At 56.0% G+C, this 115,343-nt stretch carries 107 protein-coding genes and 1 pseudogene (2 of these 108 running past the window's edge); 42 read left to right on the top strand and 66 right to left on the bottom strand.

All coding sequences use genetic code 11. The features are described 5' to 3' along the window. The 3 genes in view from PMYSY11_RS09375 to PMYSY11_RS09365 are tightly spaced (at most 28 nt apart) and all read right to left on the bottom strand, a layout consistent with a single transcriptional unit that may run on beyond the window. Window positions 1-496: the start of an MmgE/PrpD family protein gene (locus PMYSY11_RS09375; RefSeq protein ID WP_150548996.1), read on the bottom strand. It extends 854 nt beyond the left edge of the window; the window shows 496 of its 1,350 coding nt (coding positions 1-496); the start codon lies at window positions 494-496; the stop codon falls past the left edge of the window. Window positions 497-506: 10 nt separating this feature from the next. After that, on the bottom strand, window positions 507-1,670 hold the full coding sequence (locus PMYSY11_RS09370) for an acyl-CoA dehydrogenase family protein (RefSeq protein WP_150549694.1): 1,164 nt from the start codon (window positions 1,668-1,670) through the stop codon (window positions 507-509). Window positions 1,671-1,698: 28 nt separating this feature from the next. Then, window positions 1,699-2,526 (bottom strand): HTD2 family dehydratase, encoded by an 828-nt coding sequence (locus tag PMYSY11_RS09365; RefSeq protein WP_150548995.1) that lies wholly within the window; start codon window positions 2,524-2,526, stop codon window positions 1,699-1,701. Window positions 2,527-2,676: 150 nt separating this feature from the next. Here PMYSY11_RS09365 and PMYSY11_RS09360 point away from each other — a divergent pair, with 150 nt between their 5' ends. Then, window positions 2,677-3,585, top strand: coding sequence for a LysR family transcriptional regulator (locus PMYSY11_RS09360; protein ID WP_150548994.1), 909 nt, complete (start codon window positions 2,677-2,679; stop codon window positions 3,583-3,585). 367 nt (window positions 3,586-3,952) lie between these two features. Further along, window positions 3,953-4,219 (top strand): EF-hand domain-containing protein, encoded by a 267-nt coding sequence (locus PMYSY11_RS09355; protein WP_150549693.1) that lies wholly within the window; start codon window positions 3,953-3,955, stop codon window positions 4,217-4,219. Between the two features lie 113 nt (window positions 4,220-4,332). Here PMYSY11_RS09355 and PMYSY11_RS09350 read toward each other — a convergent pair whose 3' ends face one another. Next, on the bottom strand, window positions 4,333-5,895 hold the full coding sequence (locus PMYSY11_RS09350; RefSeq protein ID WP_090515287.1) for a sigma-54-dependent transcriptional regulator: 1,563 nt from the start codon (window positions 5,893-5,895) through the stop codon (window positions 4,333-4,335). Window positions 5,896-6,154: 259 nt separating this feature from the next. Here PMYSY11_RS09350 and phhA point away from each other — a divergent pair, with 259 nt between their 5' ends. The 6 genes from phhA to ggpS all read left to right on the top strand — a co-directional run bounded on the left by phhA (window position 6,155) and on the right by ggpS (window position 13,944). Further along, window positions 6,155-6,940, top strand: coding sequence for a phenylalanine 4-monooxygenase (gene phhA / locus PMYSY11_RS09345; RefSeq protein WP_069900436.1), 786 nt, complete (start codon window positions 6,155-6,157; stop codon window positions 6,938-6,940). Window positions 6,941-7,023: 83 nt separating this feature from the next. Next, window positions 7,024-7,380, top strand: coding sequence for a 4a-hydroxytetrahydrobiopterin dehydratase (locus tag PMYSY11_RS09340; protein ID WP_069900437.1), 357 nt, complete (start codon window positions 7,024-7,026; stop codon window positions 7,378-7,380). Continuing rightward, a complete protein-coding gene (locus PMYSY11_RS09335; protein WP_150548993.1) occupies window positions 7,377-8,576 on the top strand; it encodes an amino acid aminotransferase in 1,200 nt (399 codons plus the stop codon). The genes PMYSY11_RS09340 and PMYSY11_RS09335 overlap by 4 nt, the downstream gene beginning before the upstream one ends. Window positions 8,577-8,714: 138 nt before the next feature. Then, entirely contained in the window at window positions 8,715-10,052 is a 1,338-nt protein-coding gene (locus tag PMYSY11_RS09330) for a DUF2254 domain-containing protein (protein WP_150548992.1), read from the top strand. Window positions 10,053-10,217: 165 nt separating this feature from the next. Then, window positions 10,218-11,483, top strand: a complete 1,266-nt coding sequence (locus tag PMYSY11_RS09325) for an MFS transporter (protein WP_150548991.1) — start codon at window positions 10,218-10,220, stop codon at window positions 11,481-11,483. 181 nt (window positions 11,484-11,664) lie between these two features. Continuing rightward, on the top strand, window positions 11,665-13,944 hold the full coding sequence (gene ggpS / locus PMYSY11_RS09320) for a glucosylglycerol-phosphate synthase (protein WP_090515296.1): 2,280 nt from the start codon (window positions 11,665-11,667) through the stop codon (window positions 13,942-13,944). 71 nt (window positions 13,945-14,015) lie between these two features. On the opposite strand, the gene PMYSY11_RS09315 is transcribed toward ggpS, so the two are convergent. The 6 genes from PMYSY11_RS09315 to zwf all read right to left on the bottom strand — a co-directional run bounded on the left by PMYSY11_RS09315 (window position 14,016) and on the right by zwf (window position 18,482). After that, window positions 14,016-14,432, bottom strand: a complete 417-nt coding sequence (locus PMYSY11_RS09315) for a VOC family protein (protein ID WP_150548990.1) — start codon at window positions 14,430-14,432, stop codon at window positions 14,016-14,018. Between the two features lie 29 nt (window positions 14,433-14,461). After that, window positions 14,462-14,881 (bottom strand): YciI family protein, encoded by a 420-nt coding sequence (locus tag PMYSY11_RS09310; RefSeq protein ID WP_090515300.1) that lies wholly within the window; start codon window positions 14,879-14,881, stop codon window positions 14,462-14,464. 162 nt (window positions 14,882-15,043) lie between these two features. Further along, window positions 15,044-15,484: a 3-isopropylmalate dehydratase gene (locus PMYSY11_RS09305; protein WP_150548989.1), complete on the bottom strand. Its 441-nt coding sequence runs from the start codon at window positions 15,482-15,484 to the stop codon at window positions 15,044-15,046. Window positions 15,485-15,619: 135 nt separating this feature from the next. After that, window positions 15,620-16,291, bottom strand: coding sequence for a bifunctional 4-hydroxy-2-oxoglutarate aldolase/2-dehydro-3-deoxy-phosphogluconate aldolase (locus PMYSY11_RS09300; RefSeq protein WP_239655565.1), 672 nt, complete (start codon window positions 16,289-16,291; stop codon window positions 15,620-15,622). Window positions 16,292-16,303: 12 nt separating this feature from the next. Beyond that, entirely contained in the window at window positions 16,304-17,026 is a 723-nt protein-coding gene (gene pgl, locus PMYSY11_RS09295) for a 6-phosphogluconolactonase (protein ID WP_150548988.1), read from the bottom strand. Continuing rightward, window positions 17,013-18,482, bottom strand: a complete 1,470-nt coding sequence (zwf, locus tag PMYSY11_RS09290; protein ID WP_150548987.1) for a glucose-6-phosphate dehydrogenase — start codon at window positions 18,480-18,482, stop codon at window positions 17,013-17,015. Before zwf ends, pgl begins: the two co-directional genes overlap by 14 nt. A 172-nt stretch (window positions 18,483-18,654) precedes the next feature. Here zwf and PMYSY11_RS09285 point away from each other — a divergent pair, with 172 nt between their 5' ends. After that, window positions 18,655-19,524: a MurR/RpiR family transcriptional regulator gene (locus PMYSY11_RS09285; RefSeq protein WP_069900448.1), complete on the top strand. Its 870-nt coding sequence runs from the start codon at window positions 18,655-18,657 to the stop codon at window positions 19,522-19,524. Here PMYSY11_RS09285 and PMYSY11_RS09280 read toward each other — a convergent pair. Both PMYSY11_RS09280 and edd read right to left on the bottom strand, forming a co-directional pair. Continuing rightward, entirely contained in the window at window positions 19,521-20,474 is a 954-nt protein-coding gene (locus PMYSY11_RS09280) for a glucokinase (RefSeq protein WP_150548986.1), read from the bottom strand. The genes PMYSY11_RS09285 and PMYSY11_RS09280 overlap by 4 nt on opposite strands. Then, entirely contained in the window at window positions 20,471-22,297 is a 1,827-nt protein-coding gene (gene edd, locus PMYSY11_RS09275) for a phosphogluconate dehydratase (protein ID WP_150548985.1), read from the bottom strand. Before edd ends, PMYSY11_RS09280 begins: the two co-directional genes overlap by 4 nt. A 134-nt stretch (window positions 22,298-22,431) precedes the next feature. Between edd and gap the strand changes: the two genes are divergently transcribed. Next, window positions 22,432-23,433, top strand: coding sequence for a type I glyceraldehyde-3-phosphate dehydrogenase (gene gap / locus PMYSY11_RS09270; protein ID WP_150548984.1), 1,002 nt, complete (start codon window positions 22,432-22,434; stop codon window positions 23,431-23,433). A 79-nt stretch (window positions 23,434-23,512) separates the two neighbouring features. Here the strand turns inward: gap and PMYSY11_RS09265 are convergent, their stop codons facing one another. After that, complete coding sequence (locus PMYSY11_RS09265; protein ID WP_069900452.1) at window positions 23,513-23,944, bottom strand: MerR family transcriptional regulator; 432 nt, start codon at window positions 23,942-23,944, stop codon at window positions 23,513-23,515. 63 nt (window positions 23,945-24,007) lie between these two features. Between PMYSY11_RS09265 and PMYSY11_RS09260 the strand changes: the two genes are divergently transcribed. After that, window positions 24,008-24,631 (top strand): cation efflux transmembrane domain-containing protein, encoded by a 624-nt coding sequence (locus tag PMYSY11_RS09260; protein WP_150548983.1) that lies wholly within the window; start codon window positions 24,008-24,010, stop codon window positions 24,629-24,631. A gap of 37 nt (window positions 24,632-24,668) precedes the next feature. On the opposite strand, the gene PMYSY11_RS09255 is transcribed toward PMYSY11_RS09260, so the two are convergent. After that, complete coding sequence (locus PMYSY11_RS09255) at window positions 24,669-25,556, bottom strand: LysR family transcriptional regulator (protein WP_150548982.1); 888 nt, start codon at window positions 25,554-25,556, stop codon at window positions 24,669-24,671. A gap of 94 nt (window positions 25,557-25,650) precedes the next feature. Continuing rightward, on the bottom strand, window positions 25,651-26,064 hold the full coding sequence (gene arfB, locus PMYSY11_RS09250) for an alternative ribosome rescue aminoacyl-tRNA hydrolase ArfB (RefSeq protein WP_090515313.1): 414 nt from the start codon (window positions 26,062-26,064) through the stop codon (window positions 25,651-25,653). A gap of 163 nt (window positions 26,065-26,227) precedes the next feature. Here arfB and PMYSY11_RS09245 point away from each other — a divergent pair, with 163 nt between their 5' ends. Continuing rightward, window positions 26,228-27,439 (top strand): metal-dependent hydrolase, encoded by a 1,212-nt coding sequence (locus PMYSY11_RS09245; protein ID WP_239655564.1) that lies wholly within the window; start codon window positions 26,228-26,230, stop codon window positions 27,437-27,439. Window positions 27,440-27,500: 61 nt separating this feature from the next. Here the strand turns inward: PMYSY11_RS09245 and PMYSY11_RS22125 are convergent, their stop codons facing one another. The 6 genes and pseudogenes from PMYSY11_RS22125 to hppD all read right to left on the bottom strand — a co-directional run bounded on the left by PMYSY11_RS22125 (window position 27,501) and on the right by hppD (window position 34,209). After that, complete coding sequence (locus tag PMYSY11_RS22125) at window positions 27,501-28,367, bottom strand: methyl-accepting chemotaxis protein (RefSeq protein WP_420830080.1); 867 nt, start codon at window positions 28,365-28,367, stop codon at window positions 27,501-27,503. Beyond that, window positions 28,362-28,547 (bottom strand): annotated as a pseudogene (locus PMYSY11_RS22120) (HAMP domain-containing protein); the annotation flags it as partial. The gene PMYSY11_RS22125 and the pseudogene PMYSY11_RS22120, both read right to left, overlap by 6 nt. A gap of 1,247 nt (window positions 28,548-29,794) precedes the next feature. Continuing rightward, window positions 29,795-31,255: a sodium-dependent transporter gene (locus PMYSY11_RS09230; RefSeq protein WP_150548980.1), complete on the bottom strand. Its 1,461-nt coding sequence runs from the start codon at window positions 31,253-31,255 to the stop codon at window positions 29,795-29,797. 161 nt (window positions 31,256-31,416) lie between these two features. Beyond that, window positions 31,417-32,067, bottom strand: a complete 651-nt coding sequence (gene maiA / locus PMYSY11_RS09225) for a maleylacetoacetate isomerase (protein ID WP_150548979.1) — start codon at window positions 32,065-32,067, stop codon at window positions 31,417-31,419. Continuing rightward, complete coding sequence (locus PMYSY11_RS09220) at window positions 32,057-33,040, bottom strand: fumarylacetoacetate hydrolase family protein (protein ID WP_150548978.1); 984 nt, start codon at window positions 33,038-33,040, stop codon at window positions 32,057-32,059. Before PMYSY11_RS09220 ends, maiA begins: the two co-directional genes overlap by 11 nt. Window positions 33,041-33,126: 86 nt before the next feature. Further along, window positions 33,127-34,209, bottom strand: a complete 1,083-nt coding sequence (gene hppD / locus PMYSY11_RS09215) for a 4-hydroxyphenylpyruvate dioxygenase (protein WP_069900461.1) — start codon at window positions 34,207-34,209, stop codon at window positions 33,127-33,129. A gap of 635 nt (window positions 34,210-34,844) precedes the next feature. Here hppD and PMYSY11_RS09210 point away from each other — a divergent pair. Next, window positions 34,845-35,096 carry a hypothetical protein gene (locus tag PMYSY11_RS09210; protein WP_150548977.1) on the top strand — a complete coding sequence of 84 codons (252 nt, stop codon included), beginning with the start codon at window positions 34,845-34,847 and terminating at the stop codon, window positions 35,094-35,096. Between the two features lie 80 nt (window positions 35,097-35,176). Here PMYSY11_RS09210 and PMYSY11_RS09205 read toward each other — a convergent pair whose 3' ends face one another. The 6 genes from PMYSY11_RS09205 to PMYSY11_RS09180 form a co-directional block, all read right to left on the bottom strand. Then, window positions 35,177-36,418 carry a bifunctional alpha/beta hydrolase/OsmC family protein gene (locus tag PMYSY11_RS09205; protein WP_150548976.1) on the bottom strand — a complete coding sequence of 414 codons (1,242 nt, stop codon included), beginning with the start codon at window positions 36,416-36,418 and terminating at the stop codon, window positions 35,177-35,179. Window positions 36,419-36,614: 196 nt separating this feature from the next. Further along, window positions 36,615-38,393, bottom strand: a complete 1,779-nt coding sequence (locus PMYSY11_RS09200; protein WP_150548975.1) for an ABC transporter ATP-binding protein — start codon at window positions 38,391-38,393, stop codon at window positions 36,615-36,617. Beyond that, entirely contained in the window at window positions 38,386-39,021 is a 636-nt protein-coding gene (locus tag PMYSY11_RS09195; RefSeq protein WP_150548974.1) for a DsbA family protein, read from the bottom strand. The genes PMYSY11_RS09200 and PMYSY11_RS09195 overlap by 8 nt, the downstream gene beginning before the upstream one ends. Window positions 39,022-39,024: 3 nt before the next feature. After that, window positions 39,025-39,963, bottom strand: coding sequence for an oxygen-dependent tRNA uridine(34) hydroxylase TrhO (gene trhO / locus PMYSY11_RS09190; RefSeq protein WP_090515330.1), 939 nt, complete (start codon window positions 39,961-39,963; stop codon window positions 39,025-39,027). A 175-nt stretch (window positions 39,964-40,138) separates the two neighbouring features. Continuing rightward, entirely contained in the window at window positions 40,139-40,447 is a 309-nt protein-coding gene (locus PMYSY11_RS09185) for a BolA family protein (protein ID WP_150548973.1), read from the bottom strand. Window positions 40,448-40,459: 12 nt separating this feature from the next. Continuing rightward, complete coding sequence (locus tag PMYSY11_RS09180) at window positions 40,460-40,960, bottom strand: DUF2059 domain-containing protein (protein ID WP_090515334.1); 501 nt, start codon at window positions 40,958-40,960, stop codon at window positions 40,460-40,462. 378 nt (window positions 40,961-41,338) lie between these two features. Here PMYSY11_RS09180 and PMYSY11_RS09175 point away from each other — a divergent pair, with 378 nt between their 5' ends. Further along, window positions 41,339-42,733 (top strand): class II fumarate hydratase, encoded by a 1,395-nt coding sequence (locus PMYSY11_RS09175; RefSeq protein WP_150548972.1) that lies wholly within the window; start codon window positions 41,339-41,341, stop codon window positions 42,731-42,733. 78 nt (window positions 42,734-42,811) lie between these two features. On the opposite strand, the gene PMYSY11_RS09170 is transcribed toward PMYSY11_RS09175, so the two are convergent. Beyond that, window positions 42,812-43,780: a DMT family transporter gene (locus PMYSY11_RS09170; RefSeq protein ID WP_150548971.1), complete on the bottom strand. Its 969-nt coding sequence runs from the start codon at window positions 43,778-43,780 to the stop codon at window positions 42,812-42,814. Window positions 43,781-44,057: 277 nt separating this feature from the next. Between PMYSY11_RS09170 and PMYSY11_RS21880 the strand changes: the two genes are divergently transcribed. Beyond that, window positions 44,058-44,279 (top strand): DUF6316 family protein, encoded by a 222-nt coding sequence (locus tag PMYSY11_RS21880; protein ID WP_069900471.1) that lies wholly within the window; start codon window positions 44,058-44,060, stop codon window positions 44,277-44,279. 60 nt (window positions 44,280-44,339) lie between these two features. Here PMYSY11_RS21880 and PMYSY11_RS09165 read toward each other — a convergent pair whose 3' ends face one another. Beyond that, entirely contained in the window at window positions 44,340-45,524 is a 1,185-nt protein-coding gene (locus PMYSY11_RS09165) for a thiolase family protein (protein WP_150548970.1), read from the bottom strand. Window positions 45,525-45,640: 116 nt separating this feature from the next. Continuing rightward, the gene (pap, locus tag PMYSY11_RS09160) at window positions 45,641-47,128 is read right to left on the bottom strand and encodes a polyphosphate:AMP phosphotransferase (protein WP_150548969.1); all 1,488 of its coding nucleotides are present in this window, start codon (window positions 47,126-47,128) and stop codon (window positions 45,641-45,643) included. Window positions 47,129-47,293: 165 nt separating this feature from the next. On the opposite strand from pap, the gene mnmC reads away from it, so the two are divergent. The 4 genes from mnmC (at window position 47,294) to PMYSY11_RS09140 (ending at window position 50,966) form a co-directional block, all read left to right on the top strand. Beyond that, window positions 47,294-49,264 (top strand): bifunctional tRNA (5-methylaminomethyl-2-thiouridine)(34)-methyltransferase MnmC2/FAD-dependent 5-carboxymethylaminomethyl-2-thiouridine(34) oxidoreductase MnmC1, encoded by a 1,971-nt coding sequence (gene mnmC, locus PMYSY11_RS09155; RefSeq protein WP_150548968.1) that lies wholly within the window; start codon window positions 47,294-47,296, stop codon window positions 49,262-49,264. Window positions 49,265-49,376: 112 nt separating this feature from the next. Beyond that, window positions 49,377-49,643, top strand: coding sequence for a metal-sensing transcriptional repressor (locus PMYSY11_RS09150; RefSeq protein WP_069900475.1), 267 nt, complete (start codon window positions 49,377-49,379; stop codon window positions 49,641-49,643). 28 nt (window positions 49,644-49,671) lie between these two features. Next, window positions 49,672-50,214, top strand: a complete 543-nt coding sequence (locus PMYSY11_RS09145; protein ID WP_150548967.1) for a rhodanese-like domain-containing protein — start codon at window positions 49,672-49,674, stop codon at window positions 50,212-50,214. Then, window positions 50,211-50,966, top strand: coding sequence for a sulfite exporter TauE/SafE family protein (locus PMYSY11_RS09140; RefSeq protein WP_150548966.1), 756 nt, complete (start codon window positions 50,211-50,213; stop codon window positions 50,964-50,966). Before PMYSY11_RS09145 ends, PMYSY11_RS09140 begins: the two co-directional genes overlap by 4 nt. Before the next feature lie 115 nt (window positions 50,967-51,081). Here the strand turns inward: PMYSY11_RS09140 and PMYSY11_RS09135 are convergent, their stop codons facing one another. After that, window positions 51,082-51,555: a MarR family winged helix-turn-helix transcriptional regulator gene (locus PMYSY11_RS09135; RefSeq protein ID WP_090515351.1), complete on the bottom strand. Its 474-nt coding sequence runs from the start codon at window positions 51,553-51,555 to the stop codon at window positions 51,082-51,084. Between the two features lie 111 nt (window positions 51,556-51,666). Between PMYSY11_RS09135 and PMYSY11_RS09130 the strand changes: the two genes are divergently transcribed. From PMYSY11_RS09130 to PMYSY11_RS09115, 4 genes are all read left to right on the top strand, one after another. Next, entirely contained in the window at window positions 51,667-53,436 is a 1,770-nt protein-coding gene (locus PMYSY11_RS09130; RefSeq protein WP_150548965.1) for an N-acetylglutaminylglutamine amidotransferase, read from the top strand. 134 nt (window positions 53,437-53,570) lie between these two features. Continuing rightward, a complete protein-coding gene (gene ngg, locus PMYSY11_RS09125) occupies window positions 53,571-55,310 on the top strand; it encodes an N-acetylglutaminylglutamine synthetase (RefSeq protein WP_150548964.1) in 1,740 nt (579 codons plus the stop codon). A gap of 67 nt (window positions 55,311-55,377) precedes the next feature. Next, on the top strand, window positions 55,378-56,574 hold the full coding sequence (locus PMYSY11_RS09120; RefSeq protein WP_069900480.1) for an osmoprotectant NAGGN system M42 family peptidase: 1,197 nt from the start codon (window positions 55,378-55,380) through the stop codon (window positions 56,572-56,574). Between the two features lie 120 nt (window positions 56,575-56,694). After that, window positions 56,695-56,931, top strand: coding sequence for a YheU family protein (locus tag PMYSY11_RS09115; protein WP_069900481.1), 237 nt, complete (start codon window positions 56,695-56,697; stop codon window positions 56,929-56,931). A gap of 31 nt (window positions 56,932-56,962) precedes the next feature. Here the strand turns inward: PMYSY11_RS09115 and PMYSY11_RS09110 are convergent, their stop codons facing one another. Continuing rightward, entirely contained in the window at window positions 56,963-58,138 is a 1,176-nt protein-coding gene (locus tag PMYSY11_RS09110) for an MFS transporter (RefSeq protein ID WP_150548963.1), read from the bottom strand. Between the two features lie 222 nt (window positions 58,139-58,360). Between PMYSY11_RS09110 and rfbB the strand changes: the two genes are divergently transcribed. The 4 genes from rfbB to rfbD all read left to right on the top strand — a co-directional run bounded on the left by rfbB (window position 58,361) and on the right by rfbD (window position 61,786). Beyond that, window positions 58,361-59,419 carry a dTDP-glucose 4,6-dehydratase gene (gene rfbB / locus PMYSY11_RS09105; protein WP_150548962.1) on the top strand — a complete coding sequence of 353 codons (1,059 nt, stop codon included), beginning with the start codon at window positions 58,361-58,363 and terminating at the stop codon, window positions 59,417-59,419. A gap of 68 nt (window positions 59,420-59,487) precedes the next feature. After that, complete coding sequence (rfbA, locus tag PMYSY11_RS09100) at window positions 59,488-60,366, top strand: glucose-1-phosphate thymidylyltransferase RfbA (RefSeq protein ID WP_150549691.1); 879 nt, start codon at window positions 59,488-59,490, stop codon at window positions 60,364-60,366. After that, window positions 60,363-60,905, top strand: a complete 543-nt coding sequence (rfbC, locus tag PMYSY11_RS09095) for a dTDP-4-dehydrorhamnose 3,5-epimerase (protein WP_150548961.1) — start codon at window positions 60,363-60,365, stop codon at window positions 60,903-60,905. The genes rfbA and rfbC overlap by 4 nt, the downstream gene beginning before the upstream one ends. Before the next feature lie 2 nt (window positions 60,906-60,907). After that, window positions 60,908-61,786, top strand: coding sequence for a dTDP-4-dehydrorhamnose reductase (gene rfbD / locus PMYSY11_RS09090; protein ID WP_150548960.1), 879 nt, complete (start codon window positions 60,908-60,910; stop codon window positions 61,784-61,786). Window positions 61,787-61,827: 41 nt separating this feature from the next. On the opposite strand, the gene PMYSY11_RS09085 is transcribed toward rfbD, so the two are convergent. From PMYSY11_RS09085 to mtnA, 23 genes are all read right to left on the bottom strand, one after another. Further along, complete coding sequence (locus PMYSY11_RS09085) at window positions 61,828-62,631, bottom strand: SDR family oxidoreductase (protein WP_150548959.1); 804 nt, start codon at window positions 62,629-62,631, stop codon at window positions 61,828-61,830. A 120-nt stretch (window positions 62,632-62,751) separates the two neighbouring features. After that, window positions 62,752-64,680, bottom strand: a complete 1,929-nt coding sequence (locus PMYSY11_RS09080) for a polysaccharide biosynthesis protein (RefSeq protein WP_239655563.1) — start codon at window positions 64,678-64,680, stop codon at window positions 62,752-62,754. Between the two features lie 532 nt (window positions 64,681-65,212). After that, on the bottom strand, window positions 65,213-66,385 hold the full coding sequence (locus PMYSY11_RS09075) for a DegT/DnrJ/EryC1/StrS family aminotransferase (protein WP_150548957.1): 1,173 nt from the start codon (window positions 66,383-66,385) through the stop codon (window positions 65,213-65,215). Window positions 66,386-66,395: 10 nt separating this feature from the next. Beyond that, a complete protein-coding gene (locus tag PMYSY11_RS09070; RefSeq protein ID WP_150548956.1) occupies window positions 66,396-67,013 on the bottom strand; it encodes an acetyltransferase in 618 nt (205 codons plus the stop codon). Continuing rightward, window positions 67,010-67,609, bottom strand: a complete 600-nt coding sequence (locus PMYSY11_RS09065; protein ID WP_150548955.1) for a sugar transferase — start codon at window positions 67,607-67,609, stop codon at window positions 67,010-67,012. Before PMYSY11_RS09065 ends, PMYSY11_RS09070 begins: the two co-directional genes overlap by 4 nt. Then, a complete protein-coding gene (locus PMYSY11_RS09060) occupies window positions 67,609-68,841 on the bottom strand; it encodes a glycosyltransferase family 4 protein (protein ID WP_150549690.1) in 1,233 nt (410 codons plus the stop codon). The genes PMYSY11_RS09065 and PMYSY11_RS09060 overlap by 1 nt, the downstream gene beginning before the upstream one ends. Window positions 68,842-68,846: 5 nt before the next feature. After that, window positions 68,847-69,977, bottom strand: coding sequence for a non-hydrolyzing UDP-N-acetylglucosamine 2-epimerase (gene wecB, locus PMYSY11_RS09055; RefSeq protein WP_150548954.1), 1,131 nt, complete (start codon window positions 69,975-69,977; stop codon window positions 68,847-68,849). 23 nt (window positions 69,978-70,000) lie between these two features. Beyond that, complete coding sequence (gene wbjC / locus PMYSY11_RS09050) at window positions 70,001-71,119, bottom strand: UDP-2-acetamido-2,6-beta-L-arabino-hexul-4-ose reductase (RefSeq protein WP_150548953.1); 1,119 nt, start codon at window positions 71,117-71,119, stop codon at window positions 70,001-70,003. A gap of 3 nt (window positions 71,120-71,122) precedes the next feature. After that, entirely contained in the window at window positions 71,123-72,157 is a 1,035-nt protein-coding gene (locus PMYSY11_RS09045; protein WP_150548952.1) for a polysaccharide biosynthesis protein, read from the bottom strand. Then, entirely contained in the window at window positions 72,144-73,361 is a 1,218-nt protein-coding gene (locus PMYSY11_RS09040) for a glycosyltransferase (protein ID WP_150548951.1), read from the bottom strand. Before PMYSY11_RS09040 ends, PMYSY11_RS09045 begins: the two co-directional genes overlap by 14 nt. An 81-nt stretch (window positions 73,362-73,442) precedes the next feature. Next, window positions 73,443-74,447: an EpsG family protein gene (locus PMYSY11_RS09035; protein ID WP_150548950.1), complete on the bottom strand. Its 1,005-nt coding sequence runs from the start codon at window positions 74,445-74,447 to the stop codon at window positions 73,443-73,445. After that, window positions 74,444-75,460 (bottom strand): glycosyltransferase family 2 protein, encoded by a 1,017-nt coding sequence (locus PMYSY11_RS09030; RefSeq protein ID WP_150548949.1) that lies wholly within the window; start codon window positions 75,458-75,460, stop codon window positions 74,444-74,446. Before PMYSY11_RS09030 ends, PMYSY11_RS09035 begins: the two co-directional genes overlap by 4 nt. Window positions 75,461-75,511: 51 nt before the next feature. Further along, a complete protein-coding gene (locus tag PMYSY11_RS09025) occupies window positions 75,512-76,762 on the bottom strand; it encodes an oligosaccharide flippase family protein (RefSeq protein WP_150548948.1) in 1,251 nt (416 codons plus the stop codon). A 56-nt stretch (window positions 76,763-76,818) separates the two neighbouring features. Further along, window positions 76,819-77,865, bottom strand: coding sequence for an LPS O-antigen chain length determinant protein WzzB (locus tag PMYSY11_RS09020; RefSeq protein WP_150548947.1), 1,047 nt, complete (start codon window positions 77,863-77,865; stop codon window positions 76,819-76,821). A gap of 108 nt (window positions 77,866-77,973) precedes the next feature. Beyond that, window positions 77,974-78,258: an integration host factor subunit beta gene (ihfB, locus tag PMYSY11_RS09015; RefSeq protein WP_150548946.1), complete on the bottom strand. Its 285-nt coding sequence runs from the start codon at window positions 78,256-78,258 to the stop codon at window positions 77,974-77,976. A 356-nt stretch (window positions 78,259-78,614) separates the two neighbouring features. Further along, window positions 78,615-80,300: a 30S ribosomal protein S1 gene (gene rpsA / locus PMYSY11_RS09010; protein WP_069901883.1), complete on the bottom strand. Its 1,686-nt coding sequence runs from the start codon at window positions 80,298-80,300 to the stop codon at window positions 78,615-78,617. Between the two features lie 181 nt (window positions 80,301-80,481). Continuing rightward, window positions 80,482-81,168, bottom strand: a complete 687-nt coding sequence (gene cmk / locus PMYSY11_RS09005) for a (d)CMP kinase (RefSeq protein ID WP_172970712.1) — start codon at window positions 81,166-81,168, stop codon at window positions 80,482-80,484. Continuing rightward, window positions 81,168-83,423 (bottom strand): bifunctional prephenate dehydrogenase/3-phosphoshikimate 1-carboxyvinyltransferase, encoded by a 2,256-nt coding sequence (locus PMYSY11_RS09000; RefSeq protein WP_239655562.1) that lies wholly within the window; start codon window positions 83,421-83,423, stop codon window positions 81,168-81,170. The genes cmk and PMYSY11_RS09000 overlap by 1 nt, the downstream gene beginning before the upstream one ends. Continuing rightward, window positions 83,420-84,529, bottom strand: a complete 1,110-nt coding sequence (hisC, locus tag PMYSY11_RS08995; protein ID WP_150548944.1) for a histidinol-phosphate transaminase — start codon at window positions 84,527-84,529, stop codon at window positions 83,420-83,422. Before hisC ends, PMYSY11_RS09000 begins: the two co-directional genes overlap by 4 nt. Window positions 84,530-84,633: 104 nt before the next feature. Then, window positions 84,634-85,740 carry a prephenate dehydratase gene (gene pheA / locus PMYSY11_RS08990; protein ID WP_170827798.1) on the bottom strand — a complete coding sequence of 369 codons (1,107 nt, stop codon included), beginning with the start codon at window positions 85,738-85,740 and terminating at the stop codon, window positions 84,634-84,636. Beyond that, window positions 85,740-86,825 (bottom strand): 3-phosphoserine/phosphohydroxythreonine transaminase, encoded by a 1,086-nt coding sequence (gene serC / locus PMYSY11_RS08985; protein WP_150548943.1) that lies wholly within the window; start codon window positions 86,823-86,825, stop codon window positions 85,740-85,742. The genes pheA and serC overlap by 1 nt, the downstream gene beginning before the upstream one ends. A gap of 155 nt (window positions 86,826-86,980) precedes the next feature. Next, window positions 86,981-89,626, bottom strand: a complete 2,646-nt coding sequence (gene gyrA, locus PMYSY11_RS08980; RefSeq protein ID WP_150548942.1) for a DNA gyrase subunit A — start codon at window positions 89,624-89,626, stop codon at window positions 86,981-86,983. Between the two features lie 248 nt (window positions 89,627-89,874). Next, window positions 89,875-90,951 (bottom strand): S-methyl-5-thioribose-1-phosphate isomerase, encoded by a 1,077-nt coding sequence (gene mtnA / locus PMYSY11_RS08975; RefSeq protein ID WP_150548941.1) that lies wholly within the window; start codon window positions 90,949-90,951, stop codon window positions 89,875-89,877. A gap of 240 nt (window positions 90,952-91,191) precedes the next feature. On the opposite strand from mtnA, the gene PMYSY11_RS08970 reads away from it, so the two are divergent. The 5 genes from PMYSY11_RS08970 (at window position 91,192) to PMYSY11_RS08950 (ending at window position 96,035) form a co-directional block, all read left to right on the top strand. Beyond that, entirely contained in the window at window positions 91,192-92,514 is a 1,323-nt protein-coding gene (locus PMYSY11_RS08970; RefSeq protein WP_150548940.1) for a TRZ/ATZ family hydrolase, read from the top strand. A 146-nt stretch (window positions 92,515-92,660) separates the two neighbouring features. Next, window positions 92,661-93,359 carry a bifunctional 2-polyprenyl-6-hydroxyphenol methylase/3-demethylubiquinol 3-O-methyltransferase UbiG gene (gene ubiG / locus PMYSY11_RS08965; RefSeq protein WP_069901878.1) on the top strand — a complete coding sequence of 233 codons (699 nt, stop codon included), beginning with the start codon at window positions 92,661-92,663 and terminating at the stop codon, window positions 93,357-93,359. Then, on the top strand, window positions 93,359-94,030 hold the full coding sequence (gene mupP / locus PMYSY11_RS08960) for an N-acetylmuramic acid 6-phosphate phosphatase MupP (RefSeq protein ID WP_069901877.1): 672 nt from the start codon (window positions 93,359-93,361) through the stop codon (window positions 94,028-94,030). The genes ubiG and mupP overlap by 1 nt, the downstream gene beginning before the upstream one ends. A gap of 89 nt (window positions 94,031-94,119) precedes the next feature. Next, on the top strand, window positions 94,120-94,860 hold the full coding sequence (locus PMYSY11_RS08955; protein WP_069901876.1) for a YciK family oxidoreductase: 741 nt from the start codon (window positions 94,120-94,122) through the stop codon (window positions 94,858-94,860). A 248-nt stretch (window positions 94,861-95,108) separates the two neighbouring features. Then, window positions 95,109-96,035 (top strand): GGDEF domain-containing protein, encoded by a 927-nt coding sequence (locus PMYSY11_RS08950; protein WP_069901875.1) that lies wholly within the window; start codon window positions 95,109-95,111, stop codon window positions 96,033-96,035. Window positions 96,036-96,114: 79 nt separating this feature from the next. Here PMYSY11_RS08950 and rluB read toward each other — a convergent pair whose 3' ends face one another. The 6 genes from rluB to PMYSY11_RS08920 all read right to left on the bottom strand — a co-directional run bounded on the left by rluB (window position 96,115) and on the right by PMYSY11_RS08920 (window position 102,103). Continuing rightward, on the bottom strand, window positions 96,115-97,218 hold the full coding sequence (gene rluB / locus PMYSY11_RS08945) for a 23S rRNA pseudouridine(2605) synthase RluB (RefSeq protein ID WP_069901874.1): 1,104 nt from the start codon (window positions 97,216-97,218) through the stop codon (window positions 96,115-96,117). Between the two features lie 137 nt (window positions 97,219-97,355). Further along, the gene (gene scpB, locus PMYSY11_RS08940; RefSeq protein ID WP_150548939.1) at window positions 97,356-98,333 is read right to left on the bottom strand and encodes an SMC-Scp complex subunit ScpB; all 978 of its coding nucleotides are present in this window, start codon (window positions 98,331-98,333) and stop codon (window positions 97,356-97,358) included. A gap of 2 nt (window positions 98,334-98,335) precedes the next feature. Beyond that, a complete protein-coding gene (locus tag PMYSY11_RS08935) occupies window positions 98,336-99,163 on the bottom strand; it encodes a segregation and condensation protein A (RefSeq protein WP_090510441.1) in 828 nt (275 codons plus the stop codon). A gap of 117 nt (window positions 99,164-99,280) precedes the next feature. Continuing rightward, window positions 99,281-100,495: a tryptophan--tRNA ligase gene (locus tag PMYSY11_RS08930; protein ID WP_075723239.1), complete on the bottom strand. Its 1,215-nt coding sequence runs from the start codon at window positions 100,493-100,495 to the stop codon at window positions 99,281-99,283. Window positions 100,496-100,599: 104 nt separating this feature from the next. Further along, window positions 100,600-101,226: an L-threonylcarbamoyladenylate synthase gene (locus tag PMYSY11_RS08925; RefSeq protein WP_069901870.1), complete on the bottom strand. Its 627-nt coding sequence runs from the start codon at window positions 101,224-101,226 to the stop codon at window positions 100,600-100,602. Window position 101,227: 1 nt separating this feature from the next. Beyond that, on the bottom strand, window positions 101,228-102,103 hold the full coding sequence (locus PMYSY11_RS08920; RefSeq protein ID WP_150548938.1) for a PHP domain-containing protein: 876 nt from the start codon (window positions 102,101-102,103) through the stop codon (window positions 101,228-101,230). 140 nt (window positions 102,104-102,243) lie between these two features. Here PMYSY11_RS08920 and PMYSY11_RS08915 point away from each other — a divergent pair, with 140 nt between their 5' ends. The 5 genes from PMYSY11_RS08915 (at window position 102,244) to PMYSY11_RS08895 (ending at window position 105,778) form a co-directional block, all read left to right on the top strand. Next, window positions 102,244-102,543 (top strand): YciI family protein, encoded by a 300-nt coding sequence (locus tag PMYSY11_RS08915; RefSeq protein WP_150548937.1) that lies wholly within the window; start codon window positions 102,244-102,246, stop codon window positions 102,541-102,543. Window positions 102,544-102,659: 116 nt separating this feature from the next. After that, complete coding sequence (locus PMYSY11_RS08910; protein ID WP_239655561.1) at window positions 102,660-103,082, top strand: SH3 domain-containing protein; 423 nt, start codon at window positions 102,660-102,662, stop codon at window positions 103,080-103,082. Window positions 103,083-103,105: 23 nt separating this feature from the next. Continuing rightward, entirely contained in the window at window positions 103,106-103,783 is a 678-nt protein-coding gene (locus tag PMYSY11_RS08905; RefSeq protein ID WP_150548935.1) for a response regulator transcription factor, read from the top strand. Between the two features lie 144 nt (window positions 103,784-103,927). Beyond that, the gene (locus PMYSY11_RS08900; RefSeq protein ID WP_069901865.1) at window positions 103,928-104,329 is read left to right on the top strand and encodes a Spy/CpxP family protein refolding chaperone; all 402 of its coding nucleotides are present in this window, start codon (window positions 103,928-103,930) and stop codon (window positions 104,327-104,329) included. 111 nt (window positions 104,330-104,440) lie between these two features. Beyond that, window positions 104,441-105,778, top strand: coding sequence for a sensor histidine kinase (locus PMYSY11_RS08895; protein WP_150548934.1), 1,338 nt, complete (start codon window positions 104,441-104,443; stop codon window positions 105,776-105,778). A gap of 44 nt (window positions 105,779-105,822) precedes the next feature. On the opposite strand, the gene PMYSY11_RS08890 is transcribed toward PMYSY11_RS08895, so the two are convergent. Beyond that, on the bottom strand, window positions 105,823-106,398 hold the full coding sequence (locus tag PMYSY11_RS08890) for an NAD(P)H nitroreductase (protein WP_150548933.1): 576 nt from the start codon (window positions 106,396-106,398) through the stop codon (window positions 105,823-105,825). 224 nt (window positions 106,399-106,622) lie between these two features. Continuing rightward, complete coding sequence (locus tag PMYSY11_RS08885) at window positions 106,623-106,994, bottom strand: YkgJ family cysteine cluster protein (protein WP_069901862.1); 372 nt, start codon at window positions 106,992-106,994, stop codon at window positions 106,623-106,625. 167 nt (window positions 106,995-107,161) lie between these two features. Between PMYSY11_RS08885 and PMYSY11_RS08880 the strand changes: the two genes are divergently transcribed. Then, window positions 107,162-108,616 (top strand): TrkH family potassium uptake protein, encoded by a 1,455-nt coding sequence (locus PMYSY11_RS08880; protein WP_069901861.1) that lies wholly within the window; start codon window positions 107,162-107,164, stop codon window positions 108,614-108,616. 86 nt (window positions 108,617-108,702) lie between these two features. After that, window positions 108,703-110,157: a TrkH family potassium uptake protein gene (locus PMYSY11_RS08875; RefSeq protein ID WP_090510457.1), complete on the top strand. Its 1,455-nt coding sequence runs from the start codon at window positions 108,703-108,705 to the stop codon at window positions 110,155-110,157. Between the two features lie 9 nt (window positions 110,158-110,166). On the opposite strand, the gene PMYSY11_RS08870 is transcribed toward PMYSY11_RS08875, so the two are convergent. Further along, window positions 110,167-111,201, bottom strand: coding sequence for an AraC family transcriptional regulator (locus tag PMYSY11_RS08870; protein WP_150548932.1), 1,035 nt, complete (start codon window positions 111,199-111,201; stop codon window positions 110,167-110,169). A gap of 182 nt (window positions 111,202-111,383) precedes the next feature. Here PMYSY11_RS08870 and PMYSY11_RS08865 point away from each other — a divergent pair, with 182 nt between their 5' ends. The 3 genes from PMYSY11_RS08865 (at window position 111,384) to PMYSY11_RS08855 (ending at window position 113,864) form a co-directional block, all read left to right on the top strand. Further along, window positions 111,384-111,701, top strand: coding sequence for an Mpo1-like protein (locus tag PMYSY11_RS08865; protein ID WP_069901858.1), 318 nt, complete (start codon window positions 111,384-111,386; stop codon window positions 111,699-111,701). Window positions 111,702-111,732: 31 nt separating this feature from the next. Further along, complete coding sequence (locus PMYSY11_RS08860; RefSeq protein WP_150548931.1) at window positions 111,733-112,317, top strand: HD domain-containing protein; 585 nt, start codon at window positions 111,733-111,735, stop codon at window positions 112,315-112,317. A gap of 206 nt (window positions 112,318-112,523) precedes the next feature. Further along, on the top strand, window positions 112,524-113,864 hold the full coding sequence (locus PMYSY11_RS08855; RefSeq protein ID WP_418889746.1) for an adenylate/guanylate cyclase domain-containing protein: 1,341 nt from the start codon (window positions 112,524-112,526) through the stop codon (window positions 113,862-113,864). 9 nt (window positions 113,865-113,873) lie between these two features. Here PMYSY11_RS08855 and PMYSY11_RS08850 read toward each other — a convergent pair whose 3' ends face one another. Then, a complete protein-coding gene (locus PMYSY11_RS08850; RefSeq protein ID WP_150548930.1) occupies window positions 113,874-114,917 on the bottom strand; it encodes a glycosyltransferase family 4 protein in 1,044 nt (347 codons plus the stop codon). After that, window positions 114,908-115,343: the 3' portion of a UDP-2,3-diacylglucosamine diphosphatase gene (locus PMYSY11_RS08845; protein ID WP_239655560.1), read on the bottom strand. The gene runs 428 nt beyond the window's last position; the window shows 436 of its 864 coding nt (coding positions 429-864); the start codon falls outside the window, past its right edge — the gene reads right to left on this strand; its stop codon occupies window positions 114,908-114,910. The genes PMYSY11_RS08850 and PMYSY11_RS08845 overlap by 10 nt, the downstream gene beginning before the upstream one ends.

Below are 115,343 nucleotides of genomic sequence, written 5' to 3'. Positions count from 1 at the left end.
CGACCGCCACAGCGGCTGCGAGCGTCCCGACGGTGGCCGTGGTGTGGAAAACCCGGTAGTGCGAACGCCCAAGAAACTCGCCAATGCGAATTCCCGCTTCATACCCTGCGACGGCTGCCAGCAACAACTCGCGCCCTGTGCAACCCAGGTCTTGCGCGGCGGCCAAAGCGGCCGGAAACACCACCGTTGCCGGGTGCAATACCGAGCTGTTGTGCAGATCATCTTGCTCGACCAAATGCGAAGACGCGCCGTTGACCAGGGCCGCGAAATAAGCGCTTGTAGAGCGGCCATTAACGATGATTCTGGCTGGACCGGCTGCCGGTCCCATAAGTTCGGCATAGCGCTCAAACAACGGAATCGGGTGACTGCCCTGACTGGCAAGCGCCGAACCCAACCAGTCCAGAAATAACTCCTGGGTGCGCGACACCACGGCATCGCTCAAGTGCTCATAACGCAAATCAGCCAGGAACCCAGCAAGCTGCTCAGTGTGAGTCATGGTCCGGGCCTCAGAATGAACGCGGCAAGTCGAGCAAGTGCTCGGACACGTACGACAGAATCAAGTTGGTTGAGATCGGCGCAACCTGGTACAAGCGAGTCTCGCGGAACTTGCGTTCGATGTCGTATTCACAGGCAAAACCAAACCCGCCGTGGGTTTGCATGCAGGCGTTGGCGGCTTCCCAAGATGCCTTGGCCGCAAGATATTTCGCCATATTGGCGCTGGCGCCGGCATTGATGCCTGAGTCATATTCCTCGCAAGCGCGCCAGCGCATCAGATCCGCCGCTTCAACCTCAATATGGGCCTCGGCGATCGGGAACTGCACACCTTGGTTCTGGCCGATTGGCCGCCCAAACACCTCGCGTTCACGGGCATATTGGCTGGCCTTTTCGATGAACCAACGGCCATCCCCGATACATTCGGCAGCGATCAATGTGCGCTCAGCATTCAAGCCATCGAGGATGTACTTGAAGCCCTTGCCCTCTTCCCCGATCAAGCTGCTTGCCGGCAGCTCCAGGTTGTCAAAGAACAGCTCGTTGGTTTCATGGTTAACCATGTTGGCAATCGGCTGAACTGTCAGACCGTTGCCAATCGCCTCACGCAGGTCTACCAGGAAAATCGACATGCCTTCCGACTTGCGCTTAACCTCGGCAAGCGCAGTGGTGCGCGCCAGCATGATCATCAGATCTGAGTGCTGCACACGCGAGATCCAGACCTTCTGGCCGTTGATCACATACTTGTCGCCCTGCTTGACCGCAGTGGTTTTGATCTTGGTGGTGTCGGTGCCCGTGGTGGGTTCGGTGACGGCCATCGATTGCAGGCGCAGTTCTCCCGCCGCAATTTTCGGCAGATAGAAGCTTTTCTGCTCCTCGCTGCCATGACGCAGCAAGGTGAACATGTTGTACATCTGCCCGTGAACCGTGCCGGAGTTGCCCCCGCAGCGGTTTACTTCTTCGAGGATGATCGACGCTTCTGCTAAACCCAACCCTGAGCCGCCGTATTCGGTTGGAATCATTGCCGCTAACCAACCGGCATCCGTCAGTGCTTTAACGAAGGCCTCGGGGAAGCCTTTTTCTTCATCAACCTTGCGCCAGTACGCAGCATCAAACTCGGCGCACAAGGCTTGTACACCTTCACGGATGGCATTGAATTCAGAGTTATTATTAGGATTCATCATCGGTATCTCGTATTGGCCAGAGTTATCAATCAAAGTGAACTTCGCTGCGCTGGGCTAAACCCGACTCGTTGCCGGCCCACAGTTGAGCGGTGCCGGCTGCGGATATTTGCCCGCCCACCTCAAACGCCTGCGGTGCGACTAAAGGCCGTAAGCCTCGATAAGAGAAGCGGCGCAATTGCACATCAGGGTTGGCCCGGCAAAATGCGCGCAAAGTCAGGGTTGCGATCAGCGGGCCATGCACCACCAGCCCGGCATAACCTTCCGTCTCGGTGACATAGGGCCAGTCGTAATGAATACGGTGACCATTGAATGTCACGGCGCTGTAGCGAAATAACAGGGTGGGTGTTGGCGTAACGACTTCCCGCCACTGACCTGCAATCAGGGGTTGGCTGCTCGCGGTTTTTGCCGGGTTTGGCTCGCGATAGACGATGTCCTGTTCTTCACGAATCATCAGCTCACCCTCTTGCAAGTAGTCATGCTGAACCGTGACAAACAGCAGTGCGCCGGTGCTGCCGTGCTTCTCTTCGATGTGGGTGATGGTCGAGACGCGGCTGGCTTCAAGCCCCACGCGCAAAGGCTTACGAAAGTCGATCCGTCCGCCTGCCCACATGCGATTGCGATTCTCGGCAGGCGGTAAAAACCCACCTCGGGCCGGGTGCCCGTCCGCGCCTAAGCCTTCCTCTGCAACCGGCTCCTGAAAAAATGCCCAATGCCACAGTGGCGGCAATGGCTCACCGTGAGCAGGCGTCGGCTCGCCCAGAGTTGCTGCGATGCGCATAACCAGATTGCGGCTTAATTGATCGTGAACCTCTTCGGTGCGGCCGATCCAGGCAGATAATGCGGCGTCAGTCATGAGTTATTTCCAGCTGCGTTCTTGATGTAGCTCAAGCATGCAAGCTGGATGGCGTACTGTGAATTTGCATTTTAATGAAGCAGCGTTCGGCTATGATGAACGCCATAGCCAGATGAATTCCCCTCAAAGCAACTATCGCCAGAGGCCTCCATGCACTTCGATTTACCCGACCTGCGCTTGTTTATTCATATTGCTGAGTCGCCCAGCCTGACGCAGGGTGCCCGCCGTGCATTCCTCTCGCCAGCCGCTGCCAGTGCCCGAATAAAAGCCCTGGAGGCACAACTCGGCAGCCGTCTGCTGTATCGCGACAGCCGTGGTGTGGAGCTGACTCCCGCCGGCCAGCGGCTACTGCAGCATGCTCGCCTTATCATGCGGCAAGTCGACTATCTGAAAACTGAGTTCGCCGATTACGGCACCGACTCGGCAGGGCATATTCGAATATTCGCCAACACCACCGCGGTAACGGAGTTTTTGCCCGAAATCCTCGCAGGCTTTTTGGCAGAGCGACCTGGCGTAACCATTGATCTGCAGGAAAGGCTCAGCCGCGATATTGTGCGCGGCGTGCTTGATGGCTCGACCGACATGGGCATCATTGCCGGACCGGTTGCTGCAAGTGGTCTGCAGGTATTGCACTTCAGCACCGACCGACTGTTACTGGCGGTTCCTAAGCAGCATCCGCTGGCGGGCCGTAAAAAAATCACCCTCAACGATACGCTGGAGTATCAGCACATTGGCTTGCGCGAAGGCAGCACGCTGCTGAGCTTTCTGCGTGAGCAGGTCGAAACGCTCGGCAAGAAATTGTCACTGCGAATACAGGTGTCCAGCTTCGAGGCGATTTGCCGCATGGTAGAAGCCGGTGTTGGTATCGGCATCATCCCGGAGTCCGCCGCGCAGCGTCACAGCCGCACCATGCAAATCGAAACCATTGAATTGGACGAGCCATGGGCCATTCGTGAGCGGAGTATTCTGGTACGCGATCTCGAAGCCTTACCGGGCAGCGTGAGAGCCCTAGTCGCAACATTGCGCCCAGAGGCTGCGGCACTTCAATCTGATCAATAGCGGGCAACCGGCTCAGTCTGCCGGGTGAAATCCCAGGCAAAAAAAAGCGATCCAATGGACCGCTTGGGAGCTCCCAAAATGGGAGTGGAATAAACGCATGATCTGCTCACCTCGCAGTAAACAGACTCAACAACCGGACCACGCAAGATCTGGTAGGCCGAGTGTGCGGCGCACAGTCCGGGCTGACTATTACACCAAGGTCTTACAACGAGGCCGTGTTTCGCCAAGATCGCGCACGAGCTCAACGCAGAAATGGCTCTAGCGCGGGCATTTACACCTTCTTTACAGATATTTACCCTGCCCTGACAGCCAGTGCGCGCCGCCGCTGGCACACTCTGCTTCCTCATTCACGCACTTAGGAAACCTCATGAAACGCACTACTTTGGCTGTTCTGTTTGCAATCGCTGCGACCGTTCTGGTGGCTGGCTGCTCAGGCCCCAAGCACAAAGGAGGCGGCCGCCCTGACCCTGCCACGATGATTGAGCGGATGGACGCCAACGGTGACGGCAAGCTGTCGCAGTCAGAGGTAAAGGGCCCGCTGGCCGAGCACTTCAGCGATGTGGACAGCAACAAAGACGGCGTTCTCTCGCTTGATGAACTGCAGAACATGCCCAAGCCACAGGGTCGCCCTTAATTAGCTCTGACATCACGCATCGGCAGTAGTGTGCGCCAATATGGCGTGACGCTACTGCCGCAGTTTTAGCTCAGCCCGCATACACCGTGTGCGCTACTCCGACTACTGCGCTTTCAGGGCTGAGCATCTTTACCAATGTTGTAGGCACGTAACTTGTTGGCGATGGTGGTGTGTGAAACGCCCAAGCGCTTGCCCAGTTGACGACTGCTCGGGTGTTCGTCGAACAGGCGCTCAAGTACGGCTTTCTCGAAGCGTCCGACGATATCGTCCAGCGCACCTTCAAGCGAGAAATCACCCATTGGCTGCGGCGCGCCGTAGTCGGGTAAACGTATGTGCGTGGCCTTGACCGAGGCGCCGTCACACAGCGATACGGCCTGAAACAACACATTCTCCAACTGCCGCACATTGCCCGGCCAGTGGTAATGTTTGAGTCGCTCCAGCGCCTGAGCTTCGATCACAGGCAGTGCGCAGCCGATTTGCCGGCTGGCCTGATCGAGAAAGTGCTCAACCAACGGCACCAGCCCGTCCAGGCACTCGCGCAACGGCGGAATGTGCAAACTGAGTACGTTGAGCCGGTGATACAGATCTTGACGAAACTCGCCCTTAGCGCACAACTCGGACAAGTCGACCTGAGTCGCACAGATCACCCGCACATCCAGGTAAACCTCCTCATCACTGCCGACTCGGCGAAAGCAGCCATCCTGCAAAAAACGCAGTAACTTGGCCTGCAGGCGCGGGCTCATTTCACCGACGCCATCGAGGAACAATGTGCCGCCTGCTGTCAGTTCCAGCAGGCCCAACTTGCCCTCCGGGCGTGCGCCTTCAAACGCCCCCGGCCCGTAACCAAACAACTCGGTTTCAGCCATCGACTCGGGCAAACCGGCGCAGTTAAGCGCCATAAACGGCGACTGGCCACGCGGGCTGGCGACGTGGCAAGCACGCGCTAATAGCTCCTTGCCGGTACCGGTTTCGCCTTCTATCAATAGCGGTGCATCCAAAGGCGCCATCCGCCGTGCTTCACGCACCACAGCAGCCATGACTTTCGAGCTTTGAAAAATGCTGTCAAAGCCGCGCAGCTCTTGCTTGCGCACGTTGTAAATGCGCTCACCGACCCGGTCAGCCCGATGCAGGGTTAACACCGCGCCCGCCAGCGCCTCACTTTCATCATGCTCGGATTGCAGCGGAGCGATATCGGCGAGAAATACATCGCCTTTGACCTTGACCCGCAAGCCATTAATTCGCGACTTATTGGCCCGTACCAGTTCAGGCAAATCGAAGTCTTCTGCATAGCGCGACAACGGAATACCCGGCACTTCATCCACGCGCACACCGAGCAATTGCGCCGCCGCACGATTCGCCGCGACGATGGAGCCGCCCATGTCGATCGACAACACCGGGAACTCCAGCGCAGCGAGCAATGCATTGAGTTCGAGATGGCGGCGCTCACTGGGCATCAGGCCCACGCGTTTAACGCCGAACACGCCGCCGATGGCCTCGAACTTCGGCCGCATGGACTGAAACTGCAGGTTTATCAGATTAGGGCAATGCAGGTAGATGGCATTGCCCTGCTCCCCGCCCACCTCGCCGCGCGCGACGTTAATGCCGTACTCGACCAGCAGATTGAGAATGTCACGCAGGATGCCAATTCGATTTTGGCAGTGAACTTTGATTCGCATGAAGGCGCTCTACACAGTCTTATTATGCGCCGCAGCCACTAAAAATCGCGGGCTGCGACAGAATTTTCGTCAAGAATATGTGACAGCTTAGCCTTCACACAAGAAGGCATCGCGCGCCTCAGCCAATACCGTAACTATTTCTTTACAAATTTCCACTCATTGCGCCAATCAGGCGCCTGTAACGCTAGCTGCAAGCACCTGCAACCTGCGGTATCCCTATAGCTACACAACAACAAAGCCCCAGCAGGAGGCAGTAAGCATGAAGAGCACGCAATACGTGGCTCGGCAGCCCGACGAGAACGGGTTTATTGACTACAGCGAAGCTGAGCATCAGGTATGGAATACCCTGATTACTCGCCAGATGGCCGTGATCGAAGGGCGCGCGTGCGAGGAATACTTCGATGGCATCGAGCGGCTGAAACTGCCGACCGAGCGTATTCCGCAATTGGCTGAAGTGAACAAAACCCTGCAGGCCACTACCGGCTGGAGCGTGGCCCGCGTGCCTGCGCTCATCCCCTTCCAGACCTTCTTTGAGTTGCTCGCCAGCAAGCAGTTTCCGGTCGCAACGTTTATCCGCACCCCCGAAGAACTCGACTACCTGCAAGAGCCGGACATCTTTCATGAAGTGTTCGGCCACTGCCCGTTGCTGACCAACCCGTGGTTTGCAGAATTCACCCACACTTATGGCAAGCTGGGTTTGCAGGCGAGCAAAGAGGAGCGGGTTTATCTGGCCCGCCTATACTGGATGACTATTGAGTTTGGCTTGGTAGACACAAGCCAGGGACGACGCATCTATGGCGGCGGCATTCTCTCGTCACCCAAAGAAACCGTTTACTGCTTGTCTGATGCGCCCGAGCATCAGGCTTTCGATCCGCTGGAGGCGATGCGTACGCCTTACCGTATCGACATCCTGCAGCCGCTGTATTTCGCCCTGCCCAACCTCAAGCGCCTGTTCGATCTGGCCCACGAGGACATCATGGCAATGGTTAAAACAGCGATGCAACTGGGCCTGCATAGCCCCAAATTTCCACCGAAAGCGGCCTGACAACGGCGCCTTTCGATTAAGCACTTTGGTACACCTTGAACGGGGCAGCCAGATCGCTGCCCAAGACTATTTTGGAGAAACCCATGAACGCCCTGACCCAAGCCCATTGTGAAGCCTGCAGCGCCGGCGCCCCGCAAGTATCCGACGCCGAACTACCGGAGCTGCTGAAACTGATTCCCGACTGGAACATCGAGGTGCGTGACTCGATCATGCAACTGGAGAAGGTGTACCTGTTCAAGAACTTCAAGCACGCGCTGGCCTTCACTAACGCCGTAGGCGAAATCTCCGAAGCCGAAGGCCACCACCCGGGCCTGCTCACCGAATGGGGCAAAGTAACCGTGACCTGGTGGAGCCATTCGATCAAAGGCCTGCACCGTAACGACTTCATCATGGCCGCACGCACCGACGAGGTTGCGAGCACGGCCGAGGGGCGCAAGTGAAACATTTTTCACCGATCCTGCGCGTACCGGGTGACCCGATTCTGAGCCTGATGGAGGCCTATCAGCTCGACAGCAACCCTGCCAAGCTGGATCTGGGCGTTGGCGTTTACCGTGACGCCAATGGTCAAACCCCGATCCCCAGCGCCGTCAAGCTGGCCGAGCAGCGCCTGGTCGAAACTGAAACCACCAAGGGTTACATCGGCGGCCATGGTGATGCGTTGTTCTGCTCGCACGTGACCCGGCTGGTGCTTGGCGATCAATCGCCGGTACTCGCCGATGAACGTGTCGCGGCCACGCAAACGCCGGGTGGTACCGGTGCCTTGCGCCTGGCAGCTGACTTTATCAAGCAGTGCTTGCCGGGGCGTGGAATCTGGCTGAGTGATCCAACGTGGCCAATTCACGAGAGCATTTTCGCCAGCGCCGGGCTTGCAGTTAATCATTACCCCTACGTGGACGCAGACAACCGCCTGAATGTCGACGCCATGCTGGCTGCATTGAGCCACGTGCCGCGCGGCGATGTGGTGCTGCTGCATGCCTGCTGCCACAACCCGACGGGCTTCGACCTAAGTCAGGCCGATTGGCTTCAGGTGCTGGAGTTGGTTAAAGCGCGCGATTTACTGCCGTTGATCGACATCGCCTATCAGGGCTTTGGCGACGGACTCGAAGCCGATGCCTGGTCGGTGAGACTGTTCTGCGAGGCGCTGCCCGAGGTGCTGATTACTAGCTCCTGCTCAAAGAACTTTGGCCTTTACCGCGAACGCACCGGTGCGCTGATTGTGTGCGCCCACTCGAGCAGCAAGCTGACCGATGTGCGCAGCCAACTGGCCTTCATCGCTCGCAACCTGTGGTCGACACCGCCGGCACATGGTGCCGCCGTGGTCGCCACCATTCTCGACGACCAGGCGCTACGTAAACTCTGGACGGACGAGCTTGAAGGCATGCGCCAGCGCATTGCCAGTTTGCGCTGCGCATTGGTCGACGCCTTGAAGCCTTATGATCTGGCCGAGCGCTTTGGCCATATCGCACGCCAGCGTGGGATGTTCTCGTACACCGGTTTGACGCGCGAGCAGGTTGAGCGCCTACGCGAACGCCACAGCGTGTACATGGTCGGTTCAGGCCGCGCCAATGCGGCTGGAATCGACGCTCGGCGGGTCGATCAACTGGCGCAGGCGATAGCCGACGTCTGCAAGGTTTGACCGGTCAAATCAGTTAAGTGCCCGGCTTTGCGCGGTGTTTAGCGCAGGGCCGGGTAGATTAACCCGCGCAAGGTTCGGCTCATCGCGGCGTACTTCGCTATAGTTGGCCTATTCGTTTTCACATGAGCGCGACTCACAGTGGCCAGCCCTTCCAACATTCTGTTCCGGCTTTACCAACGCACCATTCATAGCCTGGCGTTTTACCCGACGGTAATCGCCCTGGGCTTTTTGTTGCTTTGCATCGTGACCATGTCGATTGAATATCAGTCGTGGCTGATGAGCATCAAGCAGGAAATCGACATCGGCCTGGTGCGAAATGCCGACAACGCACGGCTGATTCTCGGCACCTTGGTTGGCGGCATTCTGTCGCTGATGGTGTTCAGCTTCTCGATGGTCATGGTGGTACTCAACAACGCCGCCGCAGCGCTTTCGCCACGGGTAATTCCCGGCTTGGTGAGCAGCAAGAGCCATCAAAAGACCCTCGGCGTCTACCTCGGCACCATTCTTTATTCCCTGCTGCTGATTACCACCATCGAACTCAACGGCAGCGATAAAGTACCCAGCCTCGGCGTGCTGATTTCACTGGGTCTGGGCATTGGCTGCCTGGGCTTGTTCGTGCACTTCATTCGCTCGATTTCGCAGTCGATTCAAGTCGAGCACATCCTCAGTAATCTGTTCACCACCACCCACTGCAAACTCCAGGGCCGGATCAAAAAGATGCAGGCACTGGAAACTTCACCTGAATGGCCCAACGACCAAAACTGGGCACAGACCCGATCGCAGCGCAGTGGCTATTTCAAAGCGCTGAATGTCGCCGCCGCCAATCAGATACTCAAGGAAAACGACCTGCAGATGACCGTGCTGGTCCATCACGGTTTCTTTGTCAACGCTGGCCACCCGCTGTTCAAGACCAACCGGCCAGGCAATGAAGAAATCTGCCAGCAGTTGCTCGACTGCTTCGACTTCTTTATCGAGGAGTACGCGAGCATTCATTACTTTTTCGGCTGCAAGCAAATCTCTGAAATTGCGGTCAAGGCGCTGAGCCCCGGCATCAACGATCCGGGCACTGCGATCAAGGCCATTGACCTGCTCAGCGTGCTGTTCACTCAACGCTTGCAGTTGCCTGACTTCGATGTAGCTGAGCTGGATGACGAACCGCCCCGCCTCTACATCCGAGAGCTTACAGTCGCGCAATTACTGCAATTGGTTTTGGGCTCAATTCGCACTTACGGGGGCGCAGATCCGGGCGTGCTAACAACGTTGCTGCAAGCACTTAAAAACATGCTGTATGCCTGCCCGCAAACTCGCTACCAGAACGAGATTATTGATTACGCCAAGAGTGTTCTCGACACCGCCGATGCGCAATTGCTCAACCCGCGCGACCGTCAGGAGCTGAATGCATTCGTGCAACGTTTCAACGCGGCGCCACTGCAAAATGAAACGGCACTGAAACCTCTGGAGATCGATGCGCGATAACACAATTGCGCCCCACGGTGGTGCATTTTGCCGCCATAAAAAATTAATCGATTTATTTATGTCGGTAAAAACACATATAAATCAGTTAGTTATCAGTAACAATAAATTACTATTGGCGCGCTTCGTGCTTGCTATCACGCACAGAGTTCCCTAGGGTAGTTCGCCATGTGGTCCCTAATTGCCCCAATCAGTTCACTGCTGAGTGGGGTTGCATTACTCCTGCTCGGCAATGGTCTGCTCAATACATTACTGACGCTGCGTGGTGTGGCCGAAGGCTACTCCACCGGAATGCTCGGACTGATCATGTCCGGGTACTTTGTCGGTTTCCTTCTCGGTACCTGGCTGGCGATTCCGCTGGTCAGGCGCGTCGGGCACATTCGTGCGTTTGCCCTGTGCGCCGCCCTCGCCGCGATCTCCGCTCTGGTTCACGTCATCATCATCAATCCTTGGGTGTGGCTTGCATTGCGGGTGCTGTACGGTCTGGCGCTGGTCAGTCTGTACATGATCATCGAAAGCTGGCTCAACGCTAAAGTCAGCAACGAAAAACGCGGTCTGGTGTTTGCCATCTACATGGCGGTCAACCTCGGCGCGCTGGCCGCCGCCCAACAGCTATTGGGATTGGCCGCCCCGACTGAATTTGTACTGTTCTCGTTGTCGGCCATTTTGATTATTGCGGCGTTGATGCCAATCACCATGACCCGCCAATCGCAGCCGACCGTACCGGAAACCCTGCACACCAACCTGCGCGAGATCGCCCGTATTGCGCCGCTGTCGATCGCCGCAGCGGGCTTGTCCGGACTGGCGCTAGGCGCGTTCTGGGGCATGGCACCGATTTATGCCAGCCTCAGCGGCTTCGATGCCCGCGGCGTCGGTTTGCTGATGAGCGCCACGATTCTCGGCGGCGCCCTGCTCCAGCTGCCCATTGGCCGCTACTCCGATAAGCATGACCGGCGTCTGGTGATGTTCTGGATCGTGGCGTTGTCTGTGGTCATTTCACTTGCAATGAGCTTGGTCACTGCCGGGCCGCTGTTGATGGGTCTGTTCTTCATTTGGGGCGGTTTGACCTTTGCCATCTATCCAATTGCGGTAGCCAAGCTGATCGACCAGTTGCACAGTGATGAGATTCTTGCCGGCTCAAGCAGCCTGCTCATGGTCAACGGTATTGGCTCGGTATGCGGCCCGCTGCTGGTGGGCGTGCTGATGGAGCATTTGGGCGCGCATGCCCTGCCACTGTATTTCGCTGTGGTCCTTGGCCTGCTTGGCGCCTATACCTTCTACCGACTGCGTCGTGTCAGTGAACTGGTCAGCGGTGATCAGGCGCACTTTGTGCCCATGCTGCGCACCAGTCACACAGTGCTCGAGCTCATGCCTGACGCGCCCGCTGAAGATGAGCCAACCGAATCCGAGGGGCCAGCCCCTCAACACCCGTAGGCGCGGCGCTACGCCCGCCTGCATAACAACAAGGCAGCCACCTTATGGTCAGTTGCCTAATGCAGTGCCTATCGAATCTGTCGCCAGCCTGCGCGGCTGGCCGTACATGAATCGATAGCACTTAGCTCGTCGGCCATTGTCGGCGCGTCACTGCACCACCTACTGGACAGGGAGACAGCGCATGCTACTTGCTACCGATCTTGATGGAACCTTTCTCGCTGGCGATCCCGAAGATCGTCTGAGCCTTTACCAGACCATTGCCGCTCACCCGGAAATCAAACTGGCCTACGTCACCGGCCGCAGCCTTGAAGCGGTGCTGCCGCTGCTGGCAGACCCAACACTGCCAATGCCCGACTACATCATCGCCGATGTGGGCGGCAGCATTGTTTACGGTGATTCATTGCAACCGGTGCAACCGCTGCAGAACAACATCGACGCGCTCTGGCCCGGCGAAAGTCAGGTCGCCAGCGCCGTGGAAGGCTTTGCACTGGAGCGTCAGGATGTTCCGCAAGTGCGTCGCTGCTCGTATTTTTGCAGCCCGGAAGAGGCGTCGAATCCAGCCTTGATCGAAGTGGCCGAGAAGCTCGGTTGCGACCTGCTCTACTCCGCCGAACGCTATCTCGACTTCCTGCCCAAGGGCGTTAACAAGGGCACCAGCCTTGAGGCACTCGCCGACTGGCTGGAGCTGGAAGACGATCAGGTACTCGCCGCTGGCGATACGCTCAACGACCTGAGCATGCTCAGCACCCGTTTCAAGGGTGTGTGTGTTGGCCAGTCCGAATCGGCCCTGCTCGAATCAACCGCGCACCACTCACGCACGTTGCACGCCAACCGCAGCGGTTGCGGTGGCATTCTGCAGGCGTTTGCCCACTTCGGTTTCCTTGGCGAACACGGTATTGCCGCCGAGCGCCGTCAGGCCGCGCAGCCAGGCAAAGCCGAAATGGTCATGGTTTATCACCGCCTGCCTTATGAGGAATACCGCGGCGCCGATGGCAAGTTACAGCGCCGTCGACCGACATCACCTAACGGTATTATCCCGACCCTGCTGAGTTTCTTTGGCGATGGTCGTCCCGGCTCCTGGGTGGCGTGGGCCATCCATGAAGGCGATGAAGCAGACGCCTTTGAGACCCACACCACGGTAGACGCCGAGCGTTACCCAAAGCTCAAGGCGGCGCGTGTGGCGCTGACCAAGGAAGAGGTCGACATCTTCTACAAGCGCTTCTCCAAGGAAGCCTTCTGGCCGACGCTGCACACCTTCTGGGAGCGCGCACAGTTCCGCGAAGAGGACTGGGAAGTGTTCCTCAAGGTCAACCGTGCTTTCGCCGAGCGCACTGCACTGGAAGCCGCAGAAGGTGCCACCGTGTGGCTGCACGACTACAACTTGTGGATGGTGCCCGGCTACTTGCGTGAGTTGCGCCCCGACCTGCGCATCGCCTTCTTCCACCACACCTACTTCCCGTCAGCAGACGTGTTCAACGTGCTGCCATGGCGCCGCGAAATCATTGGCAGCTTGCTGCAGTGCGATTACATCGGCTTCCACATTCCGCGTCAGGTTGAGAACTTCGTTGATGTGGCGCGCGGGGTAACGCCGCTGCAGACCGTCAGCCGGCAAAATTGTGCGCCGCGCTTCATCACCTATGGTTGCGCCGTGGGCCTTGAGCGCATGACCACTGCCGTGGATACCGGCAGCCGCACCGTCAAGCTTGGCGCGCATCCGGTGGGACTGGACATCGACCGGGTACGTACGGCGCTCGAAAGCCCGAAAATTCGTGAAATGATGGATCGTCTGCGCGAAGAGTTGGTGGGTGTGAAGCTGATCCTCTCGGTAGAACGCCTCGACTACACCAAAGGCATTCTGGAAAAGCTCCAGGCCTATGAGCGCATGCTCGACGAGAACCCTGAACTGCTCGGCAAAGTGACGCTGGTCACGGTGTGCGTGCCGGCAGCCAAGGAAATGACCATTTACGATGAGTTGCAGTCCCAGATCGAGCAAGCCGTCGGCCGGATCAACGGACGCTTTGCGCGCATCGGCTGGACCCCTTTGCAGTTCTTCTTCCGCAGCTTGCCGTTCGAGGAAGTCAGCGCCTGGTACGCCATGGCCGACGTGATGTGGATTACCCCCCTGCGCGACGGGCTGAATCTGGTCGCCAAGGAGTTTGTCGCAGCGCAGGGCTTGCTGGGCGGTTGCGGCGTGTTGGTGCTGTCGGAGTTTGCCGGTGCGGCCGCCGAACTCAAAGGCGCGCTGCTGACCAACCCGCACGACCCCAAAGATTTGGCACAAACCTGTTACTGGGCGCTCAACCTGCCCAAGACAGAAGCTCAGGCGCGCCTGCGTGAGCTGTTCGATATCGTCAGCTACAACGACATTCGTCGCTGGGGTGACGAGTTCCTCGCAGCGGTTGCCGATGAGCCGCAGCAGCCGGTAGACGCCGAACTGGCGCGTATCGGCATGGCCTCGTAAGACCCGCCAAATTGCCGTGTAGCTCGCTCAGGCGGGCTGCACGGCAATCATGTGGTTAGCCCTGCCACGAATCAGGCGTCATCTTTTTCGCAGTTGATCAGCCAGGAAACACCAAAGCGATCGACCAGCGAGCCGAAGCGCACTGCCCAGAACGTTTGCGCCAGCGGCATTTCCACCGTGCCCTGTTCAGACAACGCATCAAATATCCGCTGCGCCTCGCTAATGCTCACGACATTGAGCGTGATCGAGCAGCCTTTCATGCCAGAAAATGGTTCTGCCGACGCGGTATCTGACGCCATTAGCAGCTGGCCATCAACCTCAAGGCAGACATGCATCACCCGATCCAGAAACGGCTCGGGCATCTCTGCACATTCAGGGGTTTCGCGGTAGCGCATCAGCGCCTTGATTTCGCCCTTGAGGACCTTGGCATACAACTGAAACGCCGCTTCTGCCTGGCCATCAAACATCAGGTAGGGATTTATTTTCATGATCGACTCCCGCCAATTAAGGCGCTCACCTAATCTGCCAGTCGCGCCCGCAACTGGGCTTCCTGCTCACGCAGAGGATCATCGAAAGCCGCGCCGAAATCATCGTCTTCAAGGATCTGGCGAATTTCGATGTCACTGTCACTGATCATCGGGTTTGGGCAGCGCTTGACCCACTCGATCGCCTCATCCAATGAGTCGACGCGAAAAATCCAGAAGCCCGCGACCAGATCATTTGGCGAGCCGAATGGCCCATGAACCACCTCGCGGGAAGCACCACTGAAACGCACACGGGCACCATGCCGGCTGGCTTTCAATCCCTCACCCGAGACCAGCACACCGGCCTCGACCAACGCCTCGTTGTACCGACCCATTTCGGTGAGAAGCTCGCGAGTGGGCATGATGCCCGCCTCGGTTTCAGGGCTCGCCTTGACCATAACCATAAAGCGCATAATCAAACTCCATCCGGGTATTCGATATTGCTACCAACAGCACGGGCCGCCCATGACACAAAGCAACTGAAGAGTTGATAGCCAAGGATAAAATTCTAGTCATAAAAAAACACCCGGCGAGTGCACGGGTGTTTTTTAGATAGATGGCCAGAGTGTTGGCGATCAGGGCGCCTCAGCTTCTGCCTGAACTTCTACCTTGCGGATATCGAACCCGCCTTTGTTTTCACTGACGATGCGAAACTCCTGGGACTGGCCTTTCTCGACCCGCACCTTGAGTTCGCGCTCAAGACGGCCGTTGTTGCAGAGGAACTCGCCCTGCTCGTCGATGGCGATGCCGAGGATGTGATTGCCGGGCGAAACATTGAACCGTGCGGATTCGCCTACGGCAATGCGCGCGGCGACGCTGCGGTCAACCTTGACCGCAATGTAGCAGCCACCGCCCATGAAACCGTAATCCCGATTGACCACCAGCTCACCGGTGTTCTCCCCCGGCTCCTGAAACGCGAGGAAGCGATCTTCAGCAATAGGCTTGACCTTCTCGGCGGGAACAGATGAACAACCAACCATAACGAATGGCAACAACATCGCAACGATCAAGCGCATATAAATCCTCCATGAGTGAGATACAGCTGGCCAACACTATGCCACTACTGCGAGACGCGGCTCAATCAAAGCTGGCGCATCTGTAACAAGCCGTTGCAATCAACCAGCGAACTTGCAAAGCGGCTTTGCACTTCGCTAGTCCAGCAAGCGTAACGCCTCGGCGCTGCTTTGGCTGACCTGAGCCCAGTCGCCCTGCGCTATCCACTCTTTATTCAACATCCAGGTTCCGCCCACACACATGACATTTGGCTGCTCGATATAGCTGCGAACATTGGCCGGGCTCACGCCCCCTGTCGGACAAAAGCGCGCGGCGGCGAAAGGCCCGCCCAACGACTTGAGCGCCGCCACGCCGCCGCATACCTCCGCCGGAAAAAGCTTGAAGCGCCGATAGCCAAGACCGTAACCGAGCATCAACTCAGAGGCCGTGGCGATGCCTGGCAGCAATGGCACGGCACTGTGCATCGCGAACTTGAGCACCTCTTCAGTCGAGCCCGGCGTGACGATAAATTGCGCGCCCGCCTGCTCGGCGGCACTAAAGGTGGCGGCGTCCAGCACCGTGCCGGCGCCAACACACAACTCCGGGCGCTGCTTACGCAGCAACTCGATAGCGGCCAGGCCGTGTTCGGAGCGCAGCGTCACTTCCAGCACCGTCAAACCGCCTGCGGCCAAGGCATCGGCCAGCGGCAGAATATCGGCTTCACGGGCAATCGTGATCACCGGCATGATCCGCGCCTGCGCGCAGATCTGATCAAGCCGGGCAGTCTTTTCAGCCATGTGCTGCTGCAACTGTTGTTCGGTCATAGACATGGAGGCGAATCCTTAGCCCTGCGGGCTCCAGTAAATTTGCAGTGGGGGCCGCATGAAAGCGCGCACGGGCATGGCAGAAGTAGCGTCAAGGTCACTGACGACCTGTTGCAAGGTGTCGAGTTTGCCGGCTCCCTGCACCGCGAGGAACTGCGCATTGGCCGACGCCAGCAATGCATAGGTCATGCTGATGCGCTGATGCGGCACACCCGGCGCCAGCATCGGCACGCAGCGCATGGTGTTGCCTGGCTGCAGGGCTTCATCGAGCTGAGGATTACCGGCAAACAGCGACGCACAATGGCCGTCATCGCCCATGCCCAGCACCAGCACATCAATCGGCGGCAAGTACGCCAGCGCCTCATCAGCCAACTTTGCAGCCGCCTGTAACGTGGCCCCGCCATGATAGAGCCCGACAAAACGCGCCGCCGCGCATGGACCTTGAAGCAGATGCTTGCGCAGCAGGCCTTCGTTGCTGTCCGGATGGGTGACCGGCACCCAACGCTCATCCGCCAGACTGATAACGACCTTGGCCCAATCCAGCGGTTGTGTCGCCAATGCTTCAAAGAAGGCAATCGGGCTGCGCCCGCCAGACACCACCAGCGTTGCCACGCCACGCGCCACAATAGCCTGGCGCAAGACATCGGCGACGTTGTGCGCCAGCGAAGTTGCCAATTGCTGAGGCTTTTTCAAACAATGAGCGATCACGCCTTCAGGCAACGCCAGCTCAGAGATCGCCATACCAGGACCTCCCGTCTCGGGCTATCAGATTAATCGAAGCCATTGGCCCCCAAGTTCCAGCTGCGTAAGGTTTGGGTGTATCACCGAGCTTGTTCCAGCCGGCGACCAACTGATCACACCATTGCCAGGCATGTTCAATCTCGTCTTTGCGAACAAACAGATTCTGGTTGCCGCGCATCACTTCCAGCAACAAGCGCTCGTACGCATCCGGAATCCGCGCACTCGGATAGGTGTCGGAAAAACTCAACTGCAGAGGCCCGCTGCGCAGCTGCATGCCCTTATCCAGACCTTGATCCTTGGTCATCACTTGCAACGAGATACCTTCATCCGGTTGCAAGCGAATGATCAGCCGGTTGCTGATCAGTGCACGCTGTTCTGGCGCGAAAATGTAGTGCGGCGGCTCTTTGAAATGGATGACAATTTGCGAGAGCTTTTCCTGCATGCGCTTGCCGGTACGCAAGTAGAACGGCACGCCCGACCAGCGCCAGTTGCGAATATCTGCGCGCAGCGCAACAAAGGTTTCGGTGTTGCTGTGCGCGTTGGCGTTGTCTTCTTCCAGATAGCCGGGCACGGTTTTGTTGCCCAAGGTTCCGCCAATGTATTGGCCACGGACCACGCGCTGGCTCAGCTGTTCGGGGCTGATGGATTCAAGCGCCTTGAGCACCTTGACCTTCTCGTCACGAATGCTGTCTGCCGAGAGGTCGCTCGGCGGGTCCATGGCGATCAGACAAAGCAATTGCAGCAGATGATTCTGAATCATGTCGCGCAACTGCCCGGCCTTGTCGAAGTAACCCCAACGCCCTTCGATGCCCACCTTCTCGGCCACGGTGATTTCCACGTGGGAGATATGATTCTGGTTCCACTGGGTCTCGAACAGGCTATTGGCAAACCGCAGAGCAATCAGGTTTTGCACGGTCTCTTTGCCGAGGTAATGGTCTATCCGGTAAACCTGCGTCTCGGCAAAATACTGCGCCACGGCTTCGTTGACCGCGCGTGATGATTGCAGGTCATGGCCAATCGGCTTCTCCAGCACCACGCGGGTAATGTCAGCCAAGCCCAGGCGCGCCAGATTGGCGCAGATGCCGCCGTAAACAGCGGCAGGCGTGGCGAAGTAGGCAATCACCTGGCGGGCATCACGGGTGGCATCGGCGAAGGCGCGGTAATCATCCTCAACCAGAAAGTCCATGCGCAAATAGCGCAGGCGCGCCTCGAACCGTGCCATTACCGCATCATCATGTTCATTGGCCGGCACGTATTGGCGCAGTGCATCACTGATCAGCCCAAGGTAATGCTGCGGTTCTCCGGCATCACGGGCCAGCGCCAGAATCTGCGTGTCGCTGTTAAGCAACCCCGCCCGATCCAACTGGTAAAGCGCCGGATACAGCTTGCGGAGCGCAAGGTCACCCAGCGCACCAAACAGCGCGAAGGTGCAGCAGTCAACCGTAATGCTAGGCATGATGTTAGTTCTTTTAACAATGAAACCTAGATTTAACCGCTACGACTGATTTTTTCAAGGACTAATGTAGTAATAAAAACAACATATCTCAGCTACACTAGGTTGATGTGGCCGCAACGCATGGGCGCCAGTACGATAGCCCTGCACTTTATCGACCGAATAAGGAATAAAAATGGATCGTGCGCGTAATCTTCTGGAGCAAATCCAGGGCCGCCTCGACACGCTGAGCAAGGCGGAACGCAAGGTCGCCGAAGTCATTTTGCGCAACCCGCAGCAGGCCACTCGCCTGAGCATAGCTGCGCTGGCGCAAACCGCTGAGGTCAGCGAACCGACAGTCAATCGCTTCTGCCGCTCGTTCGGGGTTAACGGCTATCCGGAACTGAAAATGCAACTGGCCCAAAGCCTCGCCAGCGGCGCGGCTTATGTCAGCCGTGCAGTCGAGGCCAGTGACGGACCGGATGCCTACACCCGCAAGATTTTTGGCAGTGCGATCGCCTCACTCGACAGCGCCTGCCAGTCACTTGATCCGCAGCTGATCAGTCGCGCAGTGGACATGATGATCCAGGCCCGGCAGATTCATTTTTTCGGCCTCGGCGCCTCGGCACCTGTCGCACTCGACGCGCAGCACAAATTCTTCCGCTTCAATCTGGCAGTCAGCGCCCACGCCGACGTGCTGATGCAGCGCATGCTGGCGTCGGTCGCACACACCGGTGAGCTGTTCGTGATTATTTCCTACACCGGGCGCACCCGCGAACTGGTCGAAGTCGCACGCATTGCCCGTCAAAACGGCGCATCGGTGCTGGCGCTTACCGCAGCCGGTTCACCACTGGCCAAAGCCAGCTCCCTGAGCGTGGACATTCCCCTGCCGGAAGACACCGACATCTACATGCCGATGACCTCGCGCATCATCCAGCTGACCGTTCTTGATGTGCTGGCGACGGGCGTAACCCTGCGCCGTGGCGTGGATTTCCAGCCGCACCTGCGCAAGATCAAGGAGAGCCTCAACGACAGTCGCTATCCGGTCGACAGCGACATCGACTAACCGGCCTGCTGCAACGCCACACCCGCGCCCAACAAGCCCGGGTATGGCGCGGTTACCAGCCACACCGGAACATCCGCCAGATAATCCCCCATCGCACCTTTGTCGGCGAAGGCGGCCGCAAAGCCGCTGCGCACGAAAAAGTCGGCGAATTTCGGCACCATCCCGCCAACGATATATACGCCACCGCGCGCGCCCAAACTCAACGCATGGTTTCCCGCCACGCGGCCCAGCCACACGCAGAACTGCTCCAGCGCATTTGTTGCCAGCGATTCGCCCTGCAACGCCGCCGCACAGATTTGCGCGGCATTTGCGTGTTGCGCCGGCTGACCATTGCGCTGACAAACCACCGCGTACAGCGCCAGCAACCCTGCGCCGCTCAATACATCTTCGGCCTGCACAGCCCCAAATTGCCGGTGCAGCAGCAACCAAAGCTCAGCCTCGGACTCACTGCCAATCGGCAAGTCGACATGCCCGCCCTCACCCGGCAACGCCTGCCACTCGCCTGCGCCTTTAGGCAACAGATTGGCCGCGCCCAAGCCTGTACCCGGACCAATAACCACAACCGGGCGATCAGCCTGCGCATGACCAGCGCGCACCGCCAGCCGCTCATTCGGCTCGAGCAACGTAACGCCGAGCGCGGTGGCGGCGAAGTCGTTAATCAGCAATAACCGCTCGATGTGCAGCGCCCGGCAAAAGGCTGCGCGGTTGATTCGCCAGTGGTTATTGGTGAACTGAAAGTCGCCGTCGCTCACGGGTCCGGCGCAAGCCAGGCACACGGCACTGCCCGCACCCAGAGACAAACCAGCTCGCTCACAATAAGCCGCAAGTGCAGACTCGGGACTGGAGTAATCCGCTGTCGCCAGTACCTCGATCTGCTCAAGGCCGTTGTCGCGCCACACGGCGAAACGCGCATGCGTGCCGCCAATGTCGCCGACAATTGCCACTGTCACTTTAGCGACTCCAGACTCTGAGTGAAGGCGCTGGCACCCTGCTCGGCGGTACTAAATGAGTGACGCATAAAGGCGAACAGTTCACGGCCGCAACCGACGCCGTTGTCCTGCAGGCCTGGCGCATTTTCACGGGCGGCCAATTCGTCATCGCTGAGCAACACGCTCAGCTCTCCGGTCAGGCCGTTGAGGCGGATAATGTCGCCATCGCGCACACGTGCCAGCGGGCCGCCATCAAAGGCTTCGGGACACACATGAATGGCCGCCGGAATCTTGCCCGACGCACCGGACATGCGCCCGTCTGTTACCAGCGCCACTTTGAAGCCGCGATCTTGCAGCACACCGAGAAACGGCGTCATCTTGTGCAACTCGGGCATGCCGTTCGAGCGCGGGCCCTGAAAACGCATCACCGCGACCACGTCGCAATCCAGCTCACCGGCCTTGAACGCATCGGCCAAGGCTTGTTGATCCTGAAACACCCTGGCCGGCGCCTCGACAACCTGATGCTCCAGCGCCACCGCAGAGACCTTCATCACGCCACGGCCGAGATTGCCCTCCATCACCCGCAATCCGCCTTCAGGCGAGAACGGGTTAGCTACCGGCCGCAGCACGCTTTCGTCGTAACTCTTGCTCGGCCCGTCACGCCACACCAGTTCACCGTCCTGCAGGAACGGCTCTTGGGTATAGCGGCGTAAACCGTACCCGGCAACTGTGTTGACGTTGTCATGCAGCAAGCCGGCATCAAGCAACTGAGCAATCAAAAACGCCATGCCGCCTGCGGCCTGGAAGTGATTGATATCGGATTTACCATTAGGATAAACATGCGCCAGCGTCGGCACCACCGCCGACAAGTCGGCCATGTCCTGCCATGTCAGTTGTATGCCTGCTGCCCGGGCAATCGCCGGTAAATGCAGGGTGTGATTGGTCGAGCCGCCAGTCGCGCTAAGGGCCACAATGGCATTGACCAGACAGCGCTCATCAACAATCTCGGCCAGCGGCGTGAACTGCCCGCCCTGTTTGGTCAGTTGGGTTATCTGCCGCGTCGCAGCGACCGTCAACGCATCACGCAGCGGCGTATTCGGGTTTATGAACGAGGCGCCGGGCAAGTGCAGCCCCATCACTTCCATCAGCAATTGATTGGTGTTGGCCGTGCCGTAAAAGGTGCACGTGCCGGGGCTGTGATAAGCACTCATTTCAGCTTCGAGCAGTTCATCACGGCTGGCTTTGCCCTCGGCATAGCGCTGGCGCACGTCGGCTTTTTCCTTGTTCGACAGTCCCGAAGGCATCGGGCCAGCAGGAATGAACAGGGTTGGCAGATGACCGAAACGCAGCGCGCCCATCATCAGGCCCGGCACGATCTTGTCGCAAATACCCAGATACAGCGCGGCATCAAACATGTTGTGCGACAGCGCCACGGCCGTCGACATGGCAATCACTTCGCGACTGGCGATGCCCAGTTCCATGCCGGGCTCACCCTGGGTGACGCCATCACACATCGCCGGTACGCCACCGGCAAACTGGCCGACAGAGCCGACATCGCGCAGCGCCCGCTTAATCTGCTCGGGGTAATCCTTGTACGGCTGATGCGCCGAGAGCATGTCGTTGTAAGCCGAAATGATCGCCACGTTGGCGGCATTCATCAGGCGCAGCGATTGCTTGTCTTCCGCGCCGCAACCGGCCACACCATGGGCGAAGTTGGCGCACTGCAACTTGCCACGCTGCGGACCGTCACTGGCCGCCGCCGCAATCATCGCCATGTAGCGTTCGCGGGTGGCGCGACTGCGCTCAATCAGACGGTCTGTTACCTCGATAACACGGGGATGCATGATATTGACTCCGGGCTCGTGATAAGCCGCATTAGTAACATCTAACAAAATAATGCGTTTAATAACGCCTTGATTTCTATTTAAACAGGAGTAATTTTGGTTTTCCAACAACAAAACCAAAAACGGACAAGCTTATGACGCTGCGTATCGCTATCAATGGTTTTGGTCGAATTGGCCGTAACGTCCTGCGCGCGCTGTATACGCAGGATTACCGCCAGCATCTGCAAGTCGTTGCCATCAACGACCTCGGCGAAAGTGCCATCAATGCCCACCTGCTCAAGCACGACAGCGTACATGGCCTGTTCGATGCGAGCATTGAATACGATGAACACAGTATTAGCGTAAACGGTGACCGCATCGCTGTCAGTGCAATTGCCGATCCCGGGCAATTGCCGTGGCAAAAACTCCAGGTCGATGTGGTGTTCGAATGCAGCGGATTATTCACCGAACGCAGCAAGGCTGCCGCCCACCTCAAGGCCGGCGCCAACAAGGTGATTATCTCGGCGCCCGCCAAGGGCGCTGACGCAACCGTGGTATTCGGGGTGAACCACGACATTCTGCGCGCCGAGCACCAGATTATTTCCAGCGCGTCCTGCACCACCAACTGCCTGGCCCCTGTCGCGCAAGTGCTGCATCGCGAACTGGGCATCGAAAATGGCCTGATGACCACCATTCACGCCTACACCAACGACCAGAACCTGACCGATGTGTATCACCGCGACCCTTATCGCGCCCGCTCAGCCACTCAATCGATGACTCCCAGCAAGACGGGCGCTGCCGAAGCCGTAGGCCTGGTGCTGCCGGAGCTGGCCGGCAAGTTGACGGGCATGGCGGTGCGCGTGCCGGTGATCAATGTGTCGCTGGTGGACCTGACCCTGAATGTTCAACGCCAGACCAGTCGCGATGAGGTCAATGCGATGATGCTTGCCGCCAGCGAACAATCATCTGTACTCGGCTATAACAGCCTGCCGTTGGTGTCATGCGACTTTAATCACAACCCACTGTCATCGATATTCGACGCCAACCACACGCGTGTCAGCGGCAACCTGCTCAAAGTAATGGCTTGGTACGACAACGAATGGGCGTTCTCCAACCGCATGCTCGATAACTGCATTGCCCTGTGCGCGGCACGCTGACTGGCGCTTGCAGCGATAAACCGCAGGGTCATTTGGCCTTCACTTGCCTCTGCGCCAAGTGAAGGCCAGACTGCCTCGCTTAGCTATCCAGCTGCAATGGCTCGATACAGCAAGCGCGATTGTCCAGCGCCTCAAGCAGTCGGCAATGCTGCGCCTCATGGCTTTCACAGCCCTCAAGCTTGGCCAACTCGGCACGCATACGTTGCAAGTCGCGGACACGTTCATCTATCGCCGCAATGTGCTCACGCACCAGCTTGTCGGCAGCCTCGCATGAGCGATGCGGTTGGCTGGCCAAGCCGAGCAAGGTGCGAATTTCGTCGAGACTGAATCCCAGCTCACGACCACGGCGAATAAAGCGCACGCGGTCTACATCCACCGGCTGATAGTGACGATAGCCGGAAGCGCTGCGGTGCGGTTCCGGCAACAGGCCGCTACGCTCATAGAAGCGGATAGTTTCAAGGTTAACGCCACTTTCGCGGCTCAGCGCGCTGATGGTAAATGGCTTACTCACCTATTGACTCCGTAGTGACTACAGGGTTTAGCGTAGCGCTCATTACCTGACAGGAGAAGCAAAATGTCTGCAAATTGCTGCGCTCATACACCGCAAACACCACCGGACAAGGGCTACCGGAAAATCCTCTGGCTGGCATTGATCATCAACTTCGCCATGTTCGTGGTCGAGATTGCCAGCGGTTTCCAGGCCGGCTCGGTGTCGCTTTTGGCTGACTCACTGGACTTCCTCGGCGACGCCGCCAACTACGGCATCAGCCTTTGGGTACTCGGCATGGCCGTTGTGTGGCGCGCCAAAGCCTCGCTGTTCAAAGCGTTCTCGATGTTGGTGTTCGGTTGCGGCGTATTGATTGTGGCCGTGTGGCACGCGGTCAATGGCGTGGTGCCTGAAGCGCAAACCATGGGCGTGATCGGCACGCTGGCGTTAGTTGCCAACCTGCTGACGGCAGCGCTGCTTTACGCCTACCGTGAGGGCGACAGCAACATGCGCAGCGTTTGGCTGTGCACCCGCAACGATGCCATCGGCAACATTGCCGTCTTGATTGCCGCATTGGGTGTATTCGGCACCGGCAGCGCCTGGCCTGACCTGATTGTTGCCAGCATCATGGCCAGCCTGGCCATCAGCGCCGCGTATCAAGTCACCCGCCAGGCACGTGATGAACTGCAGGCAGAGACGCACAGCCACTGAGCGCCCTGACACCAGCGGCGCAGAATCGGCGCGATCATCACCTGACCATATGACTGCTCAGGTAATCGATGAAACAGGTGATCCGCGCCGCCAATGCCGTGTTGCGGTAATACACGGCATTGATTGGCTGCATCGATTCGAGCGTGTCCTGCGCGCAAACCTGCACCAGATTACCCAGCGCGCAATCCGCTGCGGTCATGAAGTCCGACAGGCACACGATGCCGTTCCCAGCTAAGCCCAACTGGCGGATTGTCTCGCCACTTGAGGCATAGAGGCTGGGGTTGATCATCCAGCCATCACCCTGCGCATGGCGCAGCGGCCACAGGTTAAGGCTTTCTGGCTGAGTAAAGCCGATCAGGCAATGCTGCCTCAGCGCATCGACCGTTTCGGGCACGCCGGCCCGCTGTAAGTACGCAGGACTTGCCAGCACGCGCCGCTGGCTGCTGCCAAGCGGCCTGGCGTGCAGGGTCGAGTCACGCAACGGGCCAATACGTATCGCCACATCGGTGCGCTGCTCAAGCAGATCGATAATCTGATCGCTGCTATTGAGCTCCAACTCGATATCCGGATACAACGCGCGGAATCCGTCAACCAGCGGCACCACGACATGCAGCATAAACGGCGACGCCGCATTAACCCGCAACCGTCCGGCCGGCTTTTGTCTGCGCAGGGCCATCTGTTCTTCGGCCTCTTCCACCGAGGCGATGATCTTGCGCGCTTGCAGCAGAAATGCCTGCCCCTCCTCGGTGATTTCCAGCCGCCGGGTGGTGCGCCGCAACAGGGTTACATCGAGTTTTTCTTCAAGCCGACTGAGCGCCCGGCTAACGGCAGATGCAGTTTGTTCCAGCAACTCTGCAGCCGCACTGATAGAGCCGCAGTCAATGACCGCAACGTAGGCTTGTAATTCATCAAGGGTCGATTTCATTGCTGAACTTTAATCAAAAATGGCGGCGCAAAACAGCTCTGTTCACGCATGAATCCTCAGAGCCAACGCCGGTCACCGACGTGCTCTGCCGTGATTAAAAATCGACTTTTCCGCGGCCGGCTTTGATCGCCCCGCGCTTGGTCTTGCCCTCAAGCCGGCGCTTCTTGGAGCCCAGTGTCGGCCTGGTCGGGCGCCGGGCTTTTTCGGTTTTAGCCGCACTGCGGATCAACTCAAGCAGACGCTCCAGTGCATCCGCACGGTTTTGTTCCTGCGTGCGGTATTGCTGCGCCTTGATAATGATCAAACCGCTCGCGGTAATGCGACTGTCGCGCAGCGCCAGCAAGCGCTCCTTGTAGAACGGCGGCAATGACGAGGCCTGAATATCGAAGCGCAAATGCATGGCGCTCGACACCTTGTTGACGTTTTGCCCGCCCGCACCCTGAGCGCGGATAGCCGTAAGCTCGACCTCATCGTCTGGCAAATGAACGCTATTTGAGACTTCCAGCATGCTCGCAATTCTTGATAAATGAGCTGCAAGCATAACCCGACTCGCACCCGGGCTGGGTTTAAGCCTGAGCCCGGTAAATTTTAATCACGTTTTTTCAGTGCCACCACGTAGGCGCTTAGGCTAATTTAGGCCAATTGCCTCATCTCCATCGCAAGGTTGAATCATGGACTCACTGACTCAAGTGGTGCTCGGCGCCGGCATTCAGGGCGCCCTGCTCGGTCGCTGGCAAGGCCGTAAAGCCCTGCTCTATGGCGGACTGCTCGGCACGCTGCCGGACATGGACGTGCTGATCGACTACGGCGATGCAGTAGCAGACATGACCTATCACCGCGGCTTCAGCCATTCACTGTTGGTATTGAGCGCCGTGGCAATAGTGCTGACGCTGTTGATACGACGCTTTGCACCCAACCCCGGCTATTCGGGTAAACGCCTGCTGTTAACCCTGTGGCTGGTGCTCGCCACCCATCCATTGCTCGACAGCTTCACCAGTTATGGCACCCAATTGTTCTGGCCGCTGACACCGACGCCCACTGCCTGGTCGAGCATATTCATCATCGACCCGCTGTACACCTTGCCATTGTTGGCCGCGATGGCGCTTGGCCTGATTTACGGCCTGAAGGGCAGATTCGCCAAGGCACCCGCCATCGCGCTGGCACTATCGACGGCGTATCTGGCCAGCACTGTGGTGGGTAAAGACGTTGCCGAACACCGGGTCGAAGCACAACTGGCGAAACAGGGAATCCAAGCTGAGCAGATATTCAGCTCGCCCACGCCGTTCAATAGCCTGCTCTGGCGGGTGATGGTGCTCGATGGCGATGATTACTATGAAGCGTTGTCCGGCTGGTTTGACCATAGCCCGCCTGTACTCGAACGGATTTCACGCGGCACACAACTGGCAGAAGCCCTCAAGGATTCACCCGCACATGCGCGACTGGCCTGGTTTACCGATGGTCTGTTGCGCTACGACCGTATTGACGGCCACCGAATGGTCGGCCACCGTCTTGACGGCCACCGTGGTGACGCCCACCGCCTTGACGGCCACCGAATGGTCGGCCAGCGTGGTGACTCCCGAACTGATAGCAACTTAGCGGCTGATGGACTGAGCGATGATAGGCAGAAAGAGGCTGAAAGTTATTTGATCGTCACTGATTTGCGCTTGGGCATGACCGGGTTTCATCCTTTCCGCTTCGACTTTGCTCACTGGCAAAACGGCCAGTGGCAATTGCAAAGTGCGGTTGAGCGTTGGCCGGTCGCCCGGGGCGATCTGGATCGCCTGGAACTGCTCTGGACCCGCATCTGGCACCCTGAGACGCCGGTGCCCTTGGCGGCATGGGCCAGCGAGTTGGCCAAGCCGCTAATCAGCCAAACCCGCTAAACCAAGCGCCACTCGGCAGCACTTGTGCGCAGGCTCGAACAACAAGCCTGCGCACAATGATTTAAGCCGTACGGAATTGGCGAACCAGATTCTGCAACTCAAGCCCAAGGCGCGCCAACTCGGCGCTGGAGGCTGCGGTTTGTTCGCTCGCGGTGGCGCTCTGCTCGCCAATGTCGCGCACCCGAGTCACGCTTTCGCTGATGTTTTCCGCCACGCTGCTTTGCTCTTCAGCGGCCGCCGCGATTTGCTGGTTCATCTGCTCGATAGTGCTGACAGACAAAGTGATGCGGCCCAGCGCATTACCCGCATCAAGGGCAAGATCAACCGTGCGCCGCGTCAGCTTCAAGCTGCTGCCCATTTGTTCCGCAGCGCCCTTGGCCATGTCTTGCAGCCCGGCGATCAGGGTTTCGATCTCTTCGGTTGAGGTGCGCGCACGTTGCGCCAAGGCCCGCACCTCATCTGCCACTACCGCAAAACCACGGCCTTGCTCACCTGCCCGCGCCGCCTCAATCGCGGCGTTGAGCGCCAGCAGGTTGGTTTGCTCGGCAACCGAACGAATCACCTCAAGCACGCTGCCAATGCGCTCGCTCTCAAGATTAAGCGCTTCAATGGCCTGTGCCGACTGCTCAACTTCGCCCGCCAGGCTGTGTATCTGCGAAACCGCCTCCTGCACCACGCTATTGCCCTGCTGCGCCTCACTGTCGGCCTCGCGAGCAGCCAGAGAAGCTTGATCGGCGTTCTGAGCGACTTCCTGCACAGTGGCGGCCATCTGGTGCATGGCCGTTGCCGTCTGTTCGGTTTCAAGTTTCTGTTGCTGTACGCCAACGCTGGTCTGCGCGGTAATCGTCGAAAGCTGCTCTGCGGCAGCAGCAATCTGGCTGACACCACCGCCAATGTGCCCGATCAAATTGCGCAGGCTCAGGGTCATACGCTGCATGGCCGACATCAACTGACCGACTTCATCGGCCCGCTCGCAGACGATGTCACGGCTCAGGTCACCGGCAGCGATCTGCTCGGCAAAGGTGACAGCCTGGCGCAACGGCGCGACAATCGAGCGGGTGATCAGCAAGGCTGCAATTACCCCGATCAGCACCGCAGCGGCGGCCATGCCGATCAGCGCCAGCAACGCCTGTTGGCGAATGCTCTGCATGCTTGCAGCTTCCGCCACCTTGGCCTGATCAACCAGCGCCAGCACTGCATGCGCAGCCTCAAGCATGGTGGCCTCGGCTGCATTGCCATCGCTGACCACTTGCATGTAGTTATTGAAGGCCTGCTGATACACCTTCAGCGCCTGCAAGGCTTTATCGATCGAGGTCTTTTGATCATCATCGAGCCAGATCATCAGGTTGCGCGCGACCGTTTCCAGGTCTTCATTGGTGTACTTCCAGTCGCGCAGGGCGTCGGCCGAACCATCAATGATGTACAGGTTCTCATTGCTGCGCAGGTCGAGCATGCGCTTGCTCAACCCCGATGCTGTCTCCGCCAGCGTTAATGGATCACTGCCTTTTAATTTGTCGCCTTCAAGGCGCAGTTCACGCACGGCGTCGTACATTTCGAACTCGATCATTTCGAACTGATCACGCGCCTCGCCCGCCGCACTGCTCATTTGTTCGCGCGCCTGGCGCGCTTTGTCGGTCAGCGCCACAAACTGATCGAACTGCTGGCGATACTGCTCTAAAGCAGTGCCCATGGCTTCCAACTGGGCGCTGTTGTGGCCATCATCGCGGCTCAGTTGCTCATCCAGCAGACCCTTGACCACGTCGAACTGATCGCGGGTCCGCGATGCCGTATCGGCGGTTTGTTTCAGCGCATAATCACCCTCGAAACGCAGTGCATTGAGCACTGCCACGTCGATCGCACTGAAACGGTTGACCTGCTCATGTCGCCCGGCAACAGCCTCTACCGCCCAATAGCCCGTCAGCGCCACCGCCGCCGTTAACAGCAACACGACGGTAAACCCGCCGAGCAGTTTTTTGCCGACGGCAAAGTTGCTAAATACGCGGGAAACAGGCAACAGCATAGAATCACTCCATTATCGTTATTCACTGCACCGGCGGGCCTCGCGACAGCCCGGGCAGCAGCAGTATTTGTTGGACGATTGCGATAGCAAGCCTTATGCCATCACTCCTTGTCCTAATCATCGACGCCTCTGGCGCGCAAGATTGATCAGCAATGCGTGCAGATCGTCTTATATCCAAAGTGTTATATCGGCAAGTTCACGCTGAGCTTAACCTTAAATTTGGCAGGTTCCCGCCACTTAACCGCAGGTTGATGCCGACCTTGGCGCTTGAATCGCAGGCATAAAAAAAGCGCACGGCTCGCGCCGTACGCTTTTTTCTTTGCTGCCCGGAGGTGTTAACGACCGGCCAGAACAGGCACCACGCGCGGCCACATGACCTCGCCGAGGATGGTCAGCAGGCCAATCGCACCAGCGATCCAATACCAGCCGGCAATCGGATCAAAGCCCAGCCAGCCAAGGGCATTGAGGAACACGATCATGATCAGCACCGGCGATACGTAGCGCACCATGAACAACCACAGCGCGTAGCCGAATGGCGGCAAGTCGAGCTCTTCACGCATGATCTCGTCACGCAGTGCGTAGCCCGCCAGCAACACGATGAAGATCCCGCCCAGCGGCATCATCCAGCGCGATGTCAGGTAGTCCAGCCAGTCGAAGAAGTTCTTGCCCATCGGCGTCCAGCCGGCCATGAGGTTGAACGACAGCATCGCCAGCATGCTGATGACCAGCAACACCGCACCCGAAACCAGCGCAGCCTTGATCCGGCTAATCCCGTGCTTCTCGTTGAGGTAGGCAACCGTTGCTTCGATCATCGAGATGGCTGAAGTCAGCGCTGCGATCGACACCATGGCGAAGAACAGAACGCCGAACACGGTGCCCATTGGCATTTGCTGGAAGGCCAGCGGCAGGCTCATAAAGATCAGGCCCGGCCCGGCGCTCGGGCTCATGCCGTTGGCGAAAATGATCGGGAAAATTGCCAGACCCGCCAGCAGCGCCACAGCAGTGTCGCAGATGGCCACCATGAACGTGGTGCGGGCAATGGACTGACCATCCGGGATGTATGAGCCGTAAGTGAGGATCGCACCCGAGGCCAGGCTCAGGGTGAAGAACGCGTGGCCCAATGCCGCCAGCAATGCTTCACCGGTGATTTTCGAGGCATCAAAGGTGAACAGGAAGTCGAAGCCGGCCGAGAAGCTGCCGCTGCTGTAGGCATACCCCACCAGCGCGACCAGCATTACCGCGAGGCCCGGCATCATCCAGCGAACCGAGTTCTCGATGCCCTTCTGCACGCCCTTGGCGACGATCCACAGGGTTAGCAATGCAACCAGCACACTCCAACCGCCCAACTGCCAAGGATTGGCGTTGTGCGCCTCGAATGCAGCGCCGAGCGCTTCAACACTGGTGGCTGCCAGCGAGCCGTCGAGCATTTTCCAGGTGTAGGCAAACGCCCAACCCGCGACGACCACGTAGAAGCACAAGATCATGAAGCCTGCGAGCATGGCCATGCCGCCTACGGCTTTCCACAACGGGTTACCGGCGTTTTCTTTGACCACGCGGCCAATGGCGTCGATCGGGCTGCCGCGACCACGGCGACCAATGGCGATCTCGGTCATCATGACCGGAATACCGATGGCCAGAATACAGGCAAGGTACATCAGCACGAAGGCGCCGCCGCCGTACTCGCCTGTGATATAGGGGAATTTCCAGATGTTACCCAGCCCTACCGCAGAGCCAGTTGCCGCAAGGATAAAGCCCCAGCGTGAGAGCCAGAGGTTTTTAGGTGTAGCTCGGGTCATACGTCACCTGTTGTTTTTATCTGTGACGGAATCGAACCCGCCGCACTCGTGGTGCGACGGAATGTAGAGGGCCCGGACAAACGCGCCTTCACGTTGCGCTGGGGAGCGCAACAATGGCTGCTAAACGTTTGCATGTGGCGCCCCGCAAGGTCGGATAAACCTTATTCTGCGTCGGGTTGCACCTCGGGAGCCGCCTGTTTAAAGGCATCGAGAGCTTCACAACGCGCCGTCATGGCAAGAATGCGTGGGTACGCATCGAGGTCACAGTTAAAACGGCGCGCATTGTACACCTGTGGGATCAAACAGGCTTCGAAAAATCCGGGACGCTGACCAAGTGACAATTTGCCATCAAAGACCGCCAGCCCCGCCTCTACCGCTTTGAAGCCGGTGTGCAGCCAATGTTGATACCACGCGGTTTTCTGCTCATCACTGACATCCAGCTCGCCAGACAGATAACGCAACACCCGCAGATTGTTCAGCGGATGCATCTCGCAGGCGATGTGCAGCGCCAGCGCCCGCACCTGCGCCCGCGCAGCAGGCTCGGCAGGCAGCAAGGCCGGCACCGGATAGACTTCTTCGAGGTACTCCAGAATCGCCAGCGACTGCGCGATGCGCACATCACCGTCAACCAACAACGGCAGCAATGCCTGCGGATTGAGCGTCTGATACTCGGGGCTTAATTGCTGGCCGCCATCACGAACCAGGTGAACCGGCAATTGCCGGTAACCCAAACCCTTGAGATTAAGCGCAATCCGCACCCTGTACGCCGCGCTGGAGCGCCAGTAGGAATAGAGCGTCAGCTCATGGCTCATAGCGTTCTACAGCCTGATCAATAGCGCCAAACAGACTGTGGCCCGCCGCATCGAACATTTCGATACGGACCCGATCACCGAACTTGAGGAACGGTGTTTTAGCTTCGCCCTGCTCGATGATTTCAAGCATGCGCTTCTCGGCAAGACAAGAAGACCCCGCGCTGCGGTCGTAGTTGGAAACGGTGCCCGAACCAATGATCGTACCACTGCCCAGCGGCCGGCTTTTCGCGGCATGCGCCACCAGCGTTGGGAAATTGAAGGTCATGTCGGTACCGGCATCCGGCTGGCCGAATAACTGACCGTTGATGTGCGACACCAATGGCCGCTGCACCTTGCCGTCTTTCCAGCTATCGCCCAGCTCATCAGGGGTAATTGCCACCGGCGAGAAGCTCGATGACGGCTTGCTCTGATAAAAACCGAAGCCCTTGGCCAGTTCTCCGGGAATCAGATTGCGCAGCGAAACATCGTTGACCAGCATCAGCAGCTTGATGTGACTCGCAGCATCGGCCGAGTTGACGCCCATCGGCACGTCATCGGTAATCACGGCGAGTTCGGCCTCAAGGTCGATCCCCCAGGCTTCATCTGCCATGCGAATAGGGCTGTGTGGTGGGATGAAGGCATCGCTGCCGCCCTGATACATCAACGGATCGTGCCAGAAGCTCTCAGGCATTTCGGCGCCACGGGCTTTACGCACCAACTCCACGTGATTCACATAGGCACTGCCATCGGCCCAATGAAAGGCGCGCGGCAACGGGCTGTGGCACACCGATTGGTCAAAGGCAAAGGCGTCCGCCTCAAGGCCATCGTTGAGGCGCTGATACACCGCATCCAGCGGAGCACGGAGATTGGCCCAATCATCCAGCGCAGCTTGCAGGGAGGGGGCAATGGCAGGCACTTTTATCGCGCGGGTGAGGTCCCGCGAGACCACCACCAGAATGCCGTCACGGCCTTGTTGCAGAGAGGCAAGTTTCATCTAAACGACCTTATCAAGAAGTTTGTGCGGTTTTGCCGGAGCAACCAGCTAAAACCGCAGGTTAAGCCTTGCGATTGGCCAGCGGCTCAATCGGCAGAAATCACACCGCGACGCAGTTGGTCTTCTTCAATCGATTCGAACAGCGCCTTGAAGTTGCCTTCACCAAAGCCCTGATTGCCCTTGCGCTGGATGATCTCGAAGAAAATCGGCCCAATCACGGTATTGGTGAAAATCTGCAACAGAATGCCGTCATCGCCAGGCGCGCCGTCGATCAGCAGGTTCAGCTCGCGAAGTACCTCTGTTGGCTCACCGTGGCCGGCGACACGGGTATCAACCTTGTCGTAGTAAGTGCCCGGGGTTTGCATGAAATCGACGCCGTTGGCGCGCAATTGGCGCACGGTGGCGTAGATATCTTCAGTGCTCAGGGCAATGTGCTGGATGCCTTCGCCCTGATATTCACGGATGAATTCTTCGATCTGCGACTTGTCGTCCGCCGATTCGTTGATCGGGATACGGATCTTGCCGCACGGCGCAGTCATCGCACGCGAGAGCAAACCGGTGAGCTTGCCTTCGATGTCGAAGTAGCGAATTTCACGGAAGTTGGCGATGCGCTCGTAAAAGCCGGACCAGACATCCATCTGCCCGCGCTTAACGTTATGAGTCAGGTGGTCGAGGGTTTGCAGGCCCACCGCATTGTCGTTGGGCGAGCGACCTTCGATGTATTCAAAGTCAACGTCGTAGATGGTTTTATCGCCATAACGGTCAACCAGATACAGCAACGAGCCACCGATCCCTTCAACACACGGAATGTTCAGTTCGCCGAAGTTGGCGTGGCTGCCGACCAGTTTCGCGCCTTGCGCTTCTACATAGGCGGCTGCTTGGGCGGCGTTCTCGACACGAAATGCCATGGCGCAGGCGCTTGGGCCATGCTTGAGGCCGAATTCGCGCACATGCCCGGTCGGGCTGCCGTTAAGGACGAAATTGATGTCATTCTGCTGGAACAGGAAAACCTGCTTGGAACGGTGCTTGGCCGTTTCAGTGAAACCCATGGCGACAAACAGTTCACGCAACTGCTGAATGCCTTCCGGCGTTGGGGCGGTGTATTCGACAAACTCGAAGCCGTCGGTACCAATCGGGTTGTGCTGGGCAATTTTGCTCACGGCGTTCATTTCGCCTCCTTTTATTGTTGTCAGGGTCGCCCGCCGCTGTTCTGTGGCGAACGGGAATGTGCCCATATCACTCCCTAAACCCTGCGCAAACAAGCGCCCCTAAACGCCGAAAACAATGGTTTACGCCGCCCGCGCGTAAATTTTTCATTACACCCCGACTCCCGCTCAAAACCACCGCGATAGACGCCACCAGCGCGTAACAAATTCGTTACAGAGCGGTTCAGGAAGCTGCCAGTCGCAAACAATTCGCGCCTACGCGCAAATTCCGCCAGCCACTAGAACCCAGCACTCAAAAAAGCCCGCGGCCGAAAAATAAATAAGCTAAATCGAACCGAGTCCACAACTTCGGCCAATACCGAGTGATAACAAAAGCTACACCTGAGATAAACAACTCAAGGCGCAGTAGGGACATCATCGGACGACAAGTAGTGGCACGGAGTTACCCGCCAACCCTAAAGCCCGACAGTAATAACGATAGCCAGCCAGGCATAATAAATAGGTGAGTCGTGAATACAATTAAGAGCGTCCGAAATACATTTTTTATACTACTTGCCAGCGCTACTCTGATGGGCCAGGCATCGGCCGGGAGCATCTCTTTCAGAGGCGCGATTACCGAGCCGACCTGCCAGGCGAACTTGAATGACTCCAACATCGATTTCGACAAGTGCCCTAACGCGGCGCATAGCGCCCACTTCGAGCTTCAAACCTTGAGCAATGTCAAAGCCAATACCCGCGACACATCCAGCCCATCTCACCCGCTGGCCTTGCAAGACCTGCAAGCGCCCTCAGCCGAGCGTACCGATAACGGTTATTTCTCTGCGCGGTATAAACTCAACCTGGCAGCCAATAGCCGGGATGCTTACGTAGTGTTTGTTAATTACAACTAACTGATAGCCAATAGCCACTTCATAAACTAAAACGGCCACTTTCGAGTGGCCGTTTTAGTTTATGCGTCAGTCATTAAAATTCATTCATTACCGGTCAGTATTTCCAACTGCGTGGTAATAACCGGATCACTTTCCAGGGTTTTATGAACCGGGCACAAATCTGCGATTCTGAGCATGTTCTGCTTGTCCTCCTCGGTCAGTTCTGCGCCCTCGAAGCGGATGAACCGGCTGATACGCTCGATCTTGCCCTCACGCCCTTCGCACTGATCGCAATCGTCGGCATGCACGCGGTCATGTACCAGACGCACATCGACATCCTCCAGCGGGATCTTCTTGCGTGCGGCGTACATGCGAATAGTCATCGAGGTACAGGCGCCTAATCCCATCAACAGCAGGTTGTAGGGTGTCGGACCCAAATCTGAGCCACCAAAATCCTTCGGCTCATCGGCCACCAGCGCATGCGTGCGGCTGTACAGACCGCGCAGAAACTTCTTGTCGAGTTCGGTAACGAGCACATGGCCGTCATCCAGATGATTGCCTGCATGCTCCTCGGTTGGCACCTCGATATAACGCGCCGCCCACGCCGCCAGGGTTTTAGCCACGTAGACAGCGTCCGCCTTGTTGCTTAACAGGTGATCGGCCTTATCCAGCGAGACGTAACTCTTGGGGTGCTTGGCGGCGCCGAAAATAGCGCCCGCCTCGGCGACCGGAACAATGCTGTCGACCGGCGAATGAAAAACGATCAATGGCCGGCGCAACTTGGCGATGTGCTGCAGATCGACGTATTGATCAAGGTCTTCAATCAGTTGCTGCTTGATCGAGAACTCACGCAGGCCGATTTTCACCGTCGCCTGCCCTTCGGCGGCGATTTTATCTTTGGAGGTTTCAAACAGGTGCTGCACGTGGTGCGCAGTCGAAGGTGCGGCAATGGTCGCAACGGCCTTGATCGACTCGATTTGCGCAACTGCGGCAAGCACTGCTGCACCGCCCAAGCTATGACCGATAATCAGCTGTGGCGCCTGATACTCGGTCGCCAGCAGGTTGGCGGCCGCAACCAGGTCTTCAATGTTGGAGGTGAAGTTGCTGTTGGCGAAATCGCCGTCACTGTTACCAAGGCCGGTGAAATCGAAGCGCAGGACCGCAATGCCATTATCGGCCAGCTCACGGCTGATTCGAGTCGCGGCGGCGATATCCTTGCCACACGTAAAGCAGTGGGCGAACAGCGCGTAATACTCGATACGGCGGTGGTTTTCCGGGAGTTCGAGCAAGCCGGCGAGCATTTGTCCATTGCTGCCGGGAAATTCCACTTTCTTACGATTCATGTCAGGCATCCTTAGCTTTCATGCGGACTCGGCCGTGCGCCAACCTTAGCTGGCAGGAGCAACCCCGCTCGCGAAAAAATTTGCGTCCATAGCCTAAACGACGATAGCGCGTTGCGTGGGCGTGAACAGCAAAATACCAGACGAAGCGTAGGGCTTTTTGACGCAAGCGTGCTGAGATTAGCCAGAAGCCAACAGATTAATGCTGAAGATGGCCATAAAGCTGAGCGTAGAGACCACCTTCGGCGATCAATTGCTGATGGCCGCCGTCCTCGGCGATTGTGCCGCCATCAAATACCAGCACGCGGTCGGCCTGTTTCACGGCAGACAGGCGATGCGCAATGATCAGCGTGGTACGACCTTGCAGAAACTGCGCGAGTGCCTGATGCAGGGCGTATTCGGTCGCCGCATCCAAGGCTGATGTGGCCTCGTCGAGCACCACCACTTTAGGTTCGGCCAAGACCATGCGCGCAACAGCAAGGCGCTGGCGCTGACCACCGGACAAACGCACACCCGAACGCCCGACCACACTCTCAAGCCCGACCGGCAGCTGGCGAATGGTGTGGGCCAACTGAGCAATTTCCAGCGCTCGCCAGCAGGCTTCATCGCTGCGCTCACGGCCCATGCACAGATTGGCGCGAATGGTGTCGTTGAACAGGGCGGGATGTTGCAGCACCACCGCCACGTTATCGCGAACAGTCGCCAGACCGATTTCCTGCTGGCTGCTGCCGCCAAAGCGGATAGTGCCCGCTTGCGGGGTATAGAGGCCAAGCAGCAATTGCACCAGCGTGCTCTTGCCGCCACCACTGGCACCGACGATGGCGACTTTCTCGCCTGGCGCAATACTCAGATTGAGGTTATTGAGCACCGGCTCATCGTTGTACGAGAACTTCAGGTCATTGATCTCGATGCCCACGGTATCACGGCCCTTGAACGGATCAACGCCGCCCGGGTATTGCGGCTCATCGGCGCGGGCGAGCAATTCATTGATCCGCGAGAGCGCGCCGCTGGCGGCATAAAACGCGTATTGCAAACTCAGCAGCTGCTCCACCGGGCCGATCATGAACCACAGGTAACTGAACACGGCGAGCATCTGACCAATCGACAGGTCAGAGAACAATACCGTGAGCATCGCGGCGGCGCGGAACACGTCGATACCGAACTGAAACAGCAAGCCACTGGCGCGATTCGACGCATCGGTGCGCCACTGTGAAGCCACGGCAAAGTCACGAACCTCGCGGGCACGAACGCTCAGGCGGCCCCAGAAGTAACCCTGACGGTTACCCGCGCGTATCTCCTGAATCGCTTCAAGGGTTTCGGTCAAGGCTTGGGTGAAACGCGAAGTGCTGTCGTTTTCGAGCCGCTTCAGGTGTTTGACCCGCTTACCCAGCAACACGGTGGCGTAGATCACCAGCGGATTGAACAGCAAAATTAGCAACGCCAACTGCCAGTGCATCCACAGCAGAATCGCCGAAGTACCGGCGAGCGTGAGCATGGCGACGAGGAAGCGGCTAAGCGTCTCGCCTACAAATTTGTCCAGCGTATCGAGGTCGGTGACCAGATGCGTGGTAACCGTACCGCCGCCAAGGCTTTCATATTCACTCAGGGAAATACGTTTAAGGCGCTCGATCAGGCGCACGCGGATACGGTAGACGATGTCTTTCGATAAGCGCCCGAACAGGCGCGCCTGGATGACGTTGAAAATCAATGCGCCGCCGCGCAACATCAAGGTAACGACCAGCATCAAACCGATATAGCCGACAGCCGTGTGCAGGCTGTCGGGCAGGAAGTGATTCATCACCTTGAGCGCGCTGTCGCCATCCTTGAGCAGGACCTCATCGACCAGCAGGGGCAACAGCAACGGAATGGGCACACTGCACAGCGTGGCGAATATGGCCACCAGATTGGCCAGTATCAGGGCCTTCTTGTGATGCAGGGCCAGACGCCGAATTTCCGCCCAACTCAGGCGGTCAGGCATTGACGGAACGCTCCAGCCAGCGCGCCAGCAGCGGCGCAAGGGTTTCCAGCGGCTGATAACCGTTGGTCAACAACGCCAACTGGCCATCGCGCTGGGCCAGCAGGGTCGGGAATCCGGCGATGCCCAAGTCCAGCGCCCAACTGAAATCTTCCGCGGTGGCCGCACGCTGCGCCGCACTGTCGTAGGCATCGGCGAATGCACTGCGCGACAGCCCGGCGGCTTCGGCAAGTTCAAGCAGAACCTGAACCTGTGTTACATCGCGGCCTTCAACATAAAACGCCTGCTGGATTGACTTAACCAAGCGCCAGGCGCCCTGCGGCGAGAGCGAGCGCGCGGTCACCAGCGCACGGCACACGGTTTCGGTGTCGTAGACAAAGCCTTCTGGCAGCGCACCCTCGAACTTGAACGGCTGGCCGGTAGCGTTTGCGACCGCCTGCCAGTGTTCAAGAATGTAGCGTCGGGTTGAAGGGGCGAGGATGGCATTGTTGCCCGTACGTAAGCCCCCTGCGATCAAGTGCAAGTCGACGCCTGCTGCCTGCGCCTGCTGCGACAGCGCTTCCACTACCGGAGCAAATCCCCAGCACCAGGAGCACATCGGGTCCATCACGTACAGCAGGCGGGTTTGCATGGCTTAATCCTTTTTCGCGAGGCGTGCGTTGTATCCCAGCGGATGCGGCATATTGCGCGCCTGAGCCAGTTCGATCTGACGCTGGCGCTCACGGGCACCGGCACGGGTTTTCTCTGGCAATGAGTCCCAGCAATGCGGGCAACTCACGCCGGGCGTGTAAAACTCGGACTCGCGGTCTTCTGTCGAAATCGGCGTGCGGCAGGCATGGCACTGATCATACTCACCTTCGCTTAGGTCGTGGCGCACGGTGACCCGGTTATCGAACACGAAGCAATCGCCTTTCCAACGGCTCTGCTCCTGCGGCACTTCCTCGAGGTATTTGAGAATGCCGCCCTTGAGGTGAAACACTTCATCGAAGCCTTGATTGAGCATGTAGCTTGAGGCCTTTTCGCAGCGAATGCCGCCGGTGCAGAACATGGCGACTTTCTTGTGCTTGGCCGGATCAAAGTTGGCTTTGATGTAGTCGGGGAATTCGCGGAAGGTTTTGGTCTTCGGGTCAATCGCGCCATCGAATGTGCCAATCGACACTTCGTAGTCATTGCGCGTGTCGATCAACAGAACTTCCGGGTCTGCGATCAGCGCGTTCCAGTCCTGCGGCTCGACATAGGTGCCGACACGTTTGTTCGGGTCTACGCCTTCAACCCCAAGGGTCACGATTTCTTTTTTCAGCTTAACTTTGGTGCGGTAAAACGGCTGCTCGTCGCAATAGGATTCTTTGTGGTCGATATCAATCAGGCGCGCATCCTGACGGAACCACTCAAGCAGATTATCGATGCCCGCACGGCTGCCCGAAACGGTGCCGTTAATACCCTCTTCGGCCAGCAGCAATGTGCCTTTGATGCCGTACTCGAGCATGGCGTTGAGCAAAGGCTCACGCAGATCGTGGAAGTCAGGTAGCGAGACGAATTTGTATAGCGCGGCAACGACAATCTTGTCGGTCATCAGAATATTCCTGCAGTAGTCGCCCACGTAAAGGGCGGACTGGGTAATAAAAAACGCCAGCATCGCTGCTGGCGTTTGTCGATTTTACGGAATTTGCAGCAATTGGTGTAGAGCTGATTTGACCCATGCGTCAACATGGATCACTCCCTGCCCCCTGCAATCGAGCTTGAGTGGATCAGTGCGCGTCGTGCTTGCTGCCGCCCAGACAAGTTGGCGACGCGGGGGCCATGCCCTGCGCCTGCCACTCTTGCGCGGTATACGTGTGCAGCGCCAATGCATGCACCTGGCCCATCAGATCGTCCATACAGGCATACACTTTCTGATGACGCTTGACCGCGTTCAACCCGGCAAACTGCTCGCTGACGATCACCGCCTTGTAATGCGTTTCCAGCCCACGGCTGTGCATGTGGCTCTCATCCTGCACGCTCAGGTGTTGCGGTTCGAGTGCAGCCAGCGCGCCCTCAATCTGTTCAAGCTTCGACATCAGGGACTCCAATCAAGGTTTTTTAGGGGCGATTTCGTCGGTCATGTCCTGCAGCATTTTGTTCACTTGGGGAACCGCCACCTGCAATTTGGCTTGGGTCAGTTGCGCCGAGCGGGCCGTGAGTTCGGGCATTTTCTGCATGAACTTCTTGCCCAGCGGCGACTGATAAAACTTGATCAGCTCTTTCAATTCCGGCTCACTGAAGTTGCTGGTGTAGAGCTTGATCATATCGGGCTTGATCTTGTCCCAGCCCACGGCGCTGTCGATCGCCGCGTTGGCCTTGGCCTGATAACGCTCAAGCGTTGCTTCCTTGCCCTTTGGCGAGCCGCTCTCGGCAAAGCGCTGAGCGAACATTTGCTGCACTTGAGCGTGAACAGGAGCCGCCAGCTTGTCTGCTCGCGCCAACAGTAAAAAGCGCTCAGCATCGGCCGCGTGACTGGCGGCATCCGCGAACGCGTTCGCGCTCCCCACAGCCAGCAAGGCAACTGCAAAAACAGCAGATAAACGTGGCATTAAATACTCCAGAATTAGCAAGATGAATCCGTAGGACAGCGCGGACCGTATTTTGTGCCTTAGCCACACAGACCTCAAGCGGCTTAGCTGCGTCCTAAGCCAGCAGACCGCCTATCTGCTCGCGCCTTATCAGCCTCGCCACACCAAAAGTAATGCCCACCATTTTACAGCAGGCGCTCGTCGCGCAGGCTTGCATAGCGTTGATTCACGCGGCTTACATCACTCATTCGGCAACCATCGCCAGCGCCCTGATATGCAACACACCAGAACGTTAGCACCCAACTGCAAATCCAGCGTCACGGCGTAATTATCTCCCCAACGGAACCTGCGAGCCGTTATCACGACCTAAACTGCAAATATCCCTATCAGGAGAATCATATGAGCCGCAAGGAAACCGACAGCATTGGTGCCATCGACGTCCCGGAAGATGCTTATTGGGGCGCGCAGACTCAGCGCTCGCTGATCAACTTTGCGATCGGACAGGAGCGCATGCCGATCGCGGTGGTGCATGCGCTGGCGACCATCAAGAAGGCGGCGGCGCGGGTCAATAATCGTAACGGCAGCCTGCCACAAGATGTCGCCCGCTTGATCGAGCAAGCGGCAGACGAGGTTATCGGCGGCCAGCTGGATGAGCAGTTCCCATTGGTGGTCTGGCAGACCGGCAGCGGCACGCAGACCAACATGAATGTTAACGAGGTGATTGCCGGGCGCGCCAACGAGCTGGCTACTGGTGCGCGCGGGGGCAAAAGCCCGGTGCACCCGAATGATCACGTCAACCGCTCGCAAAGCTCGAATGATTGCTTCCCGACCGCCATGCACATTGCAACCGCCAGCGCGGTCTACAACCAATTACTGCCGGCAATTGCCGAACTGTCTGGCGGGCTGGCCGAGCAAGCCGCGCGCCACGGCAACGTTATCAAGACAGGTCGCACCCATATGATGGATGCCACGCCGATCACTTTCGGTCAGGAACTGTCGGCCTTTGTCGCGCAACTGGATTATGCCGAGCGCGCTATTCGCAGTGCCCTGCCCGCTGTTTGTGAGCTGGCGCAAGGCGGAACCGCTGTTGGTACAGGCCTGAATGCACCAGCAGGGTTCGCCGAAGCGATTGCCGGGGAGCTGGCTGCACTCACCGGCATGCCGCTGATCAGCGCGCCGAATAAATTTGCCGCACTGGCTGGGCACGAGCCGCTGACGATTATGTCGGGCGCGCTGAAAACCCTGGCCGCAACCCTGATGAAAATCGCCAATGACTTGCGCTTGCTGGGCTCCGGCCCGCGCGCAGGATTCGCCGAAGTTCGCTTGCCCGCCAATGAGCCGGGCAGCTCGATTATGCCGGGCAAGGTGAATCCGACTCAGTGCGAGGCGCTGTCGATGCTCGCCTGCCAGGTGATGGGTAACGATACAACCATCACCTTTGCCGCGAGCCAGGGTCATTTGCAGCTGAATGTATTCAAGCCGGTGATCATCAACAGCCTGCTGCAATCAATCCGGTTGCTGGCGGACGGCTGCAGCAACTTCCAGGCCCACTGCATTGCCGGACTGGAGCCCGACGCGGCAAAAATGTCGGAACATCTGGAGCGAGGACTGATGCTGGTGACGGCGCTCAATCCACATATTGGCTACGACAAGGCCGCCGAAATCGCCAAACAGGCTTATCAGCAGGGCACCACGTTGCGTGAAGCAGCGTTGCAGTTGGGCTATGTCACCGAGGAGGAATTTTCAGAATGGGTTCGCCCTGAAAGCATGCTTGGTAACGGGCATACCCACTAGACAATCGCCGGCTAACCAGAACGGGGCGCGGTGATTACAGCAGCCGCGCAGCGCTGATCAGGCTGCGCGGCTACTAATTCAAACGGCCTTAACGACTGCCACGCGGGCTCGGCGAGCGCGCAGATTGGCCATCATCGAGGGCGCCAGCGCTGTCAGTGCAGACCCCAGCACCACCAGAACCGCACCACAGTACGCCAGCCCGTTAACCTGTTCAGGTTGCACATAGGCGGGCCACCAAACAGCCGCCAGCGCCACGGATGCAAAGGTCACCAACGGCGTAATCGCCAGCGCAGCACTTACCCGCGAGGCTTGCCAATGCGCCAGCGCTTCGGCAAATGCGCCATAGGCAACCAGCGTGTTCAGGCAGCAAGCCAGTAACAGCCAACCCTGCACCGGGGTTAACAGCTGCACATCCAACGGCTTGGCCCACGGCGTTAGCAACAGGGCGCACGCAAGATAGATCACCATCATGATCTGCAGCGAATTCCATGAGCTGAGCAGTTGCTTTTGCGCCAACCCGTAAAAGGTCCAGACCAGCGCGGCCAGCATGACCGTTATCACGCCGGTGGTATAGGCGGTCAGCGAACTCAGCAACTCGTCGAGGCGCTGATTGAAGAACAAGCCAAAGCCGAGCAATAAAATAGTCAGCCCCGCGCCCTGCCCGACGCTGAATTTCTCACGAAAAATGAAGATGCTGCTGATCAGCAACAAAATGGGCGCGACTTGAATAACCAACTGCGTCGTGCCGGGGCTCAGCAGGTTCAACCCCATCAGGTACAGCACATAATTGCCGGTAAGCCCGAGGATGGCCAGGCAGAGTAAACCGATGCCTTTCTTCCCGAGAATATTGAAACGCGGCAGTCGCCGGGTGGCGGCCAGAAACGCCAGCAGAATCGAGCCCGAAACGAACAAGCGATACCAGGTAACCGTTACCGGGTCGAGGGTGGCCAGTACTTGCTTGAGCTTGATCGGCAAAATGCCCCAGAGCACAGCGGTAACCATCGCCAGGAACATGCCGTATGCCCAGCGACCAGAGGAAATATGCATGACAGCCTCAAATTCACGAAGACCCACTGCATCGGAAGTTGAGCAGTATCGTCTCGCGCAGGGCTATTTTAGCGATGCACATAGTAACCAGCACAGCTACAGTGCTAGCGCGATAACCGGCAGAACTGTACGGGTGCAAAGCGCCGCAAACTGCTTGAGCAGCCACAGCCCTTACCCACTGGGGCCTGCAGATTCGACCGCTGGTCAGCGGTCTTAGCAAACCAGCAATCGCTGATTAGAATCAAACCTATCAAAATAAAACTTTTGAGTAACTGCTATGTTCTGCAAGCGCAATTGCGATCCACTACACGGCACCCATTATCGCAGTGAGCGCATCAGCTCGGTAAACGGTCAGTATTTTTTTGCAACGCGGGAAGGCACGCTGGAAGGCCCGTTTTTTACGCGGGTAGATGCCTTACGAGAGATTGATTCGTACATCAACCGGATGTTCATTGCGCGGCAATTGCCTAAACATCGCTCAATGAAAAGCAGCCACTAACCGCGCAGGCCCGGCAAATCTCAAAGCGTCTTTGCCAGACCTAGCGGTTATTCGATTCGATCAGCTCAACGATTCAAACAGCCCCGTTGCGCCCATACCGCCGCCCACGCACATGGTGACGATGCCGTAACGCAATTTGCGGCGCTGCAACTCGCGCACCAGATGGCCGACCTGACGCGAGCCAGTCATGCCGAACGGGTGGCCGATGGAGATTGAGCCGCCGTTGACGTTGTACTTGTCGTTGTCGATTTCCAGGCGATCCCGGCAGTACAGGCACTGCGACGCGAACGCCTCGTTGAGTTCCCACAAATCAATATCGGCCACGCTCAGGCCTTTGGCTTTCAGCAGCTTGGGTACCGAGAAAACCGGACCGATGCCCATCTCATCCGGCTCACAGCCTGACACGGTAAAGCCACGGAAAATCGCCCGCGGGGTGAGGCCCAGCTCAAGCGCTTTGTCCATGCTCATGACCAGCGTCATGGAAGCACCATCGGAAAGCTGCGACGCATTACCGGCGGTTACCGAGCCATCCTCGGCAAACACGGGCTTCAAGCCGGCCAAATCCTGCAAGGTGGTACTCGGGCGATTGCAGTCGTCACGGTCGACAATGCCATCGAGAATCGACTTCTCGCCGGTGGCCTTGTCTTCGACCTGATACTTGACGCTCATCGGCACAATTTCGTCTTCAAACAAGCCCTCTTTCTGGGCTGCTGCAGTACGCTGCTGGCTTTGCAATGCATAGGCATCCTGCGCTTCACGCGTGACGCCATAACGGCGCGCAACGATCTCGGCAGTGCGGCCCATCGGGTAGTAAATACCAGGAATTTTTTCCTGGATAATCGGATTGAAGAGGTGATCGGTATTGATGCTCTTCATGGTCATGGTGATCGACTCGACACCACCGGCCACAATCACATCACTGCAACCCGAGGCGATCTGGTTGGCCGCAATGGCGATGGCTTGCAAACCGGACGAGCAATAGCGGTTGAGCGTCATGCCCGGCACCTGAATACCGAGGCCAGACAACACGGCCACGTTGCGGCCGATGTTCATGCCCTGAGCGCCTTCGTTAGAACCGGCGCCGACTACGCAGTCTTCAACCAGAGCAGGGGCCAGGTTGTTGCGTTCAAGCAGCGCGTTCACGCAATGCGCTGCCATGTCGTCTGGACGGGTCAGATTAAACTGGCCGCGAAAAGACTTGGCCAGACCGGTTCGTACGCTATCTACAATCACTACTTCACGCATGACACACCTCGGAGTTGATGATGTTGGGCATGAACTTAGGATAATTCCGCTCAATATCGATTCGCGACGATCATTCATCGCTTGTATGCGCGAACATCCTGCCGCGCGCTACAGCACTAGTCTTTAGCAAATGCGGCTTCCAAAGCCTCATTGATGGTGCGCAGTACTTTGATCCGGGCGAAGTACTTATTGTTGGCCTCGACCAGTGTCCACGGGGCAATCCGGGTACTGGTGCGGTCGACCATGTCGCCCACTGCATCGCGGTAAACCTCCCACTTTTCGCGGTTGCGCCAGTCATCTTCGGTAATCTTGTAGCGTTTGAACGGGATCTTTTCGCGCGCCTGAAAACGCTCAAGCTGCGTTTGCTTGTCGATGGCCAGCCAGAACTTCACCAGCACCACGCCTGAGTCTGTCAGTTGCTCTTCAAAATCATTAATCTCGCCATACGCTCGCAACCAATCGCTCGGGCTGCAAAAACCTTCAACCCGCTCAACCAATACACGGCCATACCAGGAACGGTCGAAAACCGTGAACTTGCCGCGCGCGGGGATATGCCGCCAGAAACGCCACAAATAGGGCTGCGCCAGCGCCTCTTCGGTGGGCGCTGCGATTGGCACAATCCGGTATTGGCGCGGGTCCAGCGCGGCGGCAACGCGGCGAATTGCACCGCCCTTGCCAGCCGCATCGTTACCTTCAAAGACTGTAACCAGCGAATGCCGGCGCATGCGTTTGTCGCGCATCAACCCGGACAACCGCGCCTGCTCGCTCACCAACTGCTCTTTGTAATCCGACTTCTCAAGCGCCTGGCTCATGTCCAGGCTGTCGAGCAACGTGCGGTTGTCGATGCTTGAAGTGAGCGGCGCCGAATGCGGATGCGGTCGTTGAACAGCCTGGGCTTTCAGGGCGGCCTGCAAGCCGTCGAGCAGTACCTTGCCAACGGTCAGGCTGCGGTAGTTTTCATCAAAGCCTTCAACCACATACCAAGGTGCGTAATCTCGGCTGGAGCGGCGCAGCACGCGCTCTCCGTAGCGTACAAACTTGTCGTAGGTTTTCGACTGTTGCCAGTCCAGCGGGCTGATCCGCCAACTGTGCAGCGGGTCGTCCTTGAGCGATTTCAGGCGGTTTTCCATCTGCTTTTTCGACAGATGAAACCAGAATTTGAAGATCAGCGTGCCTTCATCCGAGAGCATGCGCTCAAGGCTCTCGGCCGTGTCGATCGATTGATCCATCACGGCGTCTTTGAACCGACCATGCACGCGCCCCTGAAGGATCTGGCTGTACCAATTGCCAAAGAAAATCCCCATGCGCCCTTTCGGTGGGAGCTGGCGCCAAAAGCGCCAGGCCGGTGGACGGGCGAGTTCTTCATCAGTAGGTGCATCAAAGGTGCTGACTTCGATTAACCGGGGGTCCATCCACTCGTTCAACAGCTTGACGGTTTCGCCCTTACCGGCACCCTCAATCCCGTTGATAAGGATCAGCACCGCAAACCGGCCCTGCTGACTCAATTCGTATTGCGCCTCCAGCAATGCTTCGCGCAGCGCTGGAACTGCCAGATCATAAGTTTCTTTATCAATGGTGCGGCCAATCTCGGCGGACTCGAACATACGCTACTCCCTGATTTGCATACATCAGCCTAGCGGATGATTAGGGGTTCTGTCTGAGCTATAAGCATGGGTTTTCAAGAAAAACGCTTAGCTTAAGCCTCAGCGATTGCATGGATACGGGGCTTTATCAGTTAAAATGCGCGCTGCATTTGCCAGGTAGCCGTCATGTCGCAAACACCAGTCATCGAATACGCTCAGCTCGAATGGGATGAACAAGGCCTGCCCTTCTCCAGTGCCTATGGCGACATTTACTTTTCACGCGATGACGGCCTCGAGGAAACCCGCGTGGTGTTTCTCGAAAACAACCACCTGCCCGAACGCTTTGCGGCGCTGCAAACCAACGATAACTTTGTGATTGCCGAGACCGGTTTTGGCACCGGCATGAATTTTTTATGCGCCTGGCAACTGTTTAATCGACAAGCCCCTGCCTCTGCCCGCCTGCACTTTATAAGCGTCGAGAAATACCCGCTGAGCCCCGATGACTTAAAGCGCGCACTGGCACTCTGGCCAGAGCTGGTTGAGTTCTCAGAGCCGCTGCTCGGCCAATACGTGGCCATTCATCCAGGCTTTCAGCGCATAAAGCTAGCCGGTGGACGCGTTGTGCTGGACCTGCTGATCGGTGATGGCGTCGAGATGTTCAGCCAACTCGATGCGCGAGTGGATGCATGGTTTCTCGATGGCTTTGCACCTGGGAAAAACCCGCGACTGTGGTCGCCTGAACTGTTCGAACAAGTTGCCAGGCTTTCAGTAACAGGCACCAGCTTTGGCACATTCAGCAGCGCCGGGGTGGTACGCCGCGCGCTTAAAGAAGCGGGCTTTACGGTGAAACGCGTCCCGGGCATTGGCAAGAAATGGGAGTTCATCAAAGGTGAATTTGCCGGCGAATCGGTAGCCGTGCAAAAACCCTGGTTTACGCGCCCGGTTAACACGGCGAAAGAGCGTCACGCGCTGGTTATTGGTGCGGGTCTGGCGGGCTGCGCAACAGCTGCAAGCCTGGCCCAGCGCGGCTGGAAAGTGACCGTACTGGAGCGTCATTCAAGCATTGCTGCAGAGGCGTCGGGCAACCCGCAAGGCGTGTTGTACCTGAAGCTGTCCGCGCACGGCACGGCACTTTCACGGCTGATTGTCAGTGGTTTCGGCTACACCCGTCGTCAACTTGAACGGCTGAACAAGGGGCTCGACTGGAATAACTGCGGCGTCCTGCAACTGGCGTTTGACGACAAGGAGGCGCAGCGTCAGGCAAAGATCGCTCAGGCATTCCCGCACGCCCTGGTGCAGAATATCAGCCAGAGCCAGGCCGAAACCATTGCCGGGGTCAAGCTTGAAAGTGGCGGTCTGTACTACCCGCAAGCCGGCTGGGTTCATCCTCCGGCCTTGTGCAAAAGCCTGTGTGCACATGCCAATATCACCCTGCAACTGCATCAGGACGCCCTGCAACTCACGCGAGAAGACGGACTTTGGCAAGCCCGCAATGGCGAGCAATTACTTGCCAGCGCCGAGGTTGTCGTGCTGGCAGGCGCCGCCGATATCAAACAGTATGAGTACTGCGCCGAATTGCCGCTTAAACGTATTCGCGGGCAAATTACCCGCCTGCCCGAAACTGTACAAAGTGCTGAACTCAATACCGTCATTTGTGCCGAAGGCTATGTGGCTCCAGCCCGCAATGGCGAACACACACTGGGCGCCAGCTTTGACTTTAACAGTAACGATTTAACGGTGAACGCGCGCGATCATGCAGGTAACATCGAGTTATTGGAAGCAATCTCCAGCGATCTGAGCCAACGACTCAACGCACGCGAATACCCGGCTGAGTCACTGCAAGGCCGGGCTGCATTTCGTTGCACAAGCCCGGACTATCTGCCCATCGTCGGGCCTCTGGCCGACCTGCCCGCCTTCGCTGATGCCTATGCGATTCTGAGCAAGGATGCGCGTCAGATACCGGCCATCAAATGCCCCTGGCTACCGGGCTTGTATATCAATAGCGGCCACGGCTCACGCGGTTTGATTACCGCGCCGTTGAGCGGCGAGATGATTGCCGCATGGCTCAATGATGAGCCATTGCCAGTACCTCGCGATGTTGCAGAGGGCTGCCATCCCAACCGCTTCGCACTGCGCAAACTGGTTCGCAACCTCTAGCTGAAGTGCGCCTACGCGCCCTACACCTTTGATCGGTGGCGGTTGCAAAACTGCACCTACGCAACAATACTCCCCCCTGTATATATACTCCCAGGGGTATAAGAGAAAACCGATGACGACACCAACACCTAACCAACAGGACGCCATGCTCAAGCGCCTGGCCCGCGTTGAGGGGCAAATTCGCGGCATTCAGGCCATGATTCGCCGTGGCGAAGAATGCGAGTCGATTGCTCAACAGTTCTCGGCCGCCCGCAAGGCGCTGGATAAAGCCTATCAGGAGATGCTGGCCTGCCTGCTTGAGGAAACCATGCTCAACGAAAATGGCGACGCCCAGGCCACTCTCGCCCGAGTGCGCGCCATTTTCACCAAATACACCTGAAAACCGATCTCAGTGTGGGGGTAAGCAAATGACCACAGACATCCAGACAATCGATGCTGGCGCATTCGCCGACAAGCAGCGTCAGGGCCAAACCCGTTTTTTGCTCGATGTGCGCAGCCCAGCTGAATTTCGTGCCGAACACGTCGCCGGTGCACGCAATGTTCCGCTCGATCAGTTGCAACCCGAGCAGCTGGCAGCACAACTCAAGGCCGATGGCCTGCAGCGCGGCGATGAGCTGTACCTGCTCTGCCAAAGCGGCATGCGTGCGCGCAAAGCTGCTGAACAGCTAAAGCAATTACTGCCCGGCGTTCGGGTTATCGACGGCGGCACCAACGCCTGCGTAGCTTGCGGCGTAGCAACGAACAAGGCCAAATCCGCGGCCATCAGTATTCAACGCCAGGTACAGATCACCGCAGGCTCGCTGGTACTGCTCGGGGTGATACTGGGCGCAACTGTGTCACCTGCCTGGTTTGGCCTGAGCGCCTTTGTGGGTGCCGGCCTAGCCTTCGCCGGCATCAGCAACACCTGCGCCATGGCGCTACTGCTCGCCCGCATGCCGTGGAATAAATGATGGACATGCTGGCCGAGTCGCTCGCAGTTGGCAGCATTCTCGGCTTGCTGCTGGGGCTTACCGGCGCAGGCGGCTCGCTAGTCGCCCTGCCCTTGCTGCTCAGCCTGCACCTACCACTGCGCGATGCGATTGGCGTAAGCCTCGGCGCTGTCGCGTTAACCGCACTGGTCGGGGCCATACCCCGCGCCCGGCAAGGCATGGTTGCCTGGAAACCGGCGCTACTGCTGACGCTCAGCGGTTTGCCGGGCAACGCGATGGGTCAATGGCTGGGCCAATTTATCCCTGAAAAAGCTCTGGTTGTAGCCTTCTGCTTGCTCGTACTTTGGGCGGCGTGGCGAATGTGGCGCAGCAGCAGTTTGCCACGTGCGAGCGAAGGCCCATTACGCAGCGGGCCATTGGTGCTGATTGGCATTGGCGTCGGCCTGTTGTCGGGACTGATGGGCGTCGGCGGCGGCTTTCTGGTGGTGCCTGCACTTCTGTGGTTTACCCCGCTGTCGCTGCTGTCGGCCATGGCCACATCAATGGCGGTGATTTCACTGGTATCAGGCGGAGGATTTTTACTTTACCTGAGCCACGCCAGCCCATCGCCACAGTTACTTGCAGGGCTTACCGCAGGCGGCGCAGTCGGGGTAATGGCCGGTAACTTTCTGGCTCAACGCATTGGCGGGCGCTTGCTGCAACGGATCTTTGCACTGATGCTGGTCATCGTCAGCCTGACGCTTGCCGCTCAAAAACTTTTTGCAGGCAGCTGAACCAGCCAGCCGATAACGACGCCTATTGCGCACGAATTCGCCAGCAAAATTGGCCACACCCAGACTGACGAATGTTGCCTCAACGACGAGTCAAACTTGCAGCAAATACTCAGACTCACTCGACTTCGGCACACAACTCGGCAGCGCGTAGCAATGTTGCGGTCAGCTGATAACGCTCCCACTCAGCCAGCTCGGCGAAGTGTTTATTGAACTCGGGAGGCAACAGTGAAGGCGCCTGCTTGAGCAATTCCCGCCCGGCATCACTGATCAACAGCCATTGGCGCCGGCGGTCCTGATCATCACGCTGGCGATGCAACAGGTTGCGCTCCTCAAGCCGGTCGATCATGCCCGACAGTGTCGCGGCAGTTAGACTGACGCGGCCGCTCAAATCACTTGCCGTTAATCGCGCCTCACCCGCCAACACTTGCAATATCATCAACTGCATCGGCGTCAGCCCGCCAAAGCGACTGAGCCTCTTGGCATGCACCTCTCCTGCCTGCTGCAAACGGCGCAAGGCCTTGAATATCGGCATTTCGAAGGCCAAAACAGATGACAAATCCATTTCAGTAGAAACTATTTTTTTAGACATATTCGCCTTTCATAAGACATTAAAGCTTTGACATGAAAGCATTATTTTGTTTTCGTGTAAAAGGTTCGGTGCATCCGAACACCTCCCCAACGGCAACACCGGTAAGGAAATATGTGCGGAATAGCTGGAGAATTACGTTTTGATCAACGACCGGCCGACCTGGCTGCAGTCGAGCGAATCACCCATCATCTGGCCCCTCGCGGCCCGGATGCCCATGGTTTTCACAGCCAGGGGCCAATAGCCCTCGGCCACCGACGCCTGAAAATTATGGATCTGGCGGAAGCTTCCGGCCAACCCATGATCGACAGCGATCTGGGTTTGTCGATGGTTTTCAATGGCGCCATCTACAACTACCCTGAACTGCGCGAAGAGCTCAAAGCACTGGGCTATCGCTTCTTCTCGGGTGGCGACACCGAAGTCCTGCTCAAGGGCTATCACGCTTGGGGTAAGGATTTGCTGCCCAAGCTCAACGGCATGTTTGCCTTTGCCGTTTGGGAGCGCGATACCCAGCAGCTCTTCATCGCCCGCGACCGCCTCGGGGTCAAACCCCTGTATCTGTCACGTACCGGCCAGCGTCTGCGCTTCGCGTCAAGCCTGCCAGCGTTGGTAAAAGGCGGCGACATCAGCAAAGCACTCGACCCGATTGCGCTGAATCATTATCTCAATTTCCACGCCGTCGTGCCGGCTCCGCGGACGATTCTTGCCGGTGTCGAAAAACTCGCCCCTGCAAGTTGGATGCGCTTTGACGCGCAGGGCAACTGCGAGCAACAAACCTGGTGGCATCTTGAGTTCGGCCCTAAAGCCGATGAGCAGGCATTCGAGTTTGAAGACTGGCGTGATCAAGTGCTCACCAGCATGCGCGAAGCCGTTTCGATTCGCCAACGCGCCGCCGTTGACGTCGGTGTACTGCTTTCTGGCGGCGTTGATTCGAGCATGCTGGTTGGCTTGCTGCGAGAAGCGGGCGTCGAGAATCTGTCGACCTTCTCGATCGGTTTTCAGGACGCCGGTGGCGAGCGTGGTGACGAGTTCCAGTACTCAGACCTGATCGCAGAGCGCTTCAACACTCAACACCACCAATTGCGCATTGGTGAGAGCGAGATTCTTGACCAGCTGCCTGCCGCATTTGGCGCCATGAGCGAGCCGATGGTCAGCCATGACTGCATCGCGTTCTACTTGCTCTCACGCGAAGTCGCCAAGCACTGCAAAGTGGTGCAAAGCGGCCAAGGTGCTGATGAGTTGTTTGCAGGCTATCACTGGTACCCGGAAGTGGATGGTGCAGACGATGCATTCGCCGCCTATCGCAAGGCCTTCTTCGACCGCGAGCATGATGAATATGCAGCCTGCGTACAGCCTGCCTGGCTGACCGATGACCACGCCGGTGAGTTCGTTCGCGAACACTTCGCACAGCCCGGCGCCAGTGCGGCGGTAGACAAGGCATTGCGCCTGGACAGCACCGTAATGCTGGTCGATGACCCGGTTAAACGTGTCGACAACATGACCATGGCCTGGGGCCTGGAGGCGCGCACACCGTTCCTCGATTATCGCGTTGCGGAACTCTCGGCACGTATTCCGGGTCGATTCAAGTTACCGGAAGGCGGCAAATACGTCTTGAAAGAAGCCGCTCGAAAAGTCATTCCGGATGCTGTGATTGACCGCAAGAAGGGTTACTTCCCCGTACCGGGTTTGAAGCACCTTGAAGGCGCAACACTGGGCTGGGTACGCGACTTGCTGGTTGATCCGAGCCAGGATCGTGGCCTGTTCAACCCGGCGATGATCGACAAACTGTTGTCGGACCCGCATGGCCAGCTGACACCGCTGCGCGGCTCCAAATTATGGCAAATGGCGGCACTCAACCTCTGGCTTAACGAACAGGGGCTGTAACGAAAAAAAGCGGAGTGCATGTGCACTCCGCGTTGGTTTATCAGGCGTAGCCGGAGTAAATACCGGTCGACAACGCGAATATTAATGACCCGGAAACCATCCGGGCGTCGCAGACAGCAAAGGATCACTCTCCAATGCGACCTACTGCCATCAATCAACGCCTCTTGCGCGGCCAAACACCCTCTTACGAACGCCTGCAAGCGCGCCTCGCTGAAGACCGCGATGCCAAACCCAGCACGCCGGTTGCCGTGCATTGCGGCTGGGGTCGGTTACTCATCGGCCATACGTTTGCCTATACAGAGAAGCTTGTCACCGAACTCATCAGCGAAGAGCCTGGCGAGCGCGATATTGCGCTGTATGTTTCAGCGCCGCATCAGGTGCTCGCCTATGCGCCCCAGCAGTTGTTTCTTGACCCTTCCGACACGCTGCGCTTGTGGTTCAGCGACTACCGCCCTGCCCGTCGCGGCTTTCGCGGTTATCGCATTCGCCGTGCCCAGAATGACGCCGACTGGCAGGCGATCAACTGCCTGTATCAGGCGCGTGGCATGCAGCCGATTGTTCCAGAAAAACTCACGCCCCATGAGCAAGGTGGCCCGACATACTGGCTGGCAGAAGATGAAGACAGCGGCAACATCATCGGCAGCGTGATGGGGCTCAATCACCAGCGAGCCTACCGCGACCCAGAGAACGGCAGCAGCTTGTGGTGCCTGGCAGTAGACCCACAATGCAGTCGGCCGGGCGTTGGCGAAGTGCTGGTTCGCCATCTGATTGAACACTATCAAAGCCGTGGCCTCAGCCATCTGGACCTATCAGTTCTGCACGACAACAAACAAGCCAAGCGCCTGTACGCTAAGCTCGGGTTTCGCGAACTGCAAACCTTCAGCATCAAGCGTAAAAACGGCATCAATCAGACCCTGTTCCTTGGCCCTGGCCCGCACAGCGAGATGAATCCGTATGCGCGGATAATCGTAGATGAAGCATTGCGCCGGGGCATTGAAGTGCAGGTTGATGATGCGGAGGCAGGCCTGTTCACCCTCAATCATGGCGGCCGGAGGATTCGCTGTCGCGAGTCACTGACCGACCTGACCAGCGCCGTCAGCATGACCTTGTGTCAGGACAAACGCCTGACCCATCGCGCACTTTCTCGCGCTGGGTTATGCCTGCCTGATCAGCGCCTGGCAGCCAGCGCCGAGGACAACGCGACCTTCCTGAAAAAGCACGGTCGCGTCGTGGTCAAGCCGGTAGATGGCGAGCAAGGCCAAGGCGTTGCAGTGGATCTGCGCACGCCAGGTGAAGTGCACGACGCCATCGAACGGGCCAAACCCTTTGATGAGCGAGTGATACTCGAAAGCTTCCACGAAGGGCTGGATCTGCGCATCGTAGTCATCGGCTTCGAAGTCGTCGCGGCCGCTATTCGCCGCCCTGCCGAGGTGATTGGCGACGGGCTGCACAGCATCGGTGACTTGATCGATGCACAAAGCCGCCGTCGCCAAGCCGCTACGGCCGGAGAAAGCCGCATCCCCAAAGATGCAGAAACCCTGCGCACCCTGCAATCAGCCGGCTTCGACTACGACAGCGTGCTGCCGACTGGTCAGCGATTGGCCGTGCGCAAAACAGCCAACCTGCACACCGGCGGCAGCCTGGAAGATGTTACTGACACCCTGCATCCGGTACTCGCAGACGCCGCAAGACGCGCCGCCCGCGCGCTGGATATCCCCGTGGTCGGGCTGGACCTGTTAGTGCCTGCTGCCGACCAGCCGGAATACGTGTTCATTGAAGCCAATGAACGCGCCGGCCTAGCCAATCACGAACCGCAACCGACAGCTGAACGCTTTGTCGACCTGCTATTCCCCCTGAGCCAGGTCGTGAGTTAGTCAGCCATCCGCCGCATTGCCGCTGCGCTAAGCGCGCGCAGTGCGGCTTCGCGAATCAAGGAGAGTTATGAGCCAACTACCGCAGCCAGATCTCGAATACCTGCAAAAAGTCCTGCTTGAGATGCTCGCTATTCCCAGCCCGACAGGCTTCACCGACACCATCGTGCGTTACGTCGCCGAACAGTTGAATGAGCTTGGCATCCCATTTGAAATGACCCGCCGCGGCACCATCCGCGCCACGCTCAAGGGCAAGCTGCAAAGCCCGGATCGCGCCGTTTCTGCCCACCTCGACACCATTGGCGCCAGTGTCCGCATCATCCAGGACAATGGCCGCCTGGGTCTGGCCCCGATTGGCCATTGGTCGAGCCGCTTTGCCGAAGGCAGCCGCGTCAGCGTGTTCACCGACAACGGCGTACTGCGCGGCAGCGTGTTGCCTTTGCTTGCCTCTGGCCACGCTTTCAATACCGCAATCGACCAGATGCCCGTGACCTGGGATCATGTCGAACTGCGCCTCGACGCGATGACCACAACCCGTGCCGACAGCGAGTGTCTGGGAGTATCGGTGGGCGATTTCGTGGCCTTCGATCCGCTGCCAGAATTCACCGAAAGCGGGCACATCAGCGCTCGCCATCTGGATGACAAAGCAGGCGTCGCCGCGCTACTGGCAGCCCTGAAAGCCGTAGTGGACAGCGGCATAGAACCACCGATCGACTGTCATCCACTGTTTACTATCACCGAAGAAGTCGGCTCTGGCGCTGCCGCCGCGTTGCCCTGGGATGTGAGTGAATTTGTCGGTATCGACATCGCCCCCGTGGCGCCAGGCCAGCAGTCCAGCGAGCATACCGTGAGCGTGGCGATGCAGGACTCCGGCGGCCCGTACGACTATCACCTGTCGCGGCAGTTATTGCGCCTGGCCGGGGAGAATGAAATCCCGGTGCGCCGCGACTTGTTCCGCTATTACCACAGCGATGCGCAATCCGCGGTGACCGCCGGCCACGACATTCGCACCGCGCTGCTGGCGTTCGGCTGTGACGCCACCCACGGCTATGAACGCACGCATATCGACAGCCTCGCCGCGCTCAGCCGCTTACTGGGCGCTTACCTGTTGAGCCCGCCGGTATTCGCCAGCGATGCCCAGCCCGCAGAAGGCACGTTGGAGCGCTTCAGCCATCAACTCGAGCATCAAACCCAGATGGCCAGCGACACCCGCGTGCCATCGGTGGATAGCGTGCTGGCGACGCCTGCGAAGAAAAAACGCAAATAGTCTGGCGAGGCGGCAGCCTGTTATCGGGCTGCCTGCCACGTCAGACTATTTAGCCAACTACAGACTCGACTGCGCGACCTCTGCGCATTAGCATCGCGGCAGTTCACTGGAGAACACACCGTGCTAATCCCCGCCAACATGCTCGACGCCGACACCCTCACCCGCCTCATCGAAGACTTCGTCACCCGCGACGGCACCGACAACGGTGATGAGACCCCGCTGGAAACACGCGTGCAGCGCGTACGTCATGCACTGGACAAAGGTCAGGCAGTTATCGTTTTTGACCCGGAAAGCCAGCAGTGCCAGTTGGCACTCAAACACGATGTGCCAAAAGAATGGCTGGAAGACCTAGAGTGATTGCACGCGCATGAATCTACGCATGCGCGGATCAATCAGCAGGCTTACGGCCCTTCAGCATCAATATCGCAAGAACAGTCATCAGCATAGCCAGACACATGAGCACCACAAACGGTAATTGATAGCTGCCCGATAAGTCCCGCGCCAAACCGCTCAAGACAGGCGTGAGCGAGCCAACGCTGTAGCCCATAAACAGCATCATCGCAGTCCAGCGACTCACGGCCAACGGTGTATTGACCTCGTAAAGCGGCAACACCAACGACAGCGAAAATGAGCCACTCAAGGAAAGCCCCAGCGCGACAGCCCAAACCTCGGGCACAAGCAATGGCGCAAAGCTGATCATGGCGAGACAAACACTTGTAACCACACCACACAAGATCAACAACTGCGGGCGACTGTCAAAACGCTGAGCGAGCCAGGGCATGATAAAGGCGCTGGGCAAGCCCATCAGCATGATCATGCCGAACAGCGCATTGCTGTGGTTCATCGACAAACCGGCTTCGTGATAACGCGCAACCGCCCACGTTGCCAGCGCGTAAAACAATCCCGCCTGAATCGCGAAAAAACCGCTGATCAGCCAGGCCCTGGGTTTATTCCACGGCAGCCCGACGGACTCAACAGCGGCGCTTTTTTGCGACGCAACCTCTGGCGTGTTTGGAATAAATAACCACAACACTACGCCCAGCAATGCCGGCACCGCCCAAACGGCTAAACCACCCACCCAGCCAAGCCCAAATAACTCCATCAGAGGAAAAGTCAGCACCGCCCCTGCAGCACCGCCAATGGCCATGCTCAAGGAATACCACGCGAGAACCTGCCCCACCCCGCTGACAAAATGACGCTTGATAAAGCCCGAAAGCAGTGGCCCAGCCACAGCAATCCCCGCCCCCAGCAAGGCAGCCGTGCTGATCAGCAGTACACTCGAATCACCCGCAAGGCGCAAAGCCAGAGCCAAAGTAATCAAGCCCAAACAAAAGGTAATCGTACGCTCCAGACCAAACCGCACCGCAAGACGCGGCGCAAAAGGTGCCAACAAGCCCATGCACAACACCGGCAGCGCCGTGCTCAAGCTAATCACACTACGGCTCAGTGAAAGCTCATTGGCGATCCGCTCGATCAAAGGTGCAAACGAGGTGATACCAGGGCGCAGATTGACTGCAGCAAGAATTAACGCGGCAAAGAGTAAGGGGCGTGATGCGGGCTTCACGGGGGATTCCAAATGATTCGATAAGTAGCAGGTAACCCTAACCATCGGCCTGATTATCAGCAAGTGTTAATCATAAAAAGCTGACCATTAAGTCAAATTGGCAGCTCTACTGAAATCACAGAAAAAGGCCTTTGAAGAACCGTGTGCAAAGATGGGGTAAGATGAAGAGCTTGGTTTCCAGCTCAATGTAGTTGGAATGCAGCTTTGGCGGAGAAGGCATCAATGCGGATTATTGTAACGGGCGGCGCGGGATTTATTGGCTCTGCTGTAGTTCGACACCTAATTACGAACACAGAGTGCGTCGTCGCCAACCTCGATAAGCTGACCTATGCAGGCAACCTCGAATCGCTTGCTGATGTGAGGGACTCATCGCGCTACAGCTTTTACCAGGTTGATATCTGTGACAGCGCTGCATTGGATGCAGTATTCGCTGAATTCAAACCCAGTGCAGTCATGCATCTCGCAGCCGAGTCCCATGTAGACCGCTCTATCGATGGCCCTGCCGAGTTTATCCAAACCAACATTGTCGGCACATACAACCTGCTGGAGGCCACACGTCGCTACTGGAACGCATTGGCTGATGATAAAAAGAGCGGCTTTCGCTTTCATCACATCTCCACCGATGAAGTCTATGGTGACCTTGAAGGCACCGAAAACCTGTTCACCGAAAGCACTTCCTATGCGCCCAGCTCGCCCTACTCCGCCTCCAAGGCAAGCTCCGACCACCTGGTCCGGGCATGGCAGCGTACCTATGGCTTGCCGGTGCTGCTGACCAACTGCTCGAACAACTACGGCCCGTACCACTTCCCGGAAAAGTTGATTCCTCACGTAATTCTCAATGCATTGGCGGGCAAACCGTTGCCGGTTTATGGAGACGGCTCGCAAATACGTGACTGGTTATATGTCGAAGACCACGCCCGCGCCTTGGTTGAAGTGGTAAGCAGAGGGGCTGTTGGAGAGACTTACAACATTGGTGGGCACAATGAAAAGCGCAACCTAGAGGTTGTGCAAACCATTTGTGAGCTGCTCGACGAACTGGTGCCACAACCCTCAAAACAAAGCTACAAGGAGCTGATCACCTTCGTTAAAGACCGCCCGGGTCATGACCTGCGCTACGCCATTGACGCTTCCAAAATCGAGCGTGAATTAGGCTGGGCGCCGCAAGAAACCTTCGACAGCGGCTTGCGCAAGACGGTGCACTGGTACCTCGACAATAAAGACTGGTGGCAACGCGTGCTGTCAGGCGATTATCGACTTGGCCGGCTCGGCGACACACTCTAATTGAGCTGCAGGGCAAAATTGAATCCGCCCTGCTGCAGCTATCAAACAGAATCAAAAAGGACGTTTCCATGAAAGGTATCATCCTCGCTGGCGGCTCCGGCACGCGCCTGCACCCCATTACCCGTGGTGTGTCCAAGCAGCTCTTGCCAATTTATGACAAGCCGATGATTTACTACCCGCTGTCCGTGTTGATGCTCGCGGGGATTCGTGAAATTTTGATCATCTCGACGCCTGAAGATCTCCCCCAATTTCGCAAGCTGCTCAGCGACGGCGAAGAGTTTGGCTTGGAACTTACCTACGCCGAGCAACCTTCGCCCGATGGCTTGGCGCAAGCATTTATTATTGGCGAAACGTTTATTGGCGACAGCAATGTCTGCCTGATACTTGGCGATAATATCTTTTACGGATACGGTTTCAGCGCAATGCTAAAACAAGCCGCGAGCAGAACCCAGGGAGCCACTGTATTTGGCTACCATGTGAGCGACCCGCAGCGATTTGGCGTTGTCGAGTTTGACCAAACAGGCAAGGCGATCTCCATTGAGGAGAAGCCAGCCAAGCCGAAGTCCAACTATGCAGTGACCGGCCTGTATTTCTACGATAACTCAGTGGTTGAGATCGCCAAGAACGTCAAGCCATCCGCACGCGGGGAGCTTGAGATCACCGATGTCAACAACGCCTACCTGCAACGCGGCGACTTGCACGTCAGCATGTTTGGCCGTGGCTTTGCTTGGCTGGACACCGGCACCCATGACTCGCTGATGGAAGCCAGCCAGTTCGTGCATACCATTGAAATGCGCCAGGGGCTAAAAGTCGCCTGCCTCGAAGAGATCGCCTATGCGCAGGGCTGGCTCTCAGCCGAGCAGCTATCTGCTCAAGCACAAGCATTGAGCAAAACAGGCTACGGGCAGTATCTGGCCCGACTGCTTGAGCAGGAGAAAGCACAGTGAAGGTAATAGAAACGGCACTGGCAGGCGTACTTATCATCGAGCCCAAAGTATTTGGCGATCATCGAGGCTTCTTCCTCGAAAGCTTCCAGACCGAGCGCTATCGAGATGCCGGGATTGACCTGCCCTTCGTCCAGGATAATCACTCACGCTCGCAGCGCGGCGTGCTGCGCGGCCTGCACTTTCAGCGCACTCGCCCGCAAGGCAAGCTCGTGAGCGTCAGCCGAGGCTCGGTGTATGACGTTGCAGTCGATATTAATCCGCAATCACCCACCTGCGGACAATACGTAGGCGTTGAATTGAACGATGAAAACCATCGTCAACTCTGGGTGCCGCCAGGCTATGCTCACGGCTTTTGTGTATTAAGTGAGGTCGCAGACTTTCAGTACAAATGTACCGACCTCTACTTCCCGGAAGACGAAGGCGGTTTGATTTGGAACGACCCCGAGGTGAATATTCCCTGGCCAATCGAGCAGCCGTTGCTATCCGGTAAAGACCAGCTCAACCCGACATTGCAACAACTGCTCGGCAAAGAGGGCTGAACATGCGCGTATTGATTACCGGCGCTCAGGGTCAAGTTGGGCAGGAACTCACTCGCTTGGCACCTGCTGACTTTTCGGTGATAGGCCTGGGCTCGAACGAACTGGATATCAGCAACCCAGAGCAGGTCGTCAGCCGGATTGGCGAATTCAAGCCGCAGCTAATCATTAACGCAGCCGCTTATACCGCGGTCGATAAAGCGGAAACAGACAGCGAACGCGCCTATGCCGTTAACGCAAAAGGCGCTGAAAACCTGGCCGCTTCAGCTGCAACGCTCGGTATCCCGCTGCTGCATATATCTACCGATTATGTGTTCAGCGGCGATGCCTGCACGCCCTATAAAGAGACGGACCCAACCGGCCCAACCGGCGTTTACGGAGCCAGTAAGCTTGCAGGTGAACTGGCTGTGGCCAAGGTGTGCACCCAGCACGTAATCATGCGCACAAGCTGGGTGTTTGGTGCTCAAGGTAATAACTTTGTGAAAACCATGCTTCGCCTGGCGCAAACCCGTGATGTGTTAGGCGTGGTAGCAGATCAACATGGCTGCCCGACCTCCGCAGCCAGCATTGCCAAAGCACTGTGGTCACTCGCCAGCCATTACCGTAACAATGGAAAATTGAACTGGGGCACCTATCACTTCAGCAACATGCCCGCTACAACATGGCATGGTTTTGCAGAAGAGATCTTTAGCCAGGCGGTTGCATTGAAGATATTGACAAAGTCACCACAGGTGAACCCAATCAATACGCAGGACTACCCGACACCGGCACGCCGCCCGAGCTGGTCTGTCATGGACTGCTGCTTGATTGAAGAGAAGCTGAGTATTACGCAGAGTGACTGGCAGGATGAGCTTAGGGAAATGCTCAAGGGAATGGCTATTTGAAATGAAAAAGAGGAGCGATAAACGCTCCTCCTTTGCGTAGATTAATTGCTCTTCGCCTTCATTTTACCGGCCATTTTGGCCATCTCATCGTAGAGCATCTGCGGGTTCTGCTGCTTAAGCGCCCAAGCCATTCGACCTTGCTCATGCGGCAGAATCATAAATTCTCCCTGTTCCACCTGCTGATAAATGTAATCAGCGATATCTTGCGCACTGATCGGCGAACTCTCAAGCAGCTTGCCTACTTGTGCTTTCATCGCAGGGGTTGGGCCACGAAATGAATCCAGTAAATTGGTCTGGAAGAACGAAGGGCAAACAACGTGAACCCCAACTCCCTGGTCCTTAAGCTCTATCAACAAGCTCTCAGAAAGCGCTACAACACCTGCCTTGGCCACGTTGTAATTACTCATAGCCGGACCTTGCATCAGGGCTGCCATGGATGCGATGTTGATAATTTTACCTTTGCTACGCTCAAGTAATGGCAGAAAGGCCTTACACCCTTTAACCACCCCCATCAGGTTAATGGCAATCTGCCAATCCCAATCTTCAAGCGAAAGCTCGCTGAAGAAACCACCAGAAGCAACGCCAGCGTTATTGACGATCACATCAATACCGCCGAACCTTTCATCGCAGGCTTGGGCGAACTCGGTCAGTTGGCTGTAGTCGCGTACATCGCAGCGCTGGGTGAAGCCATCACCGCCAGCATCACGAACCAGCGCAAGGGTTTCAGCTAAACCTTCAGCGTTAACATCTGAGAGAGCAAGCTGAGAGCCTTCACGCGCCCAACGTAACGCAATTTCGCGGCCTAAGCCTGAACCTGCGCCAGTAATCATGATGCGATTGTGCATACAGAGGTCGCCTTGTAGTGCTGTGGTTAATGCTACTCAGTGTAACCAAATATATAGTTACGCCTATGCAACATTAACCTCCTGAATGATCAGGACAAACCACAGCATTTCAATACAGAATCAAGGCTCCAACCGACGCTGTTGATGAATCCAGTCAACGATTTCACCATCTGGCTTATACCCACTAACCGTTTCACGCAGTAGTTGGCGTACACGGCCATAGTCGTCGCGAGAAACAGAGCTGACCAACTCCTCTAATACACGCCTGAACTCGTCCCAAGCCAGGTGCTCTTCGCTGGCTCGCATGATCATTGGGTGCTCAGTAGGACTGACGTTGTCACCAATCAGCAATTCCTCGTAGAGCTTCTCGCCAGGCCGTAACCCGGTGTACTCAATGGTGATATCACCGTGCGGGTTCTTCTCTGAACGGATACTAAGGCCACTCAAGTGAACCATTTTTTCCGCAAGATCTACGATCTTAACCGGGCTTCCCATATCGAGCACGAAAACATCGCCACCCAAGCCCATTGCCCCAGCTTGAATGACCAACTGGGCCGCTTCCGGGATAGTCATGAAATAACGAGTGATGTTTGGGTGTGTAACCGTGATCGGGCCGCCATGCTTGATTTGCTCATGGAATCGTGGGATCACTGAACCGGATGAACCCAAAACGTTGCCAAAACGAACCATGGTAAACCGGGTCTTATTAACGTGATGCACCGTTTCGTTATCACCGAAAAGAACGGGGGCAGACTCCTGACTAAGTGCCTGCAAAACCATCTCAGCGAGGCGTTTGGTACTGCCCATCACATTAGTTGGTCGCACCGCCTTATCCGTTGAAATCAAAACGAAATGTTCAACTCCAGCCTTGAGGGCCGCCTGAGCAGTATTTACTGAACCGATAACGTTATTAAGAACACCCTCGGCGATATTGTGTTCAACCATAGGCACATGCTTATAGGCAGCGGCATGGTAAACAGTATTTACTTTCCAAGAGCGCATCACGTCGAGCAGGCGACCGGGGTTACGAATGGAACCTAGAATAGGAACCAATTTCACCGGAAGCGACTCGCGAATTACACGCTGCTCAAGCTCTGCATGAATGCTGTACAGGTTGAACTCACTGTGTTCGAACAGAATCAGAGTAGTTGGGCCAGTGGCAATAATCTGGCGACACAACTCAGATCCAATTGAACCTCCAGCCCCAGTAACCATAACGACTTGGCCACGAATACAACGCTCGAAGAGTGGCTCACGTGGTGGCACAGAGTCACGACCAAGCAGATCTGCAATATCAACCTCTTGAACATCGTCAACCTTGACCCGGCCACTGGCCAAATCCATAAAGCCGGGAATGCTGCGCACGTGTAACGGAAAACCCTCCAGATGTTCAAGAATTTCGCGGCGCCTAACGCGAGTAGCTGAAGGAATAGCCAGCAGTATTTCCTGCGCACCGGTGTCATCAATCATTTGTTGAATGTGCTTGGGCTTATAGACCTTTATCCCAGCAATAACACGAGTAGCGATGTCGCCATCGTCATCAATGAAAGCGACAGGGCGCATAACACGGCCCATCCGCAAAGCAGCCACAAGCTGGTTGCCAGCTGCACCAGCACCATAGACCGCTACTTTATGAAGATTTTCAGTTTTGTTAAGGAATGGGACCTGCTGAGACGCGACATACCAATCACCCATGAAATACTGCCGCATGATCAAGCGGAGACCACCGATCATGACAAGACTAAGCCACCAATAGTTGAAGACTACAGAGCGAGGGACTATGACCGCAGAAGATTGGTACCAATAGACTGTGAGAGCGAGTAATAACGCTGAAACACTAATCGCTTTGAAAATAGTAATAAGCGCATCATTACCAAAATATCGCATGACGGCCCGGTACATTCCAAAGCGAACAAACAGTGGGATAGCGATCAAGGGGGCAGTCACAAATAACCAAGCATGCCCTGAAAATGGCTCTACCCCATCACTGCTGCCGAGGCGGACCACGAATGCCAGCCATAAAGCGAACCACACCAAGAGCATGTCCATTGCTACTTGGATCAACCGCTTGTAGCGCGTAGGCAATTTGACCAAGCGGTTACGTAATTTCCCAGTTAGTCCTAACAAAATAATCCCTCAACATTCCAAATAGCACTAAAAAATCAATTACTGTGCTAACAAAATAAACCCACTAGGTATCATAGTCGACGCACTATCCAAGTAGATGAATAGTATCACTCAAACTCTCATCGGTAAGGATTGCTGGGCTAGGCAGCCAACATTATGACCGAATAAACATATTGAGCTGTCCACTAAACAGAGTTATTTTATATAGGTGCATTCAGCGGTAAGATTGACATACAGTAAGAACTCTCAATTATGGAAGAAGCATATGGCTGGCGCTCTTCTCCACGTACAAACTATGCCTCATAAGATCGACACCCAAATTTTTGTAAGTGACACCAGTACTAAAAATTGACAACCTTCATTAGACATAAAAGAGGTTGTTCACTGAAAAAGATAAAGGCCTCAGTGCGCACTGAGGCCAACATCCAAGTCACACGGTCTCAACACACTCAGCTCAACAAGCCTCAAGCATGACTTCTGAAAGAACTCCACACGTCTTGTCGATCTCAGCCGGGGTTAGGGTCGGGTGAACCAAAAACATTAAGCTGGTCTCACCCAACTCCCTAGCAACAGCTAGCCGCTCTTTTGGGCGCCAGCCCGTGTTTTCAAATGCTTTTTCTAGGTAAACCTCAGAGCAAGAGCCCGAGAAGCAAGGCACGCCTCGTGCAAGTACTTCATTAATAATACGGTCCCGATCCCAGCCTTTCTTCAGACGAGTAGGCTCAACGAACACGTAACATTTATAAGCAGCATGGGTAATATCCACCGGCAGATTAGGCACACGCAAACCAGGGAGCTCACGAGCAGTCGACCAGATACGCCCTGCATTGGCTAATCGACCAGCTTGCCAAACTTTCATTCGTTGCAATTGAATACGACCTATCACCCCCTGTACTTCCATCATCCGCCAGTTAGTACCAAACCTCTCATGTAACCAGCGGAAGCCTGGTGCATGCTGGCGCTCATAAACCGCCTCCCAGGTTTTTCCGTGATCTTTGATCGACCACATTCGCAACCACAAGTCACGATCCTTGGTGGTTACCATACCGCCCTCGCCACCTGTGGTCATGATCTTATCTTGGCAGAAAGACCAAGCCCCTATGTGGCCAATAGATCCGACAGGTTTGTTTTTGTAATATGCTCCATGTGCTTGTGCGCAATCTTCAATCACCTTTACGCCATAATCCTTGGCCAAGGCCATAATTGGATCCATATCGCAGGGCCAACCAGCCAGATGCACACAGATTATTGCTCGCGTTCTCGATGTAAGCACTGCGCGAATCGTCTCAGCAGTGATGTTCTGAGAGTCCCGATCTACTTCAGCAAACACAGGAGTCGCCCCAGCATTAACGATGCAAGAAACCGAAGCCAGAAAGGTACGTGGCGTTACAATAACTTCGTCACCCGGACCGATACCCAAAGCCATCAGGGCCAAATCGAGTGCAACAGTGCCGTTGGTCAAGGCTATAGCGTGATCGGTTTCAGACCAAGCAGCAAATTCCTTCTCAAACTCGCGACACTCTTGGCCTGTCCAGTAGTTAACTTTATTAGAAAGAATAACATCGCGAGCGGCATTAGCTTCCTCTTCGCTAAAGCTAGGCCATGGAGAAAACGGGGTATTGAGCATAATACTTTGGTTACCTCATTCTTTTAGCTGGCACGCCAGCTACAGTTACATCATTCGGAATATCACAAACGACCGCAGAACCGGCGCCAATCATCACGCGCTGGCCGATCCGAACAAGTTGTCGCACACTAGCGCCAATACCGATCCAACTGAAGTCACCTACATGCACACCACCAGCAAGCCGTGCGCCGGGGCTAACATGTACCGCAGAGCCCAAGACACAATCATGTTCAATGCTACAACCCGTATTGAGAATGCCCCCCTGTCCGATACGTGCATCAGCATTCACCACCGCTCCGGCAAATACCACCGTCCCCTCAGCAATAGCGGCATAACGACTCACCATGGCGGCAGGATGGACGAGAGTAGCCAAGTTAGCTCCAGCTTCACCTAACTCAAGTATTTTATTGTGACGGATACGATTATTACCGATAGCAACCAGCACCTCATCAAAATCTGCTAATCGGCGTATCAGAGCCGCCGTATCACCTACGACTGGCCACACGCCATTTGCATGAAGTCCTGGCCAAGCATCATCAAAAAATTCAATTAGCTGCCAACCACAGCTTTCTGCGGTGTCCGCGACCACCTTGCCATGTCCGCTAGCACCCAAAATCGCCAACTTCATTTAGTCTTACTGCCGGTGAACTTGGCCATAGTTACCTCTCCGTCTGCACTAATGCCATCGCGAGCAACAACCCGCTTGAGGGTTAGCAAGATGATTTTCATATCAAACCAGAATGAGCGGCTATCTACGTAGCAGACATCCAGTGCAAACTTTTCCTCCCAACCAAGCGAGTTACGACCATTGATTTGTGCCCACCCTGTTACACCTGGCCGCACCTCATGACGTCGAAACTGCTCTGGGTTATAAAGTGGCAGATACTCCATCAGAAGCGGACGCGGGCCAACCAAACTCATGTCGCCCTTTAGCACATTCCATAATTCAGGCAACTCGTCCAGACTCGTAGAACGCAGCAAACTACCAAAAGGAGTCATCCGCTCTGAGTCTGGTAATGGATTGCCCGCCGCATCTACAGCATCGCGCATGGTGCGAAACTTAATCATCTCGAATGGCTTTCCATTCAGTCCCGGCCGAACTTGGCGAAAAAAAACCGGACTACCTATTTTACGGCCAATTTGTAACGCAACCAACGCAATCACAGGTGAGAGCAAAAGCAAACCAATTGCCGAAGCAACTATGTCGAAAAAACGCTTTAACATTATTTTTTCTTTTCACCAGCTAGTTTCTTGAAAATCGACCCAAAACGGCCTGCGCCAACGCTCAAGGAAAGCATCTCTTGGTAGAAACGGCGGCTGTTATTGGCCATCGAATCGCGCACGTCCGGACCAGCATCCATCAATGCTAGCGCAGCATCAGCAATAGCCTGAGGGTTTTCCGACTCAGCAATCTGACCACAGTTACTGTCCAGTATTAAATCTGCGGCGTCACCATCTACGGCCATTAAAATCGGCTTACCAACGGCCATGTAAGCCTGTGTCTTGGAAGGGATTGTAATTGTAAATAACGGATCCTTTTTCAGATGCACCAACAAGGCATCAGCAGCACACAAGTAACTGCCTACCTCTGCCATTGATACGGGAGGTAGAAAAATGACGTTAGTAAGGCACTCAGCACTGGCGAATTGTTGCAAACGCTTCACCTCTACACCTCCGCCAAGAAAAACGAACTGCAACTGTGGGGCGTTCTGCTGCAGCAACGCAGCAGCGCTAAGAACTGCATCGAGCGATTGAGCTTTGCCCATGTTTCCAGCGAACAAGATAGTAAACTTATCTGAGCCAAATAAGCTTACTGGGCTAACTCCCTGCGGAGCAGCCAACGACTGCTCAGAGCACCAGTTGTAGATCAACTCGATTTTACTTTCAGGAACGCCTCTTTCGATCAACAAGCGCTTGAAACCTGGTGATAGGACAACCAACTGATCAACACGACGATAGACCCAATTACATACTGACGATACGACTTTCAACGCTCTCTCATTGGAGAACATACCTGTTGCCCGCAGCGTATCGGGCCACATATCCTGAACATCGTAAACAACTGGAACACGACGAAACAGGCGAAGCAGTACTGCTGTGATACCCACCGTCAAAGGCGGATGATACGCATAGATTACATCAGGACGTTTAGCTGCGAACAAACCGTAAAACAATGAGCTTGCAGCGAAGCTTACATAATTGAGTACACGGCCAATAGCACCCTCATCATGGCTTGGGTAGAGCGGCACCCGTGTGACTTGAACTCCTTCAATTAGCTCGCGCTGCAGCCACTTAAGCTTATAACCGGGGTAGATATTACCGCCCGGATAATTAGGGAAGCCAGTCACCACCTCGACCTGAAATCCCTGCCTAACCAGCTCACGGGCAAAGTCCATACCTTTGAAAGTAGGCTCAGGTTCAAACCACTGAGTTAGCAAGAGAACTCGGATGGCCACTCGATTCAGTACCTCTTCCAAACAGTGCGCATTACGTAATCACGATAGCTATGAATGACACGCACTACTTTATCGGCGACATTAGGCATGCTGTAATCACCCACCAAACGTAGGCTACGTTCTGCACCTCGCCCTTGGCTCTCCAATACTCGTAGGCCTTGTAGTACACGATCGACTTCAAGACCGACCATCATTACTGCCGCCTCTTCCATACCTTCCGGGCGCTCATGGGCTTCCCGGATATTCAATGCAGGGAAATTCAGAATTGATGACTCTTCGTTGATAGTGCCACTATCAGACAACACAGCTTTGGAGGCCAATTGCAGTTTATTGTAATCCTTGAACCCTAGTGGTTTGAGTAGCCGCACATTGGAATGGAATACCGCCCCCATTGCATCTACGCGCTTTTGAGTACGGGGATGAGTGGATACAATTACAGGGTACCCATAATGTGAAGCAATTGTATTAAGCACGTCCACTAGCTTAAGAAAATTTTTATCAGAGTCGATGTTCTCTTCACGATGCGCACTTACGACGAAAAACTTCCCAGGTTCCAAGCCCAGACGCTGCAACACATCAGAGGATTCAATTCCGTCACGGTAGTGATTTAGAACCTCAAACATTGGACTACCAGTTTTGATAACCATATCTGGAGGCAGCCCTTCGCGAAGAAGGTAGTCACGAGCAATGGTACTATAGGTAAGATTAATATCTGCCGTATGATCAACGATGCGCCGATTGATCTCTTCAGGTACGCGCATATCGAAGCAGCGATTGCCAGCTTCCATATGGAAGGTGGGGATTTTACGACGCTTGGCCGAAATGACAGCCATACAACTATTAGTATCTCCCAAAACCAATAAAGCTTCAGGTTTCACCTCATTCAACACGCGATCTACCGCAATAATTACATTGCCGATGGTCTCCGCTCCACTACTTCCAGCGGCATTAAGAAAGTAGTCCGGCTTGCGAATACCCAAGTCATCAAAAAAAATCTGATTCAATTCGTAATCGTAATTTTGCCCTGTGTGAACCAATACATGATCACAGCAGTCATCTAAACTGGCGAGTACGCGCGAAAGACGAATGATTTCCGGACGGGTACCTACAACCGTAACAACTTTCAACTTCTTCATTGCGCCATCCTGTTTACAATCGTTCATGCCTCAGTACCTACAGCACAGGTGAAGGTATCGGGGTGCTCACGATCGAAAATTTCATTAGCCCAAAGCATCACGATCATTTCTTCTTCACCAGTGTTGGTGATGTCGTGAGTCCAGCCTGGGACTGTTTCTACAATTTGGGGCGTATCGCCAGTAGTGATCAATTCGTAAAACTCACCAGTTATGATTTGGCGGAAACGAAAACAAGCCTGGCCTTTAATAACCAGGAATTTCTCAGTTTTTGAATGATGATAGTGTCCACCGCGGGTAATGCCCGGATGAGCAGTAAAGAAGGAGAACTGACCAGAATCCTTGGTCTTGAGCATTTCCACGAATACACCACGAGAGTCACCGTATTTTGGGACGTCATAGGTGAAACGCTCTGGCGGTAAATAACTAAGATAAGTGGAGTATAGAGCCCTGATCAGTCCCGAGCCGACAGGTTCGGTAATCATGGACATGCGGCTGTCGCGGAAGATACACAGCTGATCGGCAAGCTCACCTACAGTAATTTTGTACTCAGGTGAGATATTAATGAATGACTCACCAAACCTCTTACCGTCCATCACCTCGATGAAGTGCTGAATAACATCGTCTATGTATACGAGACTGATACAATGATGAGGATCATTGATGTGTATCGGCAAATCACGCGAGATGTTGTGACAGAATGTCGCCACGGCGGAATTATAGTTAGGACGCGCCCATTTACCAAACACATTCGGAAGACGAAACAGGTAGACAGGCGAAGAATGCTCGTCTGCCAGTGTTTGTATGGCCTCCTCTGCACCGCGCTTGCTCACACCATAGGGATTGCTCGATTCTGCCTGAATTGATGAGGTATAGAGCAATGGGGTCTGACGCCCATCTCTGACGATTGCAGCGCAGAGCGCACGAGTAAGATCCGTGTTCCCCCGCTTGAACTCGTCCGGATCTTCAGGACGATTAACTCCCGCAAGGTGAAAAATGAAATCGGCCTGTTCCACCAAAACTGGCAGTGTGTCCATCGAGTCTGCGCGCGTAAAACGCAACACCTCAATGTCATCACGCACAGCAAGGTGTGAAAGCAAGTTTTTACCAATAAACCCATCGGCGCCAGTGATCAGCACTTTCATTGTTTATTCCTCAGCGGTTGCGTGTTCGCCACGCTGGATCGCACGCATGAAGTCCAGCTTGAGCAATAATCGTTGCATACCCTCAACATCCAAACGCTCAGTATTATGAGAGTTGTAATCTTCAGTACGAGAAATCTTCTCCTCGCCCTGCTCTACAAATTTTCCGTAGTTCAGATCACGCAAATCCGGTGGCACTCGGAAGTACTGGCCACGGTCCTCTGCACAGGCCATTTCCTCTCGGCTGAGCAAAGCCTCGTAAAGTTTTTCACCATGTCGCGTACCGATAACCTGAATCGGATGTTCAGGCTTTCCGACCAACGCAGTCAGCGCTTTGGCCAAAACTTCCACAGTGGCAGCTGGGGCCTTTTGCACGAACATATCGCCATTGTTGCCATGCTCAAATGCGTACAGCACGAGATCTACGGCATCAGATAGAGTCATCATAAAACGTGTCATATTGGGATCGGTCAAAGTTAACGGTATCCCCGCACGTATCTGTTCAATAAATAAAGGAATTACTGAACCTCGAGATGCCATAACATTTCCATAGCGAGTCCCGCAGATGACAGTCTTACCATTATCTACATTACGAGACTTAGCAACCATGACCTTCTCCATCATGGCCTTGGAGATACCCATTGCATTGATTGGGTAAACAGCTTTGTCCGTGCTTAGACAGACCACGCGAGCAACATTATTCTGTATCGCCGCCTCAAGGAGGTTTTCAGTACCCAATACATTAGTTTTTACAGCCTCTAATGGGTGAAACTCACAAGAGGGTACTTGCTTTAGTGCTGCGGCATGAAATATATAGTCAACACCCCGAGTAGCATTCAAAATACTTTGAAAATCACGTACATCGCCAATATAAAATTTTAGCTTTGGATTGGCATAACGCTTGCGCATGTCATCTTGTTTTTTTTCATCACGGCTGAATACGCGGATTTCAGAGATATCTGAGCTAAGAAACTTAGATAAAACTGCATTACCAAATGAACCCGTCCCACCAGTAATCAATAATATTTTATTTTTGAACACAGCAATCTCCCTTGATAATATTGATCAATTTAGAAACCTGCTCTACAGGCATCTTGTTCTCAATTATGAATTGTTTTGCAGAACCACCTTTTTGTGACAACTCCTCATCCGAAAGCCGGGAAATTCGAACTAAAGAATCTTTAAGACCATCAGGTGTGGATGGTATTTCGTAACAGTAATTATAATACTCACACGGGACTCCATCAAGCCGATACATCAATAGCGGGACACCTGACGACATGTACTCTATGACTTTGGATGGAAATGAATACTTAGTATAGTCAGATTCATTATCACGCGGGTTAATCAACAAACACGCACCCAGTTGCATATCCAAGACAATGTCTCTATCGAGTTGCCCAAAATACTTGACCCGATGGTTCAGCCTAGCATGATGCTCAACGTACGAACGATCATCACCATCTCCACATATATATAATTCATGACTTAGCACACCAGAACGCAAATAAGAGTCGATTAAATTTCTTATACCATAGCGCCGATCCAAAGTTCCTGAATATAGAAAGTATTTATCTTTGCGTAGATCCACCTTCTTAGCGAGAAAACGCTCATCGGCTATCCCTTCGATGACAACAGCAAGACGCGTTTGTGTTAATTTATTAAGCATCGGTCTAGTAATAGCGACCACGCTATCTGCTCGAGCCACTATTGAATATGAAGCAATAGACAGTATCTTGTGCATAAATGAAGAGAAGCCTTTCCTCACAGCCATATACTCAGGCAAATCAGGAACAATTATACAAAAATGAAACTTTCTAGAGATACATTTGGCAACAAGGCATGCGAGCAAAAAAGGAAGATGCATTGAGTAGCACACAACAATAGCATCTCCTTTCCGGATTGAAGGCAATCTAGAAAGAAGCCCTTTCAGAGCAACGATAAACCTGTGAAGATTTTTTACAAAAATTAAATTTATAAATTTATAATTATAAACTCTCACGCCACCCAATAAACCTCTCTTCGATACGGGCGAGTAAAACAAGCTCGAATACCGATAAGGATATGCACCTAAGAAAGGAAGATTAATGACTGAAACGGTGTGAATCGAACTAATTGAGGAAAATCCCTGCAGGTAGTTTTTCTGTAAAGTGTCAGCAGCATACTGCATGGTACCTTTTGAGCTTTCTAGAACTTGCTCTTTATCTTCATCACAGAAAATACCACCAAGAAACACAATTTCCATGTTAAAGCCACCTTCACAATAAAGTACAAACCAAATTTAATTTTACTATCTCGACCATACAAACCAGACCTAGGCGAGTATTCACATTATCAAATTTCTATACATCATCGGCTCGATAGATAACCCAGCAACCGGCGCAATAAAAAAAAGCACCGCATACAAAGAGAAAATAAGAATATATAGCAATATGAATAAATAATCCTGCCTCTTTATGAACAGCGAGTTCAAGCAAAACATTAAATTCAAGAAAATGATGAATCGTAAAAGACGGACAAAGATTTCAGACTCGAAGTATAGCACCACAAGGAATAGCGAAAAAATATTAAAATTGAACATAAAAGCAAGTTGTCGATCTCGTACAAACCTGCATTCAATCGACAACAAACTCTTCCTCTCAACCAATAGTGCAGCACACATAAGGAGCGTCGAAAATAAATGCACACCAACATTAGCAAGAGAACTTTTAAGAGACGTAGCATAATATGCTAGATGAGCAGCAATGCCATCGGGCAACACAATTAAAGACCTAAGAACAAAGTAGAATATGTAGAACAGCAAGAGCATAAAAATAAAATTTAAAGCTGGAGTTACCCTATTGCTTCCACAGCCAAGAAAGACCAATAAAAAAACAGACGACTGATGAATAGTAGACGCAGCAAGTATTAGTACAACGTAAAGAATTCTAGCCCCTCTAGTCATCAACACATGAATTGCCTGCAAACAAACAGCGAACGCTAGAAAATTACGCATCAGCACATAATCTAGCGGAAAAAAAAGTAGAAAGAAAAGAATAGTACAAACCAACGGATGCTTATATGCTTTTAAAAAATAATCCAACAATATAACCAAGGTTATAAATGCAACGACTATTTGAAAGTGTTGGAATTTTAGATCAAGGGAATTGGCAGTAATATTCAAATAACCATATCCAATTTCTCTACCCCAATCACCCAGCGTAGTTCTTGTATTATAATACAACTCATATGCATCTCGGTCTCCATTCCAACCATTCCAACCATACAATAACCACATGAAAGCGAAGAGAAAGAATACGGAATTCACTGACAGGAAGCGCAACTTACTCATCGTCTGAAGCTCTTGAACAATACTCCAGTGATGAAGTGATATATACTTTCAGTCCTATCAATATCAAATAGTTTTCTGATCCCTCTCGACGCTCGTGATCTCAAGGAGTTGAAATTTGGATTTAATATTATTTTTGAAACTTGAACCTCGAAAGGTATATCAATTAACATCGACTTGGGATGTTTTAGTGGAAAACTGATCTCCGATGTCTGAAGACCGCAAAATCTTTCAACCATTAAATCTTGTATATCACTTCCACCGTGAGTGGAATCGCTATCTGCTCCTATGTTTTTAATCTGGTTTATGGTTGGTACAATCGCACAGACATTATGAACCCTCATAGCAAGAGCCATTTGATAGTCCCACGAGTAATACCTATCGTATTTCTTTTTGAAGTCTATTTCGTAGTCTAGATTATAACTATCTTGATAATATAGGTCTTGATTATGGTACTCTTCTTTAATTCTCGTTCTTATATACTTATCACGCCATAAATCCATATCGCCATCATAAAAATCGATGAATTTATCCCTCCACGACGCCCAACCGCAAGGCATCATGTTCTTTGTAAATACATAACTTGCCCCATCTTGAGCAATGTAACTTTCTAAATAGTTGGTGCCACATATCCAGAGAACACGTCGATCTTCCTTATATCGCAAAAGCAACTCTTCACAGAATCTAAAGAAAGATAACTCAGGATAATTATCGTCTTCTAGAAAAATAGCAAACTCTTCTCTCTCGAATACCCATTTCGCTCCTTCAGCTATATTCCTGTATACCCCAACATTATTAGCTTCATACTTTCTAACTATTTCACATTCCCAGTTAATAGCCTGCTCTACGGCAACACGGCATTGCTCGACTAGCGCTTTTTCACCTGGATCTCGCCCGCCATCAGACAGCAGATAAATTCTTGTAGGCTTAATCTTCGCAATCTGATTCATGATTTCAAGAGGCTTATCCACTCTCTTAAATAGAAACAAGACTACAGGTACACTGAAATTTTCCATAGGGCTCAAATCTCGAAAATATAGATTCTCAATAAGCATGACGGGAGGTTACTAATAACGCTCCACTCTCCTAACCAAGTAGTAACTATACATTATTTCGAAAAGTGCAGACCCTACTAACGCCGACACCACGGAATATACATCCCAATATAACCATAGAAAAACCACACTCAATAGATAGAATGTCAAAACAGAAACTACCTGATTATTCAACACAAGATCATATCGATCACGGGGAACATAAATAAAGTATATATGACTACCAACTACAAGATATGTAACTATATTCACGCTTAATAGCATCGATAGAAAGTGTGCATCTTGCATTCCTGGTATATTGATAACTTGTATCACCCAGTAGCCAGCAACCCCCACAGAGATCATACATATAACACCAATAACAAACTCAACCTTAATAATTTTATTTATGATAGTCCTATCAGCACCCTTAACTAGCTTAGGGAAAATAGCAGCATTGATGTTTGATGCTAATAAACTTGGAACAGAAAAAATCTTATAAGCCAAGTCATAGACTGCCAACGTCGTCATACCGAACAAAGAGCCAATTATAACTTCGACGCTCTTTTGCTTGAATGTATTAGTTGCACTTGACCAAAAAAATGGCTGAGAATCTTTCATCATTTTTGACACATCCCCCAGAGAAGGCATAACCAATTTTTCTTTCATCATCATTAATGCGGAGAGGAATGCTAATAACGAAGCAGCTATGCTAGTAGCGACCACTATCAGTGCATATGCATCTACGACTGGATCCCTAGACAAGACCATATAAATGATCGGGAGAGATAAAAACTTCGCAATCAACTGTATAAACGTCACGATCTTCATTTTTTGCACCCCATGGAAATACCAAGTAGGTAAAAATACTGAAGACAGTATATTACTGAAACAAATAGTAAAAAGAGCCTTATTGCTTTCAACAAAAGGAACTATAGCATACAGAACAACACCAACACTTATAGAGACCAAAGCTAAGATTAGTTTCGCAGCAGTTACCGTTGACAATATTTTCACATGCAGAACATTATCTTTTTGATCAATGGATACTAACTTAGCTGCATGTATATCAAACCCAAAACTTACAAGAACAAAAAAATATGTTGAAATACTAGCTGCATAAACATAAAGGCCATAACTTTCAACACCTATAGCTGAAATCACAAATGGGTATATGAGGATATAAAAAAAAGAGTTAACAACTTGCAGTATCGTCATATAAGTATAATTACTCACTACCTCCACATTGCTCTTGAGCAGCTTTATAGCTTCTTTAAGATTCAACTATAACCTCACGCGCATCATAATTTTTCAAAAAATATGATATTGGACTAGCTATATCAAGCTTTGATAGGACTTGTAAAATATTTAAGAGTTGCAACGAAAACACCAAAAACCAACCCCAAAATCAGGCTCAATACTAAAACAATTATTGATCTAGGTTTTACAGGACTAGAAGGCGTCTCTACAATCCCATCTTGTCTGAATACATTTACACTTTTCTCATTAACGCTAAACAACCTATAAAAATCCAATTTTTCCTGTTTTGAGCGCAAGTTTTCTATAAACGGATCATCGCTAGCCCGTTTTAATAAATTTTCAATTTCTGCTTCCAAAGCTTTACTACCGCGCATATATACTAACGTCCCAATCATTGCACTTGAAGATACTTCCGTACGGAAATCATCTGCCAGCACCGGTGGATTCGCTAGACCAATAGATTTAGCGACCTTCAAAGCCTCTTTCAGTCTAATAATTTCATCTTCACGCTCTCGCCGAGCTATTGACTTTTCATTGTTAATCAAACTTTCTAAGTTATCCGCTTTAATTTTTACATCACTATAAACACCATCAAGTAATTCTTTTTTTGCTTTTTCAGCAGACATTGCCGCTAACAGATTTACTAACCGAACACTGTCATCAGGGCTAGCAGTCCTTGCTAAAATTTTATATCGCCCTCCCTGATCTTGCCCCATGAACTTAACTTGTATTGAATTTATGAAGTTTGAGTACTGTGCGTTCGCTGGAATTAATTCTTTTTTATCAGCACTACTCTTCTTGAATATCTTTTCAAAAGCATCTCTGCGTAAATTGTCTGACTTCAATTTTTTTACATAAACATCATAAACTTGATCAACAGTAATCATTGACAGTCCACTATCACCACCACGCCCATAGTTGAGACTAGCAATATCTCCTTGGAAAGGTGGTTGCACTACGTACTCTGCTTCATAAATTTTAGTGCTAAACAATATATATGCGATACCGACGCAAACAATTGAACCTACAATCAATATAATTAATATCCTTTGGCGCCATAAACTTCTATACAACTCAACAAGATTTACTTCGTCGTTGGCACTCGACATATTTGACTCTTTGTACATTCATGCGCCCCATTTCAATAAAGTAGCTTTATTTTGGTTAACTCTTCTTATAACCTTATTTTTACAACTACATCGTTTGCGATGATTATCACTGAAATGCATTGACCATCACTCTTCCTCATTCACCCTGTCTCTGAGTTCCTTCCCTGGCTTAAAGTGCGGTACAAATTTGCCATCCAGACAGACGGACTGTCCTGTCTTCGGGTTACGCCCTACTCGTGGCGCCCTGAAGTGCAGCGAGAAGCTGCCAAAGCCTCGGATCTCAATCCGTTCTCCGGTAGCCAGCGCCTGGGACATCTGCTCAAGCATGGTTTTGATGGCTAGCTCGACATCCTTGGATGAGAGCTGGCCCTGGTGCGTTACTATTCTTTCGATCAACTCTGACTTGGTCATGGTTTTCCCTTCTTTTTCAAGCAGCTAGATCACTCGATATAAAGGTTTTAGCACGCCTTCAGAATTTTGAACAGTATATAAAACAAGGGATTAGCGTTGATAGGCCTTTTTCGAAGCGTAGCTGATAATTCCACTCTCAAGGGCATCGGCACCCAGCGAATTCAGTACTACTCACTGCCATTTGCAGCCTGACGCTTAAGGCTCTGGCGTAATGCTGGCACTTCACAATGCAACGCATGGTTGTCGCACCTTTATAAGGTGATTAAAGCGCTCTCAACATATTCAGCGTCGCCACACAAATTTCACCCACAAAAAAGGGCGACCGAAGTCGCCCTTTTTCTATGGTCTACCTGAACTTAGTTCTGGTTTTCCATTTGTGCGCGGATCAGATCACCGATGGTGGTCGGACCAGCAGGAGCAGCTTCGTCCTGCTTGGTGCGCATTTCTTTGATTGCTTCTTTTTCGTCTTCAACGTCTTTCGACTTGATCGACAAGCTGATTACGCGGCTCTTACGATCAACGCTGATGATCTTGGCTTCAACTTCTTCGCCTTCTTTCAGGACGTTGCGCGCGTCTTCAACGCGGTCACGGCTGATTTCAGAAGCTTTCAGAGTGGCTTCGATCTCGTTGCCCAGGTCGATGATTGCGCCTTTAGCATCAACTTCCTTCACAACGCCGCGCACGATGGTGCCTTTGTCGTTAACGGAAACGTAGTTGGAGAACGGATCGTCTTCCAGCTGCTTGATGCCCAGGGAAATGCGCTCACGCTCCGGATCAACGGAGAGGATAACGGTTTCCAGCTCGTCGCCTTTCTTGAAGCGGCGTACAGCTTCTTCGCCTACTTCGTTCCAAGAGATGTCGGACAGGTGAACAAGGCCGTCGATGCCGCCATCCAGACCAATGAAGATACCGAAATCGGTGATCGACTTGATGGTGCCGGAGATCTTGTCGCCTTTGTTGAACTGACCCGAGAAATCTTCCCACGGGTTAGTTTTGCACTGCTTGATACCCAGGGAGATACGGCGGCGCTCTTCGTCGATGTCGAGAACCATAACTTCCACTTCGTCGCCAACCTGAACGACTTTAGACGGGTGGATGTTTTTGTTGGTCCAATCCATTTCGGATACGTGCACCAGGCCTTCCACGCCTTCTTCCAGTTCTGCGAAGCAGCCGTAGTCGGTCAGGTTGGTTACGCGTGCAACAACGCGGGTGTTTTCTGGGTAACGAGCCTTGATAGCAACCCATGGGTCTTCGCCCAGCTGCTTCAGGCCCAGCGATACGCGGTTACGCTCGCGATCGTACTTCAGAACCTTAACGTCGATTTCGTCACCAACGTTGACGATCTCGGAAGGATGCTTGATGCGCTTCCAGGCCATGTCGGTGATGTGCAGCAGGCCGTCAACGCCGCCCAGATCAACGAATGCGCCGTAATCTGTGAGGTTCTTGACGATACCTTTAACTTGCTGGCCTTCCTGCAGAGATTCGAGCAGAGCTTCGCGCTCAGCACTGTTCTCAGCTTCGAGGACGCTACGACGAGAAACAACAACGTTGTTGCGCTTCTGGTCCAGCTTGATGACCTTGAACTCCAGCTCTTTGCCTTCCAGGTGAGTGGTATCACGCACTGGACGCACATCGACCAAAGAACCTGGCAGGAACGCACGGATGCCGTTAACGTCGACAGTGAAGCCGCCTTTAACCTTACCGTTGATAACGCCCGTAACCACTTCTTCAGCGGCGAAAGCTGCTTCCAGAACAATCCAGCACTCAGCGCGCTTGGCTTTTTCGCGGGACAGCTTGGTTTCACCGAAGCCATCTTCAACCGCGTCCAGCGCAACGTGGACTTCGTCACCGACCTTGATGGTCAACTCGCCTTGTTCGTTGAAGAACTGCTCGAGCGGGATGACGCCCTCAGACTTCAGACCGGCATGAACGGTAACCCAGTCACCGTCGATGTCGACTACCAGGCCAGTGATGATGGCGCCCGGCTGCATGTCGAGGGTTTTTAGGCTTTCTTCAAAGAGTTCCGCAAAGCTTTCGCTCATGTTGATTCCTGTAGATGCAGGGCAGTGGATTCTGCCCAAACCACACTCCAGACAATGTGGGTACGTTTATATTAAAAGCGGCACACGGGCTTTGGACTGGTCCCACGCATGCCGCCCTGTTCAAATTAGTTACAAGCGTTAGCCTGCGGCTAATCTGAAGAAGCCCGAATATTCAGGCTTCTCAACCGGCGAGATCGCGAATGGCGACCTCACTCAGAATTCTTTCAATCACTTGCTCGATGGTCATCTCTGTCGAGTCCAGCACGATCGCATCATCTGCAGGCTTTAACGGCGCTACAGCACGCTGAGTATCACGCTCGTCCCGAAGGCGAATCTCATCAAGTAGACTCGCAAGATTAACATCATCGCCCTTGGCCTTCAACTGCAAGTAGCGTCGGCGCGCACGCTCCTCGGCACTGGCTGTGAGGAAGATTTTCAGTGGTGCATCCGGGAACACCACAGTGCCCATGTCGCGACCATCGGCAACCAGTCCCGGCATCTCGCTGAATGCCCGCTGACGCTCTAGCAAGGCCTCGCGCACGGCCGGCAAGGCTGCAACAACCGAGGCGCTGGCGCCAATCTGCTCATTACGGATGGCGTTGGTAACCTCCTCGCCTTCCAGAATAATGCGCTGATCGAAGTCGGCACAGGCCGCGATAAACTGAACATCCAGATGAGCGGCAAGCACTTTCAACGATTCTTCGTTGCTCAGGTCGACGCCATGGTTGCGTGCGGAAAAAGCCAGCAGGCGGTAAAGCGCGCCGGAATCCAGCAGCGCCCATCCCAAACGCTGAGCCAAACAACCGGCAACCGTGCCTTTACCCGAGCCACTTGGCCCATCGATTGCGATTACCGGCGCTTTGCTCATCACGACTTGCCCTCTTCTGTTACACGCATGCCCACTTTGCCAGCCAATGCCAGGAAGTTAGGGAACGAGGTGGCGACGTTGGCGCAATCGTGAATCTTGATTGGCGCGGTCGCACGCAGCGAGGCCACGCTGAAGGCCATCGCGATGCGGTGGTCGCCATGCGCATAGACTTCGCCACCGCCCATGCTGCCACCTTCGATAATGATGCCATCGGGTGTCGGCTCGACTTCAACGCCCAGAGTCAGCAAGCCATCCGCCATCACCTGAATGCGATCAGACTCCTTGACCCGCAACTCTTCAGCACCGCGCAGCACAGTGCGCCCTTCAGCGCAGGTGGCAGCGATGAACAATACCGGGAATTCGTCGATTGCCAACGGCACCAGATCTTCCGGAATGTCGATACCTTTAAGCTTAGCTGAGCGCACGCGAATGTCTGCAACCGGCTCACCGCCGACTTCACGCTCATTCTCAAGGGTAATGTCGCCGCCCATCAGCTTGAGGATGTCAATAACGCCGGTGCGCGTCGGGTTGACGCCAACATGTTCAAGCACCAGTTCAGAGTTCTCGGCGATGCTCGCTGCAACCAGGAAGAACGCTGCCGATGAGATATCTGCCGGCACTTCGATGTGCGTACCTGTCAGCTTGTGACCTGACTCGACGGTGGCGCTATTGCCTTCAACCGTCACCGGATAACCGAAACCGCGCAACATGCGCTCGGTGTGGTCACGGGTTGGCGCTGGCTCGATCACGGTAGTGGAACCGGCCGCGTAAAGCCCCGCCAACAACAGGCAGGATTTAACCTGAGCGCTGGCCATCGGCATTTCATAGGTCATGCCGCCCAAACGACGACCGCCACGAACAGTCAGCGGCGGGCGCCCTTCCGGCGCAGCGTCGATCAATGCACCCATTGCACGCAGTGGCTTGGCCACACGGTTCATCGGACGCTTGCTCAGCGATTCGTCGCCAGTCAGCGTGGTATCGAAGGTTTGCGCGGCCAACAGGCCACTCAGCAGGCGCATCGATGTGCCCGAGTTGCCCAGATAGATTGGCCCCGGCGGCGCTTGCAAGCCATGCAGGCCTACACCATGAATCGTCACGCGGCCGTGATCCGGGCCTTCAATGACCACACCCATGTCGCGAAATGCCTGCAAGGTCGCCAGTGCATCTTCGCCCTCAAGGAAACCTTCGACTTCAGTCACGCCTTCGGCCAGCGAGCCGAGCATGATCGAGCGGTGGGAAATCGACTTGTCGCCCGGCACGCGAATGCGCCCGTTTACGTTACCGCCTGGCTGAGCCAGAAAAATCAGATTATTCGAGTGCATAGCGTCCACATAGGCCCTGCGGGCCAGTATTTTGCTGAAATGCTCACGGGCTACCCGGGCGCGCGTAAATACGCCCAGCAGTTGATGCCCGTCGCCTGCGTCAACCGCGGCACGTAGAGCGTCGAGATCGTCGCGAAATAAGTCCAGGTTGTGCAACACCGCCTCGCGATTAGCGAGGAAGATATCGTGCCACATCACCGGATCACTGCCAGCTATGCGCGTAAAGTCGCGAAAGCCACCAGCGGCGTAACGGAATATCTCCAGGTTTTCACTGCGCTTGGCCAGCGAATCAACCAGACCAAACGCCAGCAGATGCGGTAAGTGGCTTGTGGCCGCCAACACTTGGTCATGGTGATCGACCTGCATCTGTTCAACATCGGCGCCCAGTGCGCGCCAAAGCTGCTCGACCAGCGCGACGGCTTGCGCGTCGGTCTCGTCCAGCGGCGTAAGAATGACTTTATGCCGACGAAACAGCGCCGCATTAGCGGCTTCGACGCCACTTTGCTCGGAGCCGGCAATCGGATGGCCCGGCACGAAACGCGCCGGCATGGCGCCGAACGCCTCACGCGCAGCCCGCACCACGTTGCCTTTAGCGCTGCCAACATCGGTAAGCACCGCATTGCCAAGATCGAGTTTGGCCAGTTCCGCCAGTAAACGCTCCATGGCCAGAATCGGCACAGCCAACTGAATGACGTCGGCACCGATGCACGCCGTTGCCAGATCAGCCTCGCAGCGATCAACCACACCGAGTTCAACAGCCTGCACGCGCGACGGCGCATCCAGGTCAACGCCAACCACTTCACGGCACAGGCCACTGCTGCGCAAACCCTTGGCAAAAGAGCCGCCAATCAGCCCCAGCCCCACGACAACCAGACGATTGATGATCGGCGCTTGAGCAGCAACGGGCTGGGTGTTTTTGTGCAAATCGCTCACGCGCTCAACACCTTGGCCAACGCTTCAAGGAACCGTACGTTCTCAGCTGGCAAGCCGATCGAGACACGCAGGTAGTTCGGCATCCCGTAATTGGCCACAGGGCGAACAATCACACCCTCGCGCAGCAAGCCCTGATAAACCGGCATGCCTTCACGACCGACATTGACGGCGATGAAGTTGCCCTTCGACGCAATCCACTCAAGTCCCAACGCCTTGAAACCGGCTTCGAGTTGCTGCATGCCGGCGTCATTCAACTCGCGGCTCTGCTGCAAATAGCTGTCATCAGCGAGCGCAGCGCAAGCGGCGGCAATGGCCAGACTGTTGACGTTGAACGGCTGACGCACACGATTCAGCACATCGGCAATCTGCGCCGAGCTGATGCCATAACCCACCCGCAAGCCAGCCAAACCGTAAGCCTTGGAGAACGTCCGCGAAACCAGCAAATTGCTGTGCTTGGCCAGATAATCGAGGCCGTCTGGCAGCTCTTCGCATTCGGCGTATTCGATATACGCCTCATCAAGCACAACCAGCACCGACTCCGGAACCTGATCAAGGAATGCAGCCAGCGCCTGCGGGCCAAACCATGTGCCAGTCGGGTTGTTCGGGTTGGCGATGAACACCACGCGGGTATCGGCGTCGATTGCCGCCAGCATGGCCTCAAGGTCGTGACCGTAATCCTTGGCAGGGACGATATTGCAACGCGCACCCACGGCCTGCGTGGCAATTGGATACACCGCAAATGCATGCTCGCTGAACACGGCATTCAGGCCGGGGGCAAGATAGGCCCGCGCCACCAGTTCCAGAATATCGTTGGAGCCATTGCCCAAGGTGATCTGATTGGTTTGCACGGCGCAACGCGCAGCAAGCTGGCTCTTCAGCGCAAAACCATTGCCATCGGGATAACGCGTCAGCTCGGCAAGCTCGGCTGCAATGGCCTCGAGCGCCTTGGGGCTCGGGCCCATCGGGTTTTCGTTACTGGCCAGCTTGACGATGGTCAGCGGATCAAGATCCAGTTCACGGGCCAGCTCATCAACCGGCTTGCCTGGCACGTAGGGCGACAGTTTTTGCACGCCTGGCTGGGCCAGGGCGAGGAAATCACAACTCATTGCTTGCCTCGTTTTGCCAATCGTCTCAGTGGCGTCGCCCGCATTAACAGCAGGCGACGCCATTTCGATAGTTGCTAAAGACCGCTACAGGTTTGCGCAGTGCTTTATAGAACCGCTTTCGGGTAGGAACCCAGCACTTTCAGCGCGACGGCCTCTTGATTGATCTTCTCCAGCACATCCTTGATCAACGGATCGCGATGGTGGCCGACGAAATCAATGAAGAACACATAGGTCCATTTGCCGCTTCGCGACGGGCGCGTCTCGATACGCGTGAGGTCGATACCGTTCTTGTGGAACGGCACCAAAAGCTCGTGCAGCGCACCTGGCTTGTTGCTCATGGAAATGATCACCGACGTCTTGTCGTCACCGGTTGGCGGCACTTCCTGGCTGCCGATAATCAAGAAGCGCGTGGAGTTATCCGGGCGATCTTCGATCTTTTCAGCGTGCTTGGTCAGGCCATACAGATTAGCCGCCATATCACCGGCGATTGCCGCAGAGTTCCACTCGCCTTTCACCCGCTTGGCCGCGTCGGCGTTGCTGGAAACCGCAACGCGCTCAACATTCGGGTAATGCGCATCGAGCCACTTACGGCACTGCGCCAGCGACTGGGCGTGTGAGTAGATACGGGTGATTTTGTCAGTCTTGGTAGTATCGCCGACCAGCAGGTGGTGGTGAATACGCAGCTCGACCTCACCGCAAATAACCATGTCGTGCTCAAGGAAGCTGTCGAGCGTGTGGTTAATTGCACCTTCGGTAGAGTTTTCAACCGGCACCACGCCGAAGTTGACTGCACCCGCAGCCACTTCACGGAACACCTCGTCAATTGCCGCCATTGGCACGCTGACAACCGCGTGACCAAAGTGTTTCATGGCTGCCGCTTGCGAGAAGGTGCCTTCCGGGCCGAGGTAGGCGACTTTAAGCGGGTTTTCCAGCGCCAGGCACGAAGACATGATTTCGCGGAACAAACGCGCCATCTCTTCGTTATCCAACGGGCCTTTGTTACGGTCCATCACGCGCTTGAGCACCTGCGCTTCACGCTCAGGACGATAGAATACTGGCGTCTCGCCAACAGGCAGCGCCGCCATCTTCACCCGCGCCACTTCTTCTGCGCAGCGCGCACGGTCACTGATCAGCTCGAGAATTTTCTCATCGAGGCTATCAATACGCAGGCGCAAGGCCTGCAGTTCTTGCTCGGACACTACGTTGCTCATTAGCCGTGTTCCTTCTCGAATTCAGCCATGTAGGCAACCAGCGCCTGCACCGCATCGAGGCCGACCGCGTTGTAGATCGAGGCGCGCATGCCGCCAACCGAACGGTGACCTTTAAGGTTAAGCAAACCGCGCGCATCAGCGCCGGCAAGGAAAGGTTTATCCAGACGATCATCGGCCAGACGGAACGGTACGTTCATCCACGAGCGCGCATTAGTCGCAACCGGATTGCTGTACAGCTCGCTGCTGTCGATTGCACCGTACAGCAGCTCTTTCTTGGCACGATTGCGCAGCTCCATCGCCTCGACACCGCCCTGCTCCTTCAGCCACTCAAAGACCAGACCGGAGAGATACCAGGAGAAGGTTGCAGGCGTGTTGTACATGGAGCCGTTGTCTGCAGCAATTTTGTAATTGAGCATGGTCGGGCAGCTGCTGCGTGCACGACCCAGCAGGTCTTCGCGGACGATGGCAACAACCAGGCCGCTCGGGCCGATATTCTTTTGCGCACCGGCGTAGATCAGGCCGTACTTCGACACATCAAGCGGACGCGAAAGGATGTCGGAGGACATATCGGCCACCAGCGGCACGTCACCGACTTCGGGAATCCAGTCGAACTGCAAGCCGCCGATAGTCTCGTTACTGGCGTAATGCACGTAGGCGGCGTCTTTCGACAGCTGCCATTCGTTTTGCCCCGGAATGGCAAAGTAGTCATACGGTTTGGCGCTGGCCGCCACATTGATATGGCCGTATCGCTTGGCTTCGTCGATGCTCTTCTTCGACCAGATACCGGTGTCGATATAGTCGGCAACACCGTCTTCCGGCAACAGGTTCAGCGGGATTTCGGCAAACTGCTGGCTCGCGCCGCCTTGCAGAAACAGCACTTTGTAGTCATTAGGGATGGTCAGCAAGTCGCGCAGATCCTGCTCCGTTTTACCCGAGATGGCGAGATACTCATCGCTGCGATGGCTCATCTCCATAACCGACAGGCCACGGCCTTGCCAGTCGAGAAGTTCGCTCTGGGCACGCTGCAAAACAGCTTCAGGAAGCGCGGCGGGGCCGGCGCAAAAGTTAAAGGCTCGCTTGCTCACATCCATCTCTCTTTAGTCACCGGAAACCGCGCTCGGGCGGACACACATGCTTCAAGTCGGGATGAGTGGGCGCTGAACGCCACTCTTCACCGTAAATTCGTAGCGAAAAACGCCGGATAATCATCGTGACTTATCCGGCGTTTTTGCTGAGGGGATTATTCCGCCTCGGGTTCTACTGCTTCATCGCCAGCCTGTTCAGCGCTGTCGGTATCGACGACTTCATCGCCTTCAACCACAACACCTTCTTCGCCTTCCTCAAGCTCTTCTTCCGAAGGCTCTTGGACGCGCTCGAGGCCGACCAGTTTTTCATCCTTAGCCAGTTTGATCAGCGTCACACCCTGAGTATTACGACCCAGGCTCGACACTTCACCGACCCGCGTGCGCACCAGCGTGCCCTGATCGGAAATCAGCATGATTTCCTCACCGTCGAGCACCTGCACAGCGCCTACCAGCTTGCCGTTACGCTCGTTGCTGACCATGGCGATTACGCCCTGACCGCCGCGCTTGTACTCAGGGAATTCACCGATTTCGGTGCGCTTGCCGTAGCCGCGCTCGGACGCGGTCAGAATTTGGCTGCCCTCTTCCGGAATCAGCATGGAGATCAGCTTCTGCCCTTCGGCCAGACGCATGCCGCGAACACCACGGGCCGTACGACCCATTGCGCGCACGTCGCTCTCTTTGAAGCGGGTAACCTTGCCGCCATCGGAGAACAGCATCACCTCACGATTACCGTCGGTAATCGAAGCCGAAATCAGCGTGTCGCCTTCATCCAGATCCAGCGCGATCAAGCCAACGCTACGCGGACGGCTGAACTGCTCGAGCGGGGTCTTCTTCACGGTACCGCCAGCGGTCGCCATGAAGATGAAGTGACCTTCGGTGTACTCGTCGACCGGCAACATGGTGGTGATGAATTCACCCTCATCGAGCGGCAGCAAGTTAACCAGCGGACGACCACGCGCGGCGCGCGATGCTTCTGGAATCTCGTAGGTCTTCAGCCAGTAAACCTTGCCGCGGCTGGAGAACAGCAGCAGCGTGGTGTGGCTGTTGGCGACCAGCAGATGCGAGATGTAGTCTTCATCCTTAACCCCAGTCGCCGACTTGCCTTTGCCGCCACGGCGCTGCGCTTGATACGCGGCCAATGGTTGCGATTTGGCGTAGCCAGTGTGGGAAATGGTGACCACACGCTCTTCTTCGGTAATCAGGTCGGCCAGCGTCAGGTCCAGACGGTTATCAAGAATCTCGGTACGACGTGCGTCACCGAATTCAGCCTTGATACCTTCCAGTTCTTCGGTGATCACTTCCATCAGGCGCTCAGCGCTGGTGAGGATGCGGATCAGCTCGCCAATCTGAGCCAGAATTTCCTGGTACTCGGCCAGCAGCTTCTCGTGCTCAAGACCGGTCAGGCGGTGCAGGCGCAAATCAAGAATCGCCTGAGCCTGTTCTGGCGACAGGTAGTATTTGCCATCGCGCAGACCGTACTGCGGATCGAGGCCTTCCGGACGGCACGAGTCAGCGCCGGCGCGCTCGACCATGGCCTGAACCGCGCTCGATTCCCACGCATGGGCGATCAGCGCTTCCTTGGCTTCGGCCGAAGTTGGCGAGGCTTTGATCAGGGCAATAACCGGATCGATGTTGGACAGGGCAACCGCCTGACCTTCAAGGATGTGACCGCGCTCGCGCGCTTTGCGCAGTTCGAACACCGTGCGTCGTGTGACCACTTCGCGACGATGCAAAATGAACACTTCGAGCATGTCCTTGAGGTTCAGCACCTTCGGTTGGCCGTCAATCAGGGCCACCACGTTAATGCCGAACACGCCCTGCATCTGGGTCTGGGCGTAAAGATTATTCAGAATAACCTCGCCCACTTCACCGCGACGCAGTTCGATCACGATGCGCATGCCGTCTTTGTCAGACTCATCGCGCAGCTCGGTGATGCCGTCGAGCTTCTTCTCTTTAACCAGCTCGGCGATCTTCTCGATCAAGCGCGCTTTGTTCAGCTGGTAAGGCAGCTCGGTGACGATAATCTGCTGGCGACCGCCCACCTTGTCGATGTCTTCGATCTCGGCACGGGCGCGCATGTAAATACGGCCACGACCGGTGCGATAGGCTTCGACGATACCGGCGCGACCGTTGATGATCGCAGCCGTCGGGAAATCCGGGCCCGGGATGTACTGCATCAGCTCATCGACGGTCAGCTCAGGGTTGGCAATCAGCGCCAGACAGCCATTGATAACCTCGGTGAGGTTATGCGGCGGAATGTTGGTGGCCATGCCCACGGCAATACCGCTGGAGCCGTTGACCAGCAGGTTCGGAACCTTGGTAGGCATAACCGCCGGAATGATTTCGGTACCGTCGTAGTTAGGTACCCAATCCACGGTTTCCTTGTGCAGGTCGGCCAGCAACTCATGCGCCAGCTTGGTCATGCGCACCTCGGTGTATCGCATCGCAGCGGCGTTGTCGCCGTCGACCGAACCGAAGTTGCCCTGACCGTCTACCAACAGGTAGCGCAGCGAGAACGGCTGCGCCATACGTACGATAGTGTCGTACACCGCGGTATCACCATGCGGGTGATACTTACCGATTACGTCACCGACCACACGAGCAGACTTCTTGTACGCCTTGTTCCAGTCGTTGCCCAACTCACTCATTGCATAGAGCACACGACGATGCACGGGCTTCAAGCCATCACGCGCATCAGGCAAAGCACGCCCGACGATTACGCTCATCGCGTAGTCGAGGTAGGACTGCTTCAGTTCGTCTTCGATATTGACCGGGAGGATTTCTTTGGCCAGTTCGCCCATGAGTAGCCTGGTTCCTTTTTCTGGTGAAACTCCGACTCGTTCTTCCTGAACCAATCGAAGCCTGTCGGGCTGAGCACTAGGCCAACCACGACTCACGACAAATCAATGAGTTATGCCATGTATCTGCGCACTTGAGGGCGCCTGTGAGGGCACCTTTAATAACTGCCGGAGCTTACCACAATCAGCGCCTTGCACCTATCCCCCAGCGGGGCATAGCCGACCACACGCAAACTCCGGCATTCCGCCGTTCAATGCAGACGCTTGCGGCACATCAATTGTGTCAGTTTGGCCTTGTCCGGACGCTCGACTACGCCCTTTTCCGTGACCAAAAAATCGATCAGATCAGCCGGCGTGACATCAAACACCGGATTGACTGCATCAACCTCAGCCGCCACACGATGACCGCCCACTTCGAGCAACTCGCAGCCATCACGCTCTTCAATCGGAATATCGTCACCGCTCTCCAGTTCCATATCAATTGTCGAGCTTGGCGCCACCACCATAAAACGCACGCCGTGGTGCATGGCATTCACTGCGAGCTGATAAGTGCCGATCTTGTTGGCCACATCGCCATTGGCGGTAATCCGGTCAGCGCCGACAATTACCCAGGTAATGCCACGGGTCTTCATCAGGTGGGCAGCCGCCGAGTCTGCATTCAGGCTGACCGGGATGCCTTCATTAAGCAGTTCCCAGGCCGTCAGACGCGAGCCTTGCAGCCACGGCCGGGTCTCGTCGGCGTACACACGCTCAACCAACCCTTCAAGATACGCCGCACGGATAACGCCAAGCGCCGTGCCGAAGCCGCCAGTCGCCAGCGCGCCGGTGTTGCAATGTGTCAGCAGATTCTGCGGATTGCCCTGCTGCTTGCGAATCAACTCCGCGCCCAACTGCGCCATGGTCAGATTGGCTTCACGATCGCTGTCATAGATGCCGATGGCTTCGATTTCCAGCAGCGCCAGCGGGTCATCTTCTGGCTTGAGCTTGTCGAGGCGTTCGCGCATGCGATTCAGCGCCCAAAACAGATTGACCGCGGTCGGCCGCGAATCCGCCAGCCGGGTGAAGTCTTGCTCCAACGCCGCGCGCCAGTCACCGCCCTCGAGCAGGCGCGCACGCGCACCGAGCACCAGACCAAATGCTGCAGCAATGCCGATTGCCGGCGCACCGCGGACCACCATCGCCCGGATAGCATCGGCAACATCGGCAGCCGTGTGGTAACTCGACCACTTCTCCTCGAATGGCAGTACGCGCTGATCAAGCAGATGCAGAGCACCATCACGCCATTCAATGGCCTTAACTTTCTCCGCTGCCAGCAATTGCTCGCGCATGACACATCCCCCGTGGAGCAAAAGGCGGCGATTATACGCCGATGGTTTTATTTATCAGCAGCAATCACCACCGCATCGAAACAACGCGAACAATCACCCCAAGACCAAACTACCGGCCAATCCAACAGCCTATTAAAAGGTAGACCACACAACATTAGGCCGGGCCTTGCCCTTTAGCGCTTCAAGCCTGCCGCGATCCCCTATAAACTCGCAGGTTAAATGACTCGCGGAAACCAAACCATGACCCAAGCCCCACTCGACCTGCTCCTGCTACCCACCTGGCTAGTTCCGGTTGAGCCTGCCGCAGTGGTACTGAAAGACCATGGCCTGGGCATTCGCGACGGCAAGATTGCCTTGATCGCCCCGCGAGAAGAGGCATTGCAGCACGCGGCGCTCGAAGTAATGGAGTTACCCGGCCGGCTGCTCACGCCGGGCCTGATCAACAGCCACGGCCACGCGGCCATGACCCTTTTTCGCGGCCTGGCTGATGATTTACCGCTGATGACATGGCTGCAGGAGCACATCTGGCCGGCGGAAGCCAAATGGATTGATGAGCAATTCGTTGAAGACGGCACCCGGCTGGCGATTGCCGAGCAGATAAAAGGCGGCATTACCTGCTTCTCGGACATGTACTTCTATCCGGAAACCGCCTGCAAGGTCGTGCACGACAGCGGTATTCGCGCGCAAATCACCATCCCGGTGCTCGATTTCCCGATTCCGGGCGCCCGCGATGCCAGCGAATCGCTGCATAAAGGCATGCGCCTGTTTGATGAACTCAGACACCACCCGCGCATCAAGGTCGCTTTCGGCCCGCACGCACCCTACACGGTGAGCGACGATAAACTGGAAAACATCCGCGTACTGGCTGAAGAACTCGATGCCGGTATTCATATGCACGTGCACGAAACCGCCTTTGAAGTGCAGCAAAGCCTGGATCTGACCGGCGAACGCCCATTGGCGCGACTGGCCCGCCTTGGCTTGCTGGGGCCTCGCTTTCAGGCTGTGCACATGACCCAGATTGACGATGAAGACCTTGAACTGCTGACCACCAGCAACAGCAACGTGATTCATTGCCCCGAGTCCAACCTCAAACTGGCCAGCGGTTTCTGCCCGGTCGAGAAACTGCGTCTGGCCGGCGTCAATGTGGCAGTAGGCACCGATGGCGCGGCCAGCAATAATGACCTCGACCTGCTCGGCGAAACCCGCACCGCCGCGCTACTGGCAAAAGCTGTCGCCGGTTCTGCTACCGCACTCGATGCCCACAGCGCATTGCGCATGGCCACGTTGAACGGCGCGCAAGCACTGGGTCTCGACGAGATCACCGGCTCGCTGGCGGTAGGCAAAGCAGCCGACATCAGCGTGTTTGACCTCAACGGACTGCCCCAGCAGCCGGTGTACGATCCGGTTTCACAGCTGATCTACGCCACCGGCCGCAATTGCGTCGAACATGTCTGGGTAAACGGTAAGCCACTGTTGAGCAATGGCCAACTGACCCGACTGGATGAACAACAGATTCTTAGCTCGACTCGCCAATGGGGCGAGAAGATTGCCCAAAAGGCATAAATAGCCGCTCACTCGCTGAAATAGCGGGTGCTGCGACAAACTGACATACACTGGCCCGAGCTCGATCGCCCACTTTGGCGACTGAAACTGGCACCATGAGCCACGGCATTCACGGCCATCCGCCTGCAGCTTTATCAGGAACACATATGAGCAACGTCGACCACGCTGAAATCGCCAAATTTGAAGCCCTCGCCCACCGCTGGTGGGACCGTGAGAGCGAGTTCAAGCCGCTCCACGAAATCAACCCGCTGCGCGTCAACTGGATCGACGAACGCGTCGGTCTGGCTGGCAAGAAAGTCCTCGACGTGGGCTGCGGCGGCGGCATCCTCAGCGAGTCGATGGCTCAACGTGGCGCCACGGTAACCGGGATCGACATGGGCGAAGCGCCGCTTGCCGTGGCCCGCCTGCATCAACTCGAATCCGGCGTAGAAGTCGATTACCGGCAGATTACCGCCGAGGCTCTGGCTGAAGAAATGCCCGAGCAGTTCGACGTAGTCACCTGCCTGGAAATGCTTGAGCACGTACCGGACCCGTCATCGGTCATCCGCGCCTGCTATCGCATGGTCAAGCCGGGCGGCGAAGTATTCTTCTCAACCATCAACCGCAACCCCAAGGCTTACATGTTTGCGGTTATCGGTGCCGAATACCTGCTGCGCCTGCTGCCGCGCGGCACGCACGACTTCAAGAAGTTCATCCGCCCGTCCGAACTGGGCGCCTGGAGCCGTCAGGCTGGCCTTGAAGTCAAAGACATCATCGGGCTGACCTACAACCCGCTGACCAAGCATTACAAGCTTGCAGCCGATGTAGACGTCAACTACATGATCCAGACTCACAAGGAGGCGTGATGCGTTTACGCGCAGTACTGTTTGATATGGACGGCACGCTGCTCGACAGCGCGCCGGACTTCATCGCCATCTGCCAGGCCATGCGTCAGGAGCGCGGGCTGGAGCCGATTAATGAGAAGCTGATTCGCGACCAGATTTCTGGCGGTGCCCGCGCCATGGTCGCTGCCACCTTCGCCATGAGCCCCGAGGAGCCGACTTTCGAGGCCCTGCGTCTGGAGTTTCTGGAGCGTTATCAGTCGCACTGCGCCGTATTTACCCATCCGTTTGCCGGCATGGCTGAACTGCTCGGCGAAATCGAAAAGGCCAAACTGATCTGGGGCGTTGTCACCAACAAACCCCTGCGTTATGCCGAACCGATCATGCAGCAACTGGGCCTTGCCGAGCGCTCAGCCATTCTGATCTGCCCGGACCACGTCACCAACAGCAAGCCCGACCCTGAACCGATGACGCTGGCCTGCAAAACCCTCGGCCTGGATCCAGCCAGTGTGCTGTTTGTCGGCGACGACCTGCGTGACATCGAATCCGGCCGTGCGGCGGGAACCAAAACCGCAGCCGTCACCTACGGCTATATTCACCCTGACGACAACCCGCGCCATTGGGGCGCCGACGTGGTGGTTGATAATCCGCAGGAGCTCATTGGCGTGCTCGACCGCGCACTGTGTAGCTGCTGACAACTGCAATACTGCCGAGCCTATCGGCAGTCACCTTCCAACAGGTGGCCGCACCTTAGCCCGCCACCTGCAGCCTGTGAGACTTGAACATGTTCGAATACACCGCTCGCCCTGACCTCCTCAAAGACCGCGTTATTCTGGTCACCGGCGCGGGTCGCGGAATCGGCGCGGCGGCCGCAAAATGCTACGCCGCGCATGGCGCCACCGTATTGCTGCTGGGCAAGACCGAAGAAAACCTCAGCGCGGTATACGACGCCATCGAGGCAGCAGGTCACCCGCAACCTGTGGTTATCCCGTTCAACCTCGAAACAGCCTTGCCGCATCAGTACGATGAACTGGCCGCGATGATCGAGACTGAATTCGGCAAGATCGACGGCGTGCTTAACAACGCCTCGATCATTGGCCCGCGCACCCCAGCCGAACAGCTTTCGGGCGAGAACTTCATGCGGGTCATGCACATCAACGTCAACGCGATGTTCATGCTCACCAGCACACTGCTGCCGCTGCTCAAGCTCTCCAGCGACGCGTCGATCATTTTCACCTCCAGCAGCGTTGGCCGCAAAGGCCGCGCTTACTGGGGCGCGTACGGCGTCTCCAAGTTCGCCACCGAAGGTCTGATGCAGGGCCTGGCCGATGAACTCGACGGCGTAGCGCCGGTTCGCGCCAACAGCATCAATCCGGGCGCGACCCGCACCGACATGCGTGCGCACGCCTATCCTGGCGAGAACCCGCTGAACAATCCGCTGCCAGACGACATCATGCCGGTTTACCTGTATCTGATGGGCCCGGACAGCAGCGGCGTCAATGGTCAGGCGTTCGACGCGCAGTAAATCGCCGATTGCGGCAATTATTTGGCATCCCTCTCTCAACAGCGGCAACGCCTTGCCGCTGTTGAACACCCTCCAAGCCTCCCGAATTCAGTACTTTCCGACGACTGACCGCCAATAATGGCTATCTGCCAGCGTCGGCTGACCCGCCGTGATCTAAATCACACTATTTTTGCTATAACTGAAACTACTGGCATGAAATTCGCTCAGAAGGCTGTATTGCCGCACTTAGCGCCAGAGGTTCACCCTTGATGCTTCCGTCCGAACACACCAATACTGTTGACTTCGATACAGCCCGGCTACAGCGCCTCGGCTATGCACAGAAGCAACTGCCGACACTGCAACCTGTCAGCCTGGCACAACTGCGCCAGCAGCTCAGCATGCAGTTGCAGACCAGCCTCGACGCTGAGCGCATCCTGACCATCTTCCGGGCAGAGAGCCAGCGTTTGGTGACGTTCGACAGCCTGAGCTACGTGCAGGACTCAACCGACATGAGCCTGCAGCTTGGCGAAACCGCCAGTCATTCGACCTCCTACCACCTCAGCCATGACGGCGAACAACTCGGCTGCCTGACCTTTACCCGCCAGCAGCGCTTCAAGGAAGAAGAACTCGCCGAACTCGAATCGCTGATTGCCAGCCTGGTTTTCCCGCTGCGCAATGCGCTGCTGTACCGCCTGGCCGTGCAAAGCTCGTTGCGCGACCCACTGACCAAGACCGGCAACCGTCTGGCGATGGATCAGTCACTGCAACGCGAAGTGGAATTGGCCAAACGCAATCAGTTGCCGCTATCAGTGCTGATGCTCGACATCGATCACTTCAAGCAGATCAACGATAACTTCGGCCACCACACCGGCGATGAAGTCCTCAAAGCCGTCGCGGCGACGATCAAGTCGCAACTGCGCAATGTCGACATGGTGTTCCGCTACGGCGGTGAAGAATTTCTGGTACTGCTCTCGGGCACATGCAGTGAAGCGGCGGCAATGGTCGGCGAGCGCTTGCGCCACGCGGTGGTGTCCATGCAAATGCCGATGCACTGCCAGCAACTCGGCCTGTCGATCAGCCTGGGTTGCGCCGCCCTGCAACTTGGCGAGAACACCAGCAGCCTGCTGGGCCGGGTTGATAGCGCGCTTTACGACGCTAAACGCGCCGGGCGTAATCGCCTGCGTATGGCGGGCTAAGCCATCTAAAGTAAGCCACCTCAGGTTGTTGCGGACAAAAAAATGGGACTCATCAGAGTCCCATTTTTTATTTCGCCGCTTACTCGGGCTTGCGACCGCGAGTCGGGCGCTGGCCATCGGTAGCCGGACGACGCGGCGCGCCTGCCGGTTTGCGCGAAGGACGCTCGGTCAACTCAACACCTGGCCGCGTGGTGCGCGGTTTAGCAGGAGCACGCTTGTTGACGTCAGTCGGGCGCTCAGCAACGGCCGAACCGCGATCGTTACGACCGCCACGCTCTTCACCACGCGCCGGGCCGCCATGGGCCGGACGCAAAGTGCGCGCCGAACGCTCACCGCGACCCACCGGCTTGGCCGATTTGCGCTGCATGCGATCGAGCTTGTCGCGGGTTTTCTCTTTCATGTCCGGCATAGCGACAGGCTTGAGGCCGACTTCTTCACTGAGAATGTCGACTTCGCGCTGGCCCATTTCGCGCCAGCGGCCCATGGTCAGGTCGGAGGTCATGAACACCGGACCAAAGCGCACGCGCTTCAAACGGCTGACCACAACGCCCTGCGATTCCCACAGGCGACGCACTTCGCGGTTACGGCCTTCCATTACCACGCAGTGGTACCAATGGTTGAAGCCCTCACCGCCAGGCGCTTCCTTGATGTCGGTGAACTTGGCCGGGCCATCTTCCAGCATCACGCCAGCCTTGAGGCGCTCGATCATTTCCTCATCCACTTCACCACGTACACGCACCGCGTATTCGCGGTCCATCTGGTAAGACGGGTGCATCAGACGGTTCGCCAGCTCACCGTCGGTGGTGAACATCAGCAAGCCCGTCGTGTTGATGTCGAGGCGACCGATATTGATCCAGCGGCCTTCTTTCGGGCGCGGCAGACGATCAAATACGGTGGGGCGACCTTCCGGGTCGTCACGGGTACAAATTTCGCCGTCGGGCTTGTTGTAGATAATCACACGACGTACGGTTTCAGCCGCTTCTTCGCGCTTGATCAACTTGCCATCGATGGCAATCGCATCGTGCAAATCTACGCGTTGGCCAAGGGTTGCGGCGACGTTATTGACCTTGACGCGGCCTGCGCCGATCCAGGTTTCAATTTCACGGCGTGAAGCCAAACCCATACGGGCCAGGACTTTCTGCAGTTTTTCGCCAGCGGGGCTATGTTCTGGGGTTTCACTCATCTGGGCACCTCCCGGTGTTTCTATAGTGATGGAACGACATCTCGTCGAAGGGCGCGCATCATACGCGCCCGTTGAAATAGTAGCCAGCCATTCGTAACGCGGCGGACTTTACGCCGACCGGTCGCAGGCGTTAGCCGTTACCAGTTGCGCTCGTTGAGCTCAGCCGCAATCGCTTCCTGCAGCGCCCGCGCCTCTTCCGCTTCTGCTTCAGCAAGGGCGCGCGCCTCGGCTGCGGATTCATCTTCCGCGCTTGGCGCGGTAGCCGGCGCTGGCTGGGACGTTTCTGACGGCTCAGCGGCGGCAGCAGATTGGCCAGACTCATCCTCGGTTCCGTCTTCCTCATTGCCGTCCGACGCCGCTGCGGGTGTCTGCGGCAATTCGGTGAGGTCGTCAAAGTCGACCTTCAAGCCCTGCTCCATGCTGTCGAGTTCAGCCAACAGGCTGCTGAAACTGGTTTCCTTGGCGTCAGGCGCATCCGGCGTCGCCTCAGCGTCTTCGCTCAGGGCCAGATCGGCACGCGCCTGCAGGCTGTCCGGTACTGGCGCATCGTCGTCCTGGCTGTAATCCGGTTGCGCCGGCTCAAGTTCGCGCAGTTCGGCCAGCGGCGGCAACTGGTCGAGGCTTTTCAGATTGAAGTGATCGAGGAAATGCTTGGTGGTGGCCAACATGGCCGGTTTGCCCGGTACATCGCGATAACCCACCACGCGAATCCACTCGCGCTCAAGCAGGGTTTTGACGATGTTGCTGTTAACCGCCACGCCGCGAATATCTTCGATCTCGCCACGGGTAATCGGCTGGCGATAAGCAACCAGCGCCAGAGTTTCCAGCAAGGCCCGCGAATAACGCTGCGGGCGCTCTTCCCACAGGCGCCCAACCCAGGGTGCAAACTTCTCGCGCACCTGCAGCCGGTAGCCCGTGGCAACTTCAACCAGCTCGACTGCCCGCCCGTCACACGCCTTGGCCAAGAGGCTCAGGGCTTTCTTGAACACGGCAGGTTCCGGGCGTTCGGCTTCTTCGAACAACTCGTACAAACGCTCTATCGACTGCGCCTTGCCCGAAGCCAGCAGGAAGGCTTCAAGCAAAGTTGATAACTCGCGGGGATCACTCAAATTCATGCTTATTCGGCTCGAGCACGGACATGGATAGGGCCATAAGCCTCATTTTGCACCAACTCGACCAGCGATTCCTTGATCAATTCAAGAACTGCCATAAAGGTCACAACCACCCCGAGCCGCCCTTCTTCTGCGTGGAACAGCTCAACGAACGGCACAAACTCACCGCCCTTGAGGCGCTCCAGCACGTCACTCATGCGCTCGCGGGTAGACAGCGTCTCGCGGGTCACCTGATGGCTTTCGAACATATCGGCGCGGCGCAGCACTTCCGCCATCGACACCAGCAACTCTTCCAGGCTGACATCGGGCAGCAGCTTGCGCGCCTTGGCTTGCGGGGCATCCAGGCGCGGCACCGTTAAATCGCGGCCAACGCGCGGCAAGGTATCCAGCCCTTCAGCGGCGGCTTTGTAGCGTTCGTATTCCTGCAGACGACGAATCAGCTCCGCGCGCGGGTCATCCTCTTCCTCGACCATGTCGCTTGAGCGCGGCAACAACATGCGCGATTTGATCTCTGCCAGCATCGCAGCCATCACTAGGTATTCTGCCGCCAACTCCAGACGCACGGCCTGCATCAGCTCGACATAGCCCATGTATTGGCGGGTAATTTCAGCCACTGGAATGTCCAGCACATCGATGTTTTGCTTGCGAATCAGGTAAAGCAGCAAGTCCAGCGGGCCTTCAAAGGCCTCAAGGAACACCTCGAGCGCGTCCGGCGGAATATACAGGTCGATTGGCAGGTCATTGAAAGCCTCGCCATAGACCTTGGCAAACGGCAGCTCTTGCTGAGCGCCGGCCTGGCTGTCGAGTGGCTGATCGAGTGTTTCAGTGCTCATGGCACAGGCTTCCAAATCTGAACGGCTGTGATGTTAGCGCGCGATTACGCCGGGCGGAAACACAGAATGGGCGGCGCTGCGCACAATTCACAGCAGCGCTACTGGGCCAATAGCCAATTAACGGTAATTGATGCCCATGGCCGAGCGCACTTCGGCCAGGGTTTCTCGCGCCTCAACGCGGGCACGGTCGGCGCCCTCGGCGAGAATGTGGCGGACCAGATCCGGGTTATCGCGGTACTCCGCCGCACGCAGCTGCAAGGGTTGTAAATCCAGCTGCACCGCCTCGATCAGCGGCCCTTTGCATTCAAGGCAGCCGATGCTGGCACTTTTACAGCCTTCAGCCGCCCACGCGCAGGTACTGGTGTCGGAGTAAATCTCGTGCAGCGGCCACACCGGGCAGTTCTGCGGGCTGCCCGGATCGGAGCGATGCACCCGCGCCGGATCAGTCGGCATGCGCTTGATCTTGTCTTCGATGGCATCCGGGCTGTCACACAGGTAAATCGCGTTGCTGTTGGCCTTGGACATCTTGCCGCCATCTAGTCCGGCAAGGCGCGAGGTGTCGCTGAGCAAGCTTTGCGGCTCGGGCAGCAGCACTTTACCGCCGCCTTCGAGATAGCCGAACAAACGCTCTTTGTCGCCGATGGTGATGTTTTGCAGCTCTTTCAACAGCGCCCGAGCGGTGTCCAGCGCCTCGACATCGCCCTGCTCCTGATAAGCCTGACGCAGCTTGTTGTAGAGCTTGGCCGGTTTCTTACCGAGTTTGATGATCGCCGCCTCGGCCTTTTCTTCAAAACCGGGCTCGCGTCCGTATAGATGGTTAAAGCGTCGCGCGACATCGCGGGCAAATTCGACATGCGCCTGTTGATCTCCGCCAACCGGCACCACACCGGCGCGATAAAGCAGAATATCGGCGGCTTGCAGGAGCGGATAACCGAGAAACCCGTAGGTTGATAAGTCCTTGCCACGCTGCTGTTCCTGCGCCTCTTTATAGGTCGGCAGGCGTTCCAGCCAACTCAGCGGGCAGATCATCGACAGCAACAAGTGCAATTCGGCGTGTTCCGGCACTTGCGACTGAATAAACATGGTTGAGGAGCTGGGGCTGACTCCCGCTGAGAGCCAGTCGATCGCCATGTCCATCACATGGCCGGAAATATTGCCCACTTCATCGTATTCGGTGGTCAGCGCGTGCCAGTCAACGATGCTGAAGAAGCACTCGTAGGTGTGCTGCAACTTGGTCCAGTTTTTCAACACACCGTGGTAATGACCAAGGTGCAATCGACCACTGGGACGCATCCCCGACAAGACGCGACGTTCTGACTCAACAGGATTCAAACCGGTAACCTATTCGATCTAAAGATGGCTGGAGTATAACGAGCCAAGGCGGTCGCGCGGTATATACCGGAAAAAATCATCGTAACGATGCTTTTCACAAGACCTCAAGCATCCTCGAACGGGCTCGGATCGCCGCAGCCAACCCGCACAACCTGAGGCTCGCCTTCTGCCAGATTGATTACCGTCGAGGCTTCCAGCCCGCCGTGGCCGCCATCAACAATCAGATCGACCTGATGCTCAAGCTTCTCGCGCATCTCGTACGGATCGCTCATGGGCAGGTCATCTCCCGGCAGAATCAGGCTGACACTCATCAGCGGCTCACCCAACTCCTCCAGCAGCGCTTCGGCGATCGGATGGCCCGGCACGCGCAAACCGATGGTCCGGCGCTTGGGATGCAGGAGCATGCGCGGAACTTCGCGGGTGGCATTGAGGATGAAGGTATAAGGGCCGGGGGTGTGGTTTTTCAGCAGGCGGAATGCGCCGGTATCAATCTTGGCGAACACACTCAGCTGGGACAGGTCACGACACACCAGCGTGAAGTTGTGCTTGTCATCAAGCTGGCGCAAGCGCCGTATTCGCTCGATGGCATTCTTGTCGCCAATCCGGCAGCCCACCGCATAGGACGAGTCGGTTGGGTAAACCACCACGCCACCGGCACGGATAATCTCGACCGCCTGCTTGATCAGACGATTCTGCGGGCTCTGCGGGTGAATCTGGAAAAACTGGCTCATGCTAGACCCCTGATCCGACAACAATAGACTGCTGGACATGCTTGAAACGCCTCCACAGTAGCGTCAGATCATCCGGTACCGGGCGATACATACCCAGTTCAGACCAGTCGCCCGGCGCATGAAAGTCACTCCCCGCGCTCGCCATCAAGCCAAACTCGCGCGCTAAAATAGCCAAACCGCCCACCTGCTCTGCCGGTTGCATGCCATTGACCACTTCCAGCGCATGCCCACCTGCCTGGGCGAATGCCGCAATTAATTTGCGTCGCTTACTACGAGTAAAGTCGTACTGCCACGGGTGCGCCAGACTAATCCACGCGCCCGACTGCTTTAATGTGTTTACCGCTTCATCCAAAGAGGGCCAATGTTGCTTCACATCACCGAGCTTGCCCGAGCCCAACCATTTGCGGAACGCCTCTGCGCGATCCTTCACATGGCCCTGGCGAACCAGAAAATCAGCGAAGTGCGGGCGCGCTGGGGCATTGCCGCTGTCGCCCAGCTCCTGCTGGATAGCGCGCGCGCCTTCAAGTGCGCCCGGCATGCCTTTGAGCTCAAGCTTGCGGCTGATTTCTGCCGCGCGCAGCCAGCGGCCATCGTGCAGATCAGCGATCGCCTTGGTCAGGGCTGGAGCCTCTGCATCGAAGCCGTAACCGAGCACATGAATCGTCGCCCCGCCCCACATGCAGGACAATTCAATCCCGTTTATCAACTGCATTTGCAGCGAATCTGCCGCCGCACGCGCCTCACCAATGCCCTCGCAGGTATCGTGATCGGTTAACGCGAGCAGCCGGACGCCACGCTCATGCGCCCGCGCAACAACGGCTGCGGGGGCCAGCGCGCCATCTGAGGCGGTGCTGTGACAATGCAGATCAACTTCCATAACGGGCACTTTCTCAGTCATTTATGTTTATTATTATGCAGGCACATGCAGTTTCATGCTGCCAGGACTGAAGATTTCTTCGTCTTACCTGCCCTGGCTTCGACGCCCCATCACCTGCAACCTTCGAATTAAGGACTGAGATGCTCTACGCCATCATTGCTACCGATGTTGAAAACTCGCTGGAAAACCGCCTTGCCGCCCGCCCGGCCCACCTCGCGCGCCTGGAACAGTTGAAAAGCCAGGGCCGCCTGATCCTCGCCGGTCCAAACCCGGCCATCGACAGCAACGATCCGGGCGCTGCGGGCTTCACCGGCAGCCTGATTGTCGCCGAATTCGCTTCACTGAGCGCCGCACAGGAATGGGCCGACGCCGATCCATACCGCGCAGCTGGCGTTTATGAGTCCGTTGTAGTCAAGCCATTCAAGCTGGTTCTGCCTTAAGCGCACGCCTCACCCGAACCGCGCTTGGCAAAAGGGCTGGCGCCCGAAGCGCGGATTGGGCTACTTATAATAATTCGAATATTCGCCGGAGCATCCGCTCAGGCTCGGGAGTCTTGATGCGTCAACTTCTACCGTGTTTGCTGTTCACTGCATGGCTTGTGCCTTTGCAGGTGCAGGCAGAAGAAACTATTGCAGTTAACCCAGAGTCCGAGACAGAGCCCACCGCGCAGTCCATGCTTCAGGTAAAACTTGATGAGCTGCAACAGCGTCTGGCGCAAAGTGAACAACAGCGCGAGGTTCTCGCCGCCGAGCTGAACAACAACCAGCGTGAGATCGAAAGTGCGCAACTGCAACGCTTGCGCCAGGACAATCAGCGCCTCAAGCTAGAACTCAAGCGTGTACGCACTGAACAACCCGCACCGCTGGTGAGCGAACAACAAATGTGGTTTGCAATCGGTGGAGCAACGGCATTGCTCTGTGTACTGTTTGGCGCGTTGCTGCGGGGTAATGGCCGCAAACGTTCCGGCTGGGCAAATTAGTCGCTGTAATTACGAGTCATGACATGAGTGCATTACTGTTAATAGATGACGACGTCGAACTGTGCGAGCTGCTCAATCACTGGTTGAGCCAGGAAGGGTTCACGGTCAGCGCTTGCCATGATGGCGAGAGCGCCAAGCGTGCATTGGCCGAGCAAGAACCCGACGCCGTGGTACTCGACGTGATGCTCCCGGATGGCAGCGGATTGGAACTGCTCAAACAATTGCGCAACGACTTCCCGGAGCTTCCGGTACTGATGCTGTCTGCGCGGGGCGAGCCGTTCGACCGCATTCTCGGCCTGGAACTGGGCGCTGATGACTACCTGGCCAAGCCGTGTGATCCGCGCGAGCTGACCGCACGGCTACGCGCAGTTCTGCGCCGCACGCTGCCGCCCGCCGCACCGAGCCAACTGGAACAGGGTGATCTGAGCTACAGCCATGCACGCGGCGTGGTAACCGTGGCCGGACAGGAAATTGCCCTCACCCTTTCAGAGAGTAAGGTGCTCGAAGCCCTGCTCCGCCAACCCGGCGAACCGGTAGACAAGCAGGAGCTGGCGCAACTGGCGCTGGGTCGCAAGCTGACGCTGTACGATCGCAGCCTCGACATGCATGTCAGTAACCTGCGTAAAAAGCTCGGCACCCACGCCGACGGCCGCCACCGGATTGTCGCCCTGCGTAGCCGTGGTTATTACTACAACGCTTGAGCGATGAATTACGGCCCGCTGCGCTTTTACTGATAAGCAGCCGCCTTTACCGAAGCTTTACGCTTGGCTGACTGCGCTTTACTTTGCGCGCCGTACACTGAACTCATCCGGTAACAGACCGGCATCAAGATCAGGAGATACATCATGCGCAAGACACTAACTGCAGTTCTGCTCGCTCTGACCCTGCCAGCCGTGGCCATGGCCGCGATGCCAGAAGGTGGCCCGCGTCATGAAGGCGGCCATCATGGCGGCGGCATGTTCAAAGAGCTGAACCTGAGCAAAGAACAGAAGCAAGAAATGCACAAGCTGATGCGTCAGCAGATGAAAGACCGTCACGACATCACCCGCAAATATCTCGACAAGCTGCCAGAAGCTGAGCAGAAAGCCATGAAAGCCGAGATGGACGCTTCACGCGAAACCCAGCAGAGCGCCATGCGTGCCCTGCTCAAGCCGGAGCAGCAGGCTGCGTTTGATGCTCAGCTGAAGAAAATGCAAGAACGTCGCGCCGCTAAAGAAGCTGAAAAAGCGGCAAAACCGGCCAACTGACCGGAACGGCTTTGGGGCCATACAGACCCCAAAGCCTGACTCGATTCGACAAGCCCGTGCAGCCTGCGCTGCGCGGGCTTTGTTGCGTATGACTGAATAGCAGGAGATACCGTGCGCTCAATGTTCTGGCGAATTTTTGCAAGTCTCTGGTTGGCCATTGCGCTGGTCGCCGGCCTGTCGATACTGCTTGGCCATGCGCTCAATCAGGATGCCTGGATCATCAATCATCATCCGGCCATTAAAAACCTCGCCAAACAATGGACCCAGCGCTATGAACGTGAGGGACCAGCGGCCGCGCAAGACCTGCTGGAGAAAGCCCGCAAACGCTATCGCTTGAATGTTCAGGTCATCGGCGAGAATGGTCAGCAGGTAGTCGAAGGTACATTTCCCCAGCGTGCGGCTGATTTCGAGTCCCGCCAGCCCAATAAAAAACGCCTGCCCTGGCGGCGTATGACCAGCGAATACAGCAGCCCAACCAGCGGCGAAACCTTTCTGTTCATTTACCGTATTCCGCACCCAGAACTCGACGCCTGGCATCGCGGCAGCCTGCTCTGGCCGCTGAGTGCACTGTGTATTGCGCTGGTGGTTCTGACCGGACTAAGCGTTTTGCTGACGCTTTCTATCACCCGCCCGTTAAGCCGCTTGCGCGGCGCGGTGCATGACCTTGGCCAAACCAGCTATCAGCAAGACAGCCTGGCGCTGCTCGGCCAACGCCGGGATGAGTTCGGCCTGCTGGCCCGTGACTTCAACCGGATGGGCGCACGTTTGCAGGGCTTGATAGGCAGCCAACGGCAACTCCTGCGCGATGTGTCCCATGAATTACGCTCACCATTGGCGCGCCTGCGAATTGCTCTGGCACTGGCCGAGCGCGCCAGCCAGGAGGAACGCGAGAAACTCTGGCCGCGCCTGACCAAAGAATGCGATCGCCTCGAAGCATTGATCAGTGAGATTCTGGCCCTCGCCCGCCTCGATGCCGAGCCCGGCGCTGAACAAGTGATTGATCTGCCGCGCCTGTTGAACAAGCTGCGTGAAGATGCACAGCTCAGCGCGCCAGAACAGAACATCCAGATCAGCGTGGATCAGTCGATCAAACTGACAGGCTGGCCGGAAATGCTGGAACGCGCTATCGACAACTTGCTGCGCAATGCATTGCGCTTCAATCCGGCGGATCAGCCGATCGAAATCAACGTGAGCCGCAGCGGCGAAAATGCCTGGATAAATATCCGCGATCACGGCCCGGGCACAGCCCCCGAGAACTTGCCCCAACTCGGCGAGCCGTTTTTTCGCGCGCCGGGCCAGAGCGCTCCGGGCCACGGTTTGGGTCTGGCGATTGCGCGGCGCGCAGCAGAACGTTTGGGCGGCAGCTTGAGCTTGAGCAATCACCCGCAAGGCGGCTTCAACGCACGCCTTTGCTTGCCGCTACTCGATGAAGCCACAGGCAGAGCCTGAGCCGAACCCGCTCAACCGAGCAGCACTGGGTCAAGTCGCGGCGATTACTCAGCCTGCGACTTGGCCGACCACGACGTCACAAAGTCAGCGCACTCAAGCGGCGCCGGCGTGCGCAATTCACGCTCAGGCGTGCCCAGATACAGATACCCGACAATCTGCTCATGGCTCGCCAACCCGAGCCCTGCGGCAACGGTTGAGTTGTACGCCATGTCGCCGGTACGCCAAACCACGCCAACACCTTGCGCGTAAGCAGCCAGTTCAATTGCATGGGCAGCACAGCCGGCGGCCAGCACCTGCTCCTGCGCCGGCACCTTGTAGTGATCCTGAACCACCGCAATGACCACAATCATCAAGGGTGCACGCAGCGGCATCGCCCGCGCCTTGTCCAGCGCTGCCTGCGTAGGAACTTCAGCGCCCGCCAGCAAAGCCTGCACAAACAACTCGCCGAGCTGCTCACGCGCCTGATCCTCAATGGTCAGAAAACGCCAGGGCCGCAACTGGCCGTGATCGGGCGCGCGCAACGCGGCCTTGAACATCAGCTCGCGCTGCTCAGCCGTAGGCCCCGGCTCGGTCAAACGTGGCGCCGAAACGCGGTTTAGCAGTGCATCCAGTGCATCCATTGAAAACCTCCAACTACAGGTAAAACATTCAGGCACGACAATACAGCAGCGCTGCAGTCACCGACTGGCTGCATTAAATCATCATACGCACTGCCAACTGTAGTCCTTGCACGCACTGACGCTGCACGCCTCTGTCCGAGCAGGCATGCATAGTCAAGGTGTCACGGGCAGTTGAGCGGCGCCCACAGCATCTGCAAATGCAGAAAGTGTGGGGCTGCGAGGCTTTATGCGACGCGCTCGGGAGAGATCATCGGCTGTACCGGCGGCGTTAATGGCGGCATGCCATAGGCTGCGCGAGCATCATCACAACGAGGGTTGTGTTCACCATTGGCCCAGGACGCTTCAAACTCACGACACGGCGAGGAGCGGTTTTCATACAGCGTGCAGCGCACGCCTTCACCGACCTCACCCATCAACGAGTTGCAACGGGCTGGTTTGTACTCAGTGCCGCGCATGGCAACCCGGTGCGGGGTAATCAGGACCACCTGATCATCCGGCACGGTGCCGCCAGCCGACTGGCACTCACCCCAAAAGAAAGACACACGAAAATACGCGCAGCAGGCGCCGCACGTTAAACAAGGATTAGCGTTAGACATGATTTAATGGGCTCAGAAACCGGCAAGGGCCGGCACCTGGCGGCTATTCTATGCAGCGCCGTTAAATTGTAAAGCGACGTTTTAAGGTTGGTTTACAGCACACAACAGGTGAGTAAAATGGCGCCTTTTGCCATACTCCACACCGTACCCAAATCGAGCCCAATTAAATGGCCCTGCCGACGCTAAGAATTATCGGTTTCATCCTCGGCATCTTCCTTCTTACGTTGTCACTCAGCATGGTTATTCCCGTGCTGACATTATTGATTTACGACCGCACTGGCGATCTCGATCCGTTCTTGTGGTCGAGCCTTATCACCGCAATCGCAGGTTTAGCCCTGGTTATTCCAGGCCGCCCCGAAAACGCTCATCTACGCCCCCGCGACATGTACCTGTTAACCACCGGCAGCTGGCTGGTGGTGTGCGTATTTGCGGCGTTGCCAATGGTGCAGATTCACCACATCAGCTACACCGATGCCTTTTTCGAGACCATGTCGGGCATCACCACCACGGGCTCTACCGTGATTACTGGGCTGGATACAGCTTCTCCGGGGCTGTTGATCTGGCGCTCGATGCTGCAATGGCTGGGCGGCATCGGCTTCATCGGCATGGCCGTGGCCATTTTGCCGCTGCTGCGCGTCGGTGGCATGCGTCTGTTCCAGACCGAATCATCGGACTGGGGCGAGAAAGTCATGCCGCGCTCGCACATGGCAGCCAAGTACATTCTGCTGGTGTATGTGGGTCTCACCGTGATCGGCTTCGCCTCTTTCTGGGCCGCCGGCATGACCCCGTTTGATGCAATCAACCATTCGATGACCTCGATTTCAACCGGCGGCTACTCGACGTCCGACTCATCCTTGGCGCATTGGGAACAACCCGCTGTGCATTGGGTGTCGGTGATGATGATGATTTGCGGCGGCCTGCCGTTCACCCTGTACGTCGCCACATTGCGTGGAAATCGTCAGGCCCTGTTCAAGGATCATCAGGTGCGCGGGTTTCTGGGTTTCTTGCTGGTGACCTGGATGGTATTTGGCACCTGGCTGTGGCTGCACTCCGATTACAGCTGGTTCACCGCCGTGCGCATTGTCGCGGTAAACGTCACCTCGGTTGTCACCACCACCGGTTTCGCCCTTGGCGACTACACCTTGTGGGGCAGCTTCTCGATGATGCTGTTTTTCTATCTGACCTTTATGGGCGCCTGCTCCGGCTCCACTTCGGGCGGCCTGAAAATCTTCCGTTTTCAGGTGGCTTATGTCTTGCTGCGTGCCAACTTGCAGCAACTGGTGCACCCGCGAGCGGTGATCAAACAGCAATACAACAACCACAATCTCGACGAAGACATCGTTCGCTCACTGATTACTTTCTCGTTCTTCTTCACCATCACCATCGGCATCATCGCCCTCGGCCTGGCACTGATCGGTTTGGACTGGGTCACCGCCTTGACCGGCGCAGCCACGGCGGTGTGTAACGTTGGCCCGGGCCTGGGACCGATTATTGGCCCGGCCGGTAACTTCGCCAGCCTGCCAGACTCGGCCAAATGGCTGCTGACCATCGGCATGCTGCTCGGGCGCCTGGAAATCCTCACGGTGTTTGTTCTGGTCACCCGCGCGTTCTGGAGGCACTAACCCGGTGGCCAATATTTGCGCACTATTTAATGCAGCCACGTCGGGCAATGCCTTGGTGACTAAAACAACACGGGTAGCGCATTAACATGTCAGGGCCGACGCTGAGAATCATCGGATTCATCAACGGTATCTTTCTGATTACCCTGGCCATCAGCATGCTGGTGCCCGTAATCACCCTGCTGATATACGAGCGCACGAATGAGATGGGCGGCTTTCTATGGTCGAGCATCTGCTGCCTGATCGCAGGCCTTGCGCTGATTGCCAGAGGCCGGCCAGAAGGCGTTAATCTGCGCCCCCGCGACATGTACCTGCTCACCGTTTCGAGCTGGCTGGTGGTCGGCGTTTTTGCCTCTGTGCCGTTCGTACTCGCGCAGAAAATGAGTTACACCGACGCCTTCTTTGAAAGCATGAGCGGCATCACCGCGACTGGCGCCACGGTGCTCAGCGGCCTGGATGAAATGTCGCAAGGCATCTTGATCTGGCGCTCGCTGCTGCACTGGCTCGGCGGCATGGGTTTTATCGGTATGGCGGTGGCCATTCTGCCCATGTTGCGCATCGGTGGCATGCGTCTGTTCCAGACCGAATCTTCTGACCGCAGTGAAAAAATCCTGCCACGCTCACACATGGTGGCCAAGTTCATGGTGTTGGCCTACGTCGGCCTGAGCCTGATCGGTGTCCTGGCGTTCTGGCTGGCCGGCATGGGCTTGTTCGACTCGATCAATCACACCATGTCGGCCATCGCCACCGGCGGATTTTCGACCTCGGACCGCTCACTCGGCAACTGGTCGCAGCCGGCCATTCACTGGGTTGCAGTGGTGCTGATGATTCTCGGCAGCTTGCCATTCGTGCTGTACGTATCGGTGCTGCGCGGCAACTACAAAGCCTTGTTGCACGACCAGCAGGTGCGCGGCTTTATCGGAATTCTGCTGCTGATCTGGTTGGTACTGGGCTCGTGGTACGCACTCACCACCCAGTTGCACTGGCTCGAAGCCGTGCGCCATGTGGCGGTCAACACCACATCGATCATCTCGACCACCGGCTTCGCCTTGGGCGACTACACGCTGTGGGGCGGATTTGCCGGCATGCTGTTCTTCTACATCGGCTTTGTTGGCGGCTGTTCGGGCTCGACCGCTGGTGGCCTGAAAATCTTCCGTTTTCAGGTGGCGTACAGCCTGCTCAAAGCCAACTTGCTGCAACTGGTGCACCCGCGCGCCGTGATCAAGCAACGCTACAACAACCACCGCCTTGATGAAGACATTGTCCGCTCGATCCTGACCTTCGCCTTCGTCTACACCAGCACCATCGCGGTACTCGCGCTCGGGCTGACGTTGTGCGGTCTGGACTGGATCACCGCACTCAGCGGCGCGGCGAGCACGCTCTCTGGCGTGGGGCCGGGCATGGGCGAAATCATTGGCCCGGCCGGTAATTTCTCAAGCCTGCCAGACACCGCCAAGTGGATTCTCACCACCGGCATGCTGCTCGGCCGCCTGGAAATTCTGACGGTGCTGATCCTGTTCGTGCCGACCTTCTGGCGTCACTGAGCACACGAATTAAACGCTGGCTTTGTCGGCCTTTATGCCTTGCAGGTGGGCAGCGCGGTAATCGCTCGGCGTTACCCCGAACCAGCGTCGAAATGCCCTGAAGAAATTACTCGGATCGGCAAAACCTAACAAATACGAGGCTTCCAGCAGCGTCAGCGAAGGTTGCTGCAAGTACTGCTCGGCCAGTTCACGGCGCGTATCGTCAAGCAATTGCTGAAAGCTGGTGCCCTCCTCCTGCAACCGGCGCTGCAAGGTGCGTTGGGAAACCAGCAGCGTCTGCGCCACCCGCTCACGCTTCGGCTCGCCTTGGGGAAGCAGCCGGCAAAGCACTTGTCGGGTTTGATGCGTGACACGGCTCTCAGAGAAGCGGGTCAGGTACTCACCTGCAAAACGGTCATGCAGTTGCGCCAGTGAATGATTCGCAGTCGGTAACGGCGCCTCCATGTCGGCAGGCTCAAACAGCAACGCATAGTGGCTGGAGTTGAAACTCAACGGCGCCTGAAACACCTGCTGGAACGGTTCGATATCATCCGGCGGCGAGCCCTGGAACAACACCTGCCGTGGCTGGATCATGCGCCCGCTGATCCAGCGGCAAAACGCCAGCGCATAGGCCATCGAAGCCTCAGCGCTTTGCCGGGCCGGAGGCAGGCGATCGCCATGAATCGCCAACACCAGCTCATAGCCCTTGGCCGTTTGCGTAAAGCTCAGATCGGCGCCTTCGGCGATGATTCGCTGATAACGCACCAGACGCGCCAACCCTTCCCTGAGGCTGGCACTCGACATCAGCGCGTATCCGACCACATGAAACGAGGCTGGGCGGATCACTTTAGCCATGTTCAAACCAATCGCCGGATTGCCGGAAATCGCCACAGCCCGCTGCCACAGCCGCGTCATGTCGTCCTGAGCAAAGCGCGCATCGGGGTTTTCAAGGTCGCTGTAATTGAGGCCCAGTTCCGGGAAGATCGCCCGGCAATCGACACCGCCCATTTCAAGCGCCTGCACGATGCCCAAAGCCCAACTCGATGAAGTCGTACGTTCACTCATGGTGGTTTCTTATTAGATTCGGCTATGACCAATCCGGTCGGTTTGAATGAGAAGGATACTAAACTGGCACTTATTGTCACTGGCTGCGCGAGCCACTCAACCTACACTGCGAAAACCCAAAGTGACACTGCCGCCGCGCATCAGGCACGCTGCGAATAGCCAATAATAAGCGGAGAACCGCCATGACCCGACCTGCCGAATCACGTTTTCAAAGCTTTGCCGAGTTTTATCCTTACTACCTGCAAGAGCACAGTAATCCGACCTGCCGTCGCCTGCATTATGTCGGCAGTTTGCTGGTGTTGTGCATCCTTGCTTATGCGCTGGCATCCCAACAATGGCTGTGGTTGCTGGCCGTTCCGCTGGCCGGTTATGGTTTCGCCTGGCTCGGCCACTTCGTGTTTGAGAAAAATCGTCCGGCAACCTTCGATTACCCGTTCTATTCCCTGATGGGCGACTGGGTAATGCTCAAGGATGCCTTCACCGGACGCATCAAATTCTAATAACAATCAGCACACCGAGGAGACCGACTCAATGAGCGCTCAAGCCACTTTCACGCACATGGATCAAGGTACTGCGGACGACTGGGCCATTATCGCCAAAGACTTCACCGCCTTCGCCGCCCAATTGCCAGACCGCATCTTGACCCACCTGAAGCTTTTGGATGGTGATTTCGGCGGATTCCCGATTGACCGCCTGCAACACTCGCTGCAAACGGCTACGCGGGCCCATCAGGATGGTCGCGATGAAGAGTACGTGATCTGCGCGCTGCTACACGACATTGGCGATACACTCGGCTCCTACAATCACCCGGATATTGCCGCGGCCATACTCAAGCCGTTTGTGAGTGCCGAGAACCTGTGGATGGTGGCCAACCACGGGATTTTTCAGGGTTATTACTTCTTCCATCACCTGGGGATGGATCGCCACCTGCGCGAGCAATTCAAAGATCACCCGCAATACCACGCCACCATCGAGTTTTGTGCCAAGTACGATGGCGCCGCTTTTGATCCCGAATTTGAGAGCCTGCCGCTGACGTTCTTCGAGCCAATGTTGCGCCGGGTCTTCGCCAAACCGAAAAACTCGATCTACAAAGCGGCGATGGAGGCCACTGAATAATTCGTTGCACCGTGCAGCCAAACAGCTCAATTGCCACTTGGCGACACCGCATGCCTTGGTTATGATCCCGCTTCCCCTGCAATACTGGCCCAGCCCTTGCAGGGGAATAGGCGTCCGTGAGAGACGTCAGAAAATTATCAGGGAACAACCCTTCCAGCATGAATGCCACGCCCCCCAGTCGAAACAACGCGGCTTCCGATGCAACAATGCGGGAGTATTACTCGCGGGTTATTGCTTATCTGATCATCGCGGCCAGCGTTGCAGTCGGCACTTATTGCCAGCATCTCGCCTTCGAGAATGTCTGGATAGTGCCGTACGCGTTGCTCTATCCGCACCTCGCGCAACACCTGTCGAAACGTCTCAAGCAGAATAAACCCCACACCAGTAACGCCATTATGCTCGGCATCGACGGCCTGCACTGCGGCATTGCGATCGCGTTCATGGGCTTCTCACCCGTGCCCAGCCTCATGGCCTTGCTCGCCGTAACATTTGGCGCACTGGTCTCGGATGGTTTGCGCACCGGCGCAGTCGCCGTGCTCTCGACAATCATTGGCACCGTGCTGACTTCAGCGGCGATCAGCCCGCAGATCAACCTCGATACGCCGCCACTGTTGGCACTGGCAAGTATTGGCACAACCATCGTATTCATCTGCATCACCGGCTACTTCATGCATCAACAGAGTTTGCGCCTGGATGCCGTGCGCTGCGAAATCAAACGCGAGCAGGAAAAAGCCGCCCGACTGGCACGCAACCTAGCCAAATATCTGTCACCTCAAGTTTGGGAATCGATATTCAGCGGCAAGAAAACCGTTCGACTGGAAACCCAGCGGAAAAAATTGACGGTATTCTTTTCCGACATCAAAGGCTTTACCGAGCTGTCCGAGGAGCTTGAGGCCGAAGCACTGACCGACCTGCTCAACAACTACCTCAACGAAATGTCGAAAATCTGCCTCAAGTACGGCGGCACCATCGACAAGTTCATCGGCGACAGCGTTATGGTGTTCTTTGGCGACCCAGCGAGCCAGGGCGCCAAGAAAGACGCAGTAGCAGCCGTATCCATGGCCATTGCCATGCGTAAAGTCATGAAGGTACTGCGCCAGCAATGGCGTTCGCAGGGCATTACCAAACCGCTGGAAATCCGCATGGGCCTGAACACCGGCTACTGCACGGTGGGCAACTTCGGCGCTGATACGCGCATGGATTACACCATTATCGGCCGCGACGTGAACCTTGCCAGCCGCCTTGAAAGTGCGGCCGAGTCTGGCGAGATTCTGATCTCGCACGAAACCTACTCACTGGTGAAAGACGTGATCATGTGCTGCGACAAGGGCCAGATCAGCGTCAAGGGCTTTACCCGCCCGGTACAGATTTATCAGGTGGTCGACTTCCGCCGGGATTTGGGCGCGACGTCCAGCTATGTCGAACATGAGATCCCCGGTTTTTCGATGTATCTGGACACCAATGGTATCCAGAACTTCGACAAAGAACGAGTGATCTACGCCCTGCAACAAGCTGCCGAGAAGCTGCGCGACAAAGTCATCATGTAAGCACAAGGCTTAATTGGGCGTCGCCCCAGCCAGTTGCAATTCACAACGGCCGCCATCGAGTAGCGGTTGCTGCTCAAGAAACTCCAGCGCCGATGCACGCCAGGACTGGCGCGCAGCATGCTCGCCGCAGACCTTGCGATCAAGCTTGAGCGCAGCCAGACACGCCCGCCGCAAATCCGTATCCATAACCCCAGTCACGCCCTGCTCCAACACATCCAGCGGCCCCGGCACAGCAAACGCCGCCACCGGAGTGCCGCAAGCCAGTGCTTCCAGCATCACCAGCCCGTAAGTGTCGGTGAGTGAGGGAAACACCAGAACGCTGGCCTGCCGGTACGCCTGCGCCAACGCCTCACCGCTTAAATAACCGTGGAATTTTACCTGCGGATACTGCTGCGCGAACGCCGCACGCTGCGGGCCGTCGCCCACCACATGCTTGCTGCCGGGCAGATCCAGCTCGAGAAAGGCTTGCAGGTTTTTCTCCGGGGCGATGCGCCCGACATACAGAAACTGCACCGCCCGGTCATGCGCCTTTTCAGCGGTGTTAGCGGGGGTGAACACATCGCCCTGCACGCCTTTGCGCCACAGTTGCAAACGCTGAAAGCCCCGTTGCTTGAACGCATCCCGCATCCGTTCGGTGGTCACCAGCACCGAACGGCTGGGCCGGTGAAATGCGCGCAGGTAGGCGTAACCCCAGCTCAGCGGCAGCCAGCGGTAACGCGTGCTGATGTACTCGGGAAAGCGCGTATGAATGGCGCTGGAGAACGCCATGTTGTGCTTGATCAGCCAGCGTCTGGCAGCCCAGCCCAGTGGACCTTCCGTGGCCAGATGGACGCAGTCAGGCTGATACTGACGAATAGCGGCACCTACCTGCCAAATATTCCACACCAGTGGAATTTCCGGATAGGTCGGGCAAGGCACCGAGCGAAATCGATCCGGCGCCAATACCTCGACCTCGTGGCCCAGCGCGCGCAACTCGCCAATCAGCGCGGCAATACTGGTAACAACACCATTAACTTGCGGCGCCCAGGCATCGGTCACAATCATCAATCGCATGCAGCAGGCTCACTTTTCGGCGTCACCGTGCCGGCCTCTGGCGTGCTGGCAGCGCTGGCCGGCTTGTGCAAATCAGCCTGTTGCTGCTGATCTTCAGCCAGGCGATATAACTCGATATGGCCGTCGATATGCTCGATCAACGCCGAGCAGGACTCGACCCAGTCGCCACAGTTCATGTATTCGACGTCGCCCATCGGGCGAATTTCCGCATGGTGAATATGCCCGCAAACCACGCCGTTAAACCCGCGCTTTACACACTCGTGGGCAATTGCCTCTTCGAAGTCGCTGATAAAACTGACGGCGCTTTTGACCTTGTGCTTGAGATACGCCGAGAGTGACCAGTAACCGTAGCCATACCGGCGCCGCCAGTGATTCAACCAGCGGTTAAGAGTGAGCGTGAACTCATAGGCTGAATCACCCAAAAAC

Source organism: Pseudomonas marincola, from assembly GCF_900682675.2.
Taxonomy (GTDB): Bacteria; Pseudomonadota; Gammaproteobacteria; order Pseudomonadales; family Pseudomonadaceae; genus Aquipseudomonas; species Aquipseudomonas marincola.
The sequence above is the reverse complement of the archived record's forward strand: the minus strand, read 5'-3'. Positions and strand labels throughout refer to the sequence as shown.

Bases quoted from the DNA above. Each gene is read 5' to 3' on its own strand.
- PMYSY11_RS08910 (WP_239655561.1), top strand. From the start codon at position 102,660: ATGCGTCAACTTCTACCGTGTTTGCTGTTCACTGCATGGCTTGTGCCT.
- rluB (WP_069901874.1), bottom strand. From the start codon at position 97,218: ATGAGTGAAACCCCAGAACATAGCCCCGCTGGCGAAAAACTGCAGAAA.
- PMYSY11_RS09350 (WP_090515287.1), bottom strand. From the start codon at position 5,895: ATGCGAATCAAAGTTCACTGCCAAAATCGAATTGGCATCCTGCGTGAC.
- PMYSY11_RS09135 (WP_090515351.1), bottom strand. From the start codon at position 51,555: ATGTCTAAAAAAATAGTTTCTACTGAAATGGATTTGTCATCTGTTTTG.
- PMYSY11_RS09180 (WP_090515334.1), bottom strand. From the start codon at position 40,960: ATGCCACGTTTATCTGCTGTTTTTGCAGTTGCCTTGCTGGCTGTGGGG.
- PMYSY11_RS08865 (WP_069901858.1), top strand. From the start codon at position 111,384: ATGACCCGACCTGCCGAATCACGTTTTCAAAGCTTTGCCGAGTTTTAT.
- mnmC (WP_150548968.1), top strand. From the start codon at position 47,294: ATGTCGCAAACACCAGTCATCGAATACGCTCAGCTCGAATGGGATGAA.
- PMYSY11_RS09085 (WP_150548959.1), bottom strand. From the start codon at position 62,631: ATGCACAATCGCATCATGATTACTGGCGCAGGTTCAGGCTTAGGCCGC.
- PMYSY11_RS08860 (WP_150548931.1), top strand. From the start codon at position 111,733: ATGAGCGCTCAAGCCACTTTCACGCACATGGATCAAGGTACTGCGGAC.
- PMYSY11_RS08950 (WP_069901875.1), top strand. From the start codon at position 95,109: ATGCTTCCGTCCGAACACACCAATACTGTTGACTTCGATACAGCCCGG.
- mupP (WP_069901877.1), top strand. From the start codon at position 93,359: ATGCGTTTACGCGCAGTACTGTTTGATATGGACGGCACGCTGCTCGAC.
- rpsA (WP_069901883.1), bottom strand. From the start codon at position 80,300: ATGAGCGAAAGCTTTGCGGAACTCTTTGAAGAAAGCCTAAAAACCCTC.
- PMYSY11_RS09040 (WP_150548951.1), bottom strand. From the start codon at position 73,361: ATGGAAATTGTGTTTCTTGGTGGTATTTTCTGTGATGAAGATAAAGAG.
- mtnA (WP_150548941.1), bottom strand. From the start codon at position 90,951: ATGCGCGAGCAATTGCTGGCAGCGGAGAAAGTTAAGGCCATTGAATGG.
- phhA (WP_069900436.1), top strand. From the start codon at position 6,155: ATGAAGAGCACGCAATACGTGGCTCGGCAGCCCGACGAGAACGGGTTT.
- wecB (WP_150548954.1), bottom strand. From the start codon at position 69,977: ATGAAGAAGTTGAAAGTTGTTACGGTTGTAGGTACCCGTCCGGAAATC.
- PMYSY11_RS09230 (WP_150548980.1), bottom strand. From the start codon at position 31,255: ATGACCCGAGCTACACCTAAAAACCTCTGGCTCTCACGCTGGGGCTTT.
- PMYSY11_RS09260 (WP_150548983.1), top strand. From the start codon at position 24,008: ATGTCTGCAAATTGCTGCGCTCATACACCGCAAACACCACCGGACAAG.
- PMYSY11_RS21880 (WP_069900471.1), top strand. From the start codon at position 44,058: ATGTTCTGCAAGCGCAATTGCGATCCACTACACGGCACCCATTATCGC.
- PMYSY11_RS09165 (WP_150548970.1), bottom strand. From the start codon at position 45,524: ATGCGTGAAGTAGTGATTGTAGATAGCGTACGAACCGGTCTGGCCAAG.
- PMYSY11_RS08850 (WP_150548930.1), bottom strand. From the start codon at position 114,917: ATGCGATTGATGATTGTGACCGATGCCTGGGCGCCGCAAGTTAATGGT.
- PMYSY11_RS09255 (WP_150548982.1), bottom strand. From the start codon at position 25,556: ATGAAATCGACCCTTGATGAATTACAAGCCTACGTTGCGGTCATTGAC.
- maiA (WP_150548979.1), bottom strand. From the start codon at position 32,067: ATGAGCCATGAGCTGACGCTCTATTCCTACTGGCGCTCCAGCGCGGCG.
- PMYSY11_RS09030 (WP_150548949.1), bottom strand. From the start codon at position 75,460: ATGGAAAATTTCAGTGTACCTGTAGTCTTGTTTCTATTTAAGAGAGTG.
- PMYSY11_RS09070 (WP_150548956.1), bottom strand. From the start codon at position 67,013: ATGAAGTTGGCGATTTTGGGTGCTAGCGGACATGGCAAGGTGGTCGCG.
- gyrA (WP_150548942.1), bottom strand. From the start codon at position 89,626: ATGGGCGAACTGGCCAAAGAAATCCTCCCGGTCAATATCGAAGACGAA.
- PMYSY11_RS09065 (WP_150548955.1), bottom strand. From the start codon at position 67,609: ATGTTAAAGCGTTTTTTCGACATAGTTGCTTCGGCAATTGGTTTGCTT.
- PMYSY11_RS09020 (WP_150548947.1), bottom strand. From the start codon at position 77,865: ATGTACAAAGAGTCAAATATGTCGAGTGCCAACGACGAAGTAAATCTT.
- PMYSY11_RS09080 (WP_239655563.1), bottom strand. From the start codon at position 64,680: ATGGACATGCTCTTGGTGTGGTTCGCTTTATGGCTGGCATTCGTGGTC.
- PMYSY11_RS09035 (WP_150548950.1), bottom strand. From the start codon at position 74,447: ATGAGTAAGTTGCGCTTCCTGTCAGTGAATTCCGTATTCTTTCTCTTC.
- PMYSY11_RS09175 (WP_150548972.1), top strand. From the start codon at position 41,339: ATGAGCCGCAAGGAAACCGACAGCATTGGTGCCATCGACGTCCCGGAA.
- ubiG (WP_069901878.1), top strand. From the start codon at position 92,661: ATGAGCAACGTCGACCACGCTGAAATCGCCAAATTTGAAGCCCTCGCC.
- PMYSY11_RS08900 (WP_069901865.1), top strand. From the start codon at position 103,928: ATGCGCAAGACACTAACTGCAGTTCTGCTCGCTCTGACCCTGCCAGCC.
- PMYSY11_RS09150 (WP_069900475.1), top strand. From the start codon at position 49,377: ATGACGACACCAACACCTAACCAACAGGACGCCATGCTCAAGCGCCTG.
- PMYSY11_RS09130 (WP_150548965.1), top strand. From the start codon at position 51,667: ATGTGCGGAATAGCTGGAGAATTACGTTTTGATCAACGACCGGCCGAC.
- PMYSY11_RS09170 (WP_150548971.1), bottom strand. From the start codon at position 43,780: ATGCATATTTCCTCTGGTCGCTGGGCATACGGCATGTTCCTGGCGATG.
- PMYSY11_RS09185 (WP_150548973.1), bottom strand. From the start codon at position 40,447: ATGTCGAAGCTTGAACAGATTGAGGGCGCGCTGGCTGCACTCGAACCG.
- PMYSY11_RS09315 (WP_150548990.1), bottom strand. From the start codon at position 14,432: ATGAAAATAAATCCCTACCTGATGTTTGATGGCCAGGCAGAAGCGGCG.
- rfbB (WP_150548962.1), top strand. From the start codon at position 58,361: ATGCGGATTATTGTAACGGGCGGCGCGGGATTTATTGGCTCTGCTGTA.
- ihfB (WP_150548946.1), bottom strand. From the start codon at position 78,258: ATGACCAAGTCAGAGTTGATCGAAAGAATAGTAACGCACCAGGGCCAG.
- PMYSY11_RS09300 (WP_239655565.1), bottom strand. From the start codon at position 16,291: ATGTCTATGACCGAACAACAGTTGCAGCAGCACATGGCTGAAAAGACT.
- edd (WP_150548985.1), bottom strand. From the start codon at position 22,297: ATGCATCCCCGTGTTATCGAGGTAACAGACCGTCTGATTGAGCGCAGT.
- hisC (WP_150548944.1), bottom strand. From the start codon at position 84,529: ATGAGTTGTGATTTCCTCGCCCTGGCCCAGCCAGGCGTGCAAAAACTG.
- PMYSY11_RS08890 (WP_150548933.1), bottom strand. From the start codon at position 106,398: ATGGATGCACTGGATGCACTGCTAAACCGCGTTTCGGCGCCACGTTTG.
- PMYSY11_RS09360 (WP_150548994.1), top strand. From the start codon at position 2,677: ATGCACTTCGATTTACCCGACCTGCGCTTGTTTATTCATATTGCTGAG.
- PMYSY11_RS09205 (WP_150548976.1), bottom strand. From the start codon at position 36,418: ATGAATCGTAAGAAAGTGGAATTTCCCGGCAGCAATGGACAAATGCTC.
- rfbD (WP_150548960.1), top strand. From the start codon at position 60,908: ATGCGCGTATTGATTACCGGCGCTCAGGGTCAAGTTGGGCAGGAACTC.
- PMYSY11_RS08880 (WP_069901861.1), top strand. From the start codon at position 107,162: ATGGCCCTGCCGACGCTAAGAATTATCGGTTTCATCCTCGGCATCTTC.
- pap (WP_150548969.1), bottom strand. From the start codon at position 47,128: ATGTTCGAGTCCGCCGAGATTGGCCGCACCATTGATAAAGAAACTTAT.
- pheA (WP_170827798.1), bottom strand. From the start codon at position 85,740: ATGAGCAACGTAGTGTCCGAGCAAGAACTGCAGGCCTTGCGCCTGCGT.
- ggpS (WP_090515296.1), top strand. From the start codon at position 11,665: ATGCTACTTGCTACCGATCTTGATGGAACCTTTCTCGCTGGCGATCCC.
- PMYSY11_RS08875 (WP_090510457.1), top strand. From the start codon at position 108,703: ATGTCAGGGCCGACGCTGAGAATCATCGGATTCATCAACGGTATCTTT.
- PMYSY11_RS09325 (WP_150548991.1), top strand. From the start codon at position 10,218: ATGTGGTCCCTAATTGCCCCAATCAGTTCACTGCTGAGTGGGGTTGCA.
- PMYSY11_RS08855 (WP_418889746.1), top strand. From the start codon at position 112,524: ATGCGGGAGTATTACTCGCGGGTTATTGCTTATCTGATCATCGCGGCC.
- wbjC (WP_150548953.1), bottom strand. From the start codon at position 71,119: ATGAAAGTGCTGATCACTGGCGCCGATGGGTTTATTGGTAAAAACTTG.
- PMYSY11_RS09355 (WP_150549693.1), top strand. From the start codon at position 3,953: ATGAAACGCACTACTTTGGCTGTTCTGTTTGCAATCGCTGCGACCGTT.
- PMYSY11_RS08915 (WP_150548937.1), top strand. From the start codon at position 102,244: ATGCTCTACGCCATCATTGCTACCGATGTTGAAAACTCGCTGGAAAAC.
- PMYSY11_RS08955 (WP_069901876.1), top strand. From the start codon at position 94,120: ATGTTCGAATACACCGCTCGCCCTGACCTCCTCAAAGACCGCGTTATT.
- PMYSY11_RS09195 (WP_150548974.1), bottom strand. From the start codon at position 39,021: ATGCAAACCCGCCTGCTGTACGTGATGGACCCGATGTGCTCCTGGTGC.
- PMYSY11_RS09120 (WP_069900480.1), top strand. From the start codon at position 55,378: ATGAGCCAACTACCGCAGCCAGATCTCGAATACCTGCAAAAAGTCCTG.
- PMYSY11_RS08935 (WP_090510441.1), bottom strand. From the start codon at position 99,163: ATGAGCACTGAAACACTCGATCAGCCACTCGACAGCCAGGCCGGCGCT.
- PMYSY11_RS09365 (WP_150548995.1), bottom strand. From the start codon at position 2,526: ATGACTGACGCCGCATTATCTGCCTGGATCGGCCGCACCGAAGAGGTT.
- PMYSY11_RS08920 (WP_150548938.1), bottom strand. From the start codon at position 102,103: ATGGAAGTTGATCTGCATTGTCACAGCACCGCCTCAGATGGCGCGCTG.
- rfbA (WP_150549691.1), top strand. From the start codon at position 59,488: ATGAAAGGTATCATCCTCGCTGGCGGCTCCGGCACGCGCCTGCACCCC.
- PMYSY11_RS09200 (WP_150548975.1), bottom strand. From the start codon at position 38,393: ATGCCTGACCGCCTGAGTTGGGCGGAAATTCGGCGTCTGGCCCTGCAT.
- pgl (WP_150548988.1), bottom strand. From the start codon at position 17,026: ATGGCGATCTCTGAGCTGGCGTTGCCTGAAGGCGTGATCGCTCATTGT.
- PMYSY11_RS08970 (WP_150548940.1), top strand. From the start codon at position 91,192: ATGACCCAAGCCCCACTCGACCTGCTCCTGCTACCCACCTGGCTAGTT.
- PMYSY11_RS08885 (WP_069901862.1), bottom strand. From the start codon at position 106,994: ATGTCTAACGCTAATCCTTGTTTAACGTGCGGCGCCTGCTGCGCGTAT.
- arfB (WP_090515313.1), bottom strand. From the start codon at position 26,064: ATGCTGGAAGTCTCAAATAGCGTTCATTTGCCAGACGATGAGGTCGAG.
- PMYSY11_RS09140 (WP_150548966.1), top strand. From the start codon at position 50,211: ATGATGGACATGCTGGCCGAGTCGCTCGCAGTTGGCAGCATTCTCGGC.
- PMYSY11_RS09310 (WP_090515300.1), bottom strand. From the start codon at position 14,881: ATGCGCTTTATGGTTATGGTCAAGGCGAGCCCTGAAACCGAGGCGGGC.
- PMYSY11_RS09285 (WP_069900448.1), top strand. From the start codon at position 18,655: ATGGATCGTGCGCGTAATCTTCTGGAGCAAATCCAGGGCCGCCTCGAC.
- PMYSY11_RS09245 (WP_239655564.1), top strand. From the start codon at position 26,228: ATGGACTCACTGACTCAAGTGGTGCTCGGCGCCGGCATTCAGGGCGCC.
- zwf (WP_150548987.1), bottom strand. From the start codon at position 18,482: ATGCCTAGCATTACGGTTGACTGCTGCACCTTCGCGCTGTTTGGTGCG.
- gap (WP_150548984.1), top strand. From the start codon at position 22,432: ATGACGCTGCGTATCGCTATCAATGGTTTTGGTCGAATTGGCCGTAAC.
- PMYSY11_RS09370 (WP_150549694.1), bottom strand. From the start codon at position 1,670: ATGAATCCTAATAATAACTCTGAATTCAATGCCATCCGTGAAGGTGTA.
- ngg (WP_150548964.1), top strand. From the start codon at position 53,571: ATGCGACCTACTGCCATCAATCAACGCCTCTTGCGCGGCCAAACACCC.
- PMYSY11_RS22125 (WP_420830080.1), bottom strand. From the start codon at position 28,367: ATGACCCTGAGCCTGCGCAATTTGATCGGGCACATTGGCGGTGGTGTC.
- PMYSY11_RS08905 (WP_150548935.1), top strand. From the start codon at position 103,106: ATGAGTGCATTACTGTTAATAGATGACGACGTCGAACTGTGCGAGCTG.
- PMYSY11_RS09145 (WP_150548967.1), top strand. From the start codon at position 49,672: ATGACCACAGACATCCAGACAATCGATGCTGGCGCATTCGCCGACAAG.
- scpB (WP_150548939.1), bottom strand. From the start codon at position 98,333: ATGAATTTGAGTGATCCCCGCGAGTTATCAACTTTGCTTGAAGCCTTC.
- PMYSY11_RS08870 (WP_150548932.1), bottom strand. From the start codon at position 111,201: ATGAGTGAACGTACGACTTCATCGAGTTGGGCTTTGGGCATCGTGCAG.
- trhO (WP_090515330.1), bottom strand. From the start codon at position 39,963: ATGACCGACAAGATTGTCGTTGCCGCGCTATACAAATTCGTCTCGCTA.
- PMYSY11_RS09305 (WP_150548989.1), bottom strand. From the start codon at position 15,484: ATGCGCTTGATCGTTGCGATGTTGTTGCCATTCGTTATGGTTGGTTGT.
- PMYSY11_RS08925 (WP_069901870.1), bottom strand. From the start codon at position 101,226: ATGAGCCAGTTTTTCCAGATTCACCCGCAGAGCCCGCAGAATCGTCTG.
- PMYSY11_RS09340 (WP_069900437.1), top strand. From the start codon at position 7,024: ATGAACGCCCTGACCCAAGCCCATTGTGAAGCCTGCAGCGCCGGCGCC.
- PMYSY11_RS09220 (WP_150548978.1), bottom strand. From the start codon at position 33,040: ATGAAACTTGCCTCTCTGCAACAAGGCCGTGACGGCATTCTGGTGGTG.
- hppD (WP_069900461.1), bottom strand. From the start codon at position 34,209: ATGAACGCCGTGAGCAAAATTGCCCAGCACAACCCGATTGGTACCGAC.
- PMYSY11_RS09075 (WP_150548957.1), bottom strand. From the start codon at position 66,385: ATGCTCAATACCCCGTTTTCTCCATGGCCTAGCTTTAGCGAAGAGGAA.
- cmk (WP_172970712.1), bottom strand. From the start codon at position 81,168: ATGAGCAAAGCGCCGGTAATCGCAATCGATGGGCCAAGTGGCTCGGGT.